Genomic DNA, 112,183 nt, shown 5'->3' with positions numbered 1-112,183 from the left:
CATCGAAGTCACGAACGGGCAAGCTGCCCTGAACCTGCCTTCAAAAGCGCCCTCACGCTCTCCCCGCCCCTCACCCCCGATCGAGCCCCGCCACCCCCAACACCCAAGGCGCAGCCAGCACCCCCAACAACTCCACCAACGCAAGCTCCCCCGGCGCCCACACACCCCGCACACCCAACAGGTTGAACGTCGCCCGGCACCGCCCGCCCGCATCGAGCAGCGGCACATTGACCACCGCCCGCAACCCGAGCCCCGCGATGCGCTCATGGTCGTCGAACACCTCGCGCAGCGCGGCCTCGCCCTCGCCCACGAAAAGCTCGCCGCGGCGCAGCAGCTGGCGCGTCCACCCCGTCATCGCCTTGCGCTTGCGCCCACCCACCGGATACGCCGCAGGGTCCGAAGTCCACACGCGCTGCAGTTCGATCGTGGTGTCGTCCCCCTCGCCGTCTTCCGCCACAGACGACGCGCCGACCACGTTCACCGTGAGCAGCCCTTCGCCCAGCTGCTGCCTTCGCACGCGGTCGATGCATTCCAGCGCGGCCGCCATGCCGCCTGCGCGCGGCAGCTCGTGCGTGAGCGCGCGGCAGACTGCCAGGGGCAGGCAGAGCAATGCCTCACTCATTCTTGATGCCCAGTTCGCGGATCAGCTTGCCGTAGCGGTCGGCGTCGCTGCGCAGCACCGCGGCGAACTGCTGCGGGGTGCCCTTGACGATCTCGACGCCCATCGATTCCATGCGCGCGCGCACCTCGGGCTGGGCGAGCGCCTTGTTGATCTCTTCGTTGAGCCGCTTCACCAGCGCGGCGGGCATGTGGGCGGGGCCGAAGGCGCCGTACCAGACGCCGAGCTGGTAGCCGGGCAGGGTCTCGGCAACGGTGGGCGCGTCGGGCAGGAGCGGCGAGCGCTTGGCCTCGGTCACGCCGAGCAGGCGCAGCTTGCCGGCCTTGACGTGGGGCAGTGTCTGCGTGCCGGCGGAGAACAGCACCTGGGTCTGGTTGGCCACGGTGTCGACCACGGCCGGCGCGCCGCCCTTGTAGGGCACGTGCAGCATCTGGATGCCCGCGGCCTTCTCGAACAGCACGGCGCTCAGGTGGTTGGTGGAGCCGGGGCCGGCCGTGGCGTAGGCCAGCTTGCCGGGGTTGGCCTTGGCATAGGCGATGAACTCCTTCACGTTGTTCACCGGCACCTCGGGGTTGACGACCATGGTGTTGATCACGTTGGCCATCTGGGCAATGGGCGTGAAGTCCTCGACGCCCTTGAAGGGCATCGACGGCATGAGCGCCGGGTTCATGGCGTGCGTGCTCATCGAGCCGATCAGCAGCGTGTAGCCGTCGGGCTTGGCCTTGGCGACGAAGTTGGAGCCGATGTTGCCCGAGGCGCCGGCGCGGTTGTCGACGATCACGGTCTGGCCGAGCGACTTGGTGAGCTGCTCGGCGAGCGAACGCGCGAGGATGTCGGTCGAGCCGCCGGGCGCCCAGGGCACCACGAGCGTGATCGGCCGCTCGGGCCAGTCGGCGGCGGCGGAGAGCGCGGCAAAGCCGCAGAGGGCGAGCAGCGCAACGCCGCGGCGGATGAGGGAGAACATCGAAAAAACTCCTGAAGGAAAAAAAGGATCAGCGCCCCACGGCATAGCCCTGCATGCCGCGCGGATTGGCCGCGGCGCGCAGCACCAGGCGGCCCTGCGCATCACGCTCGCGGCTGCAGGCGGACATGCGTCCCTCGGACCATGGCTCGCCGACCTGCACGTCGTGGCCGCGGGCACGCAGCGCGTCGAGCACTTCGGGAGCGAAGCGCGATTCGGCCGTGAGGCGGTTCAGCGTGGTGGCGCGCGGCCAGAAGGAGGCCGGGAAATGGTCGACGTGCCAGGCCGGCGCATCGATGGCCTCCTGCAGGTTCATGCCGTGCACCGCATGGCGCAGGAAGAAGGCCGGCGACCACTGGTCCTGCTGGTCGCCGCCGGGCGTGCCGAACACCATGTAGGGCTCGCCATCGCGCAGCGCGAGCGAGGGCGAGAGCGTGGTGCACGGCGCCACGCCCGGCGTGACGGAGTTGGGCAGGCCCTCGTCGAGCCAGGTCATCTGCAGCCGGGTGCTGATGGCGAAGCCGAGCGACGGCAGCACCGGGCTCGACGACAGCCAGCCGCCCGAGGGCGTGGCCGCGACCATGTTGCCGTGGCGGTCGATCACGTCGATGTGGCAGGTGTCGCCGACGAAGACCTCGCGCTCGGCCCATTCGGACACCGGCGGCAGCGCGGCGAAGGTGGGTTCGCCGATGCCGAAGCGCGTGTCGGCGGTGCGCAGCGTGCGAAGCGCCGCATCGAGGTCGGGCAGGCGTGGCGCGATGCCGAGCGGAGAGCCCGGCTGCAGCTGGCGCGAGGCGGCATCGCCCGCCGACTGCCAGCGCTGGCGCAGGTAGTCGTCCGCGAGCAGTGCCTGCTGCGCTTCGCGCGAGGCGCCCGGTGCGCTGCCGTACCACGCCAGCCGGTCGGCCAGCGCGAGCTTGGCGGCCTCGGCGATGCGGTGCACGAAGCCTTCGGTGTGCGGCGCATGCTGCTCGAGGCCGGCATGGCGCAGCATGCCGAGCTGCTGCAGGAAGGCCGGGCCTTGGCTCCAGAAGCCGCACTTGGCCACGGTGTAGCGGCCGAAGTCGGTGGTCAGGGGCGCCTCGACGGTGGGCTGCCACTGCGCGATGTCGTCGTAGCGCAGCAGGCCGGCATGCGCCTCGCCCGTGGTGTCGCGCACCTTGGTCGTGCGGTAGTAGGCGTCGATCTCGCGCGCGACGAAGCCCTGGTACCAGGTGCGCAGCGCGGCGTCGATGGTGCCGGTGCGGCTGCCGCCGCCTTCGCGCTCGGCCGTCTGCACCAGCCGCTCGTAGGTGGCGGCGAGCTGCGGCTGGCGGAACAGCGCACCGGGCGCCGGCACCCGGTCGCCCGGCAGCCACACCGCGGCCGAGCTGGGCCAGTGCTCGCGGAACAGCGCCTGCACCGCCACGATCGCCTGCACCGCGCGCGGCACCAGCGGAAAGCCGTCGCGCGCATAGCCGATGGCGGGCGCCAGCACGTCGGCCAGCGGCCAGCTGCCGTGCTCGCGCAGCATCGAGAGCCAGGCACCGAAGGCGCCCGGCACGGTGGCCGGCAGCAGCCCGATGCCCGGTACCTGCTCGAGCCCGAGGCGGCGGAAGGCCGCGGCCGAGGCCGCCGCCGGCGCGGTGCCTTGGCCGCAGATCGAACGCATGCGGCGCTCGTCCTCGCTCCACAGCAGGATCGGCACTTCGCCGCCCGGGCCGTTGAGGTGCGGCTCCACCACCTGCAGCACGAAGCCGCCGGCCGCCGCCGCGTCGAAGGCGTTGCCGCCGCGTTCGAGCACGCCCATGGCGGTCTGCGCCGCGAGCCAGTGGGTGGCGGCCGCGACGCCATGCGTGCCGACGATCTCAGGGCGGGTGGTGAAGCTGTTCATGGTTCTGGTGCATCGAAAGGGATGCGCCGATTCTGAACGCATGAAATAGGCCAATGCACATGATTTGCTATGGATGCATGCATTGATTGCTATGCTCCGGCGATGCTGCCGACGACGCCCGATGCCTTCGCCCTGCGCCTGGAAACGCGCCTGAAACTGCGCCACTACGTGCTGCTGCTCGCAGTGGAACGGCACCGCTCCATCACGCGCGTGGCGCAGCAGCTCTCGCTCGCGCAGCCGACCGTGACGCGCGCGCTCGCCGACGTGGAGGACATCTTCATGACGCCGCTGTTCGTGCGCAGCCGGCGCGGGCTGGAGCCCACCATGGCCGGCGAGGTGGTGCTCGCGCGCGCACGGCTCGCGGTGGCGGACAGCCAGGCGCTGCAGCAGGAGCTGCGCGCGGTCAGCGGCGCGGGGCTGCAGGGGCGGCTGCGCATGGGCGTGATCCCCTATGCCGCCACCCAGACGCTCGATGCCGCCTGGCAGCATCTGTTCGCGCAGCGTCCGCGCATGGCGCTGCTCGCGCACGAGGACACCACCCACAACCTCGTGCTCGCGGTGCGCCGGCGCAGCCTCGACTGCGCCATCTGCCGCTTCTCGCACGACAGCACCGACGACGACCTGGTGCAGGAGCTGCTCTACCGCCAAGAGGCCTGCGTGGTGGTGGCCAAGGCCAGCGCCGCGCGGCTGGCGCGGCAGCTCTCGCTCGACATCACGCGGCTCGCCGACATGGACTGGATCTTTCCGCCGTCGGACACGCCGATCCGCCAGATGATCGACACCGTGTTCGCGGCCGCGGGCCGCAGCCTGCCGGTGCCGCTGCTCGAAGCCTATGCGGTGCGCACCGTGGCCTCGGCGCTGCGCCACCTGCCGCGCGGCGTGACGGTGCTGCCGCGCGACGTGGCCCAGGCGGTGGCCGCGACCGGCGCGGCCGAGGTCATGCCGCGCGCGCTGCCGTGGAACCTGCCGCCGGTCGGGCTGGCGTGGCTGCGCGATTCGCCGAAGGCGGCGGTGATCGAGGCGCTGGCCGCGGCACTGCGCTGATGCGCGCGCGCCCCGGCGCGCTCAATGCGCCGCCGCGCCGCCTTGTCCTTCGAAGCGCTGCAGCTGCGCCATCTGCTCCTCCGTCAGCACGAGCTGCGCGCTCGCCATGTTCTCGCGCAGGTGCGCGAGCGACGAGGTGCCCGGAATCAGCAGCAGGTTCGGCGCGCGCCGCAGCAGCCAGGCCAGCGCGACCTGCATCGGCGTCGCGCCGATCTGCGCGGCCAGCGCGTTCAGCGCGGCCGACTGCAGCGGCGAGAAGCCGCCGAGCGGAAAGAACGGCACGTAGGCGATGCCGCGCGCGGCGAGCTGGTCGATCAGCGCATCGTCCGCGCGGTGCGCGAGGTTGTAGTGGTTCTGCACGCAGGCGATCGGCACGATCGCGCTGCCCTCCTCCACCTGCGCCGGCGTGACGTTGCTGAGGCCGATGTGCCGGATCAGGCCGCGCTCGCGCAGCTCGGCGAGCACCGTCAGCGGCGCCTCGATCGAGCCTTCGGCCGGGCCGTGCACGTCGAACATGGCGCGCAGGTTCACCACCTCGAGCACGTCGAGGCCGAGGTTGCGCAGGTTGTCGGACACCGCGCGCTCGAGCTCGGCGGCGGAGAACGCCGGGTTCCACGATCCGTCGGCGCCGCGCGCCGCACCGACCTTGGTGACGATGACGAGCTCGTCGCGGTAGGGATGCAGCGCCTCGCGGATCAGCTGGTTGGTGACGTGCGGGCCGTAGAAGTCGCTGGTGTCGATATGGTCGACGCCGAGCGCGATCGCCTCGCGCAACACCGCGAGCGCGGCCTCGCGGTCCCTGGGCGGGCCGAACACGCCGGGGCCGGCGAGCTGCATCGCGCCATAGCCGAGGCGCTGCACCGGGCGGGAGCCCAGGGTGAAGGTGGAAGGGAACGAAGCGGTGTTCATGGGCGGTCCTGAAGGAGTGGAAGAACGAATGCCACGAATCTAGGCACCGCGGCTTCGCGCGACAATCCATCGCAATCCGCACGGGCTGTGCGGAAATCAGGACAATCGATGGACGATCTTGCAGACCTCACCGCCTTCCTGACGGTTGCGCGCGAGGGCGGCTTCCGCGGCGCCGCGCGCGTGGCCGGCACCAGCGCATCGCGCATGAGCGATGCGGTGCGGCGGCTCGAGGCGCGCCTGGGCGTTCGCCTGCTTCATCGCACCACGCGCAGCGTGGCCCCCACCGATGCCGGCATGCGCCTGCTGCAGCGGCTCGAGCCGGCCCTCGGCGAGGTGCGCGCGGCGCTCGACGTGGTGAACGACCTGCGCGACCGGCCGGCGGGACGGTTGCGGCTCAACGTGCCGGTCAGCGCGGCACGCCTGGTGCTGCCGGCCATCGTGCCGCCCTTCCTGCAGAAGTACCCGGAGATCTGCCTCGAGGTGGAGGCGGAAGACCGCTTCGTGGACGTGCTCGCCGAAGGCTGCGACGCGGGCATCCGCTACGAGGAGCGGCTCGAACAGGACATGGTCGCCATTCCGATCGGTCCGCGCGTGCAGCGCTTCGCCGCTGCGGCCGCGCCGGACTACCTGGCGCGCCGCGGCAGGCCCGCGCATCCGCGCGAGCTGCTCGACCACGCCTGCCTGCGCGGCCGCTTCTCCAGCGGCGCGATGAATGCCTGGGAGTTCGAGCGCAACGGCGAGGCCGTCAAGGTCGATCCGAAGGGGCCGCTGATCGTCGGCATCGGCGCGACCGCCGACCTGGCCGTGGATGCCGCGGTCGCGGGCAGCGGCATCGTCTACCTGTTCGAGGACTGGCTCGCGCCGTACTTCCGCCGCGGCGAGCTGGTGCCGGTGCTCGAGCCCTGGTGGCCGAGCTTCTCGGGGCCCTTCCTGTATTTCTCGGGCCGCCAGTACCTGCCCGCGCCGCTGCGCGCCTTCGTGGAATTCGTCAAGGCCACGCCATGGCCGCAGCCGCGCTGAGACCCGCATGAAGTTCAAGGAAATCGACGCCTTCCGCGCCGTGATGCGCTCGGGCTCCATGACGGCCGCGGCCGCCGACCTGTACACCTCGCAGCCCAACGTGAGCCGGCTGATCGCGCAGCTCGAGGCCTCCACGGGCCTGGTGCTGTTCACGCGCAGCGCGGGCCGGCTCACGCCGACCGAGGAGGGCATGGCCTTCCTGCGCGAGGTGGACCGCGCCTTCGTCGGGCTCGATGCGCTCAAGTACGCGGCGCGCAACATCCGCCAGTTCGGCAAGGGCCGGCTGCGCATCGGCACCGTGCCCTCGCTCGCGATGACGGTGCTGCCGCTGGTGCTGCAGCGCTTCCATGCCGACCATCCGGAGGTGAACGTGGCCATGGACACCGGCAGTTCGCAGCTGGTGGCCGAGTGGGTCAACACGCGCGTGTGCGACCTGGGCTTCGTGTCCTACCTGCCGCCGGGCACGCTGACCGATGCGCATGCGGTGTGCGACGTCGACGGCTGCTGCGTGCTGCCACCGGGCCACAGGCTCGCGAGCAAGCCGGTGATCGGGCCGTCCGACCTCGCGGGCGAATCGTTCATCTCGATGGCGCACGGCGACGGCCTGCGCGCCGCGGTGGACGCCGCCTTCGCGGGCGACGACCAGCGCCTGATGCATTTCGAGACGCCGTACGGCGCGACCATCTGCCAGATGGTGGGCCTCGGGCTCGGCGTGAGCATCGTCAACCCGCTGGTGGCGCGCAGCTACCGCCACACCGGCATCGTGGTGCGGCCGTTCGCGCCGCGCGTGCCCTTCGTGAGCTACCTGCTGCTGTCGCGCCACCGGCCCTCGAATGCGCTGGTGGACCGCTTCCAGGCGCTCGCGGGCCAGGTCATCGCGGAGGAACTGCAGGCGCTGGACTGAGCCCATACGGTTTTCGTATGGGGCCCTGACACACTCGTATTTGCGTCCGGCGCGGGGGCGCCGCAATACTCGTTCGACCCTGGATCCACCAGGAACCCACGAATGTCGAACATGATTCCGCGCCGGGCCTCCGAGCCCCTTCCACTCCGCCCGAGGCCGTGCTGATGGCTTCGGCGAACTCCTCTTCCTCCTCCTCCGTCTTCGACGTCGCCGTGATCGGCGGCGGCCTCGTGGGATCGGCGATCGCCTACGGGCTGCGCGGCAGCGTCGAGTCGGTGGCCGTGCTCGACGAGGGCGACGTCGCGCTGCGCGCCTCGCGCGGCAACTTCGGCCTGGTCTGGCTGCAGAGCAAGGGCTACGGCATGGGGGCCTACAGCCACTGGACACTGCGCTCGACCCGGCTGTGGCCGCAGCTCGCGGCGCGCCTGCTCGACGAGACCGGCATCGACGTGGCGCTCGAGCAGAAGGGCGGCCTCACGCCGCTGATGGGCGACCACGAGATCGAGGCGCGCCTCGCCTGGGTCGAGCGGCTCATGGCGCAGCCCGGCGTCGAGCCCTACGAATGGAAGCTGCTCGACCACCACCAGGCGGCCGCGCTGGTGCCCGGCCTCGGCGCCGACGTGACCGGCGCGATCTGGACGCCGCACGACGGCATCGTCAATCCGCTCAAGCTGCTGCGCGCGCTGCATGCCGCCTTCGCGCGCGGCGGCGTGTCGTACCTGCCGAACCACGGGGTCGAGAAGATCGAGCATTCCGCGGGCATGTTCCACCTGCGCACCGCGGCGCGCTGCATCCACGCGCGCAAGATCGTGCTGGCCTCGGGCCTGCACAACGGCGCGCTCGGCGCGCAGGTCGGCATCGACCTGCCGATGGCGCCGCAGCGCGGCCAGATCATCGTGCTGGAGCGCACGCGCCGGCTGCTCGACACGCCGATGGTCACGCTGCGCCAGAACGACGAAGGCAGCTGGCTGGTCGGCGACTCGCAGGAGGACGCGGGCTATGCCGACCACGTCACCACGCTGCCGGTGCTCGCCACGCTGGCCGACCGCGCGGTGCGCACGCTGCCCGCGCTGGGCGACGTGCGGGCGGTGCGCGCATGGTCCGCGCTGCGCGTGCGCGCGAAGGACGGCTTTCCGGTCTACGAGCAGTCCGCGCGCCATCCGGGCGCCTTCATCGCCACCTGCCACAGCGGCGTGACGCTCGCCGCGATCCACGCCTTCACGCTCGCGCCGATGATCGCCGCCGGCGCGCTGGCGCCCGCGCTCGACGGCTTTTCGACCAGGAGATTCCATGTTCAGTCGGCTTGAGCCGCCCGCCGCGCGCACGGTGCGCATCACCGTGGACGGCGCGTCGATCGCCTGCGGCGAGGGCGACAGCGTCGCGGCCGCGCTGCTGGCCGCGGGCATCGATGCCTGCCGCGACACCGCCGTCTCGGGCACGGCGCGCGGCCCCTTCTGCATGATGGGCGTGTGCTACGACTGCCTGGTCGGCATCGACGGGCAGCCCAACCAGCAGGCCTGCATGACGCGGGTGCGCGAGGGGATGGTCGTGAACCGCCAGCTGGGTGCGCGCGAGGTGAAGGCATGAACGCGCCTTCGCTGCCGCTGCGCGCGCCGCTCGAATGCGACCTGCTGGTCATCGGCGCCGGCCCGGCCGGGCTGGCCGCTGCGACGCGGGCCGCGCGCCTCGGGCTCGACACCGTGCTGATCGACGAGCAGCCCGCGCCGGGCGGCCAGATCTACCGCGCCATCGGCAGCACGCCGGTGCAGGACCGCGCGATCCTGGGCGCCGACTACTGGCACGGCCTGGACCTGCTCGCGCCGTTCCGCGCGAGCGGCGCACGCCATGTCGCGGGCGCGATGGTGTGGGCGGTGAACCGCCGCGACGAGGGCGGCTTCGAGGTCGCCTACTCGAATGCCGCGGAGCGCACGGGCGGCCTGCTGCACTGCCGCCACATCGTCCTTGCCACCGGCGCACAGGAGCGGCCCTTCCCGGTGCCGGGCTGGACGCTGCCCGGCGTGCTGACCGCGGGCGCCGCGCAGATCCTGCTCAAGACCGCGGGCGTGGTGCCCACCGGCACCACGGTGCTCGCCGGCGCCGGGCCGCTGCTGTACCTGCTCGCATGGCAGTACCTCAACGCGGGCGTGAAGATCCATGCGCTGCTCGAGACCGGCGTGCCCGGCCAGTGGCGCCGCGCGCTGCCGCATGCCTGGGGCTTCCTGCGCTCGCCGTACCTCGGCAAGGGGCTGAAGCTGCTGCGCGCGGTGAAGGCGCAGGTGCCGGTCGTCGGCGGCGTCGGTGCGCTCGAAGCCATCGGCGTGCAGGGCCGGCTCGCGCAGCTGCGCTACGAGGCCGGCGGCGAGACGCGCACGATCGACGTCGACCAGCTGCTGCTGCACCAGGGCGTGGTGCCGAACACGCAGCTCTCGCGCGCGATCGGCGCCGACCATGCCTGGAACGAGCGGCAGGACTGCTGGGAGCCGGTGGTCGACGCCTGGGGCGCCACCAGCGTGCCGCAGCTGACCATCGCGGGCGACGGCGCGGGCATCGCGGGCGCGGTCGCGGCCGAGCACCGCGGCCGTCTCGCGGCCCTGCATGCGGCGGCCTCGCTGGGCGTGCTGGATGCAGCGGCCCGCGACCGCGAGGCCGCGCCGCACCGCGCGGCGCTCTCGCGCGCCACGCGCGGTCGCGAGTTCTTCGAGACGCTCTACCGCGTGCCCGAGCGCCTGCGCCGCCCGGTGGGCGACACCATCGTCTGCCGCTGCGAGGAAGTCACGGCCGCGCAGGTGCGCGAGGCCACGCGCCTGGGCTGCCAGGGCCCGAACCAGCTCAAGGCCTTCCTGCGCTGCGGCATGGGCCCCTGCCAGGGCCGCTTCTGCGGCCTCACCGTGACCGAGGTGATGGCCGACGAGCAGGGCCGCCATCCGCGCGACGTGGGCAGCTACCGCGTGCGCTTTCCCATCAAGCCGGTGACGCTGGGCGAGATCGCCGCGCTGCCGCAGACCCAGGCCTCGCGCGAGGCCGTGGTGCGCTTCAAGAAACCATGAACTCCAAAGTCAGCCGCCGCCTCACCGAAGGCACCGCCACCGAGGTCACCGAGCACATCTACGCGCCGCGCCTCGCGAAGGACTTCCCGGCCGTGTTCGGTCCGCTCAACGACGTGAACCAGGCCCACCTGCTGATGCTGCTGCACACCGGGCTGATGCCGCGCGAACCGGCCGCGGAGCTCGCCCGCGCGCTGGCGCGGATCGAGGACGAGGGCGTGGCCGCCGTGCCGCTGGACCCGTCGATCGAGGATGCCTACTTCAACTACGAGGCGCACCTGATGCGGGTGGCCGGCAGCCACGTCGGCGGCTACCTGCACATGGCGCGCAGCCGCAACGACATCCTCGCCACCATGGACCGCATGCGTGCGCGCGAGCTCGCGCTGTCGCTGGTGGATGCGCTGTGCACCGTGCGCGCGTCCGCGCTCGAAGGCGCCCGGCGGCACAGCCGCACCGTGATGCCGGGCTACACCCATCTGCAGCCCGCGCAGCCGATCACCTACGGCTTCTATCTCTCGGCCATGGCCGAGGTGCTGACGCGCGACATCGAGCGCGTGCAGCAGGTCGAGCGGCTGATCGACCGCTGCCCGCTCGGCGCCGGCGCGCTCGCGGGCACCTCGTTCGCGATCGACCGCGCGGAGAGCGCGCGGCTGCTCGGCTTCGGCGCGGTGCTGCCGAACGCGCTCGATGCGGTAGGCTCGCGCGACTTCGCGCTGGAGCTGCTGTCGGCAATGACGATCTGCGCCGTGGGCTGGAGCCGCTTCGCGCAGGACTACTTCGTGTGGTGCACTGCGGAGTTCGGCCTGATCGACTTCCCGGACCGGGTGGCGGGCACGTCGAGCATCATGCCGCAGAAGAAGAACCCGGTCGTGCTCGAGTACCTCAAGGGCAAGGGCGGCCACCTGATCGGCCTGCTGGGCGCATCGCTCTCGACCATCAGGGGCACCAATTTCAGCCACACGGGCGATGCGAGCCGCGAGGGCATGCGCAGCCTCTGGGAGGCCGGCGAGGAATGCCTGCGCTGCCTGGCGCTGCTCGACCTCGTGGTGCGCACCGCCGAGCCCGATGCCGAGGCGATGGCACGGCGCGTGCGCCGCGACTTCAGTTCGGCCACCGACCTGGCCGACCTGCTGGTGCGGCGCGCGGGGCTCTCGTTCCGCGAGTCGCACCATGTGGTGGGCGCGGTGGTGCGCGAGGCGATGGACCGCGCGCTCGGCGCCGACGAGGTCGGCCTGGAGATGCTGAACCGCGCCGCGCTGGACCAGCTCGGCCGGCCGCTCGACCTCGGCGACGAGGAAGTGCGCGCGAGCCTCGACCCGCTCGCCAGCGTCCACAGCCGCCTGGTGCCGGGCGGCCCGGCGCCGGTGCGCGTCGAGGAACGCGTGGCCGAACTCGAGCGCCTCTCGGCGGCCGACCGCCAGCGCAACGCCGCCCGACGCGACAAGAGCAACGAGGCCCGCGCGGACCTCAAGCAGAGCATCCGGAGACTCGCCCTTTAAACCCACCCCCCATGCGGCGCCCTGCTCCGACGGGCCGCAGCTTCACCGAGGATTGAGAAATGCGCCTTTTCACCATCGTTCCGGCTCTTGTCATGGCACTGGCCCTCGGCCCTGCCGCCGCGCAGGACCTTCCGCCCTCCCCCATCCGCATGCTGGTCGGCTTCGCGCCCGGCGGCGGCAACGACGTGATGGCGCGCCTGATCGCCACGCAGTTCCAGCTCAACACCAAGGAAACGATGGTGGTCGAGAACAAGCCCGGCGGCGGCAGCACCGTGGCCACCGCCGAGATGGCACGCGCCCGGCCCAACGGCCAGACGCTGCTGCTCGGCTCGGTCGGCGGCCAGGCGATCGCGCCCTCGATCTACAGCAAGCTGCCGTACGACCCGGTCAAGGGCGTGCAGCCGGTGTCGCTGGTGGCCAAGTCGGCCAATGCGCTGGTGGTCAACGCCGAGCTGCCGGTGAAGAACGTGCGGGAGCTGCTCGCCTATGCCAAGGCGCACCCGGGCACGCTCAACGTCACCTCGCCGGGCAACGGCACCATCTCGCACCTGTCGGCCGAGCTCTTCAAGAGCATGGCGGGCGTGTTCATCACGCACATCCCCTACCGCGGCGATGCGCCGGCGATGCAGGACGTGATGGGCGGCCAGGCGCAGCTGACCTTCGCGAGCCTGCCCTCGGCCAAGGCCGGCGCCGACACCGGCAAGGTGCGCATCCTCGCGGTGACGAGCGCCAAGCGCGTCGATTCGATGCCCAACGTGCCGACCATTGCCGAGTCGGGCGTGCCGGGCTACGACGTGGTCTCGTGGTACGGCGTCTTCACCACCGGCGGCACCCCGATGCCGGTGGTCAACCGCCTCGCGCAGGAGATCGCGGCCGTGCTCGCGCAGCCGAACGTGCGCGAGTCGATCACCAAGATGGGCATGGAAGCCGGCGCGCTCAACCCGGCCGAGTTCGCGAAGCTGGTGGAGGCCGATTCGCGCAAGTGGGAACAGGTGGTGAAGAAGGTGGGCATCAAGCTCGACTGAGCGCAGCGAATGCTCAGAGCTGGTCCAGCGGAACCAGCCACGACAGCCACAGCATGCGCAGCCTGAAGAGGAGCCCCACGCCGGGTTCCTCGTCGAGCACTTCGCGCTCGGGACCGTTCGAAACCCAGCGCAACGTGCGCGTGTCCGGGTCGAGCACGACTTCGTACACGCCCTCCGAGCTGTCCATGTGCAGCGCATCCCGGAGCCGGCGCGCGACCTCTTCGCTGCGGATGCGAACGCCGAGCTCGGTGTTGAGCCGCGCGGAGCGCGGATCGAAGTTCACGGAACCGAGCAGCACCGTGCGCCGATCGATGATTGCCAGCTTGGCATGCAGGCGGCCCTTCGAGTCGCCGAAGCGCTGCCGCAGCGGGCGGCTGCGACCGATCTGGCGCGCGCTCACTTCGAACAGCCGCACGCCGCGCGCCAGCAGCTCGCGGCGGAAGCGGTTGTAGACCGTGTTCACGATGGGTTCGTCGGTATCGGCCATGCCGTTCGTCGCGATGCTCACCTGCACGCCGCGGGCGCGCAGTCTTTCGATCTGCGCCAGCGCCGCCGCATCGGGAATGAAGTACGGCGTCACCAGCTCGTAGCTCTCCCGGGCCGACTCGACCAGCTGTGCCATGCGTTCGCGCGCGGTGATGCAGTGCGGCGCCGCGGCGCCGGGCCGCCGGTCGGGCGGGTCGGCCACGGCGCCCGCGTCAGCGGCAAGCCAGCGTGACGACGCGCCTTGCTCGATCTGCGCCGAGACCCATGCGCCGCGCGGGGGGTGCGCGGCGCCCGGCGCGACGTCCTCGTGTCCGGCGGCATCGCCTTGCGCTTCGATCGGGCGCACCGCCTCGGCGGCGGATGCATGGGTCACCTGTTCGATGCCGTAGGCGAGATCACTGTTCCAGTAGAGGTCGAAGATCGACTGCAGCTCTGCCACCAGCGCGCCGCCCAGCAGAACCTCGAGGTCGATGAAGTTCGCCTCGCGGGCACGCAGGAAGTACTCGTCCGCGACGTTGCGCCCGCCTGCGATCGCGAGCACACCGTCCGCCACCATCAGCTTGTTGTGCATCCGGTGCGTGAGCCGCGAGAAATCCGCCACGAATGCGAACAGCCGCTGCGCGGGGTTGCGCTGGCGGCCGAAGAACGGATTGAACAGGCGCACGTGCGCGAACGGCTCCCTTTCCAGCGCCAGGAGCCACGGATCGCGTCCGGCCGTGTGGAAGTCGTCCAGCAGCAGCCGCACGCGCACGCCACGGCGCGCGGCCTGCTGCAGTTCGCGCAGGATCAGCGCTCCGGTGGCGTCGTTGCCGAGGTAGTAGGTCTGCAGATCGATCGACGACTGCGCGTTGCGAATCAGCGCGAGCCGGGCGTCCAGCGCCAGCGGGGCTTCGACGAGCGGCTGGACCCGCGTCGCGGCGGCGTCCGATGGCGCTGCCCCCGGTGGCGGCGCCGCCGCAAGGCGCCCCAGGGCGCCGTCATGCGCCGGGGCGAGTGCCCACTGCACCGGCGTCCGCTCCCGTGCCGGGAGACCGGAGGCGCATCCCGCCAGCCAGCCGGCGAGCGGCAGGCACACCAGCGCGGCGAGCAGCCGGGCGAGGCGCATGTCGACCGGCCGCTGCTATTTCGCGGTGCCGCCGTGGCCTTCGCCGTAGCTCGGAAGCCGGCCTGCCCTGTTCTCGGCGCTGAGCTCCGCACGCCGGGCCCGGCGTTCGGCGCGGCGCTCGGCACGCGGTTCCCTCGCCACGGCGACCGGCTTGGGATCGCCCTCCGCGCTCTTGAAGGCACGGGCCGCGGCGGCACCCGCGGGCTTGCGTCCCTCGCGCGCCTGCACGCGCTCCTCGCGCGGAACCTTGCGCCGGGCATCGGGGATCGGCGTGCCTTCGCCCGGCTGGAAGTCCCTGGTGGCTTGCGCCCCCCCGGCCTTGCGGGCTGCGCGCGCCTCGGCCTTGTCGGCCGTCCCGGCGGACTGCGCCAGCGCGTGGGGGAGATGGCCGGCGGCCATGCCGAGTGCGGCTGCGATGCCGATCTTCTGAAGCAGTTTCATGTCGTTTCCAAGTGGATGAAGGAGATGCGGGAAGAAAGCAGGAAAGGAACGGGCGCCGTCATGTTCGTCGCGCCCGGCGCGGCGCGGCACTCCCGTCGAGCCGATGCGCATCTATCTCCAAAGGCGAAGACCCGAGGCGCGTGCCTCGAAGCGCACGGAGGCACGTGGGGTCATCCGCGCCTAGTCCCAAAGAGCGATGTCAAGGCGCGTCGCGACCCCGACGATCCGGTCTGGCAATCACCCAGCAAGGCAGCACCGATGCAATCCCCCTCCCCCATCGCGCGACGCGAGCTCCTCGCCGGCGGCGCCCGCGTCGCCCTCGCCGCGTGGCTTCCGCTGGCGTCGATCGCCGCCTGTTCGTCCGCCGGCTCCGGCGTGCGGACCCCATCGCACCCACCCTCAGAAAGGCAACACATGAACTTCGTGAAAACCAAGGACGGCAGCCAGATCTTCTACAAGGACTGGGGCAAGGGCCAGCCCATCGTGTTTTCCCACGGCTGGCCACTGACGGCCGACGACTGGGACGCGCAGATGCTGTTCTTCCTGCACCAGGGCTATCGCGTGATCGCGCACGACCGGCGCGGCCATGGCCGCTCCACGCAGACCTGGACCGGCAACGAGATGGACACCTATGCCGACGACCTGGCCACGCTGACCGAGGCACTGGACCTGCGCGATGCCATCCACGTGGGGCACTCCACGGGCGGCGGCGAGGTCGCGCGCTACCTGGGCCGGCACGGCACCAAGCGCGTCGCCAAGGCCGTCCTCATCGGCGCCGTTCCGCCGCTGATGCTCAAGACCGCGGGCAACCCGGGCGGCCTGCCGATCGAGGTGTTCGACGGCATCCGCGCCGGCGTGGTGAACAACCGCGCGGAGTTCTATCGCGAGATCACGCTGCCCTTCTACGGCTACAACCGCACCGGGGCCAAGGTCTCGGAAGGCATTCGCCAGAACTGGTGGCGCCAGGGAATGATGGGCGGCATCAAGGCGCAGTACGACTGCATCAAGGCGTTCTCCGAAACCGACTTCACCGCCGATCTTCGGAAGATCGACGTGCCGACGCTGGTCATGCACGGCGACGACGACCAGATCGTGCCGATCGGCGCATCGGCCCACATGTCGGCGAAGCTGGTGAAGGGCGCCGAGCTCAAGGTGTACCCGGGCCTGCCGCACGGCATGTGCTCGACGCACCCGGAGGTCATCAACGCCGACCTGCTCGCGTTCATCAAGCGCTGAGAGCCCGGCCATGTCCCGTATCGACATCGAGAGCGGCGCCGGCCGTTTCGGCGCCTACGTCGCCCGCCCGCCGCGGGCCGCGGGGCCCGCCCCCGCGATCGTGGTGTGCCAGGAGATCTTCGGCATCAACGCCGACATGCGCGAGACCTGCGGCGAACTCGCCGAGCAGGGCTTCATCGCCGTCTGCCCCGACCTGTTCTGGCGCCAGGAGCCCGGCGTGGAGCTTTCCCACCTGCACGACTGGCCGCGCGCGCTCGCGCTCTACCAGGCCTTCGACATCGATGCGGGCGTGCGCGACGTGCTCGCCACCGTCGCGGCTGCGCGCACCCTCGATGGCGCTTCCGGGCGCGTCGGGCTGATGGGCTACTGCCTGGGCGGACTGATGACCTTCCTGGGCGCGGCGCGCGGCGCGCCCGATGCGGCCGTGGCGTACTACGGCGGGCGCACCGAGGAGTTCCTCGCGGAGGCCCGTGCGGTGGCCGCGCCGCTGCTGATGCACCTGGGCGAGGAAGACGAGTTCATCCCCGGCGAGGCGCAGGAGGCCATCGTCGCGGCGTTCGCCGGCATGCCCAACGTGCAGGTGCACCGCTACCCGGGCTGCCGGCATGCGTTCGCGCGCCATGGCGGCACGCACTACGACGCGGCCGCCGCCCACAGCGCGAACACGCGCACCTTCGAATTCTTCCGCTCGAGGCTCACCCCATGAACGAACCAGGCCCCCTGACCACCGCGTTCGGCGCGCCGGTGGTCGACAACCAGAACACCGAGACCGCGGGCCCGCGCGGCCCGGCCCTGCTCCAGGACGTGTGGCTGCTCGAGAAGCTGGCGCACTTCGACCGCGAGGTGATCCCCGAGCGCCGCATGCATGCCAAGGGCGCGGGCGCGTACGGCGTCTTCACGGCCACGCGCGACCTCGGCAGCTGGACCTGCGCCGCGCCGTTCTCCCGCGTGGGCAAGACCACCGACGTCTTCGTGCGCTTCTCCACCGTGGCCGGCGAGCGCGGTGCGGCGGACGCCGAGCGCGACATCCGCGGCTTCGCCATCAAGTTCTATACCGAGCAGGGCAACTGGGACCTGGTGGGGAACAACACGCCCGTGTTCTTCCTCCGCGATCCGCTCAAGTTCCCGGACCTCAACCATGCGGTCAAGCGCGACCCGTGCACCGGACTGCGCAGCGCCGAGAACAACTGGGACTTCTGGACCTCGCTGCCCGAGGCCCTGCACCAGGTCACGATCGTGATGAGCGACCGCGGCATTCCGGCGAGCCATCGGCACATGCACGGCTTCGGCAGCCACACCTTCAGTTTCATCAACGCGGCCGGCGAGCGCTGCTGGGTGAAGTTCACCTGGAAGACGCAGCAGGGCATCCGCAATCTCTCCGACGACGAAGCCGCGGCGCTCGTGGGCGCCGACCGCGAGAGTGCGCACCGCGACCTGATCGAGCACATCGCCGCGGGCGACTTCCCGCGCTGGACGCTCTTTGTGCAGGTGATGACCGAAGCCCAGGCCGCCGCGAGTCCGTTCAACCCCTTCGACCTCACCAAGGTCTGGCCGCACGGCGACTTTCCGTTGCACGAGGTCGGCCAGCTCGAGCTGAACCGCAACCCGGTGAACTTCTTCGCGGAGGTCGAGCAGGCGGCATTCAACCCCGCCAACGTGGTGCCGGGCATCGGCTTCTCGCCCGACCGGATGCTGCAGGGCCGCCTGTTCTCCTACGGCGACGCGCAGCGCTACAGGCTCGGGGTCAACCATTTCCAGATTCCGGTGAACGCGGCGCGCTGCCCGGTGCGCAGCTACCACCGCGACGGCAGCATGCGCGTGGACGGCAACGCAGGCGCCACCATCGGCCACGAGCCCAACAGTCGCGGCGAATGGCAGGAGCAGCCGGCCTTCCGTCCGCCGCCGCTCGAGCTCTCCGGCGCGGCGCAGCGCTGGAACCACCGGGACGACAGCGACTACTACAGCCAGCCCGGCGCACTGTTCAGGCTGATGACGCCGGCACAGCAGCAGGTTCTGTTCGAGAACACGGCGCGTGCGATGCGCGGCACCTCGGCCGCGACGCGCAGGCGCCATGTCGAGAACTGCACGCGCGCCGATCCCGCGTACGGCGCCGGCGTGGATGCGGCGCTGCGCGCGCTGCGCGATTGACCGCCTCCGAACGCACGCACATCCGCCCACATCCGCTTTTCGCACAGGAGAACATCGCCATGCTCGGACTCACTCCCCTCGGCCTCGCACACACGGCCATCAGTCTGGTCGCACTCTTCTGCGGCTACCTGAGCCTCATGCGCCACGGCGCGATCGATCCCGCCGCGCGGCTGGGCCGGGTCTATCTCTGGACCACCGTGCTGACCTGCCTGACCGGCTTCGGCATCTTCCAGCGCGGCGGCTTCAACGAAGCGCATGCGCTGGGCGTCGTCACGCTGCTCGCGATCGGCGTCGCGCTGTTGCCGCTGCGGGCGCGCGCGTGGCCCTACGTGCAGACGGTTCTCTGGACCCTGACGCTGTTCTTCCACATGATCCCCGGGCTGACCGAGACCTTCACGCGCCTGCCGGCGGGCGCGCCGCTGTTCACCGGCCCCGACGATGCGAAGCTGCAGGCCACCGTGGGCGCCGTGTTCTTGCTGTTCGCAGCGGTCATGGCCGCCCAGGTATGGCACATGCGCCGGCGCCTGCGCCATGTGCCGCCGGGCGTGGCCGCCGCAGGCTCCTGAACGCGCCGGCCCGGGTCAGCGCAGGAACTCCAGCACATCGCGGGCGAACGGCTCGGCGTGCTGGAAGAGGAAGCCATGGCCCGAATCCGGGTACACGATCAGACGTGCGTCCGGCAGCGCCTGCGCCATGGCGTAGGACGCATAGGTCGGCACCATGATGTCGTGCCGCCCGTTGGCGACGAGCACGGGCTGCCGGATCCGTGCCAGGCGGGGCAGCAGCGTCGTCGAAGCGGTACCTACTGCCTGCGCCGACCTGAGCTGCGCCTGCCATGCGGCGGCATCGACCTGCTTCGCGAACGCGTCGCTCCTCGCCCGCAGGCGCTGCAGGTAGGCCTTGCCGGCCGCGCGGCTGGACGCCGTTTCCTCGAAGAAGAGGAAGAGAAAATCCTCGTCGTCGTTCACGGGCTTCGTCGCCACCTGCCACACCGCGGGACCGGCGGGCTCCACCCCGGGCGGCATGTCGGGCACGAAGCCGGGGCCGGAGCCGGCGACGATCAGGCGCCGGACCCGGCCCGGATGGTCGAGCGCGAGCTGAAGGGCCACCGTACCGCCCATCGAGAACCCGAGCACGTCCACCTGCGTGTGCCCCAGCGCGTCCAGCAACGCCACGGCCGATGCGGCGAAGCCGGAGAGTGAATCGGGCGCCGTCCCGCCGGACCGGGCGAAGCCGGGCTGGTCGAAGACGATCACCGGCCGCTCCGCGGCAATGCGGTCCAGCAGCAAGGGGTCCCAATGGTCCATCGTTCCGCGGAAGCGGTTCAGCAGGAGCAGCGGGATGCCATGGGCCGGGCCGATCCGGCGGTAAGCCATGGGATGGCCGTTGACCGCGACGGTGCGCGTTTCGGCTGCAGCGGTCGCGCCCGTGGCCGCGAGGGCCGGGGCGAGCGGAACGACGGACAGGAGAAGAAATGGAAGCAGTGCATTCACACGCATGCGAACCTCGACAGGTAGCCGGCAACATCGCCAGCGCTCGAGCGTGACGACTCCCCCTTCTTTTCACGTCCCGCGAAGAGGCAACGTATTCCCTCGCCTTAAGGGGCGAGGATACCTATCCCTTTGGGAGAGGGACCCGCATGGCGCGTCACCCCCGCAGGGTCTCGACGCCGGGCGTGAACATGTAGCCCGCGCCGCGCTCCGTGACGATCATGCGCGGGTTCTGCGGATCGGGTTCGATCTTGCGACGTATCCGGCCGACGAGCACGTCGACGGACCGGTCGTACACCTCCGCGTTGTGGAGGCGGGAGAGCTCGAGCAGGCGCTCGCGCGTGAGCACCCGCTGCGGCGCCGCGAGGAAGGCCAGCAGGAGATTGAACTCCGCGTTGCGCAAGGTCAGCGACTCTCCGCCCGGTGCACGGAGCCGGCGCAGCCTCACGTTGAGTTCCCAGCCCTCGAAGCGGTAGGCCCGCACATGGGCCACCACCTCGGCAACGGTTTCGTGCATCTTGGCGCGCCGCAGCAGGGCGCGGATGCGGGCCAGCAGCTCGCGGGGCGAGAACGGCTTCGTCAGGTAGTCGTCCGCGCCCAGTTCGAGCCCCATCACGCGATCGGCCTCGTCGCGCAGTGCGGTCAGGATGATGATCGGGAGCTTGGTCTGCTCGCGCAGCGAACGCGCGATCTGCAGCCCGTTCTCGCCGCCCAGGCGCAGGTCGAGCAGGACCAGGTCGGCGGGATCGCGTCCGAGCACCGCGCGCATCTCTTTCTCGCTGGCGACGGCGGTGACGCGGAAGTCGTGATCGAGCAGGTAGCTGGTGATCAGTTGCCGAACCGAGAGATCGTCATCGACCGCGACCACGTGCGGCGCATTCGGACTGGCCGCGGTGCTCTCCAGCATTGTCCTGTTCCTCGAGTGAATGTTCTTGTCCGCCGCGCTCGGCGCGGGTGCTCTCGCCAGAAATCATCTGACACAAAGCGACCCGTTCGGCCCTCGCGTCGGCGACCATGCGCTACCTGAAGGCGCCTCAATGTCGTCGAGGAAGCTTGCAGGAAACTTGCAGAAAACCGCACGGGACCTGCCCGAACGTCCAAGGAAACCGAACTTGCGCAGCTATCGCATCGTCCTCATCGAGGTGGACCCGCTCATGCGGGAGCTGGCCCAGCGCTGGCTGGAGGAAGCGGGTCACCGGGTGGTCCGGGCCGCGCCCACCGAACTCGACGCCGCGGCCGGCGCCGACCTCGTCATGATGGACGTCGCGAGTCCTCGCCGGGCAGCCGAGCGCATCGGATTGCTGCAGGCACGGCATGCGGTGCCGATCCTCCTCGTGTCGGCCGGATTGCGCCGCAGCAGCGAGCCGTCGCCGGCGCTGGCGCTCCAGCTCGGGGTGGCGGCCGTCCTGCCCAAGCCGTACACCCGCGGGGAGCTGCTCGCCGCGGTCTCCGCGGCGCTGGGATCTTCCGCCTAGCGCGCGGCAGCGCGGCCGCGCGAGCGCTTCGCGGCGCCGTTCGGCCGGTCTCGCGCCAGCGCTTCGGCGAGCGCGGCGGCGAGATCCATTCTCGCGACCGGCTTCGCCAGCACCGCCCTGGCACCGAGCGCGCGGGCGCGGCTGACGAGCGAGTCGCCGAGATACCCGCTCATCATGACGATCGGAACATCGTCCCTCACCTGGCGCAGCGACTCGATCAGGCCGATGCCCGACAAGCCGGGCATGCGCTCGTCGGTGAGCACCGCGTCGAAGTGATGCGGGTTCTTGCTGAAGATCCGCGCGGCCTCGATGCTGGACGTGCACGCCACCCATTGGTAGCCGAGGTCCGCGCACAGCTGAGAGGTCAGCCGCGTCAACGCGGGATCGTCGTCGACCACGAGGATGCGCTGCTGCGTCCCGCGGGGAATCATCTGCGCCACCGCTTCGGGCGGTGCGGCCACGTCGCCGCTGCGCGGCAGGTACACGACGAAGGTGCTGCCCTCGCCGACGGTGGATGCCACGTCCACCGCGCCGCCCCATTCGGTGACGATGCCGTGCACCAGCGACAGGCCGAGGCCGGTGCCCACGTTGACTTCCTTGGTCGTGAAGAAGGGATCGAAGATGCGCTGGCGGTCCTCCAGCGCGATGCCGCTGCCGGTGTCCGAAACGGTCAGCACGACGTAGGGCCCCGCGGCGATCGAGCCGGTGGTCGCGGAGAGCTCTTCCGCGAGCGAGCGGCACTCGAGCGTGACCGTCAGCTCGCCGCCGTGCGGCATCGCCTGGACGGCATTGGTCGTGAGGTTGCCGATGACCTGGTGGACCTGGGTGGGGTCGCCCAGGACGGCCGCCCTCCCCGCCCGAAGCTCGCACGCGAGGCGCACCTCGCCGTGCAGCGTGGACCTCAGCAGTTCCAGCGATTCGCCCGCGACCTTCTCGACGTGCACCGGCAGCCGCTCGCTCACGCTGCTCCGGCTGAAGGCCAGGATGCGGTCCACCAGCGCGCGGCCGCGTTCTCCCGCGGTGACGATGCACTCCAGGTCGCGGCGCATGCGGCTTCCCGCGCGCGTGCGCCTCAACGACATTTCGCCGAAGCCGAGGATCGCCCCCAGGATGTTGTTGAAGTCGTGCGCAATGCCGCCCGCGAAGGTGCCCACGGCTTCCAGCCGCTGGGACTGCGCCCGCGCCGCCTGCTCGCGCTTGAGATCGTCGATGTCGCTCACCGAGCCCGCCATGCGGATCGGCACGCCCCGTGCGTCGCGAACCGACTCGCCGCAGAAGCGAACCCACCGGTAGCTGCCGTCCGACTGCATGATGCGCCACTCGCCGCGGTAGGTCGCCGAGCGGCCTTCGAGGTAGGCGGTGGAGGCGTTGAGCTGGTCGTGGTAGTCGTCGGGGTGCACGGGCACGAGCCGACGCCACTCCGAGCGGTGCCGCTTCGTGGGACCAGGCTCCAGCCCGAAGATCTGCTGTGCACGCTCCGAGTAGTACTGCATCCCGCTGGCGGCGTCCCAATCCCAGATGCCGTCGTTCGAGCCGGCCACGGCCAGCGCGAAGCGCGCCTCGGACTCGCGCAGCGCGGCTTCGTGCGCCTTGCGGTCGGTGATGTCGCTGATGGAGCCGGTCCAGCGCACGATCTTGCCGTCGAGGTCGCGCGAGAGCAGGCCGCTGATGCGCACCCAGCGCTGTTCGCCCGCGCGCGAGAACCGCCGCTCCACGACGAAGCGGTCGGACTTGCCGGCCCGGTGCGCCTTCAGCGCCCGCTGCCACGCCGGCCTGTCGTCCGCATGCAAGGGGAAGCGGCGCAGCAGTTCCGCGGGGTTGCGAAACCGCATGCCGGCGTCGAGGCCGCAGATTTCCAGCATGCGCGGCGAGGCGTGGATCTCGCCGCCCCCGACCTCCCAGTCCCAATGCCCGTCCTGGGCGGCTTCCATGGCCAGCGCATGGCGCCTTTCGGATTGCTCGAGCGCGCGCTCCGCCCGCTTGCGGTCGTCCACGTCGCTGATCGAGCCGCTCAATCGAAGCGCCTTGCCGTCGGCGTCGCGCAAGGCGCGCCCCCTCACGCGCCGCCAGCGGTCGGTGCCGTCGGGCTGCCGGAAGCGCCATTCGGCATCGAGCCGGTCGGCATCGCCGGCGATGTAGCGCGCGATGGCGGCCCTGCGCTCCTCCACATCGGTCTGGGGCTCGCTCACCAGCGTCAGCCACTCCGTGCGCGGCCGCAGCGTGACGGCGCTGGGCACCATGCCGAACATGCCCTGGGCGCGCTCGGACATGAACATCATCCCGGTCTGCAGGTCCCAGTCCCAGATGCCGTCGGCCGATCCTTCGACGGCGAGCGCGAAGCGCTCCTCGGATTCGCGCAGCGCCGCGGCGGTCGTGCGCTGGACGGTGATGTCCGTCGATGCGCCGATGACGCACATCTTGCCGTCGTGGTCCTGCATCGCCACGCCGCGCTCTTCGATCCAGCGCAGCTGTCCATCGGGCCGCACGATGCGGAAATGCGCCTCCCACGCGCCCACGGGATCGGCCAGCCACTGCAGGAAGGCGGCGCCGATGCGGTCGCGGTCATCGTCGTGGATGCATCGCACCCACAGCGCGGGATCCTGGTACAGCGCCTCGACGGAACGACCCCAGACCTTCTCGAAGTTGGCGCTGCAGTACACCACCCGTTCCGGATGGCACTCGGTGACCCAGACCACGTCGCCGGTCGCCTCCACGAGGTGGCGAAACCGCGCTTCGCTGCGCCCGAGCGCCACCAGCCGCTCGCGCATGGCGAGGTTCTCCTGCTCGAGCACGGCCAGCCGGGCCAGCAGGGTCGACGTCTCCGACGACGCAGCGCGATGCGGCAGGGTCGTTTGTGCCATGGAAGATTCCTGGGCCGGCGAGCGGGCACCGGTGATGCGGAACATTATTCACGGCCACAGGCCGCCGCCGCATTTCATATGACACACGACGCCGGGTCAAGCGCCGGGGCGGCGGCACGAGGATGTGTCTCATGACACGACCCGTCCGCCCGTTGGCAGCGCCGCGACACATCCGCAGTGGAAAGTACCCCGGCGGCACGCCACCGCATCCGCAGGAGAAACACATGAACATCACCCGGCGCGTCGAGGTTTTCGTCTGGCACGAATCGCCCCTGGTCCGTGCGGGCCTGGCGGCGACGCTGGCCGAGCGTTCGGATCTGCAGGTCACCGTCGCGCCATGGAGCGACGGGCCGGCACGCGGCCCCGGCTGCGATGTCATCGTCGCGGACTACGCGACCGCCATGCACTGCCTGGAGGTCCTCTCCACCCGGTCGACTTCAGGTGGCGGCGCGGCGCCCCGCGTCATGGTGGTGACGGCGCGCGACGGGGAATGGGACATCCGCAACGCCACCACGCGCGGTGCCCAGGGCTATCTGCTGCTCGGCTGCTCCGCCGACCGGATCATCGATGCCGTGAGTTCGCTCGCCCGCGGCGCACGCTTCTACGACGACGCCGTCTCCGCACGCATCGCCGACAGCCTGGTGCATGCCTCCCTCACGAAGCGGGAACACGACGTGCTCCAGCAGATGTCGCAGGGCGCGGGCAACAAGGAGATCGCGCGCACGCTCGACATCCAGCTCGGAACCGTCAAGGCGCACGTGAAGGCCATTCTCGGCAAGCTCCAGGCGCGCTCCCGGACCCAGGCGGTGGTGGTGGCCGAACATCGGGGACTGCTGCGGATGATGTACGAGTGACCGCACGGCACCGGTCCGCCTCGCGCGGCAGCGCGCCGCGTGGCGGAGAATGCGCGCGATGCCCGCCGCCGTTCCCCACCGCTGCCGCCTGCTCGCCACGCCCTGGCCCGAGGTGCATGGCGTGGCGACCGACAGCGCGCGTCGCTTCGCGCGGCATTCGCATGCCGGCCACGGCATCGGCCTGATGGACGACGGGGCGCAGGACTCGGCCAGCGGCCGCGGCGAGGTGCGCGCCCAGGCCGGCGACCTGATCGCCACCAATCCGGGCGAGGTGCACGACGGACGTCCGCTCGGCGGGCGCTCCCGCCGCTGGCGCATCGCCTACCTGGGCCCGGAGGTGATCGCGTCGGTGGCGGGCGCCGCCGCCGGTGCGGAACTGGTGCTGGCGCAGCCGGTGATCCGCGGCGACGCGCTGCTGCGCCACGCGCTGCAGCAGTTCTTCGCGCGCCTCGCGCAATGGAACGCCATGCCGCACGATGCGGTCGCGCTGGCCTGCGAGGAATCGCTCGCGCAGACCTGCGGCCTGCTGCTGGCGCGCCATGCGGCGCAGGCGCCACCCGCCGAGGCCGATGGGAACGTCGCGCGCGTGCGCGAGCGGCTCGCGGACGAGATGCACGCGCCGCCCTCGCTCGCGGCGCTGGCGGAGACCGCGGGGCTGAGCCGCTACCAGCTGCTGCGGCGCTTCGCGCGTGCCTACGGCATGCCGCCGCATGCGTGGCTGCTGCAGCAGCGCGCCGAGCAGGCGCGGCGCCTGATCCGCGACGGCGCGGGCCTGGCCTCGGCGGCGCTCGCGGCGGGCTTCGCGGACCAGAGCCACATGACGCGGATCTTCGCGCGGCAGTTCGGGTTCACGCCGGGTGCGTGGCAACGGAGTGCGGCGCGCCGGCCAAGCCGCTGAGCGCGCGCCCGCTGCAACCGCGTTCAAGACGGGTTCCCGGGCGGCACGCAGACTCCGGCGGTGTTCCCTCTTCCCACGCACCATGCCGCCTTCGTTCTTCTTTCACCATGACGCGATCTGGGCCGCGCATCCCGCGCTCGCCGTGGGCGTGCTCCAGCTCGCGCAGATCACGCCGGACGCTCAGGTCGCGGAGCCGGTGGCCCGCCACCATGCCCTCGCGCGCGAGCGCCTCGCGCAAGGGCCCGAGGGCGAGTTCCCGGAGATCCAGGCCTGGCGCCGCGCGTTCTCGGCAATGGGGCTCAAGCCCACGCAGTACCGGTGTGCCGCCGAGTCGCTGCTGCGCCGCTTCCGCAAGGACGACCGGCTGCCGGCGCTGCATCCGCTGGTGGACCTGTGCAACGCGGTCTCGCTGGCCTTTGCGATCCCGATCGCCGTGTTCGACCTGTCGCGCATCGACGGCGGGCTCGAGGTGCGGCACGCGCGTGGCGACGAGACGCACGACAGCTTCGCGGGTGCGCCCGAGCCGCCCGATGCGGGCGAGGTGATCTTTGCCGACGCCGCCGGCCACGCGCATGCGCGCCGCTGGTGCCACCGCCAGAGCGCGCGTTCCTGCGTGCAGGCGTCCACGTCGGACGTGCTCGTGGTGGCCGAGGCGCTGCACGCGGGCGCAGCGGACGACGTCGCGCGGCTCATGGCCGCGCTGGCCGGCGCCGTGCAGACGGCGGGATGGGCGGTGCGCCGGCAGGACCGGCTGCAGCGCGCGGCGCCGCGCTTCGCGCTGGCGGCGCTCGTCTGAGGGGCGGGCCGGTCAGCCCGCGCCGCGCGGCGTGCGCCCGGCGCCGCCGCCGCCCTTGCGCGCCGACACCTGGTTCTGCGACCCGGCGCCCATGGTCTGGCGGTCGTGCCGGCTCTCGGGCGTGCGGCGGCCCTGGTTGAGCTGGGTCGGCTGCGTCTGCCCCATCTTGTTGTGGTCGTTGGCGACCTTGCCGCTGTGCGGCGTCTGCAGGTCGGCCTCGGCGGTGCCGCGCGCCTGTGCGGTGGCGGTCCGGGCGGGGCTGCCGACCTGGTCGCGCTCCGGGTGCTTGGCGCGGCTCTGCTCGTTGCGAAGGAAGGTCTGCTTCTTGGTCATCATGGTGTCGCTCCGTCGGTTCGATGGTTTTCTGCCTTGGACAGCCCCATGCTTGGCGCCTGCGGATCGGGGGGTGTAGGAACAGCGCTGACCCGCATGTCGTACGCTCGCGGGCCTGCATCCAGCATGTCGCGGCCGGCTCCTACACCGCACAGGCCCGAAAGATGCTCTTCTGCTGCCTGCTTCGAGACTCGGCTGCCGCCGCCATCACCCCATGTCCCAACTTGCCGAGTTCCCCCCCCACGACCACGACGTCCGCTTCTACGACGAGGACGAACGCCTCGTCGAAGAGGTGGCCGAGTTCCTCGATTCGGCGCTGCGCGCCGAGGGCATGGCGGTGGTCATCGCGACGCCGGCGCACCGGGCGGATCTCGCGCGGCGGCTCAGCGGCTTCGGCGGGCCGGGCTGCGACAGCACCGGCGGATTCTCCGGCCGCCTGCTGATGCTCGATGCCATCGAGACGCTCGAGCGCTTCATGGTCGGCACGCGGCCCGACGCTGCCCTGTTCGAGGAAACGCTGGGCCCGGTGCTCCGCCGCGCCGTGCCGGGCAAGCCCCTGCACGCCTTCGGCGAGATGGTGGCGATCCTCTGCCAGCAGGGCAACTACGAAGGTGCGCTTCTGCTGGAGCAGATCTGGAACCGGACCGCGCGCCACTACGCCTTCTCGCTGTTCTGCGCGTATCCGTGGCAGCTGTTCTCCTCGCCCGAGAAGGCGCGGGCCTTCCAGCATGTCTGCGCCGCGCACTCGCGCGTGCTGAACGCCCTCGACACCGCGCCCGGGTCCGGCGAGGCCGCGGCCATGACGGTGGCGGAGCTCCAGCAGCAGGCCCGCGCGCTGCGGGCCGAGGTGGACCGGCGCCAGCGCGCCGAAGAGACACTGCGGCAGCGCGAGCGCGAGCTCGCCGATTTCCTGAACAACGCCAGCGAGGGCATCCACAAGGTCGCGGCCGACGGCACCATCCTCTATGCGAACCGCGCCGAGCTGGAAATGCTGGGCTACCGCTGGGAGGAGTACGTCGGCCACAACATCGCGGACTTCTATGTCGACGGCACGCTGATCGACGACATCCTGCGCCGGCTCAAGGCCGGCGAGGTGCTGCGCGACCAGCCGGCCCTGCTGCGGTGCCGGAACGGCAGCTTGAAGCCGGTGCTGATCTGCTCCCGAACGGCTACTTCGAACAGGGCGAGCTGCGCTACACCCGGTGCTTCACGCGCGACGCCTCCGAGCGCGTCGCGCGCGACGAAGCGCTGAAGCAGCGCGACATCCTCATCATGCAGGCGCCCGTCGGCGCGGCGCTGCTGCTCGGCGAGAGCCTGCGCTTCGAGCTCGCGAACGCCGCCTACTGCGAAATGGTCGGGCGGCCCGACGTCATCGGCAAGACCTTCATCGAGGTCTTCCCGCAACTGCAAGGCACGCCGGCGGAAACCATGCTGCTGAAGGTGATGCGCACCGGCGAGCCGCACTTCCTCGACGCCTTTCCCTTCACGGTCCAGACCCCGGGCGGGCCCGAGGAACGGTTCTTCCAGTGCACCTTCCAGCCCATGCGCTCGCCGGCCGGCGCGGTCGACGGCGTGATCGCCATCGCGCTCGACGTCACGCAGCAGGTGCGCGTGCACAACACGCTGCTGGTGGCGGCTTCGGAGCGCGAGCGGCTGCTCGACGACCTGCGCGAGGCGAGCCGCGCCAAGGACGAGTTCCTCGCCATGCTCGGGCACGAACTGCGCAATCCGCTCTCGCCGATCGTGATGGCGCTGCAGCTGATGCGCATGCGCGGCGACACCGGCACCGCGCGCGAGCAGGGCATCATCCAGCGGCAGGTGGAGCACCTCGTGCGCCTGGTGGACGACCTGCTGGACATCTCGCGCATCACGCGCGGCAAGATCCAGCTCAAGCTCGCCGCCTGCGAGGTGCAGCCGCTGCTCGCCAAGGCCGTCGAGCAGGCGAGCGTGCTGCTGGAGCAGCGCAACCACGAGCTGGCCATCCGCGTGCAGCCGGGCCTGCGCTGCGTCTGCGACCCGATCCGCATCGCGCAGGTGGTGGCGAACCTGCTGACCAACGCGGCGCGCTACACCGAGCCCGGCGGCCGCATCGAGCTCTCGTGCGAGGCGAGGGATGACGACCGCTTCGCGATCCGCGTGCGCGACAACGGCCGCGGCATCCCGCCCGAGATGCTGCCGCGCATCTTCGAGCTGTTCTACCAGGGCCCGCGCGGCATCGACCGCGCCGAGGGCGGCCTCGGCATCGGCCTCGCGCTGGTGCGCAGCCTGGTCGCGCTCCACGGCGGCACGGTGGAGGCGCGCAGCGAGGGCGTCGGCCGCGGCAGCGAGTTCGTCGTCTGCCTGCCGCTGTCGGACCCCGCGGCCGAACGCCCCGCGACCGCGGCGCCGGACGCGGCACCACCCGAGGAGGCCGCCGCGGTGTGCCGCATCCTGCTCGTGGACGACAACGTCGACGCGGCCCACACCACGGCCCAGCTGCTGCGCGCGCACGGCCACGAAGTCGCGGTGCGCCACGACCCCCTGTCGGCGCTCGAGGCGGTGCAGGCCGTGCGGCCCGACGTGGCGCTGCTCGACATCGGCCTGCCGGTGATGGACGGCTACGAGTTGGGCGCTCGCATCCGCGCGATCTGCGGGCCGGACTGCCACCTGATCGCCGTGACCGGCTACGGGCAGGACGCCGACAAGGCGCGCGCCCGCGAAGCCGGTTTCGATCGGCATCTGGTGAAGCCTGTGGCGCCGGAGGAGGTGCTTGCGGCGATCGCGGGTGCTGCGCGGCGATAGGCGCTTAGCATCGGCGGCCATGAAAGCCGCCGCCCCGCAAGACCCCGCCCTGCTGCGCCGCCTGCTGCGCGCCAGGGACCGCATGGACGCCGCCTCGCACGAGGAATGGCCGGTGGCTCGCCTCGCGGACGTGAGCGGCGTGTCCGAGGCGCATTTCGCGCGGTCGTTCAAGCAGGCCTTCGGCATTCCGCCGCACCGCTACCTGCTCACGCGGCGCATCGAGCGCGCGACGGCGCTGCTGCGCGAGACGGATCTGCCCGTCACCGAGATCGCCTTCGCGACCGGCTGGGCGAGCCTGGGCACCTTCGGCCGCACCTTCCGCGACGTCACGGGCGGCAGCCCGGGCGCCGTGCGCGAGCGCGCGAGGGCGGCCGCCGCGCACGAAGCGCCGGGCCTGATGCCGGCCTGCGTCGTCAGCGCCGCGCAGCGGCCCGGCCTGACGACCGCAGTTTCGGAGAAGCGGCGCAGGGCGATGGACGGTACAAACGCTCCCGTTCGACAACAGCAACAGGAGATTCCATGACTGCAGGCATCGAGGTGGTCGGCTTGTACGTGCGCGACCAGGACGAGGCGCTCGCCTTCTATGTGGAGAAGCTCGGCTTCCGCGTGCACACCGACGTGGGCAGCGGCGGCTACCGCTGGCTCACGGTGCAGCACCCCGAGCAGCCCTCGTTCCAGCTCGGCCTGTTCCTGCCCGGCCCGCCCGTGCACGATGCGGCCACCGCGCAGGCGCTGCGCGAGGTCGTCGCCAAGGGCGCCATGCCGCCGCTGGTGCTGGCGGTGGACGACTGCCGCGCCGCCTGCGCGCGCATGCGGGCGCAGGGCGTGGAGTTCACGCAGGAGCCGACGGAGCGCTACGGCACCGTCGATGCGGGCTTCCGCGATCCCTCGGGCAACGGATGGAAAGTGATCCAGCGGCGCGGCTGAGGCAGAAAGGCGCGCCGGCTGCCGCGCCCCTCAGGCCGCCACCATGCGCGAGCCCATCCCGATCCCCATCGCCTCGAGCGTCTCGCCGATCGCCCGGACCGCACCGGGGATGCCGGCTTCACCGAAGTGCCCGATGCAGCCGACGCGGAAGGTCTCGACCTGGGTCAGCTTGCCGGGGTAGAGGATGTAGCCGCGCTGCTTCACCTCCTGGTAGAAGGTCTTGAACGCGTAGGCCGGATGCTTCGGCGCATGGAAGGTGACGATGATCGGGGCCTGGATCGACGGGTCGAGGAAGCTGCGGATGCCCAGTTCGGCCAGGCCGCTCACGAGCGCCTTGCAGTTGCGCGCGTAGCGCGCGCCGCGCGCCTCGAGGCCGCCCTCTTCGAGGTACTGTGCGATCGCCTCGTCGAGCGCGGCCACCACGTGCGTGGGCGGGGTGAAGCGCCACTGCGTGGTGCGCTCCATGTAGGTCCACTGGTCGTACAGGTCCAGGCTCAACGAGGGCGAATTGCCTTCGCTCTGTTCGAGCGTGGTGCGTTTGGCGATGACGAAGCCCATGCCGGGCACGCCTTCGAGGCATTTGCCGGAGGCGGCGATCACGGCGTCGAAGGGTGTCCTGCGGGCGTCGATCTCGATGGCGCCGAACGAGCTCATCGCGTCGACGATGAAGCCGCGGTGGTGCCGCGCCGCGACCAGCGCGAGCTCATGCAGCGGATTGAGCACGCCGGCGCCGGTTTCGCAATGGACCACGGCCACGTGGGTGATGCTCGGGTCCGCCTCGAGCATGCGGTCGACGTCGGCGGCCTCGACCTGGCGGTCCTCGGTGTAGTCGATGGTGGTGACCTGGCGGCCGAGCACGCGGCAGATGCGGGCGAGCCGCTGGCAGTAGGCGCCGTTGCTCGGAATCAGCACATGCCCCTGCCGCGGCACCAGCGTGCCGATGGCGGCCTCGACCGAGAAGGTGCCGCTGCCCTGCATGGGCACGCACACATGCGTCTGCTCGCCGTGCACGATCGCGAGCACCCGCTCGCGGATGCGCGCGGTGATCTGGTTGAAGTCGCTGTCCCACGAGCCCCAGTCGCGCAGCATGGCATTGCGGGTGCGGTCCGAGGTGGTGAGCGGGCCGGGGGTCAGAAGGATGGGGCTGCGCGGTGCGGGCTTCATGTCGTCGTCTCCAGTGCAAGGGTGGATGGGCGCGGCAGGCAAGTCGCCTCAGCAAGGGGTGCGGATCGTCGTCTGGCGACGGCGAAATCAATGTAGGTTGGCATCTGAATATTGTCAATAGTAAATTGTTGACAGTTTGCAGCTTCAAGCGACAATGGCTCCATGCCGACCACCACCCCCACCTCCGCCCTCGCCTTCCTGCAGTCCAGTTCGCTGCCGATGCTGATGCAGGAAGAGATCGAACGCCTGATCATGACCGGCGAGCTCCCCGTGGGCAGCCGCATCAACGAGAGCGAGCTGGCGGCGCGCTTCAACACCAGCCGCGGCCCTGTGCGCGAGGCGCTGCGCGCGCTGGAGGAAGCCGGCCTGGTGCGCAACGAGAAGAACCGCGGCGTGTTCGTGCGCGAGATCTCGTTCGAGGAAGCCGACGAGATCTACGAACTGCGCGAAGCCCTCGAAGAAATCGTTGGGCGGCGCGTGGCGGTCGCGATGGACGCGGCGGCGGTCGACCGGCTGCGCGCGATGGTGGAGGCGATGCGCTCGGCGGCGCAGGCGCAGGACGTCGAGCAGTACGCGCAGCTCAACCTGCAGTTCCACGACACGCTGCTCGAGACCGCCGGCAGCAGGAAGCTCACCGAGACCTACAAGCGGCTCGTGAAGGAGCTGCATCTGTTCCGCATGCGCGCGCTCGACAGCGGCGGCGGCCTGCGCGTGTCGGCCGACGAGCATGCCGACATCGTCGCCGCCATTGCCAGCGGCGATCCGAACGTGGCCGGGGCCGCCCTGCGCCAGCACGTGGCCGGAAGCCGCAGCCGCATGCACAAGGCCTTCGGCCGCCCGGACGCTGCGGCCGCGGCGCCGGTTGTTCAATCCACTGGAGAAGGAAGCACGAGATGAATCCGGAGACCCTCGAAGTCAATGCGAGAAGCTATCGCTGGATGGCGCAGCCCGTGGTGGTCGTCTGCGTGGACGGCTGCGAACCCGCCTATCTCGACGCCGCCGTCGCCGCGGGCGTGGCGCCGTACATCGCGCAGATGCGCGCACACGGCGCCGACCTGCTCGGCGACTGCGTGGTGCCTTCGTTCACCAACCCCAACAACCTGTCGATCGTCACCGGCGCACCGCCCGCGGTGCACGGCATCTGCGGCAACTACTTCTTCGACCGCGAGCTCGGCCAGGAAGTGATGATGAACGACCCCAAGTACCTGCGCGCGGGCACCGTGCTGGCCGCCTTCGCCGATGCCGGCGCCAGGGTGGCGGTGGTCACGGCCAAGGACAAGCTGCGCAAGCTGCTCGGCCACCGCATGGCGGGCATCTGCTTCTCGTCCGAGAAGTCCGACCAGGTCACGCTGGCGGAGAACGGCATCGAGGACGTGCTGGGCCTGGTCGGCATGCCGGTGCCGTCGGTCTACAGCGCCGCGCTGTCGGAGTTCGTGTTCGCCGCCGGCGTGAAGCTGATGCAGACGCGCCGCCCCGACCTGATGTACCTCTCGACCACCGACTACGTGCAGCACAAGGCCGCGCCCGGCAGCCCCGCGGCCAATGCCTTCTACGCGATGATGGACGGCTACCTCGCGCAGCTCGACGCGATGGGCGCGACCATCGTGCTGACCGCCGACCACGGCATGAACGACAAGCACGCCGCGGACGGCCAGCCCAACGTGATCTACCTGCAGGACGTGCTCGACGGCTGGTACGGCGCCGGCACGGCGCGCGTGATCCTGCCGATCACCGACCCTTATGTGGTGCACCACGGCGCGCTCGGCTCCTTCGCGACCGTGTATGCGCCCGACGAGGCCAGCGCGGCCGGCTGGATCACGCGCCTGCGCGAACTCCCGGGCATGGAGCTGGTGCTGTCGCGCGCCGAGGCCGCGAAGCGCTTCGAGCTGCCGCCCGACCGCATCGGCGACATCGTGGTCGTGAGCGAGCGCAGCACCGTGATCGGCACCGCCGCGAGCCGCCACGATCTCTCCGCACTCGAAGTGCCGCTGCGCTCGCACGGCGGCGTGTCGGAGCAGCGCGTGCCGCTGATCTGCAACCGGCCGGTCGAGGGCATCGCGCCCGGGCGCCGGCTGCGCAACTTCGACGCGCTGGACATCGCGCTGAACCACGCCCGCATGCCCGCCGCGGCCTGACCGCGCCTTCCATCCACCGGAAAGACACCATGACCCCTGCCTTTCTCCAGCCCGGCACCGTCCACCGCGAAGCGCTGCGCATCGGCGGCGAGAAGGTCTACCGCGACCGCACGATCGAGGTGACCTATCCCTACACCGGCGAGGTGATCGCCACCGTGCCCAAGGCCACGCTCGAGGACGTGCGCACCGCCTACCGGATCGCACGCGACTACCGGCCCACGCTGACCCGCTACGAGCGCTACAAAATCCTCATGCGCGCGGGCGAGCTCATCGCCTCGCGCCTGGACGAGATTTCGCGCACCATCACGCTCGAGTCGGGCCTGTCGCGCAAGGACTCGCTCTACGAGGTCGGCCGCGCCTCCGACGTGCTGCTGTTCGCGGCCAACCAGGCGCTGGTGGACGACGGCCAGGTCTTCTCCTGCGACCTCACGCACCACGGCAAGAGCCGCAAGGTCTACACGCTGCGCGAGCCGCTGCAGGGCGTGATCACCGCCATCACGCCGTTCAACCATCCGCTCAACCAGGTGATCCACAAGGTGGCGCCGGCCATCGCGACCAACAACCGGATCGTGCTCAAGCCCAGCGAGAAGACGCCGCTCGCGGCCTTCCTGCTGGCCGACATCCTCTACGAGGCGGGGCTGCCGCCGCCGATGCTGTCGGTGCTCACGGGCGACCCGCGCGAGATCGCCGACGAGATGCTCACCCACCCCGACGTGGACCTCGTCACCTTCACCGGCGGCGTGCCGATCGGCAAGTACATCGCGGCCAAGGCGGTCTACAAGCGGCAGATCCTCGAGCTCGGCGGCAACGACCCGATCATCGTGATGGACGATGCCGACATCGAGGAGGCGGCGACGCTGGCCGCGAGCGGCTCGTACAAGAATTCGGGCCAGCGCTGCACCGCGATCAAGCGCATGCTGGTGCAGGAATCGGTGGCCGACCGCTTCGTCGAGCTGCTGGTGGAGAAGACGCGCGGCTTCAGGCACGGCGATCCGATGGACCCGGCCACCGACGTGGGCACCGTGATCGACGAGCCCGCGGCCCGGCACTTCGAGTCGGTGGTCAACGAGGCCATCGCCGCGGGCGCGCGGCTGCTGCACGGCAACGTGCGCGAGGGGGCGCTGTACTCGCCGACCGTGCTCGACCAGGTGGACCCGCAGATGACGGTGGCGCGCGAGGAGACCTTCGGGCCGGTGTCGCCGGTGATCCGCTTCAAGACCATCGACGACGCGATCCGCATCTCCAACGGCACGGCCTACGGCCTGTCGTCCTCGGTCTGCACGAACCGGCTCGACCACATCACGCGCTTCATCCGCGAGCTCAACGTGGGCAGCGTGAACGTGCGCGAAGTGCCCGGCTACCGGCTCGAGCTCACGCCCTTCGGCGGCATCAAGGACTCGGGCCTGGGCTACAAGGAAGGCGTTCTCGAGGCGATGAAGAGCTTCACGAACACCAAGACCTACTCGCTGCCGTGGTGACGCGATGAGCCTCAGCCTGTCCGACATCGTGAGCGTCTTCGAGACCAGGGGCCACGCCCGCTACGACGGCGAGCCCGTCACCCAGCTCCAGCATGCGCTGCAGTCCGCGCACCTGGCCGAGCAGGAAGGTGCCGGCAGCGCGCTGATCGCCGCCGCCCTGCTGCACGACCTGGGCCATCTGCTGCACGACCACGCCGGCACGCCCACGCAGCAGGGGCTGGACGACCTGCACCAGTACCGCTGCCTGCCGTTCCTGCGTGCGCTGTTCGGTCCGGCCACGCTGGACCCGATCCGGCTGCACGTCGACGCCAAGCGCTTCCTGTGCGCGCGCGAGCCGGGCTACCTGGAGGCGCTCTCGCCCGACTCGCAGCGCAGCCTGCGGCTGCAGGGCGGCGTGTTCGATGCCGACCAGGCACGGGCCTTCGAGCAACTTCCCCATGCGATGGACGCGGTGCGGCTGCGGCGCTGGGACGATCAAGCCAAGTGCGCCGACAGGGCGGTGCCCGCGCTCGACCACTTCGTGCGGCATCTGGAGATCAGCGCCCGCGAACACCGCAGCGCCCGCGAGGCCTAGCCGCACGATGCGCCCGTTCTGGATCGAGCAAGCGCTCTTCGCCGACGGCGATCTCGCGCCGGCCCTGCAGGGCGAGCTGCGCGCCGACGTCTGCATCGTCGGCGGCGGCTTCACCGGGCTCTGGACCGCGATCCAGACCAAGCTGCAGGCGCCGGCGCGCGAGATCGTCATCCTCGAGAGCGATCTGTGCGGCGCGGGCGCGAGCGGCCGCAACGGCGGCTGCCTGCTCACCTGGTCGGCCAAGTTCCTGACCCTGCAGCGGCTGTTCGGCACCGACGAGGCGGTGCGCCTGGTCCAGGCTTCCGAGGCCGCGGTGGGCGAGATCGAGGCCTTCTGCGCCCGGCACGGCATCGACGCCGAACTCCGGCGCGACGGCACGCTCTACACCGCGACCGCGCCGGCCCACATCGGCGCGCTCGAACCGATGATGCAGGCGCTGGCCGCGCACGGCATCGACGCCTACCGCACGCTGCCGCCCGACGAGGTGGCGCGGCGTTCCGGCTCGCGGCGCAACCTGGCGGGCGTGTATGCGCCGAACGCGGCCACGGTGCATCCGGGCAAGCTGGTGCGCGGGCTGCGGCGCGTCGCGCTCGCGATGGGCATCCGCATCCACGAGCGCACGCCGATGCTGCGCTTCGACGCCGGCCCACCGGCCGTGGTGCACACGCCGGCCGGCCGCGTGCGGGCGGACAAGCTGGTGCTCGCGATGAACGCATGGATGGCGAGCAGCTTTCCGCAGTTCGAGCGCACGATCGCGATCGTGTCGAGCGACATGGTCATCACCGAGCGCTGCCCCGCGCTGCTGCAGCGCGCGGGGCTGGTGGACGGCGTCTCGGTGCTGGACTCGCGCACCTTCGTCTACTACTACCGCAGCACGCCCGACGGCCGCCTGATGCTCGGCAAGGGAGGCAACACCTTCGCCCGGGGCGGCCGGATGGCGCGCGTGTTCGACGAGCGTTCGCCCTACGAGGCCGCGCTGACCGCGGCGCTGCGCGCATTCTTCCCAGAGCTGAAGGACACGCCGATCACCGCCAGCTGGAACGGCCCGTCGGACCGCTCCGTGACCGGCCTGCCGTTCTTCGGCCGCTTCGACGGCGCGCCGCACGTGAGCTACGGCTTCGGCTACTCGGGCAACGGCGTGGGCCCGAGCTACATGGGCGGGCAGATCCTCTCCTCGCTCGTGCTCGACCAGGACAACGCCTGGACGCGCAGCCCGATCGTGCGCGGTCCGCTGGGCTTCTTTCCGCCCGAGCCGCTGCGCTATGTGGGCTCGATCGTGGTGCGCGACGCCATCCGCCGCAAGGAACGCGCCGAGGACCTCGGCCGCCGGCCCTGGGTGATCGACCGCATGCTCAGCAAGCTCGCGGACGCGGCGGGCAAGGCCGACAAGGGCTGAGCGGACCGCTTCAGTCCGACGCCACGATCACGAGCGCCTGGATCCGGCCAGCGACGGGCCCCGCGCCGTGGTGGCGGGCGATCGCCTCCGCCGCCCGTTCGGTCGCGGCCTCGAGCGCGCCGGCGTCGCGCGCCTCGATCTCGTTGCGCAGCGGCGTGCCCTGGCAATAGCCCACCGCCACATCGTGCGCCGACGCGGCACGGCCGAGCTTCCCGTGCGTGCCGATCGCGACCGCGGTGAAGCCGGCGCGGCGCAGCTCCTCCTCGATCCGCGCGGCCTCGTGGTAGCCGTGCGGCGTGCGCGCCAGGAAGCGCGGCGGATCGCCCGGGAACATCGCGGCGAGCGCCTCCGTGACCTCGCGCGCGAAGTCGTTCTCCTCGATGCGGTCCCAGACGCTGAAGACGAAGCGCCCGCCGGGCCGCAGCACGCGGCGCGCCTCGGCATAGCCGGCGACACGGTCCGGAAAGAACATCGCGCCGAACTGGCAGCAGACCACGTCGAACGCGGCGTCGCCGAACGGCAGGTCGAGCGCGTCCGCGCGGCGCCACTCGATGCGCGCGTCAGCGCCCTGCCGTGCGGCGGCATGGTCGAGCATGGGCTGGTTGAGATCGGTCACCACGTAGCGCGCGTCGGGCCGCAGCCGGGGCGCGAGCGCGCGCGTTACCGCGCCGCTGCCGGCCGCGGTCTCGAGCACCGCGCCCGGCGAGAAGGCCGCGACCTGCGCCGCCATGTCGGCGGCAAAGCCCTCGAAGATCAGCGGGACCATCAGCGTGTCGTAGAGCTTCGGGATCGAGCCTGCGAACACCTTGTCGGTTTCAGCCATGGGGCCTCCTGGTGAAGGGCGCTCGCCGGAACGCGCCGTCGACGGCGGTTGACAAGGTGTTCCTTCGCGGCGGAAATGTCAATCCCCTTCCATCCCCCATTTCTGACAAGGAGTCCATGCATGGAGACCCAAGAACTGCACCGCGGCCGCCTGATCGACCACATCCAGCTGGTCGTGCGCGACCTGGCCGCGAGCCGGGCTTTCTACGAGGCCGTGTTCGGCGTGCTGGAGGTTCCGCTGGGCGGCGCCGCCGAGGACTACTTCTGGGCCGACGAGCTGTTCGTCTCCAGCGCGGACAGCCAGGCGGCCCAGGGCCGGCTCACGGGCCGCCACCACCTCGCCTTCCAGGCCCGCGACCGGGCGATGGTCGATGCCTTCCACCAGGCGGCGCTCGCGCACGGCGGCACCGACAACGGCGCGCCGGGCGAGCGGCCCTACCACCCGGGCTACTACGCCTGCTTCGTGCTCGACCCCGACGGCAACAACATCGAGGCCGTGTACCACGGCGAGGCGCAGCGCAGCGCGCCGTCGGTCAAGGTCACGTTCTGAGCCGCGGCGCGCCTCAGCGCGGCAGGCCGAACAGCGCGGCCGCGTTGCCCCAGGCGATGCGCCGCGCCACGTCGGGCGGCAGCTCGCCGAGCCAGCTGCGGTAGCCGCGCATGATCTCGTCGTAGGCGCTCCAGCGCTGGTTGACCCAGGTGTCGGAGCCGATCACGAAGCGCTCCGGGTACTTGAGCAGCAGCGCGCGCCATTCAGGGCACAGCGTGCCGCCGCCGCAGGTCAGCCCGGGGCGGTACGAGAGTTCGCCCATCAGCAGCGGATAGCGCGCGAGCAGCGCCTCGACGCGCTCGACCGGCGCACCGCCGATGCCCGTGTGGGCCCAGATCAGGCGCAGCGAGCGGCCCTTGGAAGGCGCGTTCGCCATCAGCAGGTCGATCGCCACGTCGTCGACATGCGCGAGCACCGCGAGCTGCTGCCGCTCGGCCAGCGCGATCAGCTTCCTGGCCACCGGGCCGTTGGCGTTCGCGCTGTCGTAGAGATGGAATTCGCCGATGCCGCGGTAGGGGCCGCTCGCGGTGCCGCGCGCGAGTTCGGTCTGCACCATCTCGTGGATGCTCTCGTCGCGGAACCAGTTGCTGTAGTCGTCGCGGTTGCGGTAGAGGCGCACGAAGGGCACCACCGTCACGCCCGCGGCGCGCGTCTCGCGCGCGGCCGCGAGGGTCTGCGTGCCCGCATTGGGCCGCGAGTTGGCGATGATCGCCGTCACGTTGTTGCGCTGCATGCGCGCGAGCGCCTCGGCGGGCGGATAGGGTCCGGTGCTGCCGTCCCAGGCTTCCTGGTTGTAGTGCAGGTGGGTGTCGAACAGCGGGCCTTCGTAAGGCGCCGCCGATTGGGCGCGGGCCGGGAGCGCCACCGCAAGGCAGGCGGCGAGCAGCAGCGCCGGAAGGGATGCGGTGGGTCTCATGGCGGCGCCTGCTAGACCAGCGGATTGAACCCGGGCGCCTGGTTCATTTCCGAGGGCTTGTAGATCTTGTGCTGCGCGGTCGGCCCGCCGGCATCGCTCACCACCAGCAGGCGCCAGAGCGGCTCGCGCGCGGCGCAGGCGTGCTCCTCGGCCGTGAGCCCGAAGCCCGGCACCGCACTGGAGGTTCCCTTGACCACCACGCGCAGCAGCGTCGCGCCCTTGGCGTTCGAGACCTCGATGTCGTAGCCGAGCTTCCGCTCCCGCAGGTCCTCGGCCTTGTAGCCGTAGCCCTGGAAGTGGCGCAGCACGTAGTCGAAGGCGGCGGCCTGCACGTCGTCGGGCGAAGCGCCCGCGGCGACGGCCGCGCCGGGCTCGCCCGCGGCCGGCACGGCGCTGCGGCCGCGCGCGGCCTCGATCTCGGCCTCCGTGGGAACCCAGCCGCGCGCGCCGCGCACCAGCACCGCGCGCAGGTGCTCCGGCTCCCAGGTGGCGACGTGCCATTCGGTCTCGTCGCGCACGCGCGTGGAGACCTTCGCGTTCTTGTTGGCCTCGAGTTCGGCGATCTCGATGCGGTTGGTCTGCAGCAGCGCGCGGAAGCCCTGTCCGGCGTCGAAGGTGCGCTTGAGCAGCGCCAGCCGGTCCTTGGCGCGCTGCACCTGCTGCGGGCTGCGCGCACCGCCGCCCGCGCGGCGCTGCACGTCGAGCGACTCGAGGCAGAACCAGCGCCCGCCCGTGCCCACGTTCACGAACTCGGCCCAGACGGTGGCGATGACGTTGTCGCCGGTCGCGAGCCAGGCGTGCTCGAAGGGCTTGTCGCGCGCATCGAACACACCCATCTTGGCGACGATCTCGACCGGCGTGAGCCGCGGGCCCGAGAGCCGCATCTCATCGATGACGGCGAGTACCTGGGGGTCGACTTCCTTGTCCATTCAGTGCGTGTCCGGCGAGTTTCGAGGGGGTGGGAGTATGCCGCATCCGCGCGTTAGCATTCGTCGCCGCCCTCGTTGCGACGATCCCTCCATCTTCCGACCCAAGGAGCCCCCATGTCCACTTCCTTCCAGCTCGAAAGCCCCGACTTCCGCGACGGCGACACCCTGCCGCTGGCGAGCGTGCACAACGTGATGGGCGCCACGGGCGAGAACCTCTCGCCCGCACTGGCCTGGAAAAATCCCCCCGCCGGCACCGGGAGCTTCGCGCTCACGATGTACGACCCCGACGCGCCCACGGGCTCGGGCTGGTGGCACTGGGTGGTCTACGACATTCCGGCCGACGCGAGCTCGCTGCCGCGCGGCGCGGGCGCGGCCGACGGCGCGAAGCTGCCCGCGGGCGCGAAGCAGGGCCGCACCGATTTCGGCACCGCGGGCTACGGCGGCGCCGCGCCGCCGCCCGGCCACGGGCCGCACCGCTACGTCTTCACGCTGCATGCGCTCTCGACCGAGCGGCTCGACGTGCCGGCCGACGCCACGGCCGCGTACGTCGGCTTCATGATCCACATGTCGCGGCTCGGCTCGGCCACGCTCGGCGCCACCTACGAACGCTGAGCGAAGGCGCAGCGCTTCCATGTTCGGCCGCATCCGGCTCCATGCCTTCGTCAAGGCCAACCCGCCGCAGGGCGAACGCATCCCCGCCACGGCCGAGCTGCTCGCGCGCCACGCGGACCGCCTGCCGGCCGCGCTGCTCGAACTCTGGCGCAAGCACGGCTTCGGCCTCTACGGCCGGCGGCAGATCAGCCTGATCGATCCCGACCTCTGGCAGCCCGTGCTGGACCGCTGGATCGTCTCGCCGCCCGACGGCGCGCTGCGCGTGCCGATCGCGCTCACGCCCTTCGGCACCCTGCTGTTCTACCGCCGGCTTACCGCGACCGACGAGGACGTGGCCACGCTGAATCCGGTCACGCGCAGCAGCAGCGTGCTGAGCTGGGACCTGGCCGAGTGCTTCAACCGCGTGCTCAGCGATCCCGCGCAGGTCGACGAATTCATCCGCCCCGACATGCTCGAGGTTGCCGCGCGCGAGGCCGGCCCGCTCGCGCCCGGCGAGGTCTACCACGTCGACCCGATGCTGCTGTCGATGCAGATGCTCAAGATCACCAGGGCCGATGCGCTGGCGCTGCACCGCGACCTGCGCGCGCAGGTCGACCGCGAGCAGATGCCGCCCGCGCCGCCCGCCGCGAGCATTGCCGCAGCCATGCCGGCCAGCCACCGCGCGGCCTTTGCGGCATTCGAAGCCGACGATGCGGCGGCGCACCCGCGCGGCCTCTTCCTCTCGGTCTACATCGACTGGCGCCGGCTGCTCGCCTTCGACGGCGAAGGCCGCTACCGGCTGCTGTTCTGGAAGAACGACCACAAGACCGGCGAGGCGCTCGAGGTGCGCCACTACGAAGGCCCCTACCGCGTGCAGCAGACCGCCGCGGGCGACCGGCTGCTCGAGCTCGACATCGCGCTGCGGCGCGATTCGCTCGGCAGCGACGCCAACGACGAGCGGCTCTACCTGATGCGCAGCGGCGGGCAGGCACTGCTGCTCAAGGCCGATTCGCTCGAGGACATGGCCACCGCGATCGGCGGGCGCGGCAGCCTCGGGCGCTCCGAAGACTACTTCCGCGCGGTGCGGCTCGGCGATCCGTTGCCCGACGAGGACAGCGACGGCATGGCCGCCCCGCCCTTCGACGACCTGCCGGCCGCGCTGCAGGCGCTGGTGCACCGCGAGCCGCTGCGCACGACCATCGTCGAGGTGGCGGCCGACACGGGCGACGCCGACGACGAGACGCTCATGGTCCGGGTCGACCTCGGCAGCAGCAGCGGCCTGCGCATGAACATGCCGCTGATGTCGCCCAAGGGCAGTGGGCGCGACCTGTACGGCTGGGTCTGGGAAATGGACGAGGCGCGCTGCGGCGTCGGCATCGAGGTCGAGCGCGACGCCGCGGGCCGGATCGTCGGCGGCCCGCAGGTCGGCGACGTGCTCGTGAGCCGCGCCGACTGACGCTCAGATCTGCAGGTTCACGCGCACCCTCGCCTCGCCCGGGCCGGACTGCGCGACCGCGACGACCCGCCCGTCGATGCGCTGGAACCGCAGGTCCACGCGCGCATCGCCCACGCGCAGCCCCCGCAGATGCAGATGGTCGATGTCCGCCGGCAGCCGCGGCTGCACGATGTCGACCTCGCCGCGGATGCCGTCGACCCGCAGGCCCAGGCAAGCCTGCAGCAGCATGAACGCGGAGCCGGCCGCCCAGGCCTGCGGCAGGCAGGCCACCGGGTAGGCGATCGGCGATTCGCCGGGCTGGCGGTCGAAGCCGCAGAACAGCTCGGGCAGGCGCATGCCGAAATGCGCGGCGGCCTCGAACAGGTTGTCGAGGATGCGCACCACGCCGTCGCGCTCGCCGTAGCGCGCCATGCCCGCGGCGCACAGCGCCACGTCGTGCGGCCACACCGAGCCGTTGTGGTACGACATCGGATTGAAGCGCACCGCCTCGTCGGGCAGCGTGCGGATGCCCCAGCCCGATGCGAAGGCCGGCGCCAGCAGCTGGCGCCCGACGGCCAGCGCGCGGTCGCCCGCGGGCACGCCGGTGAACAGCAGATGCCCGGCGTTGGAGGCGCGCACGCGGCAGGGCCGGTTGGCGCCATCGATGGCGAGCGCATAGAACTGCAGGTCGTCGAGCCAGAAGCGCGCCTCGACGGCCTGTCGCACGGCCTCGGCGCGCTGGCGCCAGCGGCTCGCGCCGGGATCGTCGCGCCATTCGGCGATGAAGGCCATGGCGAGGAAGGCCGCATGGGCGTAGCCCTGCACCTCCACCAGCGCGATCGGCCCCTCGGGCGTGCGGCCGTCGGCATGGAAGATCGAGTCGTGGCTGTCCTTCCAGCCCTGATTGACGAGGCCGCTGGCCTCGCCGCGCTGGTAGGCGAGCAGGCCGTCGGGGTGGCGCGCCATGTTGCGCTCCATCCATTCGCAGGCGGCGCACAGCGGCCCCCAGATGCGCTCGATGGTCGCGCGGTCGCCGGTGCGCTGCGCGTAGGCGCCGGCCAGCGCCACGAAGAGCGGCGTGGTGTCGACGCCACCGTAGTACTGGCCGAAGGGCAGCTCGTCGACCGCGGCCATCTCGCCCTTGCGGGTCTCATGCATGATCTTTCCGGGCTCCGCATCGCGGAAGCTCGAGGTCTGGTGCGCCTGCCGCGCCGCGAGGAAGTCGAGCACGCCCTGCGCGAGCCGCGGGTCGATCCAGAGGGTCTGGAATGCCGTCACGATCGCATCGCGGCCGAAGGGTGTCGAGAACCACGGGATGCCCGCGTAGGGATACGGTCCGGTCGGCAGGTCGGTGGTGAGCAGCGCGAGGTCGGCGCGCGAGCGGTCGAGCCATGACTGGAACAGCCGCCCCGAGGCCTCCAGCCGCGCGCCGCGCCGCTGCCGCGCACGCATGCGCCAGCGCGCGAGCACGCCGGCCTCGCGGAAGCGCTCGGGCGTCGGCACCGCGGGCTCGGTGCCCACCTCCACATACAGCGTCCAGTGGCCGTGCGCGGCGAGCGGCACGCTGAACTCGGCGCTGCCGGCATCGATGCGCTGCGGCGGCTGCGAGAAGTCGATGCAGGCGTGCCGCAGCACCGTGTCGAGCCCCTGGTAGCGCAGCGCCACGCCCTGCGCGCGCACCTCGGGCGCGCCGAACTCGCCGCGCCGCGCGCGCCGCTGGCCGCGCACCTCGAACATGTCGCGGAAGTCGGCGCCGAACTGCAGCGCAAGCGGCGCCTGCGCGGGCTGGTCGCTGTAGTTGACGAGCCGGATGCGCTCGAACAGCCGCGCGTTCCAGAGAAAGCGCTTGCGCTCGAGATGGATCACGCCCTGCGGCATCGAGGTCGAGCCGAGCACCGGCAGCGGCCGGTTGGTGAGGTCGGCGGTGAAGAAGACGTTGTCGGCGCCCACGCCGCTCGACAGCAGCGAGGGCCGCGCGCCGTTGAGCCGCAGCACGAAGGTCGAGAGCATGCGCGTGTCGTGATGGAACAGGCCGTCCACGCCGCCGCTCACGTCGCCATGCGCATCCATCACGAAGTACGTGTCGCCCTCCTTGAGCACGAAGGCATGCTGCACGGCACGTTCGGGGGCCGGCTCGGCCTGGTCGGTCGCAGCCACTTCGCCGTTCATCGCTAGGCTGCCTCGCGGTAGAGCCGATGCTGCGGCGGCAGCTCACCGCCGTCGACGATGCGTCGGTACTGCTCGACGTAGGCGCTGGCCATCGCCTGCGCGGAGAAGCGGGCCTCGAAGGCGCGGCGCACGGCGCGCCGGTCGAGCCGGCCGATTGCATGCACGGACTCCACGGCCTGGGCCTCGTCCTCGACGATGAGGCCGCTCACGCCGTGCTCGATCACCTCGGGCACCGAGCCGCAGCGCCAGCCGATCACCGGCGTGCCGCAGGCCATGGCCTCGATCATCACGAGCCCGAAGGGTTCGGGCCAGTCGATCGGGAACAGCAGCGCGCGCGCCCCGCCGAGGAAGGCGGCCTTGTCGGCATCGCCGATCTCGCCGATGAACTCGACCAGCGGATGGTCGAGCATCGGGCGGATCTTCTGCTCGAAGTAGCGCGCGTCGGCCGCATCGACCTTGGCCGCGATCCGGATCGGCAGGCCCGCGCGCGTGGCGATCTCGATCGCGCGGTCCGGCCGCTTCTCGGGCGAGATCCGCCCGAGGAAGGCGAGGTAGCCGCCGGGTTCGGGCGCGAAGGCATAGGGCGCCTCGTCGAGGCCGTGCGGAATGGTCGCGAGCCAGTTGGCGAACGGCAGCGGCCGGCGCTGGTGCTTGGAGATGGAGATCAGCGGATAGCGGTTCCACCGCGTGTAGGCGCCCGGCAGGTCCGCGATGTCGAGGCGGCCGTGCAGCGTGGTGAGGGTACGTTCGGCCATGTCCTCGAAGAAGGGGAAGTGCAGCAGGTCGACGTGGAAGTGCAGCACGTCGAACTCGTGCGCCCGTCGTCGCACCTCGTGGAGCATGCTCAGGTGGCTCGCCAGGTCCGACTTGAGCGGCGCCGGGTCCAGGCGCAGCGCCTGCGCGCGCATCGGCGCGAGGCGGGCCCGGGTCTGGGTGTCGGCCGAGGCGAACAGCGTGACCTCGTGGCCCTGGTCGACCAGCGCGTTGGCGAGATGGGCGACGACCCGTTCGGTGCCGCCGTAGAGCCGCGGCGGCACGGCTTCGTAGAGGGGGGCGATCTGCGCGATCTTCATCGTCAAGACAATCTCCTCGCAAGGGAATGAATGGACAAGAAACAAGGCGGAGAAAAGGCGGCGCGCGGCAGGGCACGCGCCGCGTCCGGGCGGCTATTTTGAGCCGGCCGCGCGCGATTTCAAGAGCCGCTTCGCGCCGGCCGCCGCTTGCACGCGGCCGTTGCTTGTTCTAGATTTTTCGGCAGTTGCAAGGAGGTTGTTTCGAATGAACATTCTTGAAACCGTGGCCGACCAGTCCGACGCGATGCAACTGCCGCTCTACGCCGTGACCGTGACCGCGGTGGCGCGCGAAGAGGCGCCGGCGCTGCTGTCGCTGCACTGGCACGGGTTCTTGCGGCAGACGCCGCTGCAGATGCCCGGCCTCTCGCTGCCGGCGCGGCCGGTGCCGCAGTCGATGGCGCAGTTCGACCTGCCGCCGGGCGCCCCCGGCCGGTTCGACGAACTCGAGCGCGCGCTGCTCGAGGCCGCGTGGCAGCTCGGCGCCTGGGACGTCGAGCGGCTGGAGCGCCCGGCGTGGTGGCGCCTGGGCGCACCGGCCACCGAGGTGAGCGACGGCCGGCGCGCCTTCGGCTACTTCGACGAGGACGACACGAGCGACGACAGCCCGCACCTGATCGCCGAAGCGCCCGACCGCCAGGCGCTGATGCGCCTGGCCGCGCACCGCGGCTACCTGCGCTGGCTGTTCCGCCCGCGCAAGCGCGGCCTCTGGGCCGCGGTGCCCGACGGCGACGACGCCACGCTCGACGACAGCGGCGGCCGCGCACTGCCCTGCCCCGTCATGCCCGAGCCGCCGCATGCCGACGCGAGCGCGCACCGCACGGTCTACCGGCTCGGCCGCGCCGATCGCATCGTGCTCGGCGGACTCTGAAAAAAATCGTCACAAAAATTTTGGCGCGACGGGGTCTTGAAGCGCCGCGCGGGCGCCCATAGCTCTCGCGCGCCGGCATCTCTCGGTGCCGGAGTTTTGTTTTTTTGTTGATGACCTGCATCGCTTAGGAGATCGAACATGAAACTTCATCCCCTCTACGACCGGGTGATCGTCAAGCGGATCGAACAGCAGCGCAAGACGGCATCCGGCATCGTGATTCCCGACTCGGCGGCCGAGAAGCCCGAACAGGGCGAGGTGCTCTCGGTGGGCCAGGGCAAGCTGCTTGCCGACGGCACGCTGCGTCCCCTGCATCTGAAGGCGGGCGACCAGGTGCTCTTCGGCAAGTACGCAGGCCAGACGGTCAAGGTCGACGACGAGGAACTGCTGGTGCTGCGCGAGGACGATGTGCTCGCCGTCGTCGACGCGAGCGACCGCGGCGGCCTCAAGCGCGTCGCCTGAACACGATGTCGCCGTTGTCCAGAGAAAGCAAGAAGCAAGGAGTGATGAACAAATGACTGCCAAGGACGTCCGATTCCACGACAACGCCCGCCAGCGCATCGTCGCGGGCGTGAACATCCTCGCCGACGCGGTGAAGGTGACGCTCGGCCCGAAGGGCCGCAACGTGCTGCTCGAACGCAGCTTCGGCGCACCCACCATCACCAAGGACGGCGTGTCGGTGGCCAAGGAGATCGAGCTGGCCGACAAGTTCGAGAACATGGGCGCGCAGATCGTCAAGCAGGTGGCGTCGAAGACGGCCGACGTGGCCGGCGACGGCACCACCACCGCCACCGTGCTCGCGCAGGCGATCGTGCAGGAGGGCATGAAGCACGTGGCCTCGGGCATGAACCCGATGGACCTCAAGCGCGGCATCGACAAGGCCACCACCGCGGTGCTCGAGGAGCTGCGCAAGCTCTCGAAGCCGATCTCCACCGGCCGCGAGATCGCGCAGGTCGCCGCGCTCTCGGCCAACTCCGACGAGGCCATCGGCAAGATCATTGCCGACGCGATGGAGAAGGTGGGCAAGGAAGGCGTGATCACGGTCGAGGACGGCAAGTCGCTCGACAACGAGCTCGACGTGGTCGAGGGCATGCAGTTCGACCGCGGCTACCTGAGCCCCTACTTCATCAACGACCCCGAGAAGCAGGTCGCGCACCTCGATGATCCGCTCGTGCTGCTGCACGACAAGAAGATCTCGAACATCCGCGAGCTGCTGCCGGTGCTCGAGGCCGCCGCCAAGGCCGGCAAGCCGCTCCTCATCGTGGCCGAGGAAGTCGAGGGCGAGGCGCTCGCGACGCTGGTGGTCAACTCGATGCGCGGCGTGCTCAAGGTCGCGGCCGTCAAGGCGCCGGGCTTCGGCGACCGCCGCAAGGCGATGCTCGAGGACATCGCGGTGCTCACGGGCGCGACCGTGATCTCGGAGGAGACCGGCAAGCAGCTCGACAAGGCCACGCTCGAGGACCTCGGCCGCGCCAAGCGCATCGAGGTGCAGAAGGAGAACACGATCATCATCGACGGCGCGGGCGACCAGAAGCAGATCGACGCGCGCGTGAAGGCGATCCAGGCGCAGATCGAGCAGGCCACGAGCGACTACGACCGCGAGAAGCTGCAGGAGCGCGTGGCCAAGCTCGCGGGCGGCGTGGCGGTGATCCGCGTGGGTGCCGCGACCGAGGTCGAGATGAAGGAGAAGAAGGACCGCGTCGACGATGCGCTGCATGCCACCCGCGCAGCGGTGGCCGAGGGCATCGTGCCCGGCGGCGGCGTGGCGCTGCTGCGCGCCCGTGCCGCGGTCACGGAGCTCAAGGGCGCGAACGCCGACCAGGATGCGGGCATCCGCATCGCGCTGCGTGCGCTCGAGGCGCCGCTGCGCGCGATCGTCGCGAATGCCGGCGTCGAGCCGTCGGTGGTCGTGGCCAAGGTGCTCGAAGGCAAGGGCAACTACGGCTATGACGCCGCCACGGGCGAGTACGGCGACCTGGTCGAGATCGGCGTGGTCGACCCGACCAAGGTCACGCGCACCGCGCTGCAGAACGCGGCCTCGATCGCGGGGCTGATCCTCACGACCGATGCGACGGTGGCCGAGCTGCCGAAGCCGGCCGAGAAGGCACCGGCGATGCCGCCGGGCGGCATGGATTTCTGAGTCCCCGCACTTTTCTCCAAGGCCAGGCGGCGTCCCTCGCGGGACGCCGCTTTTTTTGTGGCGCGATCAGCGCTTCGCGTCCTTCAGGAAGCCGGGGGCGTTCTCGCCCTTGCCCGGTCGTGCTTCCGTGTCCGCCGCGGCGGCTTCTTCCTCGTCGGGGTCCGGCGTTTCGAGGTCGGTCGCGCGGACCTCGGCTTCGAGCGGCAAGGGGCGCTTGGCTTCATCCGGCGCGCGGGACGGGTCGGGGTTCTGTGCGGGCTTGGGGCTGGTCATCGCCGTCTCCTTGTGGGGGTGGAGCGACCGATTTTTCGAGCGTGCGGGGCGCATACCGGCAGGTTTGCCGCGCATGCCGGTGTCGGCCGCCGCCTTGTCGCGGCCGGCGACATCGCAGGCATGAAAAAGCCCGCGCGAGGCGGGCTTTGGAATGTGGTCGTGAACTCTTACGCGGTCCACGCTACGGCAAAGATTCGTTTGCGGAAGTCATTGTTGTTTTTCTCGTCGTATGACTTCGACGCGCTGGTGTGAGATTCAGCTTGCCTGGCCAGGCAACGCCCAGATGGTCTGGGCGAGGCGCGATTGTAGCAGAGCGCCCGACGCGGTCCGCGCGGGGACTCAGGCCGGCAGACCCTCGGCGCGGCGGTCCGCGCGGATCGTGCGGTGCAGAAGTGCCAGCGCCGCCTGCTGCTCCGCGTCGTTTCCGCCGAGCAGCACGTCCTCGAGCAGGCCGTCGCCGTGCAGGACGCGCACCGCGATGCAGTCGCCCACCGCCACGCGCCGCTGCACCGCGCCGATCTCTGCGATCAGCTCGGCACCGGCGAAAAGGCAAACTTCTTTACTCATGCGGCGAATGTAAATCTGCCTTGGAGCCCTGCGGTGGTGTTAACAAACATCCATGGCGAATCCGTGACAAAGGTCGCAGGATGACCGCGGCCCTGGCGCGGCGCCTGCCAGGCTTCAGCGCAGCGCCCTGGTCGCGAGCGCGCCCAGCGCGCGCAGGCCCTTCTCGACGCCCGCGTCCCAGCCATGGCCGCCGCTCAGGCGCATGCAGTGGGCGTAGCGCCCGCTGGCCGAGAACACCACGCCGGGCGCGAAGCACACGCCCTTCTTCAGCGCCTGGCCGAACAGCGCGCGCGTGTCGACCGGCCGGGGCAGTTCGACCCAGAGCACGAAGTTGCCCGCGGGCCGCGAGATCTTGGTGCCCGGTGGGAAGGCCTGCTCGATCACGCGCGACATGCGTTCCAGCGTGTCGGCGAACTCGCGCCGCAGTCGACGCAGGTGGCGGTCGTACTCGCCGCTCGACAGGAATTCGGCGAGCGCGACCTGCGTCAGCACCGGGGTGGCCAGCGTCGAGGCGAACTTGCTCTCGAGCACCCGCGCCATGTGACGCCCCGGCACGATCCAGCCGATGCGATAGCCCGGGGCCAGGGTCTTCGAGAACGAGCCGCAGTAGATGGTGTTGTCGTGGCGGTCGAGCGCGCTGAACGGCACCGGCCGTTCCTCGCCGAAATGGATGTCGCCGTAGACGTCGTCCTCGATCAGCGGCACGCGGTGCTTCGCGAGCAGGCGCAGCACCGCGAGGCGGTTGGCGCGCGGCATCGTGAAGCCCATCGGATTCTGGAAGCTCGACGCCAGCACGCAGGCGCGCACCCGGCCGGCGGCGAGCACGTCGCGCAGCGCGTCGACCACCACGCCGGTGGCGGCATCGGTGGGCAGCTCCACCGCCCGCAGGCCGCGCATGCGCAGCACCTGCAGCAGGCCGAAGTAGGTGGGCGATTCGATCGCGACCGCGTCACCCGGCTCGGTGACCGCGTCGAGCGCGAGCGCGAGCGCTTCGGTGCAGCCGCAGGTGATCGCGATGCCGTCGGGCGGCAGCGCCTGGCCGAAGCGCATGGCGCGGCGCGCGATCTCGCTGCGCAGCGCGGGCTCGCCCCTGGGCGGCGAATAGTTGTTGAGCTGCGCGCCCTTGGTGCGCGCGGTGCGCGCGAGGATGCGGTCGAGCTTCGGCGAGGCGAGGATGCGCGGGCTCGGGATGGCGCAGCCCAGCGGCACATAGGCCTCGTTCGACGCGTTCTCGAGCAGTTGCAGCATCAGCCCCGACACCGCGACCTTGGCCGGGCGCAGCGGCGGTCGCGTGGGCGCGGGCAGCGGCAGCGCCGCGGCCGCGCGCGCGACGTAGTAGCCCGACTGCGGCCGCGCCTCGAGCACGCCGCGGTCCTCGAGCAGCCGGTAGGCCTGCACCGCGGTGCTCAGGCTCGTGCGGTGCTGCGTGCTGATCTCGCGCAGCGACGGCGCGCGGCTGCCGGCCGGCAGCGTCCCGGCCTTCACCAGGCCGGCGATGAAATCGGCCAGCGCCTCGTAGCGGAAGCGCCCGGCGGGCTGCGGGTCGGCATCGGCCGCGGCATGGGTCTCGAGCGTCATGGCCTCAACTGTACTGGTTGGAATTTCAGAAAACTGTGGCTGTTATCTTCGGCCGCAAGCTTGCACCATTGGCCGCTGGCACACAAGAAGGAATGCAAAGCGCGCCATGGAGCGATTTCCGAGCAACGACATCATCTCGCTGGTGGCGAGCGCACCGCGCCACGACCTGGCCGAAAGCGTGGGACCGAGCCTGCGGCTCGGCGAGCTGTTCGGCCGGGACATGGCCGAGCTCGCCGACCTGCCGCTGAACTACGGCAGCGCGGCCGGCGACGCCGAGCTGCGCGCGCTGATCGCCGCGCGGCACCGCGTGAGCGCCGAGGACGTGGTCGTCACCGTCGGCGGCATGCATGCGCTGTTCCTGCTCGCCTTCACGCTCTGCGGCCCCGGCGACGAGGCGGTGATCGCGGAACCCGCCTTTCCGCTCGCGCGCAACACGCTCGGCGCGGTCGGCGCGACGGTGCGCCCGCTGCCGCTGCGCTTCGACGACGGCTACCGGCTCGACCCCGAGGCGCTGCGCGCGCTGCTGACGCCGAAGACCCGCATCGTCAGCCTGGCGTCGCCGCAGAACCCCTCGGGCGTCGCGATCCCCGCGTCGACGCTGCGCGAGGTGGCCGAGCTGATGCGCACGCATGCGCCGGATGCCTGGCTGGTGGTCGACGAGACCTACCGCGAGGCGGCCTACGGCGACAACCGCACGATGCCGAGCGCCAGCGCGGCGGGTCCGCGCGTGGTCACGGTGGCTTCGCTCTCCAAGTGCCATGGCGCCGCGGGGCTGCGCATCGGCTGGGCGATCACGCGCGACCCCGTCCTGCGGCAGTCGCTGGTGACGGCGAAGTTCAACACCGTGATCTCGTGCTCGCCGCTCGACGAGCGCATGGCGCTCGCGGTGCTGCGGCAGGGCGAGCACATCGTGGGTGCGCGGCGGCGGCATCTCGCGCACAACCTGCAGACGCTCGAGGCCTGGATCGGACGCCATGCCGCCGAACTCGAATGGGTGCGCCCCGATGCGGGCGCGCTGTGCTGCGTGCGGCTGAAGCCGGCGGTGTACGACGACGACGATGCGCCGCAACGCTTCCAGGCCGCGCTGCAGGAACGCGGCATCCGGCTGGCGCCGGGCACGTGGTTCGGCGACGAGCCCCGCGTGTTCCGCCTCGGCTTCGGCCTGGCGACGAACGCCGAACTCGCCGCGGCGCTCGAGGGCGTGGGCGCGGCGCTGCGGCAGGCGGCCGACTGAAGCGCGCGCCGCCGCCGGCCTCACTCGGCCGGGGGCGGCTTGCGCAGGCCCGCGACCAGCCGGGTCAGCAGTTCGCCGAGCTGCTTCTGGTCCTTCTGGCTCAGCGATGCCAGGGCACGCTGCTCGTTCGCGACGTGCAGCGGCAGCATCCTGTCGATGAGCGCGAGGCCGGCCGGCGTGAGCCTCACCAGGATGCTGCGCCGGTCGCCGGGCGCGGGACCGCGCTCGATCAGCCCCTTGCGCTCGAGCCGGTCCAGCCGGCTGGTCATGGCGCCGGACGACAGCATCAGGCCTCCGTAGAGCTCGGTCGGCGTGAGCGCATAGGGCTTGCCCGAGCGGCGCAGGGTGGCGATCACGTCGAACTCCCCCTGGTGCAGCTCGAACTGCGCCGCCAGGGGCGGGAACCAGTCGCGCTCCAGCAGGTGCGCCGCTTCCAGCAGGCGGCCCACCAGCGCCATGACCCTGGCGTCCACATCGGGGCGCTCCCGCTTCCACTCCTCTTCCGCGCGTTGGGCTCGATCCGACATGGTGTCTCTGCATGAAGTTACTTGATCTGCCGTGAATGTTAACTGCTTGCGTGGCCTGCAGTGTCGCACATATGATTTGATATCAAGATACTTTATAGAGAGATAGATCGATGCATCGCGTTCGTTGTCAGAGGTGGGTGCTCGGCGCCGCCGTCGTGGGCCTGGCGCTCAACCTGCGCCCGGCGCTCGCGGCCATCGGGCCGCTGCTGGACAGCATCGAGGCGGCGACGGGGCTGTCGCACACCGGGCTCGGCCTGCTGACCACCTGGCCGGTGCTGGTGATGGGCCTCTGCGCGCTCGGAGGGCGGCAGCTCGCCGGCTGGCTGGGCGAACGCGGCGGCGTCGGCCTGGGCATGGCCCTGGTCTGCACGGCCAGTGCCGCGCGCCTCGGCGCCACGGGACGCCATGGGCTGTTGCTCACAGCGCTGGCCGCGGGCGTGGGCATCGCGCTGGTGCAGACGCTGCTGCCGGCCTTCATCAAGCGCCGGTTCGGCGCGAACGCGGGCGCGCTCATCGCGCTCTACACCACCGGCATCATGGCGGGCGCCGCGATCGCCGCGGCGTCGGCGGCCGGGCTCTCGGCGCGCTGGGGCTGGCCGGCGGCCCTCGCCGTCTGGGCGCTTCCTGCCCTGTTCGCGCTGCCGCTGTGGCTCTGGGCCACGCGGGCGGCGGCCCTGCCTGCGCCCGCCGCCTTCGCCGCCGCCCCGGCGCCGCGCCGCAGCTTCCGGCGCAACCTGCGCGCCTGGGAGCTGATGGCGTTCTTCGGCATCGGCACGGGCGCGTACACGCTGGTGCTGGCATGGCTGCCGCCGTTCTACACCAGCCTGGGCTGGTCGCCGTCCGCGGCCGGACTGCTGCTCGGCGGGCTGACGCTGACCGAGGTGGCCGCGGGCCTGGCCGTGTCGGCCTGGATCGGCCGCTTTCCGGACCGCCGCGGGCCGCTGCTCGCGGTGCTCGCCCTGCTGATCGCCGGCCTGGCCTGCCTGATCGCCGCGCCCGCGTCGCTGGCGCTGCCCGCCTGCCTCCTGCTGGGCGCGGGCATCGGCGCGCTGTTCCCGCTGTCGCTGATCGTGACGCTGGACCACATCGACGATCCGGCGGAGGCCGGCGCGCTCGCCGCCTTCGTGCAGGGCGGCGGCTACGTCATCGCGAGCCTGATGCCGCTGCTCGCGGGCATGCTGCGCGACCGGTTCTCGGACCTCGTGGAGGCATGGATCGCGATGCTGGCCGGGGCCGTCCTGCTCCTGATGCTGTGCCTGCGCTTCTCGCCGGCCTCCTACCGCCGGATCGACCGCTGAAATGCCGGCACCGCGCCGCGCGCCGATGCGTCAGGCGTGCACCCTCACGGCATTGCGCCCTTCCTGCTTGGCGACGTAGAGCGCCTCGTCCGCGGCCCGCAGAAGTTCGAAGGGCGTGCTGTCGGGCTCGGGAACCCAGGCCGCCACGCCGAGGCTGACGGAGACGGTGCCCAGCGCCGAGGCCGCATGCGGAATCCGCAGGTCGAAGACGGCCAGCCGCACCCGCTGCGCGACCTCGTGCGCGCCCTCGGCATCGGTCGCAGGCAGCAGCAGCACCATCTCCTCGCCGCCGTAGCGCGCGGCCAGATCGCCCGCGCGCCACACCGCGGTGCGCAGCGCCCGCGCGACCTGCCGCAGGCATTCGTCGCCTTCGAGGTGGCCGTACAGATCGTTGTACTTCTTGAACTCGTCGACGTCGACCATCACCACGGCCAGCGGCGTCCGGCTCGCCTTCGCCTGCTCGAAGTTCTGCAGCAGGCGCGCATCGAAGGCGCGGCGGTTGGCCAGGCCGGTGAGCCCGTCTTCCTGCGCCAGATGCTCCAGGCGCTCGTTGGCTTCCGTCAGCGCGTCCCGGGCACTGCGCAGGTGCAGCTCGGCCACCAGCCGCTTGCGCATCGAGCGGACCAGGTAGCGCCCCGCCACGCCGATCACCAGGCAGAGCAGGACCACCCAGCTCGTCTGGTAGATCGAGGCCGACTTCCATTCCTGCAGCGCCTCGTCCTTGCCGACGGCGACGGTCACGAGCAGCGGATAGTCCGGCAGGTGCTCGAAGCTGATGATCCGCTTCACGCCGTCGATGGAGGAACGCCCCTCGACCGTGCCCGAACGCGCGGCCTGGAAGCGCTGCTGCAGCGGCGAGCCCGGGGTGCGCTTTCCGAGGTCGGCCTCCTTGAAGGGGCGGCGCACCAGGAGCTGGTCGCTCCGGAACAGCGCGATCGCGCCCTGCTCGCCGATCTGGAAGCGCTCGAGCAGGTCCAGCAGATGCCTGACGCTGAGCGTGACCAGCACGACCCCGGCGAAGTTGCCGTCCGGGTCGTTGATCCTTCGGGAGACCGGGATCACCCACTCGCCGGACGAGCGGCTCACGATCGGGGCGCTGATCAGCGTGCGCGTGCTGGGACTGTCGCGGTGCTGGATGAAGTACGCGCGGTCCGAGTTGTTGCGGTTGCCGGCCGCGTAGGCTTCGGAGTGGACCAGCCAGCGGCCCTCCGCGTCGTAGATGAAGAGTCCCTTGATCGCCTGGACCTCAGTCGCATGGTTCACGAGCACCGGTTGCAGGCGCTGCAGCGTGTCCGGCGTGATGTCCGCGCGCTCGAGTTCGAAGACGATGCCCGAGAGGATGTGCTCGGCCAGCACCACGGTGCTCTCGATCTGCTGGCTGACCGCGCGTGCGAGGTTGGTGTTCGCGCGCGCGATCTGCTCGTCCTCGGCCGTGCGCGCGCGGACGATGAGCCATGCGTTCATGACCAGCAAGGCGAGGCACACGAAGACGACGAACAGGGTGGTCCCCGCGATGACGCGGCTTCGCTGCCTGTCGGTCTTGCGCGCCAGGGCGGTCGGGTCGTTCGCCGACCATGGACCGAAGGCGCTGTCCGGCGGCGTCTCGGCTGGCGTGACGGGAGAGGCGTTTTTTCTCATCGAAGGCGGGGGCCCTTTGGGAATATCGGCGGTCTCGCTCGAGGCGCGATGCGCGCGCATGGCCCTCATCATCGCATCGGCCGCGATCCCCGTGCGTCGCGGCGGTGATCACCGCCGCGCGGCAGGCCGTTCAGGGGCGGGCCGCGCGTTGCCTTCCGTGGCCCCGCACCGCGGTCGGCGCGAAGCCGAAGCGCTCGCGAAAGCGCACCGCGAAGCGCGACGGCGAGGCATAGCCGACTTGGGCGGCGATCTCCGCCACCGGCCGGGCGGTGGCCTGCAGCAGGATCAGCGCGGCGGACATCCTGGCATCCACCAGCAGTTGCGCGAAGGTGGTCGCCTCCGCGGCGAGCCGGCGCCGGAAGGTCGCGGCAGACATCGCCAATTCGCGCGCGACGCGATCCGCCGTCCATTCGGCCTCGAGGCCGCCCGCGATCAGCGCGCGGACCTGCGCGGAGACGCTCGGCCTGCACGGCTGGCTGTGCAGCACGACGCCCTCCTCCAGCAGCCAGTGCATCACCTCCAGCATGCGCTGGCGCGCCACCGCGGCCGGTATCGGCGGGTCGAGCGCCAGTGTCTCCGAAGCCCGCGCGAAGGCGGCCGCCAGGGTGTCGGGCACCTGCGGGAGCAGGCGAGCCGGCGCCGGCGCCCGCCCCGGAACGAGGAGGGCCGCGGCCTGGCCGCGCCAGTAGGCGTCGTCGAGCAGCGACGGGTCGAACACCAGCCAGCGCGCGTCGTAGCGGGTGCCCGGCGCGACGCTGTTCAGGAAGTCCACCGCCTGGTTGCCGGCGAGCGCGATCGCCTGGCCCGGCCGCGCGCGCACCGGCGTGCCCCGCGCCGGTCGCACCTCCTTGACGCCATGGGCGACGAGGATGAGCACCGGATGCGCGACCTGCATGCGCAGGATCTGCAGGCTGCTCGACTGGAGCACGCGCGCGGCCGCGCCCACCCCGGGCCGGACGTGAAGTTCCCGCGCCAGCGCGGCAGGGTCGGCCGGCCAGCCGCTTGCGTTCGGGTCGGTTCCGGGCGCCTCGAAATGCACGCCGGGCAGTCTATCGCTGCGGATCGCTCGCGGCCATCGCGCGGCGGTAGGCGGGCCGTTCGCCGATCCGCTGCAGATAGGCCCGGATGTTCGGACGCGGCCCGAGGTCGATCGGCAGGAAGAAGCGCATGGTGGTGAACGACACCACCGTCATCACGTCGGCCGCGGTGAACGCCGCACCGGCGAGATAGGGCGCCTCGCCCAGCCGGGTCTCCACGGCCTCGACGACGCGCGCGAGCCGCCCCTGCACCGCCGCCTGCACCGGATGGCCGGCCGGCAGCTGCGCCCGGTCCATGAACATCGCGCGGCCGATCGCCGGCTGCAGGTTGCCGTTGGAGAAATGGAACCAGTACAGGAACTGCGCGAAGTCGGGATGCTCGGCCGCCAGCTTCAGGCGCCCGCCGCCGTGCCTGGCGATGATGTATTCGACGATGGCCGCCGATTCGGCGAGCTTCAGCCCGCCGTCCTCGATGACCGGCGCGGCGCCGAGCGGATGCACGGCCTGCAGCGCGGGCGGCGCCAGCTGCGTGACGGGATCGCGCTCGTAGCGCACGAGCCGGTAGCGCAGCCCCAGCTCCTCGCAGAGCCACACGATGCGCTCGGACTGGGAGCGGCCCAGATGGTGAATGGTGATCATGGGACCCAGTCTAGGCAGCGCGCCCTCGAGGGACCGTGCGGCGGCAGTCGTTCTCGGTGCCGATCCGATCAATCCGCCACCTCCCCGCGAAACGGGCGCCCCGGTCGGGCGCCGGCGACCTCGCCGGTATCATTCCAGGCCCCCGCCATGCCATCGCTCCTGCGCCACGCCCTGATCCGACTGCTGCTGCTGGCCGTGTTCTTCCACACGGTCATCGGCATGCCTGCCCACCAGGCGGCGCACCAGCAGCAGGCCGTGGCGGCGCTTGCAGGCGCGCCCGCGGCCGACGAGGCCATGGACGCGGAGCACGGCAGCGAGGTCCACGCCGCCTGCGCCTGGTGCCTCGCCTATGCGCAACTCGGCAACGCGCCGGCCTCGCTGGCGGCCGCGGTCATCGCGGTGCCGCGGGCCGAGCTGCCGCGGCCGCAGGCACGGGAGGCATTCGTCCCCGACCCGTGCCGCTGGCCCTTCGCCGCGCGCGACCCGCCCCGCGCCATCGCCTGAACCCCGCCGCTGCGGCGGGGCCTTCGCTTCCAGTCCCGTCCCGCGGCCCGGCATGAACCGTGCGCCCGGGTCGCTGCGCGCCGGGCATTCGCCGCGCGCCGCCACGCCCTTCCCTTTTCTCTTCGAGTCGGCTCATGACCCCCATCCAACGTCCCGCGCCCGGTGCGCCCCTTCCCCTGGCCGTCGCGCTGGCAGCGCTGTTCGCCGGCCCCGTCTTCGCCCAATCGACAGGGGCGCCGGCCGCGGCCGAACTGTCGACCATCGAGGTCATCGGCCGCACCGAATCGGGCGCCTACCACGCCGACGACGCGGCGGGCGCCAAGACCGAGCTGCCGCTGCGCGAGCTGCCGCAATCGGTGCGCATCGTCACGCGCCAGGCCATCGACGACCTGGGCGCCACCCGGCTCGACGACGTGCTCGACTACGTCGGCGGCGTTTCGCGCCAGAACAACTTCGGCGGCCTCTGGGACAACATCGCGATCCGCGGCCTGCCGGGCAACGAGAGCACCGGCATGGCCACGCTGCTCAACGGCTTCTCGTCGAACCGCGGCTTCAACGCCCCGCGCGACCTCGCGGGCGTCGAGCGCATCGAGTTCCTCAAGGGCACCGCCGCGGCGCTCTACGGCAGCAGCGAGCCCGGTGGCACGCTGAACATCGTCTCCAAGCGGCCGCTGTGGAAGGCCGCGCATTCGGTCGAAGGCTATGCCGGCAGCCATGGCCTGCGCCGCGGTGCATTCGACAGCACGGGACCGGTCGGGGAAAACTTCGCCTACCGGCTCAACGCGGCGGTGGAGGACCGCGACAGCTTCCGGGACCATGTGCGCTCCGAACGCCGCGTGATCGCGCCCGCCTTCGCATGGAAGCTCGGCCGCGACACGCTGCTCGACTACACGGGCGAGGTGCTGCGGCACCGGACGCCGCTCGACCGCGGCGTGGTCGCGGTCGACAACCGGCTCGGCGCGATCCCGCGCAGCCGCTTCCTGGGCGAGCCGGCCGACGGCGACGTGACCGTGGAGAACCACACGCACCAGTTCGTGCTGTCGCACGAATGGAACGCCGACTGGCGCAGCCGGATCGGCCTGTCCTACCGCGAGACCTCGATCGAGGGCTTCGCCACCGAAGCGCACGCGCTGCAGGCGAACGGCAACCTGACGCGCCAGCGGCGCTACCGCGGCTTCGATTCGCACGACACGGCCCTGCAGGTGGAGCTGCAGGGCAAGGTGCAGACGGGCGCCATCGCGCACGAGCTGCTCTTCGGCGCGGAGAGCTTCCGCTTCGCGATGGATTCGGTGATGCTGCGCGCCAATCCCAGCGCCGCGCGGCCCTATGCCATCAACATCTACAACCCGGTCTACGGGCAGGTCCAGCCGGTGCCGGGCGCCAACACCGACACGCTCGAACACCAGCGCGGCACCGCGTTCTACGTGCAGGACGCGATCCGGCTGGCACCCGAATGGCGCCTGGTCGCCGGCGTGCGCGTGGACAACTACCGCCAGTCGCTGCGCAACCGCCGCACCGGCACCACGGCGAGCCAGGACCCGTCGGCCACCTCGCCGCGCATCGGGGTGAGCTGGCTGCCGACGCCGCAGTGGACCTTCTATGCGAACGCGGGCCGCTCGTTCCGGCCGAACGTGGGCTCGGACTTCGCCGCCAACAGCTTCCGGCCCGAGACCGGCCGCGCGCTGGAGCTCGGCGCCAAATGGGAAAGCGCCGACCAGCGCATCGGCGCCACGGCCGCGCTGTTCGACATCCGCAAGCGCAACGTGCTGACCTCCGACCCCGTGAACACCGGCTACTCGGTCGCGGCCGGCGAGATCCGCAGCCGCGGCCTGGAGCTCGACTTCGCCGGCCAGGTCACGAAGCACTGGCGCGTCAATGCGAGCCTGGTGTTGAACGACGTGGAGATCGCCAGGGACCACAGCCTCGAGGTCGGCGGACGCCTGCTCAACGTGCCGAAGGTCAACGGCAGCGTGCTGGCGGTCTACGAGGACGCCCTGGCCAACGGCCAGCGCTATGGCATCGGCGGCGGCATCACCCACGTCGGCAGGCGGCTGGGCCAGGCCCGCACGCAGGCCGAAGCCGGTGCCGGCACGCCGGCCTTCGACCTGCCCGGCTACACCACGGCCAAGCTGGTCGCCTACTGGCGCTTCAGCCCCGCGCTGCGCCTCACGCTCGACGTGGACAACCTGTTCGACAGGACCTACTACGCGAGCTCCTACAGCCGCGTCTGGGTCACGCCCGGCACCGCGCGCAGCATCACCCTCGGCCTGCAGGCCCGGTTCTGAACGCAAGGAGAAGACGACGATGAACCCCACCGATTCCGCACCGCCGCAGCGCGCGCGCCATCCCGCGCTGGAGGCCAGCGGCGTGGTTGCCGGCTATGGCGCCCGCACCATCCTGGACGGCCTGGACCTCAGGGTCGAGGCCGGCGAGATCTACGCGCTGCTGGGCGCCAACGGCGCCGGCAAGACCACCACGCTGAGCCTGTTCCTCGGCTTCGTCGAGCCCGCGCGCGGCCGCGTGCGCGTGAACGGCACCGACCCGGTGGCCGACCCCACCGCCGCGCGTCGCCAGCTCGCCTACATACCCGAGAACGTGGCGCTCTACGAGCACCTCAGCGCGCGCGAGAACGTGGCCTACCTGCTGCACCTCGCGGGCCAGCCCGCGGATGCACCGGCCATCGATGCGGCGCTGGCGAGCGCCGGCCTGGATGCGGCCGCGCACGGGCGGCGCGTGTCGGGATTCTCGAAGGGCATGCGCCAGAAGGTCTCGATCGCGCTGGCGCTCGCGCGACGGGTGCCGGCGCTGCTGCTCGACGAGCCCACCTCGGGGCTCGATCCGCAGGCCGCGGCCGAGTTCAGCCGCCTCCTCGGACTGCTGCGCGCGCAGGGCGTGGCCGTGCTCATGGTCACGCACGACCTGCTCGGCGCGGCAGACGTGGCCGACCGCATCGGCTTCATCGAACGCGGGCGGCTCATCGAGGAAGTCGCCGCCGCAGGCGCCGAACGCTTCGACGTGCGGGCCCTGCACCGCCGCTACGCCGGGCAGGAGGTGCAGCCGTGAGCGCCGCGCTGCACATCGCGCGCGAGGAATGGCGCCTGCTGCGGCGCGACCGCGTCGCGGTGCTCGGGCTGGCGCTGCTGCTGCTGCTCACGGCGGTCGCCGCCTTCACCGCATGGGAACAGCGCCGCGCGACCGATGCCGAACGCACACGCCACCAGGCGCAGGTCGACCACGAGTTCGAGGCCCAGCCCGACCGCCATCCGCACCGCATGGTGCACTACGGGCACTTCGTGTTCCGCCCCCTCAACCCGCTCGCCGCCTTCGATCCCGGCGTGGATGCCTACACCGGCCACACGCTCTTTCTCGAGGGGCACCGGCAGAACAGCGCCAACTTCGGCGACGTGCGGCAGTCGTCGCTGCTGCTGCGCTTCGGCCAGCTCACCCCGGCCTTCGTGCTGCAGGTGCTCGCGCCGCTGCTGCTCGTCTTCGTCGGCCATGCGGCGCTGGCGCGCGAGCGCGAATCGGGCACGCTGCGCGTGCTGCTCGCGCAAGGGGTCCGGCCGCGGCAGATCGTCGCGGGCAAGCTGCTCGCGCTGGGCGGCGTGGCGGCCGCGGCGCTGCTTCCCGCACTGCTGGCGCTGCTGTGGATCGGCGCCGCCACGCCGGCGCCGGCCGGCCTGGCCCTCGCGCTGGCGGCGGGCTACGGCGTCTGGCTGCTGATCTGGGTGGTAGGCGTGGTCGGGCTTTCGGCGTGCTTCGCGCGCGGGCGCGATGCGCTGGTGACGCTGCTCGCGCTCTGGGCCGTGGGCGTGGTGCTCGTGCCCCGGCTCGCGCCCGAACTCGCGGCCTCGGCGCTGGCGCTGCCCACGCGCTTCGAGACCGACATCGCGGTGGCGCGCGACCTGGCCGCGCTCGGCGACAGCCACGATCCCGACGATCCCTACTTCGCCGGCTTCCGCCGGAAGGTGCTCGCGCAGTACGGCGTCTCGCGCGTCGAAGACCTGCCCGTCAACTACAAGGGCCTGCTCGGCATGGAAGGCGAACGGCTCACCAGCGCGCTGTTCGATCGATACGCCGATGCGAACTTCGAGCGCCAGGCCGCGCAGCTGCGCCGCGTCGATGCCTTCGCGCTGCTCAGCCCGGTGATCGCGCTGCGGCGGCTGTCGATGGCCGCCGCGGGCACCGACCTGCACGGCTACCGCCGCTTCGTCGAGCAGGCCGAGGACCATCGCTACCGCCTGGTACAGGCGCTCAACCGGCTGCAGGCCGAGAAGCTCAGCTTCGCGGGCGACCGCTCGAGCCGCGACAGCCGCATCAGCCACGCGCACTGGCACGGCGTCGCCGAGTTCCGCTTCCAGGCCGCGCCGCCCGCCGAGGCGCTGCGCCGGGCGATGCCCGCCGCGGGCGTGCTGCTGCTGTGGCTGGGCCTGCTCGCCGGCCTGTTGACGCTGGCGACGCGCCGCCTCGGGAGGGTCGCGCGATGAGCTGGCTCGCCCATGAACTGCGTCTTCTGCGGCGCGCCAGGCTCGCGGTCGCCGCGCTCGCGCTGCTGGCGCTGCTGTCGGCGCTGGCGGTGCTTTCGGGCATGCGCGAGGTCGAAAGCCAGCGCCGGACCATCGAGCGCCTGGCCGGACTGCAGCAGCAGGACCTCGCCGCGCAGGCGCGCAAATACGCCGACGGCGGCGACGCCGGTTCGGCCGCCTACTACACCTTTCATGCGACGTGGGACGATCCGTCGCCCACCGCCTTCCTCGCGCTCGGGCTGCGCGACGCCGCGCCCTACGTGCTGCGGGTGCGCGCGCTCGCGCTGCAGGCGCAGCTGCACGAGGGCGAGACCTTCAACCCCGAGCTGGCACTGGCCGGCCGCTTCGACTTCGCGTTCGTGCTGGTCTACCTCGCGCCGCTGTTCCTCATCGCGCTGCTCCACGACCTGGTGTCGGGCGAACGCCGCGCGGGCCGGCTCGGCACCCTGCTCGCCATGCCCGGTGCCGGCCGCCGCCTGTGGCTGCGCCGCGCGGGCCTGCGCATGGCGCTGGTCTTCGGCTGCCTGGCGCTGCCGGTGCTGGCCGCCGCGCTGGCGAGCGGAACGCCGGCCGCGGCCGTCGCGACCGTGCTGCTGGTCACGGCCGCATACCTCGCTGTCTGGAGCGGCCTGGCGCTGATCGTCGCGACGCGCCACGGAAGCTCCGCCGCCAACGCCACCGCGCTCATGGGTTGCTGGGTCGTGCTGACGCTGATCCTGCCGACGCTCGCCAACGCCGTGCTCGCGCGCGCCGTGCCGGTGCACCAGGGCGTGGCGCTGATGCTGGCGCAGCGCCAGGCGGTGCACGGCGCCTGGGATCTGCCGCGCGAAGCGACGATGGAGGCCTTCTTCCGTTCGCACCCGCAGTGGCGTGGCACGGCGCCGCTGCCCGCGGGCTTCCACTGGAAGTGGTACTACGCCTTCCAGCAGCTCGGCGACGAAAGCGTCGCGGCCCAGGTGGCCGCCTACCGCGAGAGCCTGCTGTCGCGCCAGCGCTGGACGGCGCGGATCGGATGGCTGCTGCCGGGTGTCGCGGTGCAGGCCGCGCTGCACCGGCAGGCCCGGACCGACCTTGAGGCGCAGCTCGCCTACCAGGACCGCATCACGGAATTCCACACCCGGCTGCGCAGCTTCTACTACCCCTACCTGTTCGACGACCGGCGCTTCGGCGCGCAGGACTTCGCCGCGCAGCCGCGCTTCAGTCCATCGCCCGCTCCGGCGCCCAGGCCGCTCGGCCAGCTCGCGGGGCTGCTGCTCGCGGGTGGCGCCGCGCTGGCGCTGGGCGCGGCGGCCGCCGGCCGCGTGCGACCGGCGCAGGGATTCAGACGCGCCGGTCGCCCAGCAGCCGCGAGACGACGCGCATGAAGGCGTCGTACTGGAACGGTTTCGCGACATGGTCGTTGAAGCCCGCGGCCAGTGCGCGCGCGCGGTCCCCGGGCCGCGCGAAGCCGGTCAGCGCGATGGCGGGCACGTCGCGCAAACCGGCCTCGCGCAGCCGGGCGAGCAGCGTGTAGCCGTCCATGTTCGGCATCGCGATGTCGGAGACGATCAGCTCGAAGCGCTCGGCGCCCGCGCGCTCCAGCGCCTCCTCGGCGCTGGCGGCCGCGGTCACCAGCGCGCCCTTGACCCGCAGCAGCATGCCCAGCGCGTTCAGCGTGTCGGGGTCGTCCTCGACCAGCAGCATGCGCAGGCCCTGCAGCGCCGGGCGCTCGGCGTCGGCACTGGCCGCCGCCGACGGCGCGGCCGGGCGCGGCAGCACCACGGTGAAGGTGGCGCCCTGGCCCGGGCCGGCGGACGCGGCCTCGACCTTGCCGCCATGGGCCTCCACCAGCCGGTGGACGACCGCCAGACCGATGCCGAGGCCGCCCTTTCCGCGTGTGGTTGGGCGCGTGCCGCCCTGCTGCTGGAACATCTCGAAGATGAGCGGCAGGAAATCGGGCTTGATGCCCTCGCCGGTGTCGCGCACCTCGATGCGCACCATCGCCTCATCGCCGCGCAGGCCGACTTCCACGCTGCCGCCCGCGGGCGTGAACTTGAGCGCGTTGCTGATGAGGTTCCAGACGATCTGCTCCATGCGCACCGGATCGGCATGCAGGCGGTACTCGCCCGGCTCGACGCGCAGCGTGAGCGCGATGCCGCGCCCCCTGGCATCGGCCTGCACGGCGCCGACGATCCGCTCGACCAGGCCGTCGCAATGCACCTCCTGCCGATTCAGGGTCAGCTTGCCGGTCTGCACGCGCGAGAGGTCCAGCAGGTCGTCGATCAGCTGCGCCTGGCTCTTCACGCTGTCGGCGATGGTGCGGGCGATGCGCTTCAGGTCGCCGGACTGCGCTTCGGGGCGCAGCGCCAGCATCTCGGCGCTGAGGGCGATCAGGTTCAGCGGGTTCTTCAGTTCGTGCGACAGCACGGCGAGGAACTCGTCCTTCAGCCGGTCCGCGTCCTGCAGCTGCATGCGCAACGACTGCTCGGTGGCCAGCAGCGCATTGCGCTCCTGCTCCGCCAGCCGGGCCTGCGTCAGGTCGCGCGCGATCTTGGCGTAGCCCTGCTCCGCGCCGCCGGCCAGCGGCACCAGCACGCCGCTGAAATACACCCGGCTGCCGTCCTTGCGCAGATGCCAGCGCTCGTCCTCGGCACGGCCCACCTCGCGCGCCCTGCGCCGCTCGTCGTCCGGCGCGCCCGCGGCGACGTCCTCCGGGGTGAAGATGATGTCGCCGGACCTGCCGAGCACCTCGGCTTCGGTGTAGCCCAGCGCACGCTCGGCGCCCTTGTTCCAGCGGCGGATGGCGCCGTGCTGGTCGAGCAGGATGATGACGTAGTCCGCGATCGAGTCGAACAGCAGGCGCAGCCGCTCCTCGCCCGCGCGCACGGTCTCCTCGGCGCGGTGGCGCGAGGTGACGTCGACGAAGTTGAGCACCACGCCCTCGATGCGATGCTGGCTGCTGCGATAGGGCAGCACCCGCGCGAGGAACCAGCGGCCGTCGATGCTCTCGACCTCGCGCTCGATCGGCCGCAGCGACTCGAAGGCGTCGCGCGCATCGGCCTCCATCTGCGGGTAGTGGAGCCGGTGCGTGATGTCGAACAGCGGCCGCGTCACGTCCGTGGCGAGCACGTTGAAGATGTCCGCCACCTTCGGCGTGAAGCGCTGGATGCGCATGCCGCGGTCGACGAAGATCGTCGCGATCTCGCTCGCCAGCAGGAAGTTCTGCAGGTCGTCATTGGCCTTGGCGCTGGCCTCGAGATGCAGCTTCAGGTCGTAGTTGACCGTGGTCAGTTCCTCGTTGACCGACTGCAGTTCCTCCTTGCTCGTCTCCAGTTCCTCGGTGGTCGAGCGCAGTTCCTCGTTGACCGACTGCAGCTCTTCGTTCGAGGCGCGCAGCGCCTCGCTGGAGCTGTCGGACTCGCTGATCACCGCCCTCAGCTGCGCATGCAGATCGACGAGGTCGCTTTCGGATTGGAGCGCCAGGTCGGCGGAGGATGCCTCCTGCGCAAGCTCCGATTCCACTTCTTCGAAGATCACCGTCAACCACCCCTTGACCGCCTGCGCATGCCGCACGTGCTCCACGGGCCGGACCGTCATGTTGACGACCGAGTTCCGTTCGCCGTGCTGCAGCCGGACCGGCCGCGCCTGGACCGGCTGGCCGGTCTGCTCGGCATGCGCGATGGCCGCGCGCAGCGCCAGCCGCAGTTCGGGCAGCACCAGATGGAGCAGGTGCGCCGACAGTTCGCCGCTGTTCAACTGCAGGTAGCGGGTGGCCTGCTCCGACAGGTAGACCACCCGCAGCTGATGGTCGACCACCGCCGCGGCGCCGCTCTTTGTCGTCTTCAGCTGCGCCCGCATGCCCTCGATCAGCTCCTTGCGCATCGAGGTGCTGGCGCCCGCGGAAGGCGCCAGGAAGGCCAGCGGTTCGCTCAGCGCGCTCGGCACCCGGCGCTCGACCGACGCCGCACTGGCCCGGTAGATGCGGTGCTTCCTGTCGACGATCGTGAAATGCTCGGGTGCGGCGTCGGCCGTCTCGGCACTGCCGAGGAACAGCAGGCCGCCGGGGCGCAGCGCGAAATGGAAGGTCTCGAGCAGCTGGCGCTGCGCGGCGCGGTCGAGGTAGATCAGCAGGTTGCGGCAGCACACCAGATCGAGCGGCGAAAAAGGCGGGTCGCGCAGCAGGTCGTGCACCGAGAAGGTCACGCGCTCGCGCAGCGTCCTGGAAACGAGGTACTGGCCCGGCTGGCGGTCGAAGAACTGCCGCAGCCGGCTCGGCGGCACGTCGGTGGCGATCGCATCGGCGTACAGCCCCGCGCGGGCGACCGCGAGCGCCCGCTCGTCCACGTCGGTGGCGAAGACCTGGATGCCCTTGAGCGTGCCGGCGCTGCCCGCGTGCTCGAGCAGCAGCATCGCGACCGAATAGGCCTCTTCGCCGGTCGCGCAGCCGGCGACCCAAGCGCGCACGCGGTCCGCAGGGGACTGGGCGCCGAAGACGTCGCTCATGATCGCGCGTTCCAGCGCCTCGAAAGCGGAGCGGTCGCGAAAGAAGTTGGTGACGCTGATCAGCACGTCCTGCAGCAGCAGCGTCGCCTCCTGCGCGTTCTTCGAGAGGAACTCGGCGTACGCGGGCAGCGTGGCCTGGCGCGTGACCTGCATGCGCCGCTCGATGCGGCGCAGCAGGGTGGCGCGCTTGTAGTGCGAGAAGTCGTGGCCCGTGCGCTCGCGCAGGATCCGCATCACGTCCCGCAGCGCCTCTTCGGCGTCCTGCGCGGCTTCCGGCGTGGGCGAAGGCTCGACCCTCGCGTCCTCGGGCGGGCCCGGCAGCTCGATCCGGCGGGCGTTGTCCCAGAGCTCGATCAGCTTCTGGGCCATGTCGGCGACGGGCAGCACGAAGTCCGCGCTGCCGCCGGCGATGGCGTTGAGCGGCATCGCATCGTGCTCGGCGTCGGCGGGGCTTTGCACCAGCGTCACGCCGCCGCGTTCCTTCACGCGCTTCAGGCCCTCGGCCCCGTCCGAGCCTGCGCCGGAGAGCACGATGGCGATCGCACGCTCCCTGTGCACCTCGCCGAGGCTGCGGAAGAACTGGTCGATCGCGTCGCGGCGGGCGAACACCCGCTCGAGGCTGCCGAGCCGCAGGTGCCCGTCGCTCATGGCCAGCGCACGGCCGGGGGGAATGACGTAGACGTGGTTCGCTTCGATGGGCAGTTCGTCGGCGACTTCGGACACCGGCATGCGCGTGGCATGCTGGAAGATCGCACCGGCCATGCTCGGCGTGTCGGGCGCGAGGTGGAGCACGACGACGAAGGCCATGCCGGTGTCGGACGGCAGCTGCTCCAGCAGCCGCGTCACCGCGGGCAGACCGCCCGCGGACGCGCCGATGCCGACCACCGGAAAGCGCAGGGTGCTGCGCACGAGATCGGGATCCTCTTCGGGGTCCGGGACAGGTTCGACGGCGGTGTTCATAGGCCCCTTGGATGACGTGCCGCGGCGCGGCTGTCCTCATCGACGGAGTATCGGTCAGAAGGCGCCGGACGGGTTCGAACCATCCACCGGCAAACGGCATGCCCGCGCATTGCGCCGTCGGCCAACAGGCCGCGAGATGCGGTCTGCCGTGGACCGCGGCAGGGTTTGCGGTCAGAAGGCCTCGAGCGCCAGCCCCGTCACGCTCTCGGCGCCGTCGACGATGCTGTCGCGCAGGCCCGGCGCCTTGTTCAGGATGTGCTCGGCATAGAAGCGCGCAGTCGCGATCTTGGCCTGCATGAAGTCGGTGTCGACACTGCGCGAGGCGAGTTCGCGCGCGATGATCAGCGAGCGCGCGAGCTGCCAGCCGGCCACCAGGTTGCCCGCGAGCATCAGGTAGGGCACGCTGCCCGCGAACACTGCGTTGGGCGACGCCTTGGTCTGGCCCGCGACGAAGTCCACCACCTCGAGGAAGGCCTCGCGCGCGGCCTTCAGGCGCCGGTGCATCGCGGCCGCGGCCGGATCGTCGAGCCGCGAGAGCTCGACCTCGGTGGTCTCGATCTGCGCCGCGATCGCCTTCGCGGTCTGGCCGCCGTCGCGCGCGGTCTTGCGCCCGACCAGGTCGTTGGCCTGGATCGCGGTGGTGCCTTCGTAGATCGTGAGGATCTTGGCGTCGCGGTAGTACTGCGCGGCGCCGGTCTCCTCGATGAAGCCCATGCCGCCGTGCACCTGCACGCCCAGCGAGGTGACCTCCAGGCTCATCTCGGTGCTGTAGCCCTTCACGAGCGGCACCATGAATTCGTAGAAGGCCTGGTTCTGCTTGCGCGTCTCGGCGTCGGGATGGTGGTGCGCGGCGTCGTAGGCGGCGGCGGCCACCGAGGCCATGGCGCGGCAGCCTTCGGTGTAGGCGCGCATGGTCATGAGCATGCGCTTGACGTCCGGGTGGTGGATGATGGGCGCGCTGGCGTTCATCGAGCCGTCGACCGGGCGGCTCTGCACGCGGTCCTTGGCATAGGCCACGGCGTGCTGGTAGGCGCGCTCGGCGATCGCGATGCCCTGCATGCCGACCGCATAGCGGGCCGAGTTCATCATGATGAACATGTACTCGAGGCCGCGGTTCTCCTGGCCGACGAGGTAGCCCACGGCGCCCCCGTGGTCGCCGTACTGCAGCACCGCGGTCGGCGAGGCCTTGATGCCCATCTTGTGCTCGATGCTCACGCAGTGCACGTCGTTGCGCGCGCCGAGGGAGCCGTCGGCGTTGACCAGGAACTTCGGCACCACGAACAGGCTGATGCCCTTCACGCCCTCGGGCGCGCCGGTCACGCGCGCGAGCACGAGGTGCACGATGTTCTCGGCCATGTCGTGCTCGCCGTAGGTGATGAAGATCTTGGTGCCGAAGACCTTGTAGCTGCCGTCGGGCTGCGGCTCGGCGCGGCTGCGCACCAGCGCGAGGTCGCTGCCGGCCTGCGGCTCGGTGAGGTTCATCGTGCCGGTCCACTGGCCGCTCACGAGCTTCTCGAGGTAGGTGGCCTTGAGCTCGTCGGAGCCCGCGGTGAGCAGCGCCTCGATGGCGCCGTCGCTCAAGAGCGGGCAGAGCGCGAAGCTCATGTTGGCCGAGTTGAGCATCTCGCCGCAGGCCGCGCCGATGGTCTTGGGCAGGCCCTGGCCGCCGAAGTCCGCCGGATGCTGAAGGCCCTGCCAGCCGCCCGCCACGTACTGCGCGAAGGCTTCCTTGAAGCCCTTGGTGGTGGTGACGGCGCCGTCCTTGAACGACGAGGGTTCGCGGTCGCCCGCCACGTTCAGCGGCGCGACCACGTCCTGGTTGAAGCGCGCGCATTCCTCCAGCACCGCCTGCGCGGTTTCGAGGCCGGCGTCCTCGAAGCCGGGCAGCCTGGCGATCTCGCCGATGTTGGCCAGGTGTTCGATGTCGAACAGCATGTCTTTCAGGGGCGCAACGTAACCCATCACAGTCTTGCTTTCAAAGCAGCTCCGGTGTCATTGAAAAATAGGGCTGGCGCGGAACAAGGCGCGTCCAAACCGCAACACGCCGCTCGGTGTGAACCCCGACGGACTATTCCCGCTTCTCCATCTTCTCGTGGGCGTCCACGAGCTGGGCCAGCAGTTTCATGAAGACGGCGCGATCCTCGGGAGACAGCGGTTCGATCAGCAGCTCCTGCGATCGATGGATGCTTTCCTGCAGGTCGTTGATCAGGTTCAGGCCGTCCTTGGTGATCACCGAAAGTCTGGATCGACGATCGTCCGGATTGACGCGCGTTTCCACGAGCCCCTTGTCGGCCAGGCGCTTGAGCACTTCCGCCGTCGTCGTCCGGTCCAGGGACAGCTCCCTGCCGATCGCCTTCTGGTCGAGCCAGGGGTTCATCGACAACGCCGTCAGCATGCCGACCTGCAGCGGCGTGATGCTCTCGGACTTGCACAGATCGAAAAAGATCGCCTGGCCGATCTGGGTCAGCCGACGGATCAGGAAGCCCGGACGCCGCCACATGACTTCGCGCAGCGGGTTGAAAGGTTCGGAGCCCGGGGGCTTTGCCGCTTCCGGCTCTGTTGCGCCGACCGTCTTCTTCTTCCGGGCGGGAGAACGCTTCGTCATCATCTCGAGATCGCCAATAGTGTCAGCCGGCGAGTGTATCGGCTGCCCCCTGCGTGAATGGGCCAACTGTGCCTGCGGCGCCGCTACGGCAGGTCGACCTTCAGATAAGCGCCCAGCACGCGGTGGAAGCCTTCCTCGTCGTCCCACGGGATCATGTGACCGGCGCCTGGCACCGTGCATTGCTGCAGGCATGGCGCGAGCGCCCCGATCTCCGCGAGGTCTTCCGCCAGCACCACACCACCCTGGCCCGCCGTCATGAGGAGCCCGGGTGTCTGCAGTTTCGCCAGATCGGCGTGGATGTCGTCGTCGTGGAAGCCGGCATGGGCCTGGATGACGGCCTCCTCGCTGCAGGTGTGGAGCCACTCGGCCCGCAGCTGCAGTTGTTCGTCGGTCCAGCTCGGCGCGTAAGGGCGAAGCGCGTCGGCCGTGATGCCATGGACCGCCATCCGGATGGAGTCCACGTACCAGGGCAGCGGCACGGGATAGGCGCGGCGGCCCGGGCCGGACACCGGGGGGTCGACCAGCAGCAGCCTGCCGATGCGCCCGGCGTCGCGCGCGGCGGCACGGATCGCCACGCGCGCGCCCATCGAATGACCCAGCAGCGTGACGGACGACCATCCCTGGACCTCCATCAGATCGAGCACGTCGGCCGCCATGGCGTCGAGGCTTGCGTCCATCCCGGGCGCGCTGGACGACAGGCCGCGTCCGCGGAAGTCCAGGACATGAACGTCGAAGTGGCGAGCCAATCGCCCGGCGACGAAACCCCAGGTGACCGCCGGGCTCGTGATGCCCGGCAGCAGGAGCATGCGCGGGCCCTGGCCGCCGTAGCGCAGGAGGTGCAGCCGCACCCCGTTGGCGCGCACGTGATAGCCATGAAGAAAGGAACTCATTGCGACTCCGAGTTGTTACGCCCGTGGGGGCCTGCCGAACCAGCCACGGATGCGGCCCCAGAGCACACCCCACATCACTGCGGCGACGGAGACCGTGGCTTGCGGCGCGTCGACCGGCGCGGCTTGCCCGTCCAGTCTGCGGGTGATCTGCCTGCCGAAGTCGGCCACCATGCGGCGCACGAAGTCCTTGACCAGCCCCGAGCGGGAAAATTGCGCGAGCGGACCCTGCAGCGCGTAGACCATGTCCACGTGGACCCGGGTGTTGCCAGCCGACAGTGCTTCGAGCCGATAGCTGATGTCGCCCTGGGTGCGCGACTTGCTCAGGCTGTCCTGGCCCGCCCCCCGAAGCACGGCGCGCCGGGCGGCATCGTCGCGTTCCAGCCGCGCGGCGCCGGCGAAGGCGGCCGACATCGGGCCGAACTTGATCGCGATGCTGCCCTTGACTCTTTCTCCCTCGTGCGTGTCGATGGTCGCGCCGGGCAGGCAGGACGCCACCGCAGGCAGGTCGCCCATGAAATCCCAGACCCGGTCGACGGGATGCGGCACATCGAAATGGACTTCGATCGCGTTGCCTTTCGCCTTGGCCCTGGCCATCGCCACCGGATCGACTTCCGCCATGTCCGCGGCCGTATCGGATGCCGCCGGCTTGCCGGGCGATGGAAGGGACGGTTCGGCCTGCCGCGCTGCCGTGACACGCGCCGTCGCGGCCGTTCGCGGCGCGCCCGCTCTCTGGCGCAGTTGCTCGAACTGCACGTCCGGGTTGGCGCGCTGCTGCTGCAACACGTCCAGGATCGCATCCACGATGCCCTGGTAGCCGGTGCAGCGGCACAGATTTCCGGAGAGCTCGAGGCGCACGCGCGCTTCGTCAGCTTCCGGCAGGCGAAGCACGATGTCGCGCGCCGTGGCGAGCATCCCCGGGGTGCAGAAGCCGCACTGCAACGCGTGGTGGCGCGTGAACGCCTGCCGCAGGCATTGCATCACCGCGTCATCGTCGTAGCCCTCGATGGTGGTGATCTCGCGGCCCTCGCATGCCACGGCGAACGTGATGCACGCGCGCGTGGGCTCGCCGTCGACGAGCACCGTGCAGGCGCCGCAGACGCCGTGTTCGCAGCCGAGGTGCGTGCCCGTCAGCCGGAGCTCGTCGCGCAGGAAGTCGCCAAGATGCGTCCTGGGCTCCGCCTGCCGGCTGAAACTGCGGCCGTTCACATGAATGGAAATCGGTTCCAAGTCTTCTACTCCGCTTGTTCGGGACCGGCGAAGACGCCGGCGTGTTCGAGTGCGCGCTCCACGCAGGCCGTGAAACGCTTCTGGTCGATGGCGTCCCGCTCGGGAAGCGCGGCCTGTACCGCCGATTGCAGTGACGCACGGCCGGCCGCGGGCGCGCCCCGGCGCGCGATCTCGTCCGCGAGTGCCTGCAGCAGAAGGGGAGGACCATCGGCGGCGCCCAGGACGATGCGCGCGCGCTGGCGCGAGGCATCGAAGTACACGGCCGCGCTGGCCTCCGCAAACTCGCCCGGCTTGCGGCAGACCTTGTGGTAGCCCCAGCGCGTGGCGGGGGTCTCCGCAGGCACGGCAATGGAGACGATCAGTTCATCGGACGCGAGCACCGTCGTGTAGGCGCCGAGCATGAACGCGTCGGCCTCGATCGTGCGCTCGCCCCGCGGCGACCCGACCACCAGGCGCGCACCGAGCGCCGCGAGCGTCACCACCCAGTCGGCCGCGGGATCGGCATGCGCGAGGCTGCCACCGACGGTGCCTCGGGTGCGGATCGCGCGGTAGGCGATGCCGCGCGCGACCTGGCGCATGGGATGCTGCGCCAGCGGCGGGTGCACGCCATCCTCGATCTCGGCATGGGTGACGGCGGCGCCGATCTCGACCCAGCCCGCCTTGCGGCTGACGGTGCGAAGCCCGGGGATGTGCGCGACGTCGACCACCTGCGCGGGCCGCGCCAGCCTCAGGTTGAGCATCGGGCCGAGAGACTGGCTCCCGCTCATGGCCTTGGTCGCGCCACCGCCGGCCGCCAGCGCTGCGATCGCCTCGTTCACTTCGAGGACGCGCGTGTATCCGAACTTTGCCGCTTTCATCGGGCGTGCTCCTGTGGGTGCTTCGCACCCTCGAAGGCTGCGAGCAAACGGCGCGGCGTCAGCGGCGTCATCAGTACCTCGGCGGCGCCGGTGCCGCGCAAGGCGTCGTTCACGGCATTGAAGATCACCGCCGGCGGCGCGATCGCACCGCCCTCGCCCACCCCCTTGGCGCCGAACTCGGTGTGCGGCGACGGTGTCTCGAAGTGTTCGATGCGGATGCGCGGCACTTCCGTGGCGCCCGGCAGGATGTAGTCCGCCAGCGTGGAGGCCAGCGGCTGGCCCTGGTCGTCGTAAGGGCTCTCCTCGTACATCGCGGTGCCGATGCCCTGCGCGATGCCGCCGATCGTCTGCCCCTCCACGATCATCGGGTTGACCATGGTGCCGCAGTCCTCGACGACGACGTAGTCGAGAATCTCGACCTCGCCCGTCTCGGTGTCGACGGCCACCACCACCGCATGCGTCGCATAGGTGAAGGTGCCGGTATCGACGTTGGGCTTGTACGCACGCGACACCTCGAGGCCGCCGAGATGAACGTCGGCCGGCAGGTCCTGCGGCGTGAGGTACCACGCGCGCCCGACTTCCGAGAGCGGGATCGACCTGTCGCCGGCCACGGCGCGCCCTTCGATCAACGCGACGGCCTGCGCATCCACGCCCATGAGGTAGGCCGCGATCGACCGGATGCGCGGCAGCAGCTCCTTGCACGCGACCGAGATGGCGCCTCCCGACATGACCGTGGCGCGCGACGCATAGGTGCCGGAGGAGAACGGGGTGAGCGCGGTGTCGCCATGCACCACCCGGATTCTTGCCACCGGAATCCCGAGCACGTCGTTCGCGATCTGCGCGAAGCTGGTCTCCATGCCCTGGCCGTGCGAGTGCACGCCGACGCGCACCTCGAGTCCGCCATCCGCGGTCATCCTGACCACCGCCTGGTCGAAGCCGGGCACCACCGGCAAGCCCCAGTTGGCGAACACCGTCGTGCCGTGGGCGGACTGCTCGGTGTAGGTGGCGGTGCCGAAGCCGATCAGGCGCCCGTCCGCCTCTCCGCGCGCCTGTCGCTCGCGCACGGCCTCCAGTCCGATCATCTCCACCGCGCGCCGCAGGCTGGCCGGAAAGTCGCCGCTGTCGAAGTGCTTGTTGGCCACATTGACATAGGGCATGGCAGCGGCCGGCACCAGGTTCTCCATCCGGACCTGCCAAGGCTCGCGCCCCACCTCGCGCGCCACGGCGTCCATGAGGAGTTCGATCGCGAAGCAGACGCCGGTGCGCGCGACGCCGCGATAGGCCATGAACCCGGGCTTGTTGGTCGCGACGCACACGGTCTCGCAGCGATAGCCGCGGAAGCTGTAGGGGCCCGGCAGGTTGCCGATCGCCTGGCCAGGCTCCAGGCCGACGAAGAAGGGATAGTAGGAATAGGCGCCGCCGTCGATGGTGATGACGGCATCCAGCGCCAGGAGCCGTCCGGTGCGGTCCGCATAGGCCGTGAGCCGATAGTGATGCTGCCGCGTGTTGGCCCCGACGATCAGGTGCTCGCGTCGATCCTCGAGGTAGCGGAACGGCGTGCGGTACGTCTTGGCCAGCCAGGCCACGCACAGGTCTTCGGGGTAGAGCTGCCCCTTGTAGCCGAAGGCGCCGCCGACGTCCGGCGACACGACGCGCACGGCTTCCTCGTTCATCGACAGGTGCTGGGCGATTCCCACGCGCAGCAGATGCGGGACCTGCGTCGCACTGACGACCACCAGTTGATCGGCCTGGAAATCCCAGTACGCCAGGACCGACTTCCCCTCCAGCGGCACGATGCACTGGCGTGACAGCTCGACCGTGCGGCTGACCTTCACCTCGGCCTTCGCGGCAAGCTCCTCGAAGTCGCGATTGGCCCGCAGCGTGAGGAACACGTTGTCCTTCCAACCGGGGTGCATGAACTCTCCCGTGGCGGCGAGCGCGGACTCGGCGCCGTGGTAGACGGGCAGTTCGTCATACGAGACCTGCACTTCCTCCAGCAGGTCCTCCGCCACAGCGCGCGTCGGCGCAACAGCCATGGCGATGGCCTCTCCCACGTGGCGAACCTTGCCCGAGGCCAACGGCGGCAAGGCCGAGTACTGGTAGGTGGGCAGCGAGGAAGGTGAACCGATGTCTGCCGCGTCCAACATCATCTCGCGCAGGAACACCTTTCCGGCGAGGGCTTCGGGAATCTCGACGCCCGTAATGGCAGCGTGCGCCAGAGGACTCCGGAGGAACGCGACCTCCTGAAGGCCCGGCAGCACGAAGTCGCCCACGAAATTCCCCTTGCCCACCAGATGGCGCGCGTCCTCCTTGCGGGGTACCCGGGCGCCGATGCCCTCGCGCTTCAACAGTCTCTGCGGGATGTCTGCGTGGTCCATGCGTTTGCTTCTCCTTCTGGTGTCCTCGTACCGGACTGCACCGCTTCGGCTGTTCGACGCATGAATCATGACGCCGATGTGCACACAGCGTGTCGATCCAGGGTGAGCCGCCGGGCCCATGCCTCGCGATTAAGTCAGTTAACTGTCATAAGTGTACGCGCGCGCTCGGCGCATGGAAAGCCGATTTTTTCCAACGCGGCAATCAACGCCGCCACTTTCTCGATCATGGTGCGTTTCCCCAATGGAAATGCGCTGCTTTGATGCATAGACAGTGGATTCGAAAATCCATTCTGGTGCGCCACGGCACCGTACAAACCCGCACAAAAAAACACAAGACATTTCCCTATTTATGTCAGTACACTGACTACTTGTATGCCTCAAGATCTACAGGATGGAACGATGGACTGGATCAAGGTCGCCTCGGCCCGGGAGCTGAGCAACGATGAAGCCAAGACCGTCAATGTCGGCGGCCACGGCGTCGCGCTGTTTCGCATCGACGACGAGTTCTTCGCCACGGACAGCATGTGCACGCATGCCACGGCGCTGCTGTCGGAGGGCTACGTCGAGGACGGCTGCGTCGAATGCCCTCTGCACCAGGGGCGCTTCGACATTCGCACGGGCAAGGCGATGTGCGCGCCGGTCACGGTGGACCTGCGCATCCATGCCGTGAAGCGGGAGGGCGACGACATCTACGTGCTGTCGCCGGCCGGCAAATGACGTCACCGGACGTGCTCATCATCGGCGCCGGCCAGGCGGCGGCCGTCGCGGCACAGGCGCTGCGCGAACACGGCCATCGCGGCCGCATCACGATGCTGGGACGGGAGCGCCACAGGCCGTACGAGCGGCCGCCCCTGTCCAAGGCCGTTCTGGTCGCGGCCGAAGAGCCCATCCTCGACGTCGTCGCGCAAGAGGCGTGGGCGCTCGGCGACATCGATCTGCGCCGCAGCAGCGAAGCGAGCGCGCTGAATCTTTCGAGGCGGCAGGTTCGCCTGGCCGGCGGCGAGGTGATCGGGTACGACATGTGCCTCATCGCCACGGGTGGGGAGGCGAATACGCTGGCCTGCGCGCCGGCCGGAACGCCCCACGTGCACCATGTCCGCACCCTCGATGACGCGCGGCGGCTGCGCGCCGCCCTCCAGCACAGGCCGCAGGTCGCGGTCCTGGGCGGCGGCTTCCTCGGCCTCGAGATTGCGAACGCCGCACTGGCAGCGGGAGCGACGGTGACCGTGCTCGAACGCGCCACCTCCCTGCTCGATCGCTTTCTGCCCCCCGAGGCATCGGCATGGCTGGCGTCCGGATTGCGGCAGGCAGGTGCGCGGCTCATGCTCGGAACCTCGCTCGGCGGCCTCCAGAGCCTGCCCGGCGGCCGCATCCGCCTGGCCACCGATGCCGGGGACCTGGCGGTGGACGAGGTCGTCGTCGCCATCGGTCTTTCGCCCAATGACGGATTGGCCCGCGACGCGGGTCTGCAGATTGCGGCAGGCGGCGGCATTCTGGTTGACGCGCTGTGCCGCACGAGCGACGAACGCGTGTTCGCCTGTGGCGACTGCACCAGCCAGCAGCGTCCCGGCCAGGCGGGGCCCACACGCATGGAATCCTGGCAGAACGCGAACGAGCAGGCACGCACCGCCGCCGCCGCCATGCTCGGTGCGCCCGTTCCGACGCCGGCCGTGCCCTGGTTCTGGACCGACCAGGGACCCCACAACATCCAGGTGCTCGGCCTGCCCGCCCCCGATCTCGCATATGTGCGCCGGGGCGACCCGGCCGGCGGCAAGTCGCTGTGGATCGGCCACCGCGACGGCGTTCCGCTGCACGGCGTCGCCGTCAACGCGGGCGCCGATCTGCGAGCGCTTCGTCCGCTCTTCGAACAGGGGCAACCCCTCGAGTTCGACGACTTCCGGCAGGACGCCACGAACCTGCGCGCCTGGGTCCGGCAGATGCGGGCCGGCGCCGCTTCCACCGTTTAACCCCTCTCAGAGCCAAGGAGCTTCCATGTATCAATCGCAGGCGGTCATCGGGATCACGAATGCCCGAAAGAACCCGCCCCTGGCGCAGTGTGTCTGGCCCGCCGACGCACTGAACAACATCCCGGACTGGGTCTACACCAGCCAGGCCATCTATGACCAGGAGATCGAACGCATCTTCCGGGGAGAGACCTGGAACTTCGTCGCTCTGGAAGCAGAGATTCCGAACCCCGGCGACTACAAGCGCGGCTACGTCGGCGCCACGGCCGTGGTGATCGTTCGCGCAGAGGACCACACGATCTCCGTCTTCGAGAACCGCTGCGCCCACCGCGGCGCCGAGTTCTGTCGCGCCAGCCACGGCAACACCAAGGAGTTCGTCTGCCCCTATCACCAGTGGTCGTATGACCTCAAGGGCAACCTGCAGGGCGTTCCGTTCAAGCGCGGCATCAACAAGGTCGGCGGCATGCCGCCGGACTTCAGGAACGCCGAACACGGCACCCGCCAGTTGCGCGTGGCCACGCGCAACGGCGTGGTGTTCGCCACCTACTCCGACAAGACGCCGCCGCTGGAGGCGTACATGACCAAGGAGATCGTCGAGGAGTTCGACGTCCCCTTCTCGGGCAAGAAGCTCAAGATCCTGGGCTACTGCCGCAACGAGCTTCCGTGCAACTGGAAGATGTACCACGAGAACCTCAAGGATCCGTACCACGCGACGCTGCTGCACTCGTTCCTCGTGGTGTTCGGCCTTCTCGTGCCAGGCATCAAGTCGATCGTCTTCGCGGACAAGGAACATGGCCGCCACGGCTACATGGCCTCGGCCAAGCCCGACGAGATCTATGCCACCGTGGCCGCCGACGACAAGGCGGAGATGCGGTCCTTCAGCGACAGCCTCAGGCTGCGGGACGAGCGCTTCCTGGACTACGTGCGCGAGTTCGACTCGCCCTGGTCGGCCAACATGATGACGATGTGGCCGAACCTGATCGTCCAGCGCCAGATGAACACGATGGGGGTGCGCCAGATCATCCCGAACGGCCCGAACAGCATGGTGATGCAGTGGACCATGTTCGGCTACGAGGACGACACGCCGGAGATGACGCGGCATCGCCTCCGTCAGGGCAACCTGATGGGGCCGTCCGGCTTCCTCGGCCTGGAAGACAACGAGGCGCTGAAGTTCGTGCAGGAAGGCATCCGCAATTCGTCCACGGACAACAACGTCGTCAAGCTCGACGCAGGCCACCAGGGCACGGCGCGCAACCTGATCTCGGAGTCGTGCATCCGATCGCTCTACCAGTACTACCGGGAAGTCATGGACATCCGTGTCGCGGAGAAGGCGGCATGAAGGAGCGGCTTGCCTACGCCAGAACCGCGGTCGCGCCGCATCGCGCGGCCGAGCTGCGCGCCGAGATCGACGCCTTTCATGCCGAGTACTGCGCCGCCCTCGACGCCAACGACGTCGAGCGCTGGCCCGACTTCTTCAGCAAGGAAGCGACGTACCGGATCACCTCGCGCCAGAACGCGCTGCTGGACATGCCCGTGGGACTCGTCTACTGCGAGGGACTGGACATGATCACCGACCGTGCGCTGGCCGTCGCGCACTCGCAGATGTTCGCGCCGCGGCACATGCTGCATGTGCTCGGGATCACGCGTGTGCTGCAGGAGACGGACCGGACGATCAGCGCGCAGACGCCCTTCATCCTGATGCAGACCCTGGTCGAAGGGCCCACCACCGTGCATCTGGCGGGCATCTACCACGACCATTTCGTGCGCGAAGGCGAGCGGCTGCTCATTGCCAGCCGCGAAGTGGTGCACGACACGGAAATTCTCGACACAGCCCTGGCGTACCCGGTCTGAATCCACGGAAGGCAAAGCATGAATAAAACCCCCAAGATCGCGCTCGAAGAGCACTTCTCCGCCCCCGGCTTCGACGTGTACGCGGCCAAGTACACGCGGGTGCTGCCGCCCGACTTCGTCGCCAGGCTCAATGCCCGGCTCAGCGACTTCGACGACCAGCGGCTGGCCGCAATGGACGCGGGAAACATCGAGTATGCGGTGCTGTCGCAGACGATGCCCGGCGTGCAGGCCGAGGTGGACGGCGCCGCCGCCGTCCGCCGCGCACGCGAGAACAACGAGTTCCTCGCCGAGCGCGTGGCGCGCCATCCGCAACGGTTCGGCGCCTTCGCCCACGTGGCGCTGCAGGATCCGGCGGCGGCGGCCAGGGAACTGGAACGCACCGTCGTCGAGCATGGCTTCAAGGGCGCGATGGTCAACGGCCACACCCTGGGGCGCTACTACGAAGGCAGCGAATTCGATGTCTTCTGGGAGCGCGCACAGGCGCTCGGCGTGCCGATCTACCTGCACCCCAACGCGTTCAGCCAGCCGCCCGCGCTGCTGGAAGGCATGCCGGTGCTGCAAGGCGCTGCGTGGGGATGGGGCGTGGAGACGGCCGGGCATGCACTGCGTCTGCTGTTCGGCGGCGTGTTCGACCGTTTCCCGAAGCTGACCCTGCTGCTGGGCCACATGGGCGAGGCCCTGCCGTACCAGCGCTGGCGCATCGACAGCCGCTTCGCCGCATACCCGACGGGCATCAAGCTCGCGCGCAGGCCCAGCGAGTACATCGGCAGCAACATCCTGATCACCACGTCCGGCGTGTGCTCCGCACCGGCATTGCTGGGCGCCATCGGCGAACTGGGCGCGCATGCCGTGCTCTTCTCGGTGGACTACCCCTACGAGTCCACTGCCGAGGCCTGCACCTTCATCGAGCAGGCGCCGCTCGACGAGCGAACCCGTGCGCAGGTGTGCCACGGCAACGCCCGCCGGCTCTTCAAGCTGGGCAGCCCGCAAGACCTTGCGCTGCTGCAGATCTAACACTTCACACCAAAGGACGAAGAATGCCAGTCAGCGATTACCAGATGGTCAAGGCGTGGGACGAGGTCCTGAAGCTCAGCAAGGTGGAGCCCGGACAGAAGGTCTCGATCCTGTGCGGCCCCCATACGCATCCTCAGACGCTGCAGACCGCGACGATCGCGGCGCAGGCCGCCGGCGCGGTCGTCACCAGGATCGAGCTGCAGCCCATCAACGCGGAGAAGGCCCCGAGCCGCGACCTGATGAACTACCTGGGCGAGACGCCCCTGACCAACAACCCGGTCGCACTCGCGGCGATGAAGAACAGCGACCTCGTGCTGGACCTGATGCTGCTGCTGTTCTCGCCGGAGCAGATGGAGATTCTCGAGTCGGGAACGAAGATTCTCCTGGCGGTGGAGCCGCCCGAGGTGCTCGTGCGGGCGGTGCCGACCGAGGCCGACCGCCAACGCGTGCTGGCTGCATCGAGGCTGCTCAAGGCCGCCAGGCGAATGCACGTGACCTCGCCGGCCGGGACCGACGTGACGTTCCAGCTCGGCGATTTCCCGACCATCAGCGAGTACGGCTTCTGCGAGGAACCCGGGCGCTGGGATCACTGGCCGAGCGGCTTCCTCTTCACCTTCGCCAACGAGGGCGGCAGCGACGGCACGATCGTGATCGACCGTGGCGACATCCTGCTGCCGCAGAAGAACTATGCCTCGGACAGGATCACGCTGAACCTGCGCGAAGGCTTCGTGCGCAGCATCGAGGGCGACGTCGACGCCGCCCTGCTGCGCGAGTTCATGGAGGCCTACAAGGATCCGGAGGCCTACGCCATCGCCCACATCGGCTGGGGCATGCAGCCGCGCTGCTACTGGCATACCTTGTCGCTGATGGACCGCGAAGCGACCTCCGGCCAGGACGCGCGTGCGTTCGAGGGCAACTTCCTGTTCTCGCTGGGCCCGAACAACGAGGCCGGCGGCCCGCGCACCACGCCCTGCCACCTCGACATTCCGCTGCGCAACTGCACGGTGAAGCTCGACGACGTCGTCGTGGTTCGCGATGGCAAGGTCATCGACGAGGCCTTCCAATGAGCACCGAGCCGGACATCTACCGCAAGCAGGGCTTCGGCAACACCGTTGCGCCCAAGGCGCCGTACGGCCTGCTGATCATCGACTTCGTCAATGGCTTCGCCGATCCGCTCACGTTCGGTGGCGGCAACATCGATGCGGCGATCGAATGTACGCGCGGTCTTCTGGCTGCGGCGCGCGCGCGTCGATGGCCGATCGCGCACACGCGGGTCGTGTACCAGGACGACGGCGCCGACGCCAACATCTTCGCGCTCAAGGTGCCGCCCATCCTCGCGCTGCGCGAGGACGCGCCGCAAAGCCAGATCGTTCCGCAGCTCCAGCCCGAGCACGGCGAACTGGTGCTGCGCAAGATCCATCCTTCGGCCTTCTTCGGCACGTCGCTGGCGGGCTGGTTGTCTCAACGCGGCGTGCAGACCCTGCTGATTGCGGGATGCACGACCAGCGGCTGCGTGCGTGCCAGCGTGGTGGATGCCATGTGCCACGGCTTCCGCCCCCTCGTCGTCACGGACTGCGTGGGCGACCGATCGCTGCAGGCGCACGAGGCCAACCTGTTCGACATGAACCAGAAGTACGCGACCCTGCTGCCCCGCGACGCCGCCCTGGAAGCGACGGCCGCGCAGCGGCACGGTACCCCGGCCTGACGCCGACCCATTCACCCACGATTTCCGTTCCCTTTCCGTCAAGGCTCGGGCGCATGCCGTGAGCGCGACCCTCAACCTGGAGAAGAAGATGACCCTCAAACTCATGGCCGCGATGGCGGTCTCGCTCGCGGCGCTGGCATTCCAAAGCCGCGCCGACGTCATCAAGGTGGGTGTGATCGCACCCATGTCCGGACCGTTCTCCGCGGTCGGCCAAACGTGGGAGGGTGCGACCAGGGCCTACCAGAAGCTCAACGGCACCACGGTGGGCGGACACACGATCGAGGTCATCTTCCGCGACCTGCCGGAGATCAACCCCGCACAAGCCAAGGCACTGGCGCAGGAGCTCGTCATCAAGGAAGGCGCCCAGTACATCGCGGGCCTCTACTTCACGCCCGACACCCTGGCCGTCGCAGCGCTCGCGCAGGAGGCGAAGTTGCCCGTCGTGGTCTTCAATGCATCGACGTCGTCGCTGCTCGAGCGGTCGGACTACCTGCTGCGCACCTCGTACACCCTGCCGCAGATGGCGGTCCCCGTGGCCAAGTACGCGCTGGAGAAGAACGTGCGGAATGTCGTGACGCTGGTCAGCGACTTCGGCCCCGGCCTCGATGCCGAGAAGGCGTTCACCACCGCCTTCGTCGGCGGCGGTGGCAAGCTGCTCGAAGCCATTCGTGCGCCGCTGAAGACCACGGATTTCGGGCCGCTGATGCAGCGCGTCAAGGCGCTCAAGCCCGACGCCCTCTACGTCTTCGGCCCCGGCGGCCCGGCCACCTACGCCATGATCAAGGCCTACAACGAAGCGGGGCTGAGGGCCGCGGGCGTACGCTTCCTGGGCACGGGCGAGACCGACGAGGATCAGCTGCGCGCGATCGGGCCCGAGCTGCTCGGGATCGAGACCGGGATGTTCTATTCGGCGTCGCACAACTCGCCGCTGAACAATGCGGTCGTCAAGGCTCTGGCCGACGTGGCGCCCAGGGCCATTCCCACCGTCCAGCTCGCGAATGCGTTCGACGGACTGCATGTGATCTATCACATGGTCAAGGCGACGGACGGCAAACGCGACGGCGCCAGGGCGCTCGCCGCTGCCAGGGGCTTTTCCTGGGAAAGCCCGCGCGGCCCGGTGAAGATCGACCCGGTCTCGCGCGAGTTCGTGCAGAACGTCTACATGCGCGTGGTCGAGAAGGATCCGTCCGGCCGGTTCGTCAATCGGGAGTTCCGAACCTTCGAGATGCAACCCGACTACGGCCGCATCCAGAACGCGTCGAAGTAAGGCGGAGACTGCAGCATGTCTGTTGCGCTTCTCAGCAGCATTCTGATCGACGGGACCGCCTACGCCATGATCCTGTTCATGGTCACCGTCGGCCTGTCGATGACCATGGGTCTGATGCGGGTGGTGAATCTGGCCCATGGCGCCTTCGCGATGCTCGGCGGGTTTCTCGCAGCCAGCCTTCCGCAGCGCCTGGGCGTGCCGATCGGGCTGGGCTTCGTGCTCGCGATCGCCGCCGTGGCCCTCGTCGCGGTGCTGTTCGAGCGCGTCCTTCTGCGCCGCTTCTACGGGCGCGAGGATCTCGACCAGATGCTGGTGACCATCGGCCTGATGTTCGTCGCGACGGCCGCGGTCAACCTGATGTTCGGATCGTCGGTGACATCCGTCGCGCTGCCCGAGGCGTTCAGCGGCTCGGTGGACCTGGGATTTCGCGCCATCCCCCGGCACCGGCTCATCGTCGTCGCCTGCGGGCTCCTGGTCGTCGCCGTTCTGTGGCTGACCGTGGACCGGTCGTCCTTCGGCATCCGGGTGCGCGCCGCCGTCGACAACGCGCCGATCGCCCGGGCCATCGGCATCGACACGACAAGGATCTATGCAGCCACCTTCGCGATCGGTGCCGCGCTCGCGGCGCTGGGCGGCATCGCCGGCGCGGAGCTGCTGCCGATGGAGCCGACCTACGCCTCCAAATACCTGGTGATCCTCCTGGCGGTCGTCGCCGTGGGAGGCAACGGAAATCTGTTCGGTTCGTTCTTCGCAGCGTTGCTGCTCGGCATCGTGGAGACCTCGATGAAATACATGGTTCCGCAGCTCGCCTCGGCTGCGTTCTTTCTGACGATGATCATCGTCTTGCTGATCCGGCCGCAGGGGCTGTTCGGGAGACGGGCATGAGCGCGGTGAGTCCGCCCATCGCGGTGGCTGCCGTGCCCTCCCGCCTGCGCCCATGGACGCAGTTGCGAGGCGAGATCGTGCTGACGCTAGCGGGGCTGCTGGCCTTCGTGCTGTTCCCGCACGACCTCGGCTTGCTGACCAACATGGCGACGATGTCCATCTTTGCACTGTCGCTGAGCCTCGTGCTCGGCCAGGCAGGCATCGCGACCCTCGGCCAGGCCGCGCTGTACGGCGCCGGTGCCTACGTCGCGGGCTGGACCGCGCTGTATCTGACCGCCGATCCGATCGTCGGCCTGCTGCTCGGCGGCCTGGGCGGCGGCGCGATCGCGCTGCTGAGCGGCGCCGTGATGCTGCGCTCGACCAAGCTCACGCTGGTCATGCTCACCATCGCCGTGGCCCAGCTGCTGCTCGAGCTCGCCAACTGGGCCAGATGGCTCACCGGCGGCGACGACGGTCTCGCGGGCTTCGACATCGCGCCCCTGTTCGGCGTCTGGGAATTCAACTTCCTGGGCCGCACCGGCTACTTCTACGCCCTGGGCGCCCTGGTGCTGGTGTACTTCCTCGTGCGTCATCTGGTCGAATCGCCCTTCGGCCTGACGGCCAGGGCGATACGGCAGGACCCCGGACGCGTCCAGGCGCTGGGCGGGCGCGTGTACCTGCACCTGCTGGCCGTCTACACCGTCGGCGGCGTCGTGGCGGGGCTGGCCGGCGCATTGACGGCACAGACCAGCAAGGTGGCCAATCTCTTCATGCTGGATTTCGCGACGTCCGCGGGCGTGGTCGTCATGATCGTTCTGGGCGGCACGCGCCGCCTGGCGGGCGCGGTGCTCGGCACCGTCGCGTACATGAGCATCCACCACATCGCATCGACACTGAACCCGTACCACTGGCTGTTCTTCATCGGTTCGATGCTGATCGTCGTACTCATCGTCCTGCCCGAAGGTCTGATCGGCCTTCTGGACCGGGCCGCGGCGCACGCCAGGCGGCTCGCGGGCCATGGAGGCGGCCGATGACACCCCGACTGCAGACCCACGACCTCTGCCACTCCTTCGGCGGCCTGGCCGTCACGCAGAACGTCACGCTGTCCCTTCCGGAGGGTGCCCGAACGGCGCTGATCGGCCCGAACGGCGCCGGCAAGACGACGCTGGTCAACCTGCTGAGCGGGGCGATGCGCCCGCAATCCGGCGACATCCGGCTGGACGGCCGTCCGATCGTCCAGCTGCCGCAGTACGCACGCGTGCGCAGCGGCATCGTTCGCACGTTCCAGATCAGCCGCCTGTTCAAGGAGATGACGGTGGCGGACAACGTGAAGGTGGCGGTGCTGCAGCGGCTGCGGGCTTCGATGCAGTGGTGGCCCTCGCCGTCGCGTTCCGCGCGCGTCCGCGACGAGGTCTGCGAGACGCTCGACATGCTGGGGTTGCATCCCTATGCGAACCGGGTGGTGGGACAGCTGGCGCTCGGCGAACAGCGACTTGCGGAGATCGCCCTGGCGCTCGCGATGAAGCCCCGGGTGCTGCTGCTGGACGAGCCCGGCGCGGGCGTCCCGCAAGGGGAAGGCGGCCGCATCATGGACGCCATCGGGCGTCTGCCGAAGGAACTGTCCGTCCTGCTCATCGAGCACGACATGGACCTGGTGTTCCGGTTCGCCTCCCACATCATCGTCCTCGTGGCCGGTGCGGTGCTGGTCGAAGGTTCGCCGCGGGAAGTCGCCGCCAACGCCCAAGTCAAACAGATCTACTTCGGACGGGATGGCCATGCCTCAACGCCCCATTGAACTCCGGTTCGACGATGTCACGACCGGCTACGGCGGCGTGCCCGTCGTCGAGCATCTCAGCTTCAGCGTGCGCGAAGGCGAGCGCCTCGGGCTGATCGGGCGCAACGGCGCCGGCAAGACGACCACGCTCGCCACCGCGATGGGGCTGGCCGATCTGATGCAGGGTCGCATCCACTTCGGCGGCAACGACATCGGCGGCGCCAGCACGCATGCGCGCGCGCGGGCCGGCCTCGGCTACGTGCCGCAGAGCCGCGACATCTTTCCCTCGCTGACGGTGGAAGAGAACCTGCTGTCGGGCCTGCAGGGGCGCTCGGCCGCCGCGGCCCTGCCGCCGATCTATGCGCTGTTTCCCCGGCTCAAGGAGCGGCGGCGAAACGGCGGCACGCAGCTGTCGGGCGGCGAGCAGCAGATGCTGTCCGTGGCGCGCGCACTCGTCGGGCAGCCGCGCGTCCTGCTGCTCGACGAGCCGCTGGAGGGCCTGGCCCCGATGGTGCGCGAGGAGCTGATGGACGCCATCGTTCGCATGAGCGAGCAGCTCGGTGTCGGCTGCGTCCTCGTGGAGCAGCACGTGGACGTGGTTCTCGACTTCTCCACGAACGTCATCGTGCTGGAGCGCGGCATCGCCGCCTACGCGGGCCCGGCAGCGGCGCTGCGCGACGAAGAGGAGCTTCTGAACCGCACCATCGGCATCCAGAAATGCTGAAGCCGAGCCCCGCGGCCAGCGCTGAGTCCGCCCGGCCTCGCCTGTCATGCAGAACCTGCGCGCCCTCCTGAGTCCGCTGCGGGTGTTCGACGCCGTGTACCGGGCGCGAGGGGTGACGCGCGCCGCCCTGTTGCTTCACGTCACGCCGGGCGCCGTGAGTCAGCAGATCAAGCAGCTCGAGACCGGGCTCGGCGTGCAGCTGTTCCAGCGCTCCGGCCGCGAGATCGAGCTCACGGCGGTCGGCGAACGACTTGCGCACCGCGTCTCGGATGCTTTCGATCGCCTGCACGACGCGCTCGACGATGTGGCCGACACCCAGGGCGAGAAACGGCTTCGCCTCAAGGTGACACCCAGCCTGGCGATCCGCTGGCTGGTTCCTCGCCTGCAGGGCTTCCATGCACGTCATCCGGACATTGCGCTGGAGATCGCGACGATCGCCCTCGCCGACGATGTCCGGCTGGAAGGCGCCGACTGCGCTATCCGCCACGGCATCGGCGAGTGGGCAGACGTCGAACTGGACCACCTCTTCGACGACGAGCTGCTGCCCGTCTGCGCCCCCGGCCTGGCCGGGCAAGTGCGGGCGCCCGAGGATCTGCTGCAGGCCGGCCTGCTGCACTCCATGCTGCGACCGCAGGCCTGGCCGCTCTGGTTCGAATCCGCCGGGCTGACGAATCCGTCGCATCTGCGCGGCATCACGCTGGCGAATGCCGCGTTGTGCTACCAGGCCGCAGCCGATGGCCTGGGCGTCGCGATGGCCCAGCGGGCCTACGTGGAGCAGGATCTGCGCGCCGGTCGGCTCGTTGTTGCGGCGGACCACATCGCGAGGACGGAACGCGGTTATTACCTCGTCTGCGACCCCATGAAGGCGGCGGCGGCCCCCGTGCGGCTGTTTCGAGACTGGATCCGTTCCGTGCGCTAGTCGGCCTTGAATCCCGAGGCTCTGACCACCGGCTCCCAGAACCTGCGCATCTCCCCGAACCTGGCGCGCGCATCGGCCGGGGAGCTTCCCGTGTTGACGAAGCCGAGCGTCCGCACCTTGCCCGCGAACTGCGCGCTTGCAGCCGCCTTGCGCACGGCGCTGCTCCATTCGGAGACGACCGCCGAAGGCGTGCCCGGCGGAAGGCAGATGGACAGCACGCCGACGGCGGTGAGCTCTTTCCGGCCGAGCTCGCCGAAGGTCGGCACCTCCGGCAGGAGCGGCGAGCGTTGCGCGGAGGTGACCGCCAGCACGCGCAGCTTGCCGGCGTGGTGGTGCTGCGCGAAGTCCCCGACGGTCGACGTGCCTGCGGCGACGTTCGCACCCGCCAGGTTCACGATCATCGGGGCTGCGCCCTGAAACGGGATGTCCTGCAGCGGTGTCCCGATGATGCTGGCGATCCGCAATCCGAGGAAATGCGTCGGCCCGCCCGATGCGGCATGCCCGAAGTTCGCCCTTTCCGGATGTGCACGCACCCATTGGGCGTATTCGCCGAAGGTCCGGACGGGCGACGACGACGGCACGGCCAGTGCCATCGGGAACTCGACCACCGTCGAGACCGGCAGGATGTCCCGCTCCGGGTCGTAGGCAAGCTTGTTGAAGACGAATGGGTAGATCGAAACCAGGAAGTCGGGGCACAGCATGGCCACACTGCCATCGGCAGGCGCGGCACGCAGCGCATCGATCGCGAGCTTCCCGCCGGCGCCGGGCTTGTTCTCCACCACCACCGGACGGCTGAGCGGGTCATGCAACTGCTCCGCAAGCGCACGCGTCACGACGTCGAGCGTTCCGCCGGGCGAGAAGCCCACCAGGATCCGGGCGGGCGGACGGCCGGTTTGCTGCGCGACGGCCGCCGATGCAGCGACCGCTGCGGCAGCGACGAGCACAAGCCGATGCAGCCAGACCTTCAGGGGCCGCTTCTTCATGCAATGCTCCAGGACGAATACGGCGAGCTCATGCCGGGTCCGAATCGTCGACGCGCGCGCGACATTCAGCGGCCTCGAAACACGGGGGCGCGCTTCTCGGCGAAGGCGCGGCGCCCCTCCAGCCGGTCCTCGCTGTCCCTGAGCAGCCCGAAGGCCTGGCGTTCCAGTGCCAGCCCGCCGGCCAGCGGCAGTTCCCTTCCGTCCATCGCGAGGCGCTTGGCGGCGGTCATCGCCAACGGAGCGTTCGCCGCCATCACGCCCGCGAGGCGGATGGCTGTTTCCCGCAACGCGGCGAAGGGAACCACCTTGCTGACCAGCCCGATCCGCAGCGCTTCTGCGGCGTCGATGCGCTCGCCTGTCAGAAGCATCCACATCGCGTCCGACTGGCCCACCGCGCGGATCAGGCGCTGCGTGCCGCCGGCGCCGGGGATGCTGCCGACCCGCACCTCCGGCAGGCCGAACTGGGCGTTCTCGGAGCAGATGCGGATGTCCGCCAGCAACGCCAGTTCCAGCCCGCCGCCGAGGGCGTAGCCGTTGATCGCAGCGATGACGGGCTTGTCGGTCTGCAGCGTGCCGAAGTTGAAATGCCGGGTGCCGGCGCGGAAGACCTGCCGGGCTGCGCTGTCGGCGGGCGGCATCGTCTTCTTGAGGTCCGCCCCCGTACAGAAGGCGCGCTCGCCCGCACCCGTGAGGACGAGCACCCGGATCTCCTCGCTGTTCGACACCTCGTCCCAGATCTCGAGCAGCTGCTCGTTGGACTCCGGGTCGATGGAGTTCATGGCTTCGGGCCGGTCCAGGGTGACGACGGCGACGCCGTTGTGGATTGTCTTGACGATGGGCATGGGTTTTTCAGCTTCAGTTCTGGGCAGGGCTGGCGGCGGCCAAGGCGTCGACGTTCCCGGGTGGCATGCCGAGTTCGGCCAGGATCTCGCGGGTGTGCTGACCCAGCGTCGGGGCCGCCCGGCGCGCACGGGGCCGCTCGCCGACCGCGCCGATCACGCTGCGCGGCAACGTCAGCGGCCCGGCGACCGGGTGCTGCAGCTTCTCTGCGAGTGCCGCTTCGAGGAAGGGCGCGGACTGCGCCACCTCGGCATAGTTGTTGATGGGGCCGCAGATGATGTCCACCGCCGAGAACTTCTGCAGCCAGAAGGCGCGGGGGTGCGCAAGCATGCGCGCCTCGAGCAGGCCCAGCAGCGCCTCGCGGTGCTGCAACCGGCGCCTGTTGTCGGCGAAGCGCGGATCGGACGCCAGCTCCGGCGCACCGATGGCCGCGCACAGGGCCTGCCACCGTGCAGGGTGATAGGCCGCCACCATGATCCACCCGTCGGCACAGCGCAGGGCCTCGTTCGGCGTCGAGTACGGTGCGGCATGTCCTTGCGGTCCGGGCACTTGGCCGTCCGCGAAGTAGGACGCGAAACTCACGTGCTGAAGCGCGATCGCACTGGCGAACATGCTGGCTTCGACGTGCTGCCCGAGGCCCGTGCGTTGCCGGTCCGCGAGGGCGGCCAGAACCGAGATGGTCGCCAGCGACCCCGTGATCAGGTCGACCACCGGCACCGGGACCTTGCACGGCTCTCCATCGCGCGCGCCGGTCACGCTCATCAGGCCGCTCACGGCTTGCAGCACGCCGTCGACACCCGGCAGATCCTTGCTGGCGCCGTGCTGGCCGTATGCCGAGACCGAGCAGTAGATGAGACGCGGGTTGCCGGCGGACACTGCGGCGTAGTCCAGCCCGAAGCGCGCCATCACGCCGGGCCGGAAGCTCTCCACCAGGACATCGGCCTGCGCGATCAGCGCCCGCGCCGCCTGCTGGTGGTCCGGCTGCTTGAGGTCCAGCACGATGCTTCGCTTGTTGCGGTTGAGCGCCAGGAAGGCGACACCCTCGCCATGCAGCCAGGGCGAGAGGGCGCGCGAGAGATCGCCCGCGGGCGCTTCGACCTTCACCACGTCGGCGCCCAGATCGGCCAGGCATAGCGTGCAGGTCGGCCCGGCCATCACCTGGGTGAAGTCGATCACTTTCAAACCGCTCAAGGCATTGGCGAGCATGCGACCTTCGGCATTGTTGGGTTGTCCATGGAGCGCGTTGCGTCGCTAGACCGACGGCCCGCCGAGGCTGCGCCCGCCGCAGACGTACAGAAGCTGTCCCGTGACGTAGCTCGAGCCGGGTTCCGCGAAGAACCGGACGGCGCGGCCGATGTCCTGCGGCTGCCCGATGCGCTCCATCGGCACGGTCTTGTGGAGGTTCTGCCGGACCTCGTCGGTCAGCGTCTCGAACAGCGGCGTCTCCACGATGCCCGGCGCAATGGCGTTCACGGTGATGCCCTTGCGCGCGTATTCGAGCGCCAGCGAACGTGTCAGGCTCACCACGGCGCCCTTGGAAGCGGCGTAGGCGGCCTGCCCGCGATTGCCCAGCCATGCGCGGGAGCCGATGTTGATGATGCGTCCGAACCGGTTCTCCGCCATCTGCGGCAGGACCGCCTTGGCGCAGATGAACTGGGAGTCGAGATTGACCTCGATCACCCGGCGCCAGAACGCGAGATCCATCTTGGAGACCAGCCTGTCGCCGCCGATGCCCGCGTTGTTGACCAGGATGTCGATGCGCGCGTGGGATGCCAGGAGCCGCGCCACCGCCGCCTCCACCTCTTCCACCGCGCTGACATCGACCTTGAAGGTCTTCACGTCGACGCCTTCGCTGGAAAGGGTTTCCTCGGCCTCCCGCAGGGCGGCTTCGTCGAAGTCCCACAGGGCGATGCGGCATCCCGCCTCCGCGAGCTCGCGCGCAATGCCGAAGCCGATGCCCTTGGCGCCGCCGGTCACGACGGCCACGAGGCCTTGCAGCGACGCGGGTGCGGTTGTAGTTGTCTGGTTCATGCTGGTAGCGCTCAAAGCGAAAGAATGTTGATCGCGCAGGCGGCGTGGTCCACGCCCCAGATCCCACCGCCCGTCACCTGCGTGAGGCCGATGCGCGCGCCCTGCACCTGCCGCGCGCCGGCCCGGCCTTGCAGTTGCTCGCACACCTCCACCACCTGTGCGACGCCCGTCGCCCCCGGAGGATGCCCCTTGGCGATAAGGCCGCCACTCGGGTTGACCGGCACACGCCCGCCCAGCGCGGTCGCGCCGCTTTGCAGCAGACTCGCCGCATCGCCACGGCGGCAGAGACCCAGGGCCTCGTAATAGAGCAGTTCGGAAATGGTGAACGCGTCGTGCACTTCCAGCAGGCTGAGATCCTGCGGACCGATGCCCGCCTGCTCATAGGCCAGCCGGGCGGCACGCGCCGTGATCTCCGCCTCGGTCATGTCGACCGGCGCGGTCTCGAACAGGCCGGACTGCACCACCGATGCCAGCACGCGAACCGGCCTGGCGACGCCCTTGGACGGCTTGGTGCTGAGCACGAGGGCTGCCGCCCCGTCGACCACGGCCGGGCAGCACTGGAGCAGCGTGAGCGGCTCGGCCACGGGGCGGGACGCCAGCACCTCCTCGCGGCTCGCCAGCTTTGCGAACTTGGCGATGGGATTCAAGGCCCCGTGCTTTCGGTTCTTGACGGAGATGTCCGCCAGCGTCTCCAGTGTGAGGCCGTGGTCGTGCATGTACCGCCTGGCGCGCATCGCGTACAGGGCGGGCATGATCATGCCGCGCCTGTTGTTCCAGTCGTTCTGGCTGAGCTGCAGCGGCCCGCCGCCGAGGCTGCTCAGGTGGTCCATGCCGAATACCAGCACGGTGTCGTACTGGCCGACCTTGAGCGCCTGCAGCGCGAGGTTCAGCGCCGTGGCGCCGCTGGAACAGGCGTTGTCCACGTTGTAGACCGCGCCGCCGCCGACATGCAGTGCGCGCAATGCACGTTGTCCGGCCAGCATGGCTCCGAGCGCGTTGCCGCAGTAGAACGCCTGCACCTCGGAGAGCTGCGTGCCCGCGTCGGCCAGGGCTTCAAGAATGGCCGCCTGCGCCATGGCCTCCTCGGTCAGTTCGGGAAAGCGGCCGAAGTCCGTGATGCCGACGCCGGTGATCAATGGTTGCTTCATGACGCATCACTCCTGGAAGGCATAGTCGGGCGTGCCGTCCGGCAGCGCGAAAGGCACCACCCGCAGGCGGCTCCCGATGGCTGGCGCTCGCGCGCCGAGCAGCAGCCGCCCGAAGGCACGCACGCCGGGCCCGAAGTCGACCATGGCCAGGCCGTAGGGCTGCTTTTCCTTGCCGGGATGAACGATGGTGAAGCTGTAGAGGGAGCCCGTCGGCCCGAGTTCGATCGCTTCGACCGTCTGGTCGTTGTGAACGAATTCGATCGGCGGGAACTGGGGTGGCTGACCTGCCACGCTCGTCGCGACAAGCAGCATGCCGCCGGGGGTTTCACGGAAGGGGGATTCCGTTCGCTTGATGATCTTCAAAAGGTGTCTCCTGTTCGCGTGGAGTTCGCCACAGCGCCAGGAAGTATCGGGACCCGTGCGCCCGCGGTCACTGGATTTATGTTCGGCATTCTTTAGCCACGCTAAAGCGTGCAGAACATGCAGTCCTGCTAAAGAGAAGCGAGAAATACTGAAAGGACCACTCGCGGACGGCCATGCATACTGAGCCGATGAAAGAACAAGTTCGCGTCCCGGTCACCCTGATGCGTGGTGGCACCAGCAAGGCAGTGTTTCTCTCGCAGCAGGATGTTCCCGCCGATCACGAGGCGCGCCTGCGGTTTCTGCTGGCGTTGTTCGGCAGTCCCGATGTGCGTCAGATCGATGGCCTCGGCGGCGCCGACATCCTGACCAGCAAGTGCGCCATCATCGGACCGCCGTCGCGCCCGGACGCGGACATCGACTACACCTTCGTGCAGATCGGCATCGATCAGCCCACCGTGAGCTACGAGATCGTCTGCGGCAACATTTCCTCGGCCACGGGGGTCTATGCGTTGCAGCAGAAGCTGATTCCCGTGCAGGAACCGGTCACCCCACGTTCGGGTGCACAACACCAACACGGGAAGGATCCTCCGGATGGCCGTGCAGTGCGCCGATGGCGAGCCGCGCGTCGAGGGCGACAGCGAAGTGGATGGCGTGCCCGGCACCGGCGCAGAGGTCGCGCTGGATTACTCGGACACCAGCGGCTCGACCACCGGCAAGCTGTTGCCCACGGGGCAGGCGCGCGATTGGGTCCGCGTCTCGAAGCTCGGCCGTTCGATCCCGGTCTCGGTGGTCGATGTCGGCACGGCGTGCGTGTTCATCCGCGCGGTCGATCTAGGCATCACCGGCACGGAGCTTCCCGGACAGCTCGGCCCCGACATCTACGAGATGGCCGAAGAGGTGCGGCGCTGGGCCGTCGAACGCTGCGGACTGCCATCGTCGGGAACTCTGACGCCCTACCAGATCCTGATCAGCGAAGCGCAGGACTATCGAACCATTGCCGGTGACCGCGTGGTGCAGTCGTCGGAGGTGGACTTCGTGGCGCGCATGGTGCTCAACGGCGGGGCGATGCACAAGGCGTTCCCCGGCGGCGGCTCGGTCTGCCTTTCCGTGGCGGCGCAGATTGCGGGGACGGTTCCGGCCGAAGCGCGCGGCACGCATGCCGGACCGGCGCGCATCCGCATCGGTCATCCGAGCGGGGTGCTCAAGATCTTCGCGAACGTCGAGCGCGCGGGCGAGAACGGATGGACGGTCCGCGAAGTGCACTTCACGCGCACCGCGCGGCGATTGCTCGACGGCACGGCGTATGTGCGGCGATCGCGTCTCGAAGCGACCGGCCCGGACCTCTCCCCGCGCGTGAACACCACGGCGGCGGCCTTGCCATGAGTGCCGAGGATCTTTTCTCGCTGCGGGGCCGCACGGCGCTCATCACCGGCGGCTCGCGTGGCATCGGCCGCATGATCGCCGAGGGGTTTCTGGAGCGCGGCGCGCGCGTCTACATCAGCGCGCGAAAAGCCGCGGCGTGCGACCGGGCCGCGCAGGAACTCGCCAGCACCGGCCATTGCGTATCGCTGCCGCACGACGTCTCCACGACGGCCGGCTGCCGGGCCTTGGCCGAGGCCTACGCCCGGCACGAGCCGACGCTGGACATCCTGGTCAACAACGCCGGCGCGGCCTGGGGAGAAGACTTCGACACCTTCCCCGAAAGCGGCTGGGACAAGGTGATGGATCTGAACCTGAAAACGCCCTTCTTCCTGACGAAGGCGCTTTCCGGACCGCTGCGGGCTGCGGCGAAGGCACGCGTGGGAAAGATCATCAACATCTCGTCCACCGATGGCATCGGGCTCAATCCGCAGGAGAACTATTCCTACGTCGCGAGCAAGGCGGGCCTGGTTCATCTGACGCGGCGGATGGCGATGCGTCTGGCGCAGGACAACATCGCAGTCAGTGCCATTGCACCGGGGGCATTTCCATCCGAGATGAACCGCAACGCCCGCGACCACGGAGAGGCGCTGTCCGCGCACATTCCCGCCCGGCGCATCGGCACATCCGACGACATCGCGGGCGCAGCCATTTTCCTGGCCTCGCGCGCGGGCGACTACGTGATGGGCGCCACGCTGGTGGTCGACGGCGGTGTGACCCATGCCCGCCCCTATCGCTGAGGCCGGTGGGCACGCTTCATCCGCCAGCCAGCAGCCGGTCGTTGACGTAGGTGGCAGGCGGCTTGCCAAAGGCCTTCTTGAACATCGTGATGAAGGCCGACGGCGACTCGTAGCCCAGGTCGTAGGCGACCTGCTGGACGGTCGCTCCGCCCGATAGCTCCCGGAGCGCGACCAGCATGTGCAACTGGCGTCGCCAGCGTCCGAAGCTCAGCCCGGTCAACGATGTGCAAAGCCTGTTCAATGTCCGCTCGCTCATGCCCAGCTGGCGGGCCCAGTCCGCCTGGGTACGGCGGTCGGACGGATCCCGCATCATGGCGCGCGAGACCTTTCTCAGCCGCGCATCCTGCGGCATGGGCAGAGAGATCTCTTCCGTCGGCATCGCACAGAGCTGGTCGAGCAGCACATGGGCCAGGCGGGCCGTCGGCCCGCCGGCGTCGTAGGAGAGCGGCTGCCCCGCCAGGTACTGAATCATCTCGCTGAGCATCGGGCTGATGCGCAGGGTGCAGCAATGGGCAGGCAACGGCGCAGCATCGGGCGCCACGAACAGATAGAAGATCACGGCGTTCGCCGTGCCGTGATTGCTGTGCGGCGTCCCGCCCGGAATCCACACGCCCGCCTGCGGCGGAACCATCCAAAGCGCACCGGGGACGCTGCAGGAGACGGCGCCGCGCAGCGCCATGACCAACTGCCCCGACCGGTGCGCGTGGACCGGAATCTCCCGCTCGCGCGCCTCGACATCCACGCGATGGACCATGACGGGCACCGATGGTTCGTAGTCCAGGTCGAGGCTCGCGCCCGACGATGTGCGACCTGAACGCGTCATGCTGGATGACCGAAAAAAGAAATCATTTGACCAAGTTTCCAATTTTAGTCTTGCCCGCCGGCTTCTAGCATCGACGCATGCAAATGATTCGCAACACGATCGGGGCCGGAGCGGGCCGGATCGCCGGGGGCGCAGCATGACCGCGCTGCCTTGTTTCTCCCGCCAGGAGTGGCTCTTCTCCCTCAAGAGCTTTGCGGGGGCCATGCTCGCGCTGTACCTGTCCAGCCGCTTCGGGCTGCCCCGGCCCTTCTGGTCCATGATGACCGCGTACATCGTGGCCCATCCCCTTGCCGGGCATGTGCGCTCGAAGTCGCTCTACCGGCTGGGGGGCACGGTGCTGGGATGCGCGGCCGCCGTGGTGCTGGTGCCTTCGCTGTCGGCATCGCCGGTGCTGCTGTCGCTGGCGCTGGCGCTCTGGGTGGGCATGTGCCTTTACCTGTCGCTGCTGGACCGCAGCGCGCGCTCCTACGCCTTCATGCTGGGAGGCTACTCCGCCGCACTGATCGGCTTTCCGCTGGTGGACGCGCCGGCGGCGATGTTCGACACCGCCATCGCTCGCGCCGAAGAGATCGGGCTCGGCATCGTGTGCGCCAGCCTTGTGCACAGCATTGTCTGGCCAGCCGGCCTGGCGCCCTCCCTGCTCGGGCTGATCGACCGCGCACTGGGCGACGTACGGCGATGGGCGGGCGATCTGCTCGGTTCCGGCGTCGACGCGGAGGCCCGCGAACGGCTGGCGCAGGACAGGCGGCGGCTTGCGGTCGACATCACCCAGCTGCGCCTGTCGGCCACGCACGTGCCTTTCGACACCGGCAACCTGCGCTGGACCCAGGGCGCCGTCAGAGACCTGCTCGACCGCCTCGCGGCATTGACGCCTTCGCTGTCGGCGCTGGAGGACCGACTCGAAGCCCTGCGCGAGGCCACCGGCAGCGTGCCCGACGACATCGCCCGCGCCATGACGCGAAGCGCTGCCTGCCTCGATGCCGACGCGCCGCGCGCATCGGACGACGTGCGCATCGCTTTTCACGCGCATGCCGCGGACCCGAGGAACGCGTCCTGGGTGCGCGCCCTTCACATCGACATGGCCGTCCACTTCGATGCGCTGGTCGCGGGATGGCGGCGGTGCAGGGCGCTGCGCGCCGACATCGCCGCCGGCCTCGCCGGCCACGCGTTGCCGCTGCGGCGAAGAGCGGTGCCACGCCCGCCCGTCCTTCATGTGGACAAAGGCCTGGCGATGCGCTCCGCCTTCACGGTCGTGCTTTCCACCTGCGCCGCATGCGCGGCGTGGATTCTCAGCGGGTGGCGCTCAGGCTCCTCGATGGCCATGGCGGCGGCGGTCTTCTGCAGCTTCTTCGCCACGCTGGACGACCCCGTGCCGGGCATGCACAAGTTCCTCGTCGCCCTGCTGTGGTCGCTGCCCGTGTCGGCTTTCTACGTTCTCGGCGTCATGCCGCTGGCGCAAGACTTCGTCATGCTGATGCTGTGCATCGCGCCCTTGTTCCTGGTCGTGGGCGGCTACCTCGCGCGTCCCGCCAGCAGCCTCACGGCACTGGGCATGTTCTTCGGCGTGGCCGGCACGCTGGCGCTGCACGACGTCGGGAGCGCCGACTGGGTCGGCTTTCTCGAGGGCCAGCTGGCCATCATCGCGGGCGCACTCATTGCAGGGCGCATGACTTCCATCGTGCGCAGCGTGAGCAGCGAATGGAGCGCGCAGCGCATCCGCAGCGCCACCTGGCGCGACCTGGCGGAAATGACGACCCGGCCCGCAAGCGCGCGCTCGTACGGCGCGTCCGCCGGCCGCATGCTGGACCGCATCGCCCTGCTGGTTCCGCGCACGGCTGGCGCCGCCGGAGCACAAGGCAGCACTGCGGCGGGGCTCGCACTGCGCGAACTCCGCATCGGCGCCAGCATTTCCGTCCTTCAGCGGCATCGGCACTTGCTGCCCGACGCGCTCTCGCGCCACTTGCTGGCCGATCTCCGTCGCAGCTTTCTCGCCCGAGCCAAGGGATTTCCGCCACGACACGAAGCGCTGCTGCCGCAGATCGACAGGCTGCTGGTCCTTTCGCTCGCAAGCACCGCTTGCAAGCCCGCAGTCACGGCGCTGGTGGGGCTGCGCAGAGATCTCTTTCCTTCAGCGCCTACCGACCTGCAACCATGATCGAAACAAGCCTCTTCGGCGTCTACGTCCCCAGCCTGCTCCTGTTCGCAGGCGGCGCAATGGCTTGCGCCTGGTGGGTTCGGCGCCTGCTGTCGCTGCTCGGCGTCTACCGGTGGGTATGCCACCCGCCTCTGTTCGATCTGGGCCTGTACGTCCTGTTGCTCCATGCCTTGATCCGATTGGCCTCTGCCATTTCCGTCTGAACGCGTTCGCTGCTCTGCTGCCCCGACCATGAAACCTGAATCCGTCCGTCTTCCCGCCTGGATCTCACGCCAGGCCCCTTCCCTTTTGCGCCTGCTGCTGACTGCGCTGGTCGTTGCGGCCGCCTGCTGGGCCGCCCTGCAACTCTGGGACCACTATGAACTGTCGCCGTGGACCCGCAACGGCCGGGTGCGTGCCGATGTCGTCCAGGTGGCGCCCGATGTGTCCGGCATGGTGGCCACCGTGGCGGTGCGCGACAACCAGTCGGTCGTGGCGGGCGAGCTGCTGTTCTCGATCGACGAAGCCCGCTTCATGCTGGCCCTGCAGCAGGCCGAGGCCGCAGTCGCCGCCCAGCAGATCGCCATCGACAATCAGCGGATCGCGCTGGCCCAGGCACAGCGCGAGCGCCGCCGGAACGACGAACTGCAGAGTCTGGTCGCGCAGGAAGCGCGCGAACAGTCCGCCCTGCGCGCCGAGCAGGCCAAGGGCGCGCTGCGCGCCGCCGAAACGGCGCTGCACCAGGCGCAGGTCGCGCGCGACACCGCGCGCCTGAACGTGCAGCGCACGAAAGTGCGCGCGCCCGCGGCGGGACGCGTCACCAATCTCGATCTGCGCCAGGGCGCCTATGCAACGGCTGGCCACCCCGCGCTGGCGCTTGTGGCCGCCGACTCGATCTACGTCGAGGGCTACTTCGAGGAAAACAAGCTGTCGCGCATCCGCCTGGGTGACCGGGTGCGCGTGACCGCCATGAACGGCCCCTCGCTTGAAGGCGAGGTCGACAGCATCGCCGCGGGCATCGGCGACCGCGACCGCAGCACCGGTGCCAACCTGCTGCCCACCGTGAATCCGACATTCAACTGGGTGCGGCTGGCGCAGCGCGTTCCGGTGCGGGTGAAGCTGGATCCGCCGTCGGCCGACGTTCACCTGGTCGTGGGCCAGACCGTCTCCGTCGAGGTGCTGGGTGCCCGGGGAGGTTCCGCCGCCACGGCTGCCGCTCGCGTTCAGGCGCCGCGGACATGAAGCTTCCGTTCGTCTTCGCGCTGGCAGCGACCGCCGCGTGCGCTCTCCTGGGTGGCTGCGCGCACCGCCCCGCAGGCCCCGACTACGTCGCCCCGGCTCCGCTCGCCGCCCGGCAGGCTGCGTCCACCGGACCCTTCCTCTCCGGCGGCGCGGCCACATCGGACGCAGAGATGCCCGCGCGCTGGTGGCGCCTCTTCGAGGACCCCGAACTCGACGGCCTGATCGCCCGGGCCTTCGAACACAACACCGACCTGCGGCAGGCCCTGGCCACCTTGGAGCGTGCAACGGCGCTCGAAGCGGAGGCCCGCGGAAGCGAACAGCCATCGATCACCCTCCATGGCGGCCCGAGCTTCGGTCATGTCACGGGCTTGTCCGTGCTGCAGCAGGACCGTTCGCCGCCGAGCCGGCACAGCTACGGCATGGGCGTGGCCGTGTCCTATCAACTGGACCTGCTGGGGCAACTGCGCCGTACCGTCGAAGCCGCCGAAGCCGACACCGGCGCCGCGCGCGCCGCGGTGGACCTGGTGCGCGTGGCCGTTGTCGGCGGAACGGCACAGACATATGCCGCGCTGTGCGCCAGTGGTCGGCAGTTGCGCGTGGCGCGAGCATCCGTGCGCCTGCAGGAGGAAGCACTTGAGCTTGCGCTGCGGCTGCAGCGCGCGGGCAAGGCCGGCACCATCGATGCCGCGCGTGTGCGCGCGCAGCTCGAGAACCTGCGCGCCGCCATCACCCCGCTGGAAGCCCGGCGCCGGCAGTCGCTCTACCGGCTCGCCACGCTCACGGGTGCGGCGCCGCGCGACTTTCCCGATGCCGTCAGCGGTTGCGAGCAGCCTCCGCGCGTGGCCGGACTGCTGCCGGTCGGCGACGGCACCGCACTGCTCGCCCGGCGGCCCGACGTGCGGCAGGCCGAACGAAGCCTCGCGTCCGCCACGGCGCGGATCGGTGTCGCGACGGCCGATCTCTATCCCAAAGTGAGCTTGGGCCTGTCATCGGGATCGGCCGGCTTTCTAGCCCGATTCGCCAATCGCGAGACCTTCAGCTACAGCCTCGGGCCGCTGATCAGCTGGTCCTTTCCCAACACCGGGGCCGCGCACGCGCGGATCACCCAGGCCGAAGCAACGGCTCGCGGGGCTGTCGCGCGATTCGAGGGCACCGTGCTGACTGCGTTGCGAGAGGCCGAAACCGCGCTGGACGCCTACGCCCGCGAGCTCGACCGCCATGCGGCGCTCACCGCCGCACGCGACCAGAGCCTCACCGTGGCCGAACATGCGCGCGCGCTGCTGGCCAGTGGAAAGCTTGGTCAGCTCGATGTCCTGGACGCCCAGCGCACATTGGCCTCCCACGAGGCCGCCCTGGCCGCTTCGGACGCGCAGTTGGCAGCCTGTCAAGTCGAGGTCTTCATGGCCCTGGGCGGCGGCTGGGAGGACGGCCCGGCGGCGGCGCCCCGATGAGTGCCGAGCGCACGCATTCACAAGGCCGCACGCTGCGATGGACAGGATGAAGATGGAAGGTTTCGAGCTTCTCAGGACTTTCGTGGAAGTCGCCTTCCAAGGCAGCTTCTCGCGCGCGGCGGGCAGGCTCGGCATCTCGAAGGCGAGCGTGAGCAAGCACGTCGCGACACTGGAGTCACGCTTCAATGTACGTTTGCTCAACCGCTCGACGCGTTCGGTTTCCCTGACTGACGCTGGTCGCCTGCTGCAGGCGCGATGTGCGCCCTTGATGGAGATGATCGAGCAGACCACCAGCGAACTGCAGGCACGCGGCTCGCACCCCAGCGGCCGCCTGGTGATCACGGCGCCCCACGGGATGGTCCAGACCGCATTTCCGCGCCTGCTGGGCGACTTCCTCACATGCCATCCCGACGTGCAGGTCGACCTGAAGCTGAGCAACCGCACGATCGATCTGGTCGAGGAGGGCGTGGACATCGCCCTGCGGTTCGGGCGAATTGGCGACGAGAACCTGATCGTGCGGCGCCTGCGCCGGATGGGGCTGACCCTTTGCGCCACGCCGCGTTACTGGGCCCGGCGCGGCATTCCGGTGCAGCCTGACGACATGCGAAAGCATGATGTGCTCGCATACTCGGTCACGGCGGGGCCGCCGCAGATCACATTCGAAGTCGGCGGCAAACCCTACAACGTGCCCATCCGGGGACGCATGGACGCCAACGACGCCAGTGCGCTGATCGGCGCAGCGCTGGCGGACATTGGCGCCGTATGCGTTCCCGACCTGCTCGCGCAGCCTTACGTGGAAGGCGCGCACCTGGTCCCGGTTCTTCAGGACTTCATGCCCAGCGACATCTGGCTCTATGCAGCCTACACACAGCACCGCCAGAACAGCGCCGCGCTGCGTGCACTGCTCGCGATGCTGGAGGTCCGCATGCGGGACAGCAACGCCCGCCAGCAATCAGCTGTTCGAAAATACACTAACGGTAAGGGAGCTTAAGACCCTTCGCGCGATCAACCCGCGCGGCGCCTCCATCGCACGGCAGGCCAGCATGTCATCCCAACGACGGCTGCCGCCAACGCGGACCTGCCGATAATCCAGGCCTTCCGAGCATCCGAACGAAGCGATTCCCGTTGAGCGCCGCAGACTTTCTCTTTTCCCCGAGCGTGCAGAAGATCGTGCAGGTCGTCTACGCGGCCCCCGAGCATCCTTTCCCGGCCGATGAACTGGTACGGCAGACCAAGCTGACGCCCGACGAGGTCGAGGGCACGCTCGAGCACCTCATCGCGAGCGGCATGCTCACGCGGCTGAAGGCCGCGGCGGACCAGCCTGCGACGGTGAGCGCAAACCGCGACTTCGTCTTCTACCGCGAGCTGCGCAGCATCGCGCTCAAGTCCTTCGCCGCGGGCGAGCCGATCCGCGCGATGCTGCGTTCGAAGTTCAAGGATTCGGTAGTGCGCGCCTTCATCCTGGGCGAGGACGAGGACCACATCATCGAACTGCTCGTGGTGCACGGCGCGTCGACGCCCGACGCGGCGGCCATGGCGGCCGCCTGCCGCAAGCTGTCGAAGACGCTGCTGCGGCATCTGCAGGTGCACGTGATCCCGCACGCGCGGCTCGAGCGGCCGGCGCCGGGCGATGCGCTGATCGCGAAGCTCGCCTCCCCTGCCGCCTTCGAGATCATCGCGACCGGCGACACCAAGGCGCGGCTCGCCGGCGAACGCGTGGGTCTGCTGCAGAGCGCGAGGCGGAAGCTCGCCGCGCTTGCGCGGCCGCGGAACGATCGCTGAGACGCCGCTCTCTCCGTGCCTGACAGGCGCAACCGCATCTGGTCATTGCCGCACCCGACTGCTGTCCGTAGACTGGCCGCCTTTGTCCGCGAAGGAGACCGCATGTCCAAGCTTCGTTTCAGGATCTCGATGTCGCTCGACGGCTTCGTCGCAGGCCCCGACCAGAGTCTCGAGCAACCGCTCGGCGTCGGCGGCGAACGGCTGCACGAGTGGGTGTTTCCGCTCGAGGCGTGGCGGCGCCCGCATGGCCTCGAGGGCGGCGTGGTGAACGAGAGCACGCCGGTGATGGAGGAAGAGCTGAGCCACATCGGCGCGACCATCATGGGCCGCAACATGTTCGGCGGCGGCCCGGGCCCGTGGAATACGGCCTCGCCCTGGAATGGCTGGTGGGGTTCGAATCCGCCGTTCCACCATCCGGTGTTCGTGCTCACGCATCACGCGCGCGAACCGCTGGTGATGGAAGGCGGCACGCGCTTCGTCTTCGTCACGGAAGGCATCGAGCATGCGCTCGCCCAGGCCCGGCGCGCCGCCGACGGCAAGGACGTGGCGCTGGCCGGCGGCGCGCAGGCCGCGCGGCAGTACCTGCGCGCCGGCCTGGTCGACGAGATGCAGCTTCATCTGGCGCCCGTGCTGCTCGGCGCCGGCGAACGCCTGTTCGACCATGCCGATGCCCTGCGCGGCCTCACGCTGGCGAAGGCGACGCCGGCACCGGGCGTGGTCCATCTGAAGTTCACGCGCGGCTGAGCCGAAGGCGCCGGCGGCGATCGCTGAACACCGCACGGCCTGTCGGCGCAAGACCACACGGCCGTGCGCCGTCTGTCCTCAAATCCGCCGCGTGCGCACGCTTAGGGTCGGTTCATTCCCCAGACATCAGGAGTGACCCCATGCCCACACCGACGACCGCCGCCACCACCGCCGAGCACCGCAAGCTCTGGGAGCTGATCAAGGACACGCGCTACGGCATGCTCACGCACCGCCATGCCGACGGCCAGCTGCACAGCCACCCGCTGACGACGCAGAACCGCGAGGTCGAGACGGTCGCGACGCTGTACTTCTTCGTGCCGAAGGACGGCGACATCGCGCGCCATGTCGCGGGCGATCCGGTGGTGAACCTGGCCTATGCCAACACCGATGCGGACAGCTACGTGTCGATCTCCGGCGAGGCCCGGCTCGACGACGACCAGGTCCGCAAGGAGGCGCTCTTCAACACGGCCGCCAAGGCCTGGTTCCCGGCCGGGCCGACGGATCCGAACCTGGGGCTGCTCGCCGTGCGGGTGCTCGAGGCCGAGTACTGGGACGTGGACCACAGCAAGATGGTGCAGCTCTACAAGATGGCCAAGGCCGCGGTCACGGGCGAACCGCCGACCGACATGGCCGAGCACCGCAAGCTGAGCGTCTGAGCTCAGGCGAGGAACGCCTCGCCCTTGCGCGTCCGCTTGCCTTTGAGCATCGCCTGGTCGGCGCGATCGAGCAGCTGGGCAGCCTCGTCCTCAGGCGTGGCGAGCACGACCCCGACGGTGGCGCCGAGACGGACCGCGACATGGTCGGAAAGTTCGGCCGGGCGCTCCAGTGCGCGGAGCACGCGTTCCACCACCTGGCGCCATTCGTCGCCGGCCCAGGAGGTCAGTACGAGCACGAACTCGTCGCCGCCGATGCGGGCCGCGGTGTCGCCGGGTCGCAGGTTGGTCAGCAGCCGGTCGGCCACCACCTTCAGTGCCTTGTCGCCCGCCTCGTGGCCGTAGGTGTCGTTGATGCGCTTGAAGCCGTCCATGTCGAGGTAGCACACAGCCACCTGCGTCCGATCGCGCCGCGCGCCGGCCAGGGCGCGGTCGAGGCGGTCGGCCAGCAGGAGGCGATTGGGCAATCCGGTCAGCGCGTCATGGAACGCCGCGTGCGTCAGCCGTTCGTGCGCCGCCTTGGCCGCGGTGATGTCGATCGCCAGCACCAGCGACTGCGCGGCGGACAGCCGCACCGCACCGAGGTCGACCCACAAGGGTTCGCCGTCCTTCCTGCGCATGAGCGCCTGCGTCCGGAACTGCCGGCCCTCGGGGAGCGCATCGATCCGGCCGCAGAGGTCCTCCTGCGCGTGTTCGCTGTCGTGAAGGACGGCGACCGGCTGGCCGGCCAGCTCGCCGGTTTCATAGCCGAACAGCCGCTCGAACGCCGCGTTGCGCCATGCGAAGGTCCGGTTCTCGATCTTCGCCATGCCGACGAGGTCGCTCTCGAGCATCGCGTTCTGCTCACGCAGCAGGCGCTTGACGTGGGTGACGTCCCTGCCGGAGGAAAACACCAGCAGTGCGCCGCCGATCAGGGAGGCGCGCATCTGCAGTTCGACGTCGATGATGCTGCCGTCGCGGCGGCGATGCTGGACCTCGACGCGCTGCCGGCTGCCGTCCTTCAGGCCCCGCAGCCAGGCGGCGATGCGCGCCTCGTCCTGGTTGGCATCCCAGGTGGAGACGTGCCGGCCCAGCAGCTCCTGGCGCGACCAGCCGAGCATCTCGGCGAACGAGTCGCTCATCTCGATCAGCCGGCCCTCGTGGTTGACGATGTGGATGCCGTCGCCGGCGATGCGCAGCAGCGTCTGGGTGCGCTTGCTCTGGTCGACGAGCTCGTGCGCGATCTGCGTCTGGCGCAGGCTCGCGCGGTACACCAGCCATGTGGCCACCGCGACCAGCAACCAGGACAGCACCGCCAGCAGCGAGACCGTCCAGGCCTGCCGCGTCCAGGCCTGCAGGAAGCGGCCATGGCTGATGCCCGCATAGACCGTGAACGGCCATCCCTCGATCGCCCGGTAGGCCGTCGTGCGAAGTTCGCCGTCCAGCGCGACGCGCGACTCGAAGGCACCCTTCTGCGGGCGGCTGCGCACCATCTGCCTGAGCTCGTTCGACACCTCGACGCCGCCCACCTCGCCCTGTACGGCACTGCCGGGCGCATGGCGCGCGACGAGACGCAGGTCATCGCGGCGCAGCGTGATCGCGTCGCGCGCCTCGGAGCCGTAGCCGCTGAACAGCTGCTGGAACCGGTCGGCGAGGATGGACACGTAGAGCACCCCGCCGAACTGGTCGTCGAACCAGACCGGCCGCGCGAACACCATCACCCAGTTGCCGGTCTCCCTCGATCGCAAGGGGCCGGCCGTGACCGACGCGCTCCGGTCGCCCTCGCGGGCACGCTGGAAGTATTCACGGTCGGAGACGTCGAGGGCGTCGTCCGGCGCCTGGGCCGCGCTCCAGCGCACCATGCCGCGCGCATCCGTCAGGCGGAATGCCTCGGCGCCCTTCATGAGCCTCTGGCGCCGCGCGAGGAGGTCGCGGATCAGGTCGTCCGACATGGCACCCGAGGCCTGCAGGCGCTGCAATTCCTCGACGGTGGTGCGAAGGACGGCGTCCGCCAGGTTCAGTTCGCTGCCGATGTTCGCCTGCGCCACGCCCGCCAGGCCTTCGGCGGTCGTGCGCGCCTGGTCGTGGTAGGAGCGCTTGGAGGACTCGAGGGCGGAATGGACCAGCCCCCACAGCAGCAGCGCCACCGCCAGATCGGCCGCGACGAGCAGGCCGGCGAGCCGCCGCTGCCTCCGGGAGAGCCGTGCCAGAAGGGCCTGGGGGTTGGTGAGCGGCATGGGACGGTTCGGGATCGGCCGCGACTTTGCTCTCGTCGGCGGCCCGCGGGGGACTCCGCCGAGCGATGGTACGGCAGAACGCTGCCCGGCCCCTGCCACGCCGGCGCACCGGCCGGAGACGGCGGCACGGGGCATCCGCAGATGAGGACTTCAGTTTTCGGTTCCGGCTGCCGATATCCGGATGTCGCACCTTGCGTTGCCTGGCCGCGCGACGCCCGCCCCCTGCGGGCCCCTGTCCATGCGTCTTCTTTCCTGAAAGCAAAGCGATGAATCTTCGGAATCTCAAGATCGGTGTCCGCCTCGGCGGCGGTTTCGCGGCCATGCTGCTGCTCATGGCCTTCATTGCCGGCATCGGCATCCTGCGGCTCAACGCGGTGGCGGCGTCGACCTCCGCCATGGTCGAGGAGGCGCTGGTCAAGGAGCGCCTGGCCAACAAGTGGGCCAACCTGCTCGGGCCCAGCATCGTCCATTCCTTCGGCCTGGCCAAGGCCACCGATCCCGAGAACGAGGCCTATTTCAAGAAGCACCTCGGCGAGGGCGTGGCCTCGATCAACCCGGTGCAGCAGCAGATGGACAAGCTGCTCACCCAGCCCGAGGAGCGCAAGCTGTTCCAGGCGGTCGCCGACGCGCGCAAGCTGGTGCTCGAGCACCTCGGGACCATCAACAAGCTCAAGGCGGCCGGCGACCCGGCCGCCGCCAACAAGCTCGCCGACACGCAGTACCAGGCGGCCCTCGTCGTCTACAAGGATGCGGTGCAGCAGATCGCCGAGGCGCAGCGTGCACGGATCGACGTGATGGCGCAGGAGATCCAGCAGAACCACCGCAGCGCGCGGCTGATGCTGGTCGTGCTGTCGGCCGTGGCGGTGCTGCTCGGCGCGCTGTTCGCGTGGCGGCTCACGGTCGGCATCGTGCATCCGATGCGCGACGCGGTCGCGCTGGCACAGAAGGTCGCGGCGGGCGACCTGAGCGCACAAGTGAGCGCAGACTCTCGCGACGAGGTCGGCCAGCTGCTCGCCGCGCTGAAGACGATGAACGACAGCCTGCACAAGGTGGTGGGCGAGGTGCGCAACGGCACCGACACCATCGCGACCGCGTCGAGCCAGATCGCCTCGGGCAACCAGGACCTCTCCTCGCGCACCGAGCAGCAGGCCAGCTCGCTGGAACAGACGGCCGCCTCGATGGAGGAGCTGACCTCGACCGTCAAGCAGAACGCCGACAACGCGCGGCAGGCGAACCAGCTGGCGGTCTCGGCCTCGGAAGTGGCGCTGCGCGGCGGCAGCGTGGTGAACAAGGTGGTCGGCACGATGGATTCGATCAATGCCTCGTCGCGCAAGATCGTCGACATCATCGGCGTGATCGACGGCATCGCCTTCCAGACCAACATCCTGGCGCTGAACGCGGCCGTGGAAGCGGCACGCGCGGGGGAGCAGGGGCGCGGCTTCGCCGTGGTGGCCTCGGAGGTCCGCAGCCTGGCGCAGCGCTCGGCCGCGGCCGCCAAGGAGATCAAGGCCCTGATCGACGATTCCGTGGGCAACGTGGAGGCCGGCAGCCAGCAGGTGGCCGAAGCGGGCCGGACGATGGAGGAGATCGTGACCAGCGTCCAGCGCGTGACCGACATCATGGGCGAGATCACCGCCGCCACCCAGGAGCAGACCACGGGCATCGAGCAGATCAACCAGGCGATCACGCAGATGGACCAGGTCACGCAGCAGAACGCGGCGCTGGTCGAGCAGGCGGCCGCCGCGGCGGCTTCGCTGCAGGAACAGGCCGGCAGCCTGTCGCAGGTGGTGCGCGTCTTCCAGCTCGGCGGTCCGCAGGCTGCCTACGCCTGAGGGCGTGGCTGCTGTCCTGGCCCTCTAGAAGAGCAAGCACTCACCTTTCGCCGCCGGGACGGCGGCGAAGCGCTACATCCCCGCCACGCCCTGGGCCAGCGCGAAGTCCAGCAGCACGCGGTCGGAGGGCTCCTCGGGCCAGGTGGCCTGGGCCAGCCAGCGGTGGAAGGTGGTGGCCGCGATGCGGCTCGCGGGCCCGTCGCGGCGCCAGGCGCGTGCGATAGGCGCCGCGATCGCCGGCAGCCGCTCGGCCTCGAAGCGCGCGCGCATCTCGGCCTGCATGGCCTCGGGCATCTCCTGGTAGAGCGCCCTCGCCTTCTGCATCCGGTCGTTGTCCCAGAGCTCGCGGATGCGGTGCATGCGGTCCTGGCTGTCGAGCGCCGGGGCGGGCCGCCCGCCCGCGGGTGACGGCAGGCCGCTGCCGGCCTCGGCCGGCTCGGGCGCGCCCTTGACTCCCGCATAGCCCTTCTTGAGCGCGTCCTTGAAATACGCCGCCGGCGACTTCAGCGACGGCAGCGCCTGGCTGCGCAGCCGCTGCTCCACGTGGTCGAGCGTGGCGCGCAGCTGCCCTTCGTCGGTGGTCGCGTACAGATCCTGCGCTTCCTCCTGCTTGAGGCCGAGCGCGACGAGCTTGGCCACCAGCTCGAGGTCGAACACGTTGCGGCTCGGGTCGTCGGCCGCGCCAAGGCGCTGCTGCATCTTCGGCACCACCCGGAACTGGATCTCCTCGATGCGCCGGCCGCGCTTGTGCTCGATCAGCTCGAGGCTGAAGTCCTCGCACAGCGCCTCGATCTCGGCCAGGGCCTTGCTGATCACGTCGCGCTTGAGGAAGCGGTAGTCGACCTCGGTGATGTCGCTGCGGCCGGTGAGCACCGCGGCCCACCAGAGCACGTCCTCGCGCATCGACAGGCGGCTCGGCGACGTGAGGTAGCGCGCGCCGATCTCGTACAGCACGGCGGCCGGGTAGCTGCGCATCTGGGCGCTGATCTCGAGCAGCACGCGCGTGTACTGGTGCGGCTTGACCAGGCGCTCGCGGATCTCCTCCGGATAGCGCCAGGTGATGGTGCACGGCCGTCCCCTGCCCTGCTCCTCGATCGACACCGTGCCGAGCAGCTGGGACGACACCCAGCGCTTCAGCCCCGCACCGCTGGTCGACCATTCGATGGTGGTGGCCTGCATATCGCGCAGGTGGGACTTGAGCAGCTCGGTGTTGTTCGAATTGAAGCGTGCGTCGCCGATGAGTTCGCTCAGCGCGAGCTTGTAGACCGGCTCGTCGACGCCCTGCTTCTGCGAGTGGTAGAGCAGCGCGTTGTAGATGCGCCGCGACAGCAGCGTGAGGCGGCCGCGCTTCGGACGGATGGCGATGGCCTCGTTGGCCTTCGCGACGCTCTGCTCGTCCGAGACGGCGGGCGGCTTGGGCGGCGGTCGCGGAGCTTCGCCCTCTTCCATGGGTACTTTCGGGAGATCTGTGGCTTCACATCATGCAGCGGATTTGTGAAACGGTCAATTCACAGATTCACGCGGGGTCGTCTTGAGTCATTGAAGAGAAACACTTGGGAGATTGAAGAATTGACGGTCAGGTTTCTTCAATGGTGGCAGGTACTTGGCGCTGGAACTGTGAGCGGCGGTGGGAATGTGTGTGAGAAGCTTTGGGATCGAATGTGAGAACGAAGGGGATTCCAGCGCGCTTTATGTGCGAACGGAGGGGAATTGACGTGAGTGGATAAGGGGCGCGGCGCTTCCACGGCACGGCTGGGCGGCCGGCAGCGCGCCCGCACCCCCCGGCGGGCCCGGTTGCACGCCGTCGCGCGCCCCTGCCGGCCTGTCCAAGTGGCGCTTCGGCACCTCGCGCGCCCAGAAATCCCAATCCTTCTCACCTTGGTCCCCAAGGACTCTCACAATCGCGTGGTGCTTTGCGCGACGATTCTTCGTGGTTCTTGTCCATTCGACGGATTCTCATAGAATGGCCGGATTCCGTCTAACAAGGCAATTTTCTATGGCGTCGCCCACCCCTGCCACTGCTGGAAACCAGGTTTCCACGGCCCCCCTCCCCGTCCCGCTCGCGTCGCCCCCCCGCGCGCGGATCGACATGCCGCGGATCGCCGCGCTGGCCACCCGGGCCGGCTCGATGGTCGAGCAGATCCGGGGCCGGCTGCTGGCGCCCGAGGCCAGGAAGATTCCGCCCGTCTACTCTACCGCGCAGCTCGCTGCGCTGTGCGGCGTGGACAAGGCCCATGTGGCCTACCGCATCACCAAGGACGATCTGCCGAGCGGGCGCCTCACCCCGGCGGGCGGCAAGCGCAACTTCGAGCTGACGGAACTGCGCACCTGGACCCGCACCTACCGCGCCGACAAGATGCGGCCCGCCGGCAAGAAGGCCTTCACCATCGCCGTCGGCAACTTCAAGGGCGGGGTCGCCAAGACCACGACGGCGATGGTGCTCGCGCAGGGCTTGAGCCTGCGCGGCCATCGCGTGCTCGCGATCGACACCGATCCTCAGGGCTCGCTCACCACCCTGCACGGCCTGCTGCCCGAAGCGGAGATCAGCGAGGACATGACCATCGCGCCGCTGTGCGACGGCAGCCAGTCCGACATCCGCTACGCGATCCGCTCCACTTACTGGGACGGCCTCGACCTCGTGGCCGCAGCGCCCTTCCTCTTCTCCGCGGAGTTCGCGCTGCCGGCGCGCCAGATGCAGGAGCCCGGCGCGCGCTTCTGGGACGTGCTCAATGCCGGCCTCGAGAGCGTGCGCGATCTCTACGACGTGATCGTCATCGATACCCCGCCCTCGCTGTCCTACGTGACGATCAACGGACTCTGGGCGGCCAACGGCATCATCGTGCCGGTCCCGCCTTCCGGGCTGGACTTCGCCTCGTCGGCGCAGTTCTGGTCGCTGCTCGCCGACCTCGGCGGCAACCTCGACGCGCAGAGCGGCGAGCGTGCCGGCAAGGCCTTCGACTTCCTGCATGTGCTGCTCAGCCGCGTCGATCCCAGCGACCCGGCCACGCCGGCGGTGCGCCAGTGGATCCAGGCGACCTACGGCGAATACACGCTGCCGGTGGAGATCCCGAAGACCAGCGTCACCAGCAACAAGGCCGCGGAGTTCGCGACCGTCTACGACGTGCAGAAGTACGAAGGCGCCGCCAAGACCTACAAGCGTGCCGCCGACGCCTACGACGCTTTCGTGGACCTCGTCGAGCAGTCCGTGGTGAGCAGCTGGGCCGACAAGGCGGAGGCGCAATGACCCTCATGAACGATCCTTCGGTCCTGGCCGCCGTGCTGTGTGGAAACCAGGTTTCCAGCCGCGGCCCGCAGTGCGGCAGCGGCCGGGCAGGGCAGGGCGACCGCCGAGCCGCCACCTGGAAACCAGGTTTCCACCGCAGCCCCGGCTGGTCCGTGGAAACCAGGTTTCCACACCGCCAGGCGCCGCACTGCATCAGCAAGGCGCGCATTCCGGCCACGCAGGACGCGTGGAAACCAGGTTTCCACCGCCAAGGAGTCTCCAATGGCTAGT

103 protein-coding genes and 1 pseudogene are annotated in these 112,183 nt (G+C 70.1%); 65 read left to right on the top strand and 39 right to left on the bottom strand.

The window, feature by feature from the left end:
- Positions 1-70: 70 nt before the first annotated feature.
- The 3 genes from M2165_RS00520 to M2165_RS00510 are packed head-to-tail and all read right to left on the bottom strand — an operon-like array spanning position 71 to position 3,453.
- The gene (locus M2165_RS00520) at positions 71-622 is read right to left on the bottom strand and encodes a GAF domain-containing protein (RefSeq protein WP_280812708.1); all 552 of its coding nucleotides are present in this window, start codon (positions 620-622) and stop codon (positions 71-73) included.
- Positions 615-1,583, bottom strand: a complete 969-nt coding sequence (locus M2165_RS00515) for a tripartite tricarboxylate transporter substrate binding protein (RefSeq protein ID WP_280812707.1) — start codon at positions 1,581-1,583, stop codon at positions 615-617. The genes M2165_RS00520 and M2165_RS00515 overlap by 8 nt, the downstream gene beginning before the upstream one ends.
- A gap of 28 nt (positions 1,584-1,611) precedes the next feature.
- On the bottom strand, positions 1,612-3,453 hold the full coding sequence (locus tag M2165_RS00510; RefSeq protein ID WP_280812706.1) for a gamma-glutamyltransferase: 1,842 nt from the start codon (positions 3,451-3,453) through the stop codon (positions 1,612-1,614).
- Positions 3,454-3,555: 102 nt separating this feature from the next.
- Between M2165_RS00510 and M2165_RS00505 the strand changes: the two genes are divergently transcribed.
- Entirely contained in the window at positions 3,556-4,497 is a 942-nt protein-coding gene (locus tag M2165_RS00505) for a LysR family transcriptional regulator (RefSeq protein ID WP_280812705.1), read from the top strand.
- 21 nt (positions 4,498-4,518) lie between these two features.
- Here M2165_RS00505 and M2165_RS00500 read toward each other — a convergent pair whose 3' ends face one another.
- Entirely contained in the window at positions 4,519-5,406 is an 888-nt protein-coding gene (locus M2165_RS00500; protein ID WP_280812704.1) for an aldo/keto reductase family oxidoreductase, read from the bottom strand.
- A 108-nt stretch (positions 5,407-5,514) separates the two neighbouring features.
- On the opposite strand from M2165_RS00500, the gene M2165_RS00495 reads away from it, so the two are divergent.
- The 7 genes from M2165_RS00495 to M2165_RS00465 all read left to right on the top strand — a co-directional run bounded on the left by M2165_RS00495 (position 5,515) and on the right by M2165_RS00465 (position 12,898).
- On the top strand, positions 5,515-6,426 hold the full coding sequence (locus M2165_RS00495) for a LysR family transcriptional regulator (protein WP_280812703.1): 912 nt from the start codon (positions 5,515-5,517) through the stop codon (positions 6,424-6,426).
- Positions 6,427-6,433: 7 nt separating this feature from the next.
- Positions 6,434-7,330 (top strand): LysR substrate-binding domain-containing protein, encoded by an 897-nt coding sequence (locus M2165_RS00490; protein WP_280812702.1) that lies wholly within the window; start codon positions 6,434-6,436, stop codon positions 7,328-7,330.
- A gap of 164 nt (positions 7,331-7,494) precedes the next feature.
- Positions 7,495-8,637 (top strand): FAD-dependent oxidoreductase, encoded by a 1,143-nt coding sequence (locus M2165_RS00485; RefSeq protein WP_280812701.1) that lies wholly within the window; start codon positions 7,495-7,497, stop codon positions 8,635-8,637.
- Entirely contained in the window at positions 8,621-8,917 is a 297-nt protein-coding gene (locus M2165_RS00480) for a (2Fe-2S)-binding protein (protein WP_280812700.1), read from the top strand. The genes M2165_RS00485 and M2165_RS00480 overlap by 17 nt, the downstream gene beginning before the upstream one ends.
- Positions 8,914-10,377 carry an NAD(P)/FAD-dependent oxidoreductase gene (locus M2165_RS00475; protein ID WP_280812699.1) on the top strand — a complete coding sequence of 488 codons (1,464 nt, stop codon included), beginning with the start codon at positions 8,914-8,916 and terminating at the stop codon, positions 10,375-10,377. Before M2165_RS00480 ends, M2165_RS00475 begins: the two co-directional genes overlap by 4 nt.
- Positions 10,374-11,873 (top strand): argininosuccinate lyase, encoded by a 1,500-nt coding sequence (gene argH, locus M2165_RS00470; protein WP_280812698.1) that lies wholly within the window; start codon positions 10,374-10,376, stop codon positions 11,871-11,873. The genes M2165_RS00475 and argH overlap by 4 nt, the downstream gene beginning before the upstream one ends.
- Before the next feature lie 92 nt (positions 11,874-11,965).
- Positions 11,966-12,898 (top strand): tripartite tricarboxylate transporter substrate binding protein, encoded by a 933-nt coding sequence (locus tag M2165_RS00465; RefSeq protein ID WP_280812697.1) that lies wholly within the window; start codon positions 11,966-11,968, stop codon positions 12,896-12,898.
- 13 nt (positions 12,899-12,911) lie between these two features.
- Here M2165_RS00465 and M2165_RS00460 read toward each other — a convergent pair whose 3' ends face one another.
- Both M2165_RS00460 and M2165_RS00455 read right to left on the bottom strand, forming a co-directional pair.
- Positions 12,912-14,489 carry a phospholipase D family protein gene (locus M2165_RS00460; RefSeq protein ID WP_280812696.1) on the bottom strand — a complete coding sequence of 526 codons (1,578 nt, stop codon included), beginning with the start codon at positions 14,487-14,489 and terminating at the stop codon, positions 12,912-12,914.
- Positions 14,490-14,504: 15 nt separating this feature from the next.
- Positions 14,505-14,930, bottom strand: coding sequence for a hypothetical protein (locus M2165_RS00455; RefSeq protein WP_280812695.1), 426 nt, complete (start codon positions 14,928-14,930; stop codon positions 14,505-14,507).
- Positions 14,931-15,344: 414 nt separating this feature from the next.
- Between M2165_RS00455 and M2165_RS00450 the strand changes: the two genes are divergently transcribed.
- The 4 genes from M2165_RS00450 to M2165_RS00435 are packed head-to-tail and all read left to right on the top strand — an operon-like array spanning position 15,345 to position 18,880.
- Positions 15,345-16,166, top strand: a complete 822-nt coding sequence (locus M2165_RS00450) for an alpha/beta hydrolase (RefSeq protein WP_280812694.1) — start codon at positions 15,345-15,347, stop codon at positions 16,164-16,166.
- A gap of 10 nt (positions 16,167-16,176) precedes the next feature.
- Positions 16,177-16,872: a dienelactone hydrolase family protein gene (locus M2165_RS00445; RefSeq protein WP_280812693.1), complete on the top strand. Its 696-nt coding sequence runs from the start codon at positions 16,177-16,179 to the stop codon at positions 16,870-16,872.
- Complete coding sequence (locus M2165_RS00440; RefSeq protein ID WP_280812692.1) at positions 16,869-18,314, top strand: catalase; 1,446 nt, start codon at positions 16,869-16,871, stop codon at positions 18,312-18,314. Before M2165_RS00445 ends, M2165_RS00440 begins: the two co-directional genes overlap by 4 nt.
- 59 nt (positions 18,315-18,373) lie before the next feature.
- Entirely contained in the window at positions 18,374-18,880 is a 507-nt protein-coding gene (locus M2165_RS00435) for a hypothetical protein (RefSeq protein WP_280812691.1), read from the top strand.
- 15 nt (positions 18,881-18,895) lie between these two features.
- Here the strand turns inward: M2165_RS00435 and M2165_RS00430 are convergent, their stop codons facing one another.
- Together M2165_RS00430 and M2165_RS00425 are read right to left on the bottom strand one after the other, a co-directional pair.
- Positions 18,896-19,813: an alpha/beta hydrolase gene (locus M2165_RS00430; RefSeq protein WP_280812690.1), complete on the bottom strand. Its 918-nt coding sequence runs from the start codon at positions 19,811-19,813 to the stop codon at positions 18,896-18,898.
- A 148-nt stretch (positions 19,814-19,961) separates the two neighbouring features.
- Positions 19,962-20,711, bottom strand: a complete 750-nt coding sequence (locus tag M2165_RS00425) for a response regulator (protein WP_280812689.1) — start codon at positions 20,709-20,711, stop codon at positions 19,962-19,964.
- 205 nt (positions 20,712-20,916) lie between these two features.
- Here M2165_RS00425 and M2165_RS00420 point away from each other — a divergent pair, with 205 nt between their 5' ends.
- Entirely contained in the window at positions 20,917-21,279 is a 363-nt protein-coding gene (locus tag M2165_RS00420) for a hypothetical protein (protein ID WP_280812688.1), read from the top strand.
- Here M2165_RS00420 and M2165_RS00415 read toward each other — a convergent pair.
- On the bottom strand, positions 21,276-24,140 hold the full coding sequence (locus M2165_RS00415) for a PAS domain-containing protein (RefSeq protein ID WP_280812687.1): 2,865 nt from the start codon (positions 24,138-24,140) through the stop codon (positions 21,276-21,278). The two genes, M2165_RS00420 and M2165_RS00415, sit on opposite strands and share 4 nt — an antisense overlap.
- A gap of 224 nt (positions 24,141-24,364) precedes the next feature.
- On the opposite strand from M2165_RS00415, the gene M2165_RS00410 reads away from it, so the two are divergent.
- The 3 genes from M2165_RS00410 (at position 24,365) to M2165_RS00400 (ending at position 26,688) form a co-directional block, all read left to right on the top strand.
- Positions 24,365-24,994 carry a response regulator transcription factor gene (locus M2165_RS00410; protein WP_280812686.1) on the top strand — a complete coding sequence of 210 codons (630 nt, stop codon included), beginning with the start codon at positions 24,365-24,367 and terminating at the stop codon, positions 24,992-24,994.
- A gap of 58 nt (positions 24,995-25,052) precedes the next feature.
- The gene (locus M2165_RS00405; protein ID WP_280812685.1) at positions 25,053-25,892 is read left to right on the top strand and encodes an AraC family transcriptional regulator; all 840 of its coding nucleotides are present in this window, start codon (positions 25,053-25,055) and stop codon (positions 25,890-25,892) included.
- A gap of 82 nt (positions 25,893-25,974) precedes the next feature.
- On the top strand, positions 25,975-26,688 hold the full coding sequence (locus M2165_RS00400) for a phenylalanine--tRNA ligase beta subunit-related protein (RefSeq protein WP_280812684.1): 714 nt from the start codon (positions 25,975-25,977) through the stop codon (positions 26,686-26,688).
- A 12-nt stretch (positions 26,689-26,700) separates the two neighbouring features.
- Here the strand turns inward: M2165_RS00400 and M2165_RS00395 are convergent, their stop codons facing one another.
- On the bottom strand, positions 26,701-27,024 hold the full coding sequence (locus M2165_RS00395; RefSeq protein ID WP_280813169.1) for a hypothetical protein: 324 nt from the start codon (positions 27,022-27,024) through the stop codon (positions 26,701-26,703).
- Between the two features lie 211 nt (positions 27,025-27,235).
- Between M2165_RS00395 and M2165_RS00390 the strand changes: the two genes are divergently transcribed.
- From M2165_RS00390 to M2165_RS00375, 4 genes are read left to right on the top strand one after another with little or no spacing between them, the layout of a single operon-like run.
- Positions 27,236-28,273: an MEDS domain-containing protein gene (locus M2165_RS00390; protein ID WP_280812683.1), complete on the top strand. Its 1,038-nt coding sequence runs from the start codon at positions 27,236-27,238 to the stop codon at positions 28,271-28,273.
- Positions 28,177-29,802: an ATP-binding protein gene (locus tag M2165_RS00385; protein WP_280813146.1), complete on the top strand. Its 1,626-nt coding sequence runs from the start codon at positions 28,177-28,179 to the stop codon at positions 29,800-29,802. Before M2165_RS00390 ends, M2165_RS00385 begins: the two co-directional genes overlap by 97 nt.
- Positions 29,803-29,821: 19 nt before the next feature.
- A complete protein-coding gene (locus M2165_RS00380) occupies positions 29,822-30,325 on the top strand; it encodes a helix-turn-helix transcriptional regulator (RefSeq protein ID WP_280812682.1) in 504 nt (167 codons plus the stop codon).
- Complete coding sequence (locus M2165_RS00375) at positions 30,322-30,729, top strand: VOC family protein (RefSeq protein ID WP_280812681.1); 408 nt, start codon at positions 30,322-30,324, stop codon at positions 30,727-30,729. The genes M2165_RS00380 and M2165_RS00375 overlap by 4 nt, the downstream gene beginning before the upstream one ends.
- Before the next feature lie 30 nt (positions 30,730-30,759).
- On the opposite strand, the gene M2165_RS00370 is transcribed toward M2165_RS00375, so the two are convergent.
- Positions 30,760-31,893: a 2-aminoethylphosphonate--pyruvate transaminase gene (locus tag M2165_RS00370; protein WP_280812680.1), complete on the bottom strand. Its 1,134-nt coding sequence runs from the start codon at positions 31,891-31,893 to the stop codon at positions 30,760-30,762.
- Between the two features lie 162 nt (positions 31,894-32,055).
- Between M2165_RS00370 and M2165_RS00365 the strand changes: the two genes are divergently transcribed.
- The 5 genes from M2165_RS00365 to M2165_RS00345 are packed head-to-tail and all read left to right on the top strand — an operon-like array spanning position 32,056 to position 37,476.
- Positions 32,056-32,790 carry a phosphonate utilization associated transcriptional regulator gene (locus M2165_RS00365; RefSeq protein ID WP_280812679.1) on the top strand — a complete coding sequence of 245 codons (735 nt, stop codon included), beginning with the start codon at positions 32,056-32,058 and terminating at the stop codon, positions 32,788-32,790.
- Positions 32,787-34,028, top strand: a complete 1,242-nt coding sequence (phnA, locus tag M2165_RS00360) for a phosphonoacetate hydrolase (RefSeq protein ID WP_280812678.1) — start codon at positions 32,787-32,789, stop codon at positions 34,026-34,028. Before M2165_RS00365 ends, phnA begins: the two co-directional genes overlap by 4 nt.
- A 29-nt stretch (positions 34,029-34,057) precedes the next feature.
- Complete coding sequence (gene phnY, locus M2165_RS00355; RefSeq protein WP_280812677.1) at positions 34,058-35,506, top strand: phosphonoacetaldehyde dehydrogenase; 1,449 nt, start codon at positions 34,058-34,060, stop codon at positions 35,504-35,506.
- A 4-nt stretch (positions 35,507-35,510) separates the two neighbouring features.
- On the top strand, positions 35,511-36,080 hold the full coding sequence (locus M2165_RS00350) for a phosphonate degradation HD-domain oxygenase (protein WP_280812676.1): 570 nt from the start codon (positions 35,511-35,513) through the stop codon (positions 36,078-36,080).
- A gap of 7 nt (positions 36,081-36,087) precedes the next feature.
- Positions 36,088-37,476: an FAD-dependent oxidoreductase gene (locus M2165_RS00345; protein WP_280812675.1), complete on the top strand. Its 1,389-nt coding sequence runs from the start codon at positions 36,088-36,090 to the stop codon at positions 37,474-37,476.
- 10 nt (positions 37,477-37,486) lie between these two features.
- On the opposite strand, the gene M2165_RS00340 is transcribed toward M2165_RS00345, so the two are convergent.
- Complete coding sequence (locus M2165_RS00340; RefSeq protein ID WP_280812674.1) at positions 37,487-38,299, bottom strand: class I SAM-dependent methyltransferase; 813 nt, start codon at positions 38,297-38,299, stop codon at positions 37,487-37,489.
- Positions 38,300-38,419: 120 nt separating this feature from the next.
- On the opposite strand from M2165_RS00340, the gene M2165_RS00335 reads away from it, so the two are divergent.
- Positions 38,420-38,848 (top strand): VOC family protein, encoded by a 429-nt coding sequence (locus tag M2165_RS00335; protein WP_280812673.1) that lies wholly within the window; start codon positions 38,420-38,422, stop codon positions 38,846-38,848.
- A gap of 13 nt (positions 38,849-38,861) precedes the next feature.
- Here the strand turns inward: M2165_RS00335 and M2165_RS00330 are convergent, their stop codons facing one another.
- Together M2165_RS00330 and M2165_RS00325 are read right to left on the bottom strand one after the other, a co-directional pair.
- Positions 38,862-39,764, bottom strand: coding sequence for an amidohydrolase family protein (locus M2165_RS00330; protein ID WP_280812672.1), 903 nt, complete (start codon positions 39,762-39,764; stop codon positions 38,862-38,864).
- A gap of 11 nt (positions 39,765-39,775) precedes the next feature.
- On the bottom strand, positions 39,776-40,693 hold the full coding sequence (locus M2165_RS00325) for a DUF3883 domain-containing protein (RefSeq protein ID WP_280812671.1): 918 nt from the start codon (positions 40,691-40,693) through the stop codon (positions 39,776-39,778).
- 114 nt (positions 40,694-40,807) lie between these two features.
- Between M2165_RS00325 and M2165_RS00320 the strand changes: the two genes are divergently transcribed.
- Entirely contained in the window at positions 40,808-41,305 is a 498-nt protein-coding gene (locus M2165_RS00320) for a YbhB/YbcL family Raf kinase inhibitor-like protein (protein ID WP_280812669.1), read from the top strand.
- Positions 41,306-41,324: 19 nt separating this feature from the next.
- Complete coding sequence (locus tag M2165_RS00315) at positions 41,325-42,740, top strand: GAD-like domain-containing protein (protein ID WP_280812668.1); 1,416 nt, start codon at positions 41,325-41,327, stop codon at positions 42,738-42,740.
- A gap of 3 nt (positions 42,741-42,743) precedes the next feature.
- On the opposite strand, the gene M2165_RS00310 is transcribed toward M2165_RS00315, so the two are convergent.
- Both M2165_RS00310 and M2165_RS00305 read right to left on the bottom strand, forming a co-directional pair.
- Positions 42,744-44,888: an amylo-alpha-1,6-glucosidase gene (locus tag M2165_RS00310; protein WP_280812667.1), complete on the bottom strand. Its 2,145-nt coding sequence runs from the start codon at positions 44,886-44,888 to the stop codon at positions 42,744-42,746.
- A gap of 2 nt (positions 44,889-44,890) precedes the next feature.
- On the bottom strand, positions 44,891-45,961 hold the full coding sequence (locus tag M2165_RS00305; protein ID WP_280813145.1) for a glycosyltransferase family 4 protein: 1,071 nt from the start codon (positions 45,959-45,961) through the stop codon (positions 44,891-44,893).
- A gap of 205 nt (positions 45,962-46,166) precedes the next feature.
- Between M2165_RS00305 and M2165_RS00300 the strand changes: the two genes are divergently transcribed.
- The 3 genes from M2165_RS00300 (at position 46,167) to groL (ending at position 48,966) form a co-directional block, all read left to right on the top strand.
- Positions 46,167-46,829, top strand: coding sequence for a diguanylate cyclase (locus tag M2165_RS00300; RefSeq protein ID WP_280812666.1), 663 nt, complete (start codon positions 46,167-46,169; stop codon positions 46,827-46,829).
- 138 nt (positions 46,830-46,967) lie between these two features.
- Positions 46,968-47,288 (top strand): co-chaperone GroES, encoded by a 321-nt coding sequence (locus M2165_RS00295; RefSeq protein WP_280812665.1) that lies wholly within the window; start codon positions 46,968-46,970, stop codon positions 47,286-47,288.
- Between the two features lie 52 nt (positions 47,289-47,340).
- Entirely contained in the window at positions 47,341-48,966 is a 1,626-nt protein-coding gene (groL, locus tag M2165_RS00290) for a chaperonin GroEL (protein WP_280812664.1), read from the top strand.
- Between the two features lie 66 nt (positions 48,967-49,032).
- Here the strand turns inward: groL and M2165_RS00285 are convergent, their stop codons facing one another.
- From M2165_RS00285 to M2165_RS00275, 3 genes are all read right to left on the bottom strand, one after another.
- Entirely contained in the window at positions 49,033-49,239 is a 207-nt protein-coding gene (locus M2165_RS00285; RefSeq protein ID WP_280812663.1) for a hypothetical protein, read from the bottom strand.
- Positions 49,240-49,578: 339 nt separating this feature from the next.
- Complete coding sequence (locus tag M2165_RS00280) at positions 49,579-49,806, bottom strand: hypothetical protein (RefSeq protein WP_280812662.1); 228 nt, start codon at positions 49,804-49,806, stop codon at positions 49,579-49,581.
- Positions 49,807-49,920: 114 nt separating this feature from the next.
- Positions 49,921-51,384 carry a PLP-dependent aminotransferase family protein gene (locus tag M2165_RS00275; protein WP_280812661.1) on the bottom strand — a complete coding sequence of 488 codons (1,464 nt, stop codon included), beginning with the start codon at positions 51,382-51,384 and terminating at the stop codon, positions 49,921-49,923.
- A gap of 106 nt (positions 51,385-51,490) precedes the next feature.
- On the opposite strand from M2165_RS00275, the gene M2165_RS00270 reads away from it, so the two are divergent.
- Positions 51,491-52,618, top strand: coding sequence for a pyridoxal phosphate-dependent aminotransferase (locus M2165_RS00270; protein WP_280812660.1), 1,128 nt, complete (start codon positions 51,491-51,493; stop codon positions 52,616-52,618).
- A gap of 20 nt (positions 52,619-52,638) precedes the next feature.
- Here M2165_RS00270 and M2165_RS00265 read toward each other — a convergent pair whose 3' ends face one another.
- A complete protein-coding gene (locus M2165_RS00265) occupies positions 52,639-53,145 on the bottom strand; it encodes a MarR family transcriptional regulator (protein WP_280812659.1) in 507 nt (168 codons plus the stop codon).
- Positions 53,146-53,255: 110 nt separating this feature from the next.
- Between M2165_RS00265 and M2165_RS00260 the strand changes: the two genes are divergently transcribed.
- Complete coding sequence (locus tag M2165_RS00260) at positions 53,256-54,443, top strand: MFS transporter (RefSeq protein WP_280812658.1); 1,188 nt, start codon at positions 53,256-53,258, stop codon at positions 54,441-54,443.
- Between the two features lie 30 nt (positions 54,444-54,473).
- On the opposite strand, the gene M2165_RS00255 is transcribed toward M2165_RS00260, so the two are convergent.
- From M2165_RS00255 to M2165_RS00245, 3 genes are all read right to left on the bottom strand, one after another.
- Positions 54,474-56,081, bottom strand: coding sequence for a diguanylate cyclase (locus M2165_RS00255; RefSeq protein WP_280812657.1), 1,608 nt, complete (start codon positions 56,079-56,081; stop codon positions 54,474-54,476).
- A gap of 130 nt (positions 56,082-56,211) precedes the next feature.
- Positions 56,212-57,120, bottom strand: coding sequence for a helix-turn-helix transcriptional regulator (locus M2165_RS00250; RefSeq protein ID WP_280812656.1), 909 nt, complete (start codon positions 57,118-57,120; stop codon positions 56,212-56,214).
- Between the two features lie 10 nt (positions 57,121-57,130).
- On the bottom strand, positions 57,131-57,757 hold the full coding sequence (locus tag M2165_RS00245; RefSeq protein ID WP_280812655.1) for a glutathione S-transferase family protein: 627 nt from the start codon (positions 57,755-57,757) through the stop codon (positions 57,131-57,133).
- A gap of 147 nt (positions 57,758-57,904) precedes the next feature.
- On the opposite strand from M2165_RS00245, the gene M2165_RS00240 reads away from it, so the two are divergent.
- From M2165_RS00240 to M2165_RS00220, 5 genes are all read left to right on the top strand, one after another.
- The gene (locus M2165_RS00240; protein ID WP_280812654.1) at positions 57,905-58,261 is read left to right on the top strand and encodes a DUF2946 family protein; all 357 of its coding nucleotides are present in this window, start codon (positions 57,905-57,907) and stop codon (positions 58,259-58,261) included.
- A 134-nt stretch (positions 58,262-58,395) separates the two neighbouring features.
- The gene (locus tag M2165_RS00235; RefSeq protein WP_280812653.1) at positions 58,396-60,546 is read left to right on the top strand and encodes a TonB-dependent siderophore receptor; all 2,151 of its coding nucleotides are present in this window, start codon (positions 58,396-58,398) and stop codon (positions 60,544-60,546) included.
- 19 nt (positions 60,547-60,565) lie between these two features.
- Positions 60,566-61,324 carry an ABC transporter ATP-binding protein gene (locus M2165_RS00230; RefSeq protein WP_280812652.1) on the top strand — a complete coding sequence of 253 codons (759 nt, stop codon included), beginning with the start codon at positions 60,566-60,568 and terminating at the stop codon, positions 61,322-61,324.
- Positions 61,321-62,748 carry a DUF3526 domain-containing protein gene (locus M2165_RS00225; protein ID WP_280812651.1) on the top strand — a complete coding sequence of 476 codons (1,428 nt, stop codon included), beginning with the start codon at positions 61,321-61,323 and terminating at the stop codon, positions 62,746-62,748. Before M2165_RS00230 ends, M2165_RS00225 begins: the two co-directional genes overlap by 4 nt.
- Positions 62,745-64,151 carry a DUF3526 domain-containing protein gene (locus tag M2165_RS00220; protein ID WP_280812650.1) on the top strand — a complete coding sequence of 469 codons (1,407 nt, stop codon included), beginning with the start codon at positions 62,745-62,747 and terminating at the stop codon, positions 64,149-64,151. Before M2165_RS00225 ends, M2165_RS00220 begins: the two co-directional genes overlap by 4 nt.
- Here M2165_RS00220 and M2165_RS00215 read toward each other — a convergent pair.
- The 7 genes from M2165_RS00215 to M2165_RS00185 all read right to left on the bottom strand — a co-directional run bounded on the left by M2165_RS00215 (position 64,108) and on the right by M2165_RS00185 (position 76,186).
- Positions 64,108-68,178 (bottom strand): CheR family methyltransferase, encoded by a 4,071-nt coding sequence (locus M2165_RS00215; protein ID WP_348541037.1) that lies wholly within the window; start codon positions 68,176-68,178, stop codon positions 64,108-64,110. The two genes, M2165_RS00220 and M2165_RS00215, sit on opposite strands and share 44 nt — an antisense overlap.
- A 222-nt stretch (positions 68,179-68,400) precedes the next feature.
- On the bottom strand, positions 68,401-70,191 hold the full coding sequence (locus tag M2165_RS00210; protein WP_280812648.1) for an acyl-CoA dehydrogenase: 1,791 nt from the start codon (positions 70,189-70,191) through the stop codon (positions 68,401-68,403).
- 106 nt (positions 70,192-70,297) lie between these two features.
- Positions 70,298-70,837: a MarR family transcriptional regulator gene (locus M2165_RS00205; RefSeq protein ID WP_280812647.1), complete on the bottom strand. Its 540-nt coding sequence runs from the start codon at positions 70,835-70,837 to the stop codon at positions 70,298-70,300.
- 80 nt (positions 70,838-70,917) lie between these two features.
- On the bottom strand, positions 70,918-71,724 hold the full coding sequence (locus tag M2165_RS00200) for an alpha/beta hydrolase (RefSeq protein WP_280812646.1): 807 nt from the start codon (positions 71,722-71,724) through the stop codon (positions 70,918-70,920).
- 15 nt (positions 71,725-71,739) lie between these two features.
- Positions 71,740-72,951 (bottom strand): 2Fe-2S iron-sulfur cluster-binding protein, encoded by a 1,212-nt coding sequence (locus tag M2165_RS00195; protein WP_280812645.1) that lies wholly within the window; start codon positions 72,949-72,951, stop codon positions 71,740-71,742.
- Positions 72,952-72,956: 5 nt separating this feature from the next.
- Positions 72,957-73,808, bottom strand: coding sequence for an FAD binding domain-containing protein (locus M2165_RS00190; protein ID WP_280812644.1), 852 nt, complete (start codon positions 73,806-73,808; stop codon positions 72,957-72,959).
- Entirely contained in the window at positions 73,805-76,186 is a 2,382-nt protein-coding gene (locus M2165_RS00185) for a xanthine dehydrogenase family protein molybdopterin-binding subunit (RefSeq protein ID WP_280812643.1), read from the bottom strand. The genes M2165_RS00190 and M2165_RS00185 overlap by 4 nt, the downstream gene beginning before the upstream one ends.
- A 399-nt stretch (positions 76,187-76,585) precedes the next feature.
- Between M2165_RS00185 and M2165_RS00180 the strand changes: the two genes are divergently transcribed.
- The 13 genes from M2165_RS00180 to M2165_RS00120 are packed head-to-tail and all read left to right on the top strand — an operon-like array spanning position 76,586 to position 88,268.
- A complete protein-coding gene (locus tag M2165_RS00180; RefSeq protein WP_280812642.1) occupies positions 76,586-76,903 on the top strand; it encodes a non-heme iron oxygenase ferredoxin subunit in 318 nt (105 codons plus the stop codon).
- 11 nt (positions 76,904-76,914) lie between these two features.
- Positions 76,915-78,153, top strand: a complete 1,239-nt coding sequence (locus tag M2165_RS00175; RefSeq protein ID WP_280812641.1) for an FAD-dependent oxidoreductase — start codon at positions 76,915-76,917, stop codon at positions 78,151-78,153.
- 25 nt (positions 78,154-78,178) lie between these two features.
- Positions 78,179-79,489: a Rieske 2Fe-2S domain-containing protein gene (locus M2165_RS00170; protein ID WP_280812640.1), complete on the top strand. Its 1,311-nt coding sequence runs from the start codon at positions 78,179-78,181 to the stop codon at positions 79,487-79,489.
- Positions 79,486-80,001 (top strand): nuclear transport factor 2 family protein, encoded by a 516-nt coding sequence (locus tag M2165_RS00165; RefSeq protein ID WP_280812639.1) that lies wholly within the window; start codon positions 79,486-79,488, stop codon positions 79,999-80,001. Before M2165_RS00170 ends, M2165_RS00165 begins: the two co-directional genes overlap by 4 nt.
- Before the next feature lie 18 nt (positions 80,002-80,019).
- Positions 80,020-81,015 (top strand): amidohydrolase family protein, encoded by a 996-nt coding sequence (locus M2165_RS00160; RefSeq protein ID WP_280812638.1) that lies wholly within the window; start codon positions 80,020-80,022, stop codon positions 81,013-81,015.
- Positions 81,016-81,038: 23 nt separating this feature from the next.
- On the top strand, positions 81,039-82,082 hold the full coding sequence (locus M2165_RS00155; RefSeq protein ID WP_280812637.1) for a 2,5-dihydroxypyridine 5,6-dioxygenase: 1,044 nt from the start codon (positions 81,039-81,041) through the stop codon (positions 82,080-82,082).
- Positions 82,079-82,720 (top strand): isochorismatase family protein, encoded by a 642-nt coding sequence (locus M2165_RS00150; RefSeq protein ID WP_280812636.1) that lies wholly within the window; start codon positions 82,079-82,081, stop codon positions 82,718-82,720. The genes M2165_RS00155 and M2165_RS00150 overlap by 4 nt, the downstream gene beginning before the upstream one ends.
- Positions 82,721-82,778: 58 nt before the next feature.
- Positions 82,779-83,987, top strand: a complete 1,209-nt coding sequence (locus tag M2165_RS00145; RefSeq protein WP_280812635.1) for an ABC transporter substrate-binding protein — start codon at positions 82,779-82,781, stop codon at positions 83,985-83,987.
- Positions 83,988-84,002: 15 nt separating this feature from the next.
- Positions 84,003-84,872 carry a branched-chain amino acid ABC transporter permease gene (locus M2165_RS00140; protein ID WP_280812634.1) on the top strand — a complete coding sequence of 290 codons (870 nt, stop codon included), beginning with the start codon at positions 84,003-84,005 and terminating at the stop codon, positions 84,870-84,872.
- Entirely contained in the window at positions 84,869-85,885 is a 1,017-nt protein-coding gene (locus tag M2165_RS00135; RefSeq protein ID WP_280812633.1) for a branched-chain amino acid ABC transporter permease, read from the top strand. The genes M2165_RS00140 and M2165_RS00135 overlap by 4 nt, the downstream gene beginning before the upstream one ends.
- Positions 85,882-86,646, top strand: a complete 765-nt coding sequence (locus M2165_RS00130) for an ABC transporter ATP-binding protein (RefSeq protein WP_280812632.1) — start codon at positions 85,882-85,884, stop codon at positions 86,644-86,646. The genes M2165_RS00135 and M2165_RS00130 overlap by 4 nt, the downstream gene beginning before the upstream one ends.
- Complete coding sequence (locus M2165_RS00125) at positions 86,627-87,349, top strand: ABC transporter ATP-binding protein (RefSeq protein ID WP_280812631.1); 723 nt, start codon at positions 86,627-86,629, stop codon at positions 87,347-87,349. The genes M2165_RS00130 and M2165_RS00125 overlap by 20 nt, the downstream gene beginning before the upstream one ends.
- A 46-nt stretch (positions 87,350-87,395) precedes the next feature.
- The gene (locus M2165_RS00120; protein WP_280812630.1) at positions 87,396-88,268 is read left to right on the top strand and encodes a LysR substrate-binding domain-containing protein; all 873 of its coding nucleotides are present in this window, start codon (positions 87,396-87,398) and stop codon (positions 88,266-88,268) included.
- Here the strand turns inward: M2165_RS00120 and M2165_RS00115 are convergent.
- The 6 genes from M2165_RS00115 to M2165_RS00090 form a co-directional block, all read right to left on the bottom strand.
- Entirely contained in the window at positions 88,265-89,251 is a 987-nt protein-coding gene (locus tag M2165_RS00115; RefSeq protein WP_280812629.1) for a Bug family tripartite tricarboxylate transporter substrate binding protein, read from the bottom strand. The two genes, M2165_RS00120 and M2165_RS00115, sit on opposite strands and share 4 nt — an antisense overlap.
- 65 nt (positions 89,252-89,316) lie before the next feature.
- Positions 89,317-90,093, bottom strand: coding sequence for an enoyl-CoA hydratase-related protein (locus M2165_RS00110; protein WP_280812628.1), 777 nt, complete (start codon positions 90,091-90,093; stop codon positions 89,317-89,319).
- A gap of 13 nt (positions 90,094-90,106) precedes the next feature.
- Entirely contained in the window at positions 90,107-91,297 is a 1,191-nt protein-coding gene (locus M2165_RS00105; RefSeq protein ID WP_280812627.1) for a CoA transferase, read from the bottom strand.
- A gap of 45 nt (positions 91,298-91,342) precedes the next feature.
- Positions 91,343-92,122 carry an SDR family NAD(P)-dependent oxidoreductase gene (locus M2165_RS00100; protein ID WP_280812626.1) on the bottom strand — a complete coding sequence of 260 codons (780 nt, stop codon included), beginning with the start codon at positions 92,120-92,122 and terminating at the stop codon, positions 91,343-91,345.
- 11 nt (positions 92,123-92,133) lie between these two features.
- Positions 92,134-93,270, bottom strand: coding sequence for a thiolase family protein (locus M2165_RS00095; protein ID WP_280812625.1), 1,137 nt, complete (start codon positions 93,268-93,270; stop codon positions 92,134-92,136).
- A 6-nt stretch (positions 93,271-93,276) separates the two neighbouring features.
- Entirely contained in the window at positions 93,277-93,633 is a 357-nt protein-coding gene (locus tag M2165_RS00090) for an OB-fold domain-containing protein (protein WP_280812624.1), read from the bottom strand.
- Positions 93,634-93,806: 173 nt separating this feature from the next.
- Between M2165_RS00090 and M2165_RS00085 the strand changes: the two are divergent.
- The 3 genes and pseudogenes from M2165_RS00085 to M2165_RS00075 form a co-directional block, all read left to right on the top strand.
- Positions 93,807-94,115: pseudogene (locus M2165_RS00085) on the top strand (PrpF domain-containing protein); the annotation flags it as partial.
- Positions 94,116-94,224: 109 nt separating this feature from the next.
- On the top strand, positions 94,225-95,016 hold the full coding sequence (locus M2165_RS00080; protein ID WP_280812623.1) for a PrpF domain-containing protein: 792 nt from the start codon (positions 94,225-94,227) through the stop codon (positions 95,014-95,016).
- Entirely contained in the window at positions 95,013-95,792 is a 780-nt protein-coding gene (locus M2165_RS00075; RefSeq protein ID WP_280812622.1) for an SDR family oxidoreductase, read from the top strand. Before M2165_RS00080 ends, M2165_RS00075 begins: the two co-directional genes overlap by 4 nt.
- A 16-nt stretch (positions 95,793-95,808) precedes the next feature.
- Here the strand turns inward: M2165_RS00075 and M2165_RS00070 are convergent, their stop codons facing one another.
- Complete coding sequence (locus M2165_RS00070; RefSeq protein WP_280813144.1) at positions 95,809-96,546, bottom strand: helix-turn-helix transcriptional regulator; 738 nt, start codon at positions 96,544-96,546, stop codon at positions 95,809-95,811.
- 205 nt (positions 96,547-96,751) lie between these two features.
- Here M2165_RS00070 and M2165_RS00065 point away from each other — a divergent pair, with 205 nt between their 5' ends.
- From M2165_RS00065 to M2165_RS00030, 8 genes are all read left to right on the top strand, one after another.
- Complete coding sequence (locus M2165_RS00065) at positions 96,752-98,770, top strand: FUSC family protein (protein ID WP_280812621.1); 2,019 nt, start codon at positions 96,752-96,754, stop codon at positions 98,768-98,770.
- Positions 98,767-98,973, top strand: coding sequence for a DUF1656 domain-containing protein (locus M2165_RS00060; RefSeq protein WP_280812620.1), 207 nt, complete (start codon positions 98,767-98,769; stop codon positions 98,971-98,973). Before M2165_RS00065 ends, M2165_RS00060 begins: the two co-directional genes overlap by 4 nt.
- Before the next feature lie 28 nt (positions 98,974-99,001).
- Positions 99,002-99,991, top strand: coding sequence for an HlyD family secretion protein (locus tag M2165_RS00055; protein ID WP_280812619.1), 990 nt, complete (start codon positions 99,002-99,004; stop codon positions 99,989-99,991).
- Positions 99,988-101,442, top strand: a complete 1,455-nt coding sequence (locus tag M2165_RS00050; RefSeq protein WP_280812618.1) for a TolC family protein — start codon at positions 99,988-99,990, stop codon at positions 101,440-101,442. The genes M2165_RS00055 and M2165_RS00050 overlap by 4 nt, the downstream gene beginning before the upstream one ends.
- 37 nt (positions 101,443-101,479) lie before the next feature.
- Entirely contained in the window at positions 101,480-102,433 is a 954-nt protein-coding gene (locus M2165_RS00045) for a LysR family transcriptional regulator (protein ID WP_348541036.1), read from the top strand.
- Positions 102,434-102,567: 134 nt separating this feature from the next.
- Positions 102,568-103,224: a hypothetical protein gene (locus tag M2165_RS00040; protein ID WP_280812617.1), complete on the top strand. Its 657-nt coding sequence runs from the start codon at positions 102,568-102,570 to the stop codon at positions 103,222-103,224.
- A 102-nt stretch (positions 103,225-103,326) separates the two neighbouring features.
- On the top strand, positions 103,327-103,968 hold the full coding sequence (locus M2165_RS00035) for a dihydrofolate reductase family protein (RefSeq protein WP_280812616.1): 642 nt from the start codon (positions 103,327-103,329) through the stop codon (positions 103,966-103,968).
- A gap of 140 nt (positions 103,969-104,108) precedes the next feature.
- On the top strand, positions 104,109-104,624 hold the full coding sequence (locus tag M2165_RS00030; protein ID WP_280812615.1) for a pyridoxamine 5'-phosphate oxidase family protein: 516 nt from the start codon (positions 104,109-104,111) through the stop codon (positions 104,622-104,624).
- Positions 104,625-104,626: 2 nt separating this feature from the next.
- Here M2165_RS00030 and M2165_RS00025 read toward each other — a convergent pair whose 3' ends face one another.
- On the bottom strand, positions 104,627-106,837 hold the full coding sequence (locus tag M2165_RS00025) for a diguanylate cyclase (RefSeq protein ID WP_280812614.1): 2,211 nt from the start codon (positions 106,835-106,837) through the stop codon (positions 104,627-104,629).
- A gap of 266 nt (positions 106,838-107,103) precedes the next feature.
- On the opposite strand from M2165_RS00025, the gene M2165_RS00020 reads away from it, so the two are divergent.
- The gene (locus M2165_RS00020) at positions 107,104-108,669 is read left to right on the top strand and encodes a methyl-accepting chemotaxis protein (protein WP_280812613.1); all 1,566 of its coding nucleotides are present in this window, start codon (positions 107,104-107,106) and stop codon (positions 108,667-108,669) included.
- Between the two features lie 72 nt (positions 108,670-108,741).
- Here the strand turns inward: M2165_RS00020 and M2165_RS00015 are convergent, their stop codons facing one another.
- The gene (locus tag M2165_RS00015; RefSeq protein ID WP_280812612.1) at positions 108,742-110,118 is read right to left on the bottom strand and encodes a replication initiation protein; all 1,377 of its coding nucleotides are present in this window, start codon (positions 110,116-110,118) and stop codon (positions 108,742-108,744) included.
- 640 nt (positions 110,119-110,758) lie between these two features.
- Between M2165_RS00015 and M2165_RS00010 the strand changes: the two genes are divergently transcribed.
- Both M2165_RS00010 and M2165_RS00005 read left to right on the top strand, forming a co-directional pair.
- Positions 110,759-111,913: an AAA family ATPase gene (locus M2165_RS00010; protein WP_280812611.1), complete on the top strand. Its 1,155-nt coding sequence runs from the start codon at positions 110,759-110,761 to the stop codon at positions 111,911-111,913.
- The gene (locus tag M2165_RS00005) at positions 111,910-112,182 is read left to right on the top strand and encodes a hypothetical protein (protein WP_280812610.1); all 273 of its coding nucleotides are present in this window, start codon (positions 111,910-111,912) and stop codon (positions 112,180-112,182) included. Before M2165_RS00010 ends, M2165_RS00005 begins: the two co-directional genes overlap by 4 nt.
- Position 112,183: the final 1 nt, after the last annotated feature.

This window comes from Variovorax sp. TBS-050B, from assembly GCF_029893635.1.
GTDB lineage: Bacteria > Pseudomonadota > Gammaproteobacteria > Burkholderiales > Burkholderiaceae_C > Variovorax.
Note: the sequence above shows the minus strand (reverse complement) of the source record. Positions and strands in the feature narration are given on the sequence as shown.

Bases quoted from the DNA above. Each gene is read 5' to 3' on its own strand.
- M2165_RS00150 (WP_280812636.1), top strand. From the start codon at position 82,079: ATGAGCACCGAGCCGGACATCTACCGCAAGCAGGGCTTCGGCAACACC.
- M2165_RS00010 (WP_280812611.1), top strand. From the start codon at position 110,759: ATGCCGCGGATCGCCGCGCTGGCCACCCGGGCCGGCTCGATGGTCGAG.
- M2165_RS00180 (WP_280812642.1), top strand. From the start codon at position 76,586: ATGGACTGGATCAAGGTCGCCTCGGCCCGGGAGCTGAGCAACGATGAA.
- phnY (WP_280812677.1), top strand. From the start codon at position 34,058: ATGACCCCTGCCTTTCTCCAGCCCGGCACCGTCCACCGCGAAGCGCTG.
- M2165_RS00135 (WP_280812633.1), top strand. From the start codon at position 84,869: ATGAGCGCGGTGAGTCCGCCCATCGCGGTGGCTGCCGTGCCCTCCCGC.
- M2165_RS00325 (WP_280812671.1), bottom strand. From the start codon at position 40,693: ATGGACAAGGAAGTCGACCCCCAGGTACTCGCCGTCATCGATGAGATG.
- M2165_RS00165 (WP_280812639.1), top strand. From the start codon at position 79,486: ATGAAGGAGCGGCTTGCCTACGCCAGAACCGCGGTCGCGCCGCATCGC.
- M2165_RS00380 (WP_280812682.1), top strand. From the start codon at position 29,822: ATGAAAGCCGCCGCCCCGCAAGACCCCGCCCTGCTGCGCCGCCTGCTG.
- M2165_RS00185 (WP_280812643.1), bottom strand. From the start codon at position 76,186: ATGGACCACGCAGACATCCCGCAGAGACTGTTGAAGCGCGAGGGCATC.
- M2165_RS00255 (WP_280812657.1), bottom strand. From the start codon at position 56,081: ATGAGAAAAAACGCCTCTCCCGTCACGCCAGCCGAGACGCCGCCGGAC.
- M2165_RS00400 (WP_280812684.1), top strand. From the start codon at position 25,975: ATGCCGCCTTCGTTCTTCTTTCACCATGACGCGATCTGGGCCGCGCAT.
- M2165_RS00390 (WP_280812683.1), top strand. From the start codon at position 27,236: ATGTCCCAACTTGCCGAGTTCCCCCCCCACGACCACGACGTCCGCTTC.
- M2165_RS00080 (WP_280812623.1), top strand. From the start codon at position 94,225: ATGGCCGTGCAGTGCGCCGATGGCGAGCCGCGCGTCGAGGGCGACAGC.
- M2165_RS00510 (WP_280812706.1), bottom strand. From the start codon at position 3,453: ATGAACAGCTTCACCACCCGCCCTGAGATCGTCGGCACGCATGGCGTC.
- M2165_RS00415 (WP_280812687.1), bottom strand. From the start codon at position 24,140: ATGGCACAAACGACCCTGCCGCATCGCGCTGCGTCGTCGGAGACGTCG.
- M2165_RS00205 (WP_280812647.1), bottom strand. From the start codon at position 70,837: ATGATGACGAAGCGTTCTCCCGCCCGGAAGAAGAAGACGGTCGGCGCA.
- M2165_RS00125 (WP_280812631.1), top strand. From the start codon at position 86,627: ATGCCTCAACGCCCCATTGAACTCCGGTTCGACGATGTCACGACCGGC.
- M2165_RS00050 (WP_280812618.1), top strand. From the start codon at position 99,988: ATGAAGCTTCCGTTCGTCTTCGCGCTGGCAGCGACCGCCGCGTGCGCT.
- M2165_RS00075 (WP_280812622.1), top strand. From the start codon at position 95,013: ATGAGTGCCGAGGATCTTTTCTCGCTGCGGGGCCGCACGGCGCTCATC.
- M2165_RS00320 (WP_280812669.1), top strand. From the start codon at position 40,808: ATGTCCACTTCCTTCCAGCTCGAAAGCCCCGACTTCCGCGACGGCGAC.
- M2165_RS00095 (WP_280812625.1), bottom strand. From the start codon at position 93,270: ATGAAGCAACCATTGATCACCGGCGTCGGCATCACGGACTTCGGCCGC.
- M2165_RS00435 (WP_280812691.1), top strand. From the start codon at position 18,374: ATGCTCGGACTCACTCCCCTCGGCCTCGCACACACGGCCATCAGTCTG.
- M2165_RS00015 (WP_280812612.1), bottom strand. From the start codon at position 110,118: ATGGAAGAGGGCGAAGCTCCGCGACCGCCGCCCAAGCCGCCCGCCGTC.
- M2165_RS00500 (WP_280812704.1), bottom strand. From the start codon at position 5,406: ATGAACACCGCTTCGTTCCCTTCCACCTTCACCCTGGGCTCCCGCCCG.
- M2165_RS00375 (WP_280812681.1), top strand. From the start codon at position 30,322: ATGACTGCAGGCATCGAGGTGGTCGGCTTGTACGTGCGCGACCAGGAC.
- M2165_RS00265 (WP_280812659.1), bottom strand. From the start codon at position 53,145: ATGTCGGATCGAGCCCAACGCGCGGAAGAGGAGTGGAAGCGGGAGCGC.
- M2165_RS00345 (WP_280812675.1), top strand. From the start codon at position 36,088: ATGCGCCCGTTCTGGATCGAGCAAGCGCTCTTCGCCGACGGCGATCTC.
- M2165_RS00260 (WP_280812658.1), top strand. From the start codon at position 53,256: ATGCATCGCGTTCGTTGTCAGAGGTGGGTGCTCGGCGCCGCCGTCGTG.
- M2165_RS00245 (WP_280812655.1), bottom strand. From the start codon at position 57,757: ATGATCACCATTCACCATCTGGGCCGCTCCCAGTCCGAGCGCATCGTG.
- M2165_RS00300 (WP_280812666.1), top strand. From the start codon at position 46,167: ATGAACATTCTTGAAACCGTGGCCGACCAGTCCGACGCGATGCAACTG.
- M2165_RS00280 (WP_280812662.1), bottom strand. From the start codon at position 49,806: ATGAGTAAAGAAGTTTGCCTTTTCGCCGGTGCCGAGCTGATCGCAGAG.
- M2165_RS00285 (WP_280812663.1), bottom strand. From the start codon at position 49,239: ATGACCAGCCCCAAGCCCGCACAGAACCCCGACCCGTCCCGCGCGCCG.
- M2165_RS00105 (WP_280812627.1), bottom strand. From the start codon at position 91,297: ATGCTCGCCAATGCCTTGAGCGGTTTGAAAGTGATCGACTTCACCCAG.
- M2165_RS00335 (WP_280812673.1), top strand. From the start codon at position 38,420: ATGGAGACCCAAGAACTGCACCGCGGCCGCCTGATCGACCACATCCAG.
- M2165_RS00120 (WP_280812630.1), top strand. From the start codon at position 87,396: ATGCAGAACCTGCGCGCCCTCCTGAGTCCGCTGCGGGTGTTCGACGCC.
- M2165_RS00520 (WP_280812708.1), bottom strand. From the start codon at position 622: ATGAGTGAGGCATTGCTCTGCCTGCCCCTGGCAGTCTGCCGCGCGCTC.
- M2165_RS00425 (WP_280812689.1), bottom strand. From the start codon at position 20,711: ATGCTGGAGAGCACCGCGGCCAGTCCGAATGCGCCGCACGTGGTCGCG.
- M2165_RS00035 (WP_280812616.1), top strand. From the start codon at position 103,327: ATGTCCAAGCTTCGTTTCAGGATCTCGATGTCGCTCGACGGCTTCGTC.
- M2165_RS00160 (WP_280812638.1), top strand. From the start codon at position 80,020: ATGAATAAAACCCCCAAGATCGCGCTCGAAGAGCACTTCTCCGCCCCC.
- M2165_RS00305 (WP_280813145.1), bottom strand. From the start codon at position 45,961: ATGAAGATCGCGCAGATCGCCCCCCTCTACGAAGCCGTGCCGCCGCGG.
- M2165_RS00370 (WP_280812680.1), bottom strand. From the start codon at position 31,893: ATGAAGCCCGCACCGCGCAGCCCCATCCTTCTGACCCCCGGCCCGCTC.
- M2165_RS00405 (WP_280812685.1), top strand. From the start codon at position 25,053: ATGCCCGCCGCCGTTCCCCACCGCTGCCGCCTGCTCGCCACGCCCTGG.
- M2165_RS00485 (WP_280812701.1), top strand. From the start codon at position 7,495: ATGGCTTCGGCGAACTCCTCTTCCTCCTCCTCCGTCTTCGACGTCGCC.
- M2165_RS00495 (WP_280812703.1), top strand. From the start codon at position 5,515: ATGGACGATCTTGCAGACCTCACCGCCTTCCTGACGGTTGCGCGCGAG.
- M2165_RS00275 (WP_280812661.1), bottom strand. From the start codon at position 51,384: ATGACGCTCGAGACCCATGCCGCGGCCGATGCCGACCCGCAGCCCGCC.
- M2165_RS00330 (WP_280812672.1), bottom strand. From the start codon at position 39,764: ATGAGACCCACCGCATCCCTTCCGGCGCTGCTGCTCGCCGCCTGCCTT.
- M2165_RS00235 (WP_280812653.1), top strand. From the start codon at position 58,396: ATGACCCCCATCCAACGTCCCGCGCCCGGTGCGCCCCTTCCCCTGGCC.
- M2165_RS00460 (WP_280812696.1), bottom strand. From the start codon at position 14,489: ATGCGCCTCGCCCGGCTGCTCGCCGCGCTGGTGTGCCTGCCGCTCGCC.
- M2165_RS00505 (WP_280812705.1), top strand. From the start codon at position 3,556: ATGCTGCCGACGACGCCCGATGCCTTCGCCCTGCGCCTGGAAACGCGC.
- M2165_RS00110 (WP_280812628.1), bottom strand. From the start codon at position 90,093: ATGCCCATCGTCAAGACAATCCACAACGGCGTCGCCGTCGTCACCCTG.
- M2165_RS00295 (WP_280812665.1), top strand. From the start codon at position 46,968: ATGAAACTTCATCCCCTCTACGACCGGGTGATCGTCAAGCGGATCGAA.
- M2165_RS00310 (WP_280812667.1), bottom strand. From the start codon at position 44,888: ATGAACGGCGAAGTGGCTGCGACCGACCAGGCCGAGCCGGCCCCCGAA.
- M2165_RS00190 (WP_280812644.1), bottom strand. From the start codon at position 73,808: ATGAAAGCGGCAAAGTTCGGATACACGCGCGTCCTCGAAGTGAACGAG.
- M2165_RS00515 (WP_280812707.1), bottom strand. From the start codon at position 1,583: ATGTTCTCCCTCATCCGCCGCGGCGTTGCGCTGCTCGCCCTCTGCGGC.
- M2165_RS00450 (WP_280812694.1), top strand. From the start codon at position 15,345: ATGAACTTCGTGAAAACCAAGGACGGCAGCCAGATCTTCTACAAGGAC.
- M2165_RS00100 (WP_280812626.1), bottom strand. From the start codon at position 92,122: ATGAACCAGACAACTACAACCGCACCCGCGTCGCTGCAAGGCCTCGTG.
- M2165_RS00365 (WP_280812679.1), top strand. From the start codon at position 32,056: ATGCCGACCACCACCCCCACCTCCGCCCTCGCCTTCCTGCAGTCCAGT.
- M2165_RS00350 (WP_280812676.1), top strand. From the start codon at position 35,511: ATGAGCCTCAGCCTGTCCGACATCGTGAGCGTCTTCGAGACCAGGGGC.
- M2165_RS00480 (WP_280812700.1), top strand. From the start codon at position 8,621: ATGTTCAGTCGGCTTGAGCCGCCCGCCGCGCGCACGGTGCGCATCACC.
- M2165_RS00440 (WP_280812692.1), top strand. From the start codon at position 16,869: ATGAACGAACCAGGCCCCCTGACCACCGCGTTCGGCGCGCCGGTGGTC.
- M2165_RS00220 (WP_280812650.1), top strand. From the start codon at position 62,745: ATGAGCTGGCTCGCCCATGAACTGCGTCTTCTGCGGCGCGCCAGGCTC.
- M2165_RS00060 (WP_280812620.1), top strand. From the start codon at position 98,767: ATGATCGAAACAAGCCTCTTCGGCGTCTACGTCCCCAGCCTGCTCCTG.
- M2165_RS00045 (WP_348541036.1), top strand. From the start codon at position 101,480: ATGGACAGGATGAAGATGGAAGGTTTCGAGCTTCTCAGGACTTTCGTG.
- M2165_RS00210 (WP_280812648.1), bottom strand. From the start codon at position 70,191: ATGGGTTACGTTGCGCCCCTGAAAGACATGCTGTTCGACATCGAACAC.
- groL (WP_280812664.1), top strand. From the start codon at position 47,341: ATGACTGCCAAGGACGTCCGATTCCACGACAACGCCCGCCAGCGCATC.
- M2165_RS00430 (WP_280812690.1), bottom strand. From the start codon at position 19,813: ATGCGTGTGAATGCACTGCTTCCATTTCTTCTCCTGTCCGTCGTTCCG.
- M2165_RS00465 (WP_280812697.1), top strand. From the start codon at position 11,966: ATGGCACTGGCCCTCGGCCCTGCCGCCGCGCAGGACCTTCCGCCCTCC.
- M2165_RS00490 (WP_280812702.1), top strand. From the start codon at position 6,434: ATGAAGTTCAAGGAAATCGACGCCTTCCGCGCCGTGATGCGCTCGGGC.
- M2165_RS00155 (WP_280812637.1), top strand. From the start codon at position 81,039: ATGCCAGTCAGCGATTACCAGATGGTCAAGGCGTGGGACGAGGTCCTG.
- M2165_RS00070 (WP_280813144.1), bottom strand. From the start codon at position 96,546: ATGGTCCATCGCGTGGATGTCGAGGCGCGCGAGCGGGAGATTCCGGTC.
- M2165_RS00315 (WP_280812668.1), top strand. From the start codon at position 41,325: ATGTTCGGCCGCATCCGGCTCCATGCCTTCGTCAAGGCCAACCCGCCG.
- M2165_RS00445 (WP_280812693.1), top strand. From the start codon at position 16,177: ATGTCCCGTATCGACATCGAGAGCGGCGCCGGCCGTTTCGGCGCCTAC.
- argH (WP_280812698.1), top strand. From the start codon at position 10,374: ATGAACTCCAAAGTCAGCCGCCGCCTCACCGAAGGCACCGCCACCGAG.
- M2165_RS00455 (WP_280812695.1), bottom strand. From the start codon at position 14,930: ATGAAACTGCTTCAGAAGATCGGCATCGCAGCCGCACTCGGCATGGCC.
- M2165_RS00170 (WP_280812640.1), top strand. From the start codon at position 78,179: ATGTATCAATCGCAGGCGGTCATCGGGATCACGAATGCCCGAAAGAAC.
- M2165_RS00020 (WP_280812613.1), top strand. From the start codon at position 107,104: ATGAATCTTCGGAATCTCAAGATCGGTGTCCGCCTCGGCGGCGGTTTC.
- M2165_RS00030 (WP_280812615.1), top strand. From the start codon at position 104,109: ATGCCCACACCGACGACCGCCGCCACCACCGCCGAGCACCGCAAGCTC.
- phnA (WP_280812678.1), top strand. From the start codon at position 32,787: ATGAATCCGGAGACCCTCGAAGTCAATGCGAGAAGCTATCGCTGGATG.
- M2165_RS00270 (WP_280812660.1), top strand. From the start codon at position 51,491: ATGGAGCGATTTCCGAGCAACGACATCATCTCGCTGGTGGCGAGCGCA.
- M2165_RS00005 (WP_280812610.1), top strand. From the start codon at position 111,910: ATGACCCTCATGAACGATCCTTCGGTCCTGGCCGCCGTGCTGTGTGGA.
- M2165_RS00240 (WP_280812654.1), top strand. From the start codon at position 57,905: ATGCCATCGCTCCTGCGCCACGCCCTGATCCGACTGCTGCTGCTGGCC.
- M2165_RS00230 (WP_280812652.1), top strand. From the start codon at position 60,566: ATGAACCCCACCGATTCCGCACCGCCGCAGCGCGCGCGCCATCCCGCG.
- M2165_RS00055 (WP_280812619.1), top strand. From the start codon at position 99,002: ATGAAACCTGAATCCGTCCGTCTTCCCGCCTGGATCTCACGCCAGGCC.
- M2165_RS00395 (WP_280813169.1), bottom strand. From the start codon at position 27,024: ATGATGACCAAGAAGCAGACCTTCCTTCGCAACGAGCAGAGCCGCGCC.
- M2165_RS00115 (WP_280812629.1), bottom strand. From the start codon at position 89,251: ATGAAGAAGCGGCCCCTGAAGGTCTGGCTGCATCGGCTTGTGCTCGTC.
- M2165_RS00340 (WP_280812674.1), bottom strand. From the start codon at position 38,299: ATGGCTGAAACCGACAAGGTGTTCGCAGGCTCGATCCCGAAGCTCTAC.
- M2165_RS00475 (WP_280812699.1), top strand. From the start codon at position 8,914: ATGAACGCGCCTTCGCTGCCGCTGCGCGCGCCGCTCGAATGCGACCTG.
- M2165_RS00200 (WP_280812646.1), bottom strand. From the start codon at position 71,724: ATGAGTTCCTTTCTTCATGGCTATCACGTGCGCGCCAACGGGGTGCGG.
- M2165_RS00025 (WP_280812614.1), bottom strand. From the start codon at position 106,837: ATGCCGCTCACCAACCCCCAGGCCCTTCTGGCACGGCTCTCCCGGAGG.
- M2165_RS00140 (WP_280812634.1), top strand. From the start codon at position 84,003: ATGTCTGTTGCGCTTCTCAGCAGCATTCTGATCGACGGGACCGCCTAC.
- M2165_RS00065 (WP_280812621.1), top strand. From the start codon at position 96,752: ATGACCGCGCTGCCTTGTTTCTCCCGCCAGGAGTGGCTCTTCTCCCTC.
- M2165_RS00410 (WP_280812686.1), top strand. From the start codon at position 24,365: ATGAACATCACCCGGCGCGTCGAGGTTTTCGTCTGGCACGAATCGCCC.
- M2165_RS00130 (WP_280812632.1), top strand. From the start codon at position 85,882: ATGACACCCCGACTGCAGACCCACGACCTCTGCCACTCCTTCGGCGGC.